Here is a 102,353-nt window from a genome sequence, read left to right on the forward strand (position 1 = left end):
TGAACCGCCCCGGATTTTGAGGAGAGCTCAACTCTTGAGAAGATGGAGCCATGAACAAGTCCAACAAGTTTTCCCCGGAAGTTCGCCAGCGCGCCGTTCGCATGGTGCAGGAGCACCGAGCCGACTACGCTTCACTGTGGGCGGCGGTCGAGTCGATTGCCCCCAAGATCGGCTGCGTACCCTATACCTTGCTTGAATGGGTCAAGAAAGCCGAGATCGACGCTGGCCTGCGTGCCGGCACCACCACAGCAGATGCGCAGCGGATCAAGGAGCTGGAACGCGAGGTCAAGGAACTGCGCCGGGCCAATGACATCCTGAAGACGGCCAGCGCGTTTTTTGCCCAGGCGGAGCTCGACCGCCGGCTCAAGTCGTGAAGGCCTACATCGATCGCCATCGCGATGATTACGGGGTCGAGCCCATCTGCCGGGTGCTGCAGATGGCCCCTTCGTGCTACTGGCGCCATGCTGCTCGCCAGCGCAACCCGCAACTGCGCAGTGCGCGTGCGCAGCGTGACGACCATTTGAAGGCAGATGTCCAGCGCGTGTGGCATGCCAACTGGCAGGTCTATGGCGCCGACAAGGTCTGGCTGCAGCTCAATCGCGAAGGCATCCGGGTGGCGCGCTGTACTGTCGAGCGACTGATGCGCGAGATGGGATTGCAAGGAGTGCGCCGTGGCAAGACGGTGCGCACGACGATGCCGGATACGTCAGCACCGTGTCCGCTGGACCACGTCAAACGCCAGTTCAAGGCCAGCCGCCCCAACGAGTTGTGGGTGTCGGATTTCACGTACGTTTCGACCTGGCAGGGCTGGCTGTATGTCGCCTTTGTCATTGACGTGTACGCCCGGCGCATCGTGGGCTGGCGGGTCAGCCGCAGCATGCACACGGATTTTGTGCTCGATGCGCTGGAGCAAGCCTTGTACGAACGCCAGCCGGCGGCCCATGCCTTGACGCACCACAGCGACAGGGGCAGTCAGTACGTCAGCATCCGCTACACCGAGCGTCTGGACCAGGCGGGCATCCAGCCGTCCGTAGGCAGCCGTGGCGACAGCTACGACAACGCGCTGGCCGAGACCGTCAACGGGCTGTACAAGGCCGAGCTGATTCACCGCCGGGGCCCCTGGAAGACCAGGGAATCCGTGGAACTGGCCACCCTGCAATGGGTGCATTGGTTCAACCACGTCCGAGTGCTCACGCCGATTGGGGGTATTCCTCCGGCAGAAGCTGAGGCACACTACTGGAGGCAACTCGCCGCCAGCAACACCTTGGAAGAGGTGTCAACTTAAACCAATCGGCCTCCTCAAAATCCGGGGCGGTTCACTGGCCAAGGTCGATGGCGAGGTCACCTGTTTCTTCCTGCCGCGCACCCTGCCCGACGGCAGCTTCAACCGCTTTTTCATCCAGCGCCTGAAGGACAAGGCTGGCAACAAGTCCAACGCCTCCAGCGAGATCGAATACGCTGGATCGATGGCGATCCGCGTCGGCGAGGAAGGTCGCGGTATCCGCGAAATCCTGTCGCATGCTCACCTGACACGGCTGGATTTTGCCGTCGGTTCGGCCGGCTTGATGCGCCAGGCGCTGACACTGGCACTGCGTCATACCAGCACCCGCAACGCCTTTGGCAGCAGCATTGCCGAACGCCCGATGATGACCAATGTGCTGGCCGACATGGCCGTGGAAGTAGAAGCAGCCACACTCATGAGCCTGCGCATTGCTCGCGCTACCGACCTGATGGATAGCGATGAACAAGAAAAACTGCTGGCACGCGTCTCCACGCCAGCCGCCAAGTTCTTCAACTGCTCACGTGCACCCTCCATTGCCAACGAGGCACTGCAATGCCACGGTGGCAACGGTTTTATCGAAGAGAACCCGATAGCACGCGTATTCCGCGAATCCCCGCTAAACAGCGTCTGGGAAGGCACCGCCAACATGATGTGCATGGACGTCCGCCGCGCCATGATGCGCGACCCGCGTACCATCGAGGCCGTTCTGGATGAAGTACGCCCATTGGCTGGCCAGGACGCCCGCTTTGATGCCTTGGTGCAGCATACCGATCAACTGATGCGTGCTGCGCTTGACGACGAATTCCTGGCCCGCCCGATGACTGAAGCACTGGCTCGTGTGCTACAGGGAGCCGAACTGATGCGTTACAGCAGCACCGAAGTCTCCGATCTGTTCCTCGCTACCCGGGCCCCTGGTACGAGCGGCCACTGGGGATCGCACTATGGGACGCTGGCTGGCGGCATTACCCATGAGGCAGCTGGCCGCATCATGCGCCGGGCAATGGTCAGCAAGTAATCAGACCAGCAAGCTCATGCCAGCAAAGGCGATACCCCTACCGGGTATCGCCTTTGTCATATCTACTCCTGCTTCGCAGCCACGCCGGCAAACCGCAAAAAAAGGGCGACACCTCCCGGCATCGCCCTCCTCGTGGATGAAAGTGACGAAGCCCAAGCCCCGTCACCCAAAGCCCCGGATCAATCCAGCGCCTTGATCATGTCCTCCACCACCTTCTTGGCGTCGCCAAACACCATCATGGTCTTGTCCATGTAGAACAGTTCGTTGTCCAGGCCGGCATAACCCGATGCCATGGAACGCTTGTTTACGATCACGGTGCGCGCCTTGTAGGCTTCCAGGATCGGCATGCCGTAGATCGGGCTGCCCTTTTCCAGTGCTGCGGGGTTCACCACGTCGTTGGCGCCCAGGATGATGGCCACATCGGTCTGCGGGAATTCGCCGTTGATGTCTTCCATCTCGAACACCTGGTCGTACGGCACTTCGGCCTCGGCCAGCAGCACGTTCATGTGACCGGGCATGCGGCCTGCCACCGGGTGGATGGCGTAGCGCACGGTCACGCCCATGTCGGTCAGCTTCTGCGCCAGCTCGTTCACGGCGTGCTGGGCACGGGCCACGGCCAGGCCGTAGCCGGGCACGATGATCACGCTGTCGGCGTTGGACATCATGTAGGCGGCATCGTCGGCGCTGCCGCTCTTGACGCTGCGCTGCTCCTGCTCGCCGCCGGTTGCCGTGCCGGCTTCACCTCCAAAGCCACCCAGAATCACGCTGAAGAACGAACGGTTCATCGCCTTGCACATGATGTAGCTCAGAATGGCACCGGACGAACCCACCAGCGAACCGGCAATGATCAGCATGGAGTTGTTCAGGCTGAAACCGATGCCTGCTGCGGCCCAGCCGGAATAGCTGTTCAGCATCGACACCACCACCGGCATGTCGGCACCGCCAATCGGGATGATCAGCAGCACACCCATCACGAAGGACAGTGCCAGCATGATGTAGAACGCCGTCCAGTTCTCGGTAAAGGCATAGACCAGACCCAGGCCGATCGTCAGCAGGCCCAGTGCCAGGTTCAGCATCTGCTGGCCCTGGAACACCACCGGCTTGCCCTGGAACAGGCGGAACTTGTACTTGCCGCTCAGCTTGCCGAAGGCAATCACCGAGCCGCTGAAGGTGATCGCACCAATGGCGGCACCCAGGAACAGCTCCAGGCGGTTGCCCAGCGGAATCGCTTCACGCACGCCATTGGCCGGATGCGCCGTCAGGCCAAAGGCCCAGGGCTCGGTCACCACGGCCACGGCGATGAACACCGCCGCCAGACCGATCATGCTGTGCATGAAGGCGACCAGTTCCGGCATCTTGGTCATCTCGACGCGTTGCGCCATGATGGTACCAACACCGCCACCCACGACCAGGCCCAGCAGCACCCAGCCCAGGCCGATCGGCGAAGCCGCCAGTTTCACGATCAGGGCCGCCGTGGTGAGCACGGCAATCGCCATGCCGATCATGCCGAACAGGTTGCCGCGAATCGAGGTGGTGGGATGGCTGAGGCCTTTCAGTGCCTGAATGAAACAGATACTGGCCACCAGATACAACAGGGTTACGAGGTTGAGACTCATGCTTCACCTCCCTGCTTGGGCTTGCGCTCTTTCTTCTTGAACATTTCCAGCATGCGTCGCGTTACCAGGAAACCACCAAACACGTTCACGGCAGCCAGCGCCACCGCCAGCACGCCCATGATCTTGGCCAGGGAACCTTCGGTCAGGGCGGCAGCCATCATGGCGCCGACAATCACGATGGCGGAAATGGCATTGGTCACCGCCATCAGGGGGGTGTGCAGTGCCGGGGTCACGTTCCAGACCACGTGATAGCCCACATAAATGGCCAGCACGAAAATGATCAGGTTGATGACGGTGGGAGAGACGAGTTCCATTTCACTTCCTCCTGGTTTCGCCGTTTTGCGTCATCAGGCAGGCCGCCACGATGTCGTCTTCCATGTCGATGGTCAGGCCCTTCTCGGCCGGCAGCACCAGCTTGAGGAAGTCCAGCACGTTGCGCGCATAGAGCGCACTGGCATCGGCACCCACGCGTGCCGCCAGATTGGTATGGCCCACGATGGTCACGCCATCGGCCTGCACCACCTGGTCAGCCTGCGTCAGCGGCGTGTTGCCATCATGGCCTTGCGGGCCCTTGCCGGCCGCCATGTCCACGATGACGGAGCCCTGGCGCATGGACTGCACCATCTCGGCCGTCACCAGCGTGGGCGCGGCACGGCCCGGGATCAGCGCAGTGGTGATCACCACATCGGCAGCCGCCACGCGCTTGGCCACTTCGGCCTTCTGGCGATCCAGCCAGCTCTGCGGCATGGGACGGGCATAACCGCCCACGCCTTCGGCGGCTTCGCGCTCTTCATCGGTTTCGTAGGGTACGTCAATGAACTTGGCACCCAGCGATTCGACCTGCTCCTTCACGCTCGGGCGCACGTCGGAGGCCTCGATCACGGCGCCGAGGCGCTTGGCGGTGGCAATCGCCTGCAGGCCGGCCACGCCCACGCCCAGAATCACCACGCGGGCGGCCTTGACGGTACCGGCAGCGGTCATCAGCATGGGGAAGAAGCGTGGATAGTGCTCGGCCGCCAGCATCACGGCCTTGTAGCCGGCAATGTTGGCCTGGCTGGACAGCACGTCCATGCTTTGCGCGCGGGTGGTACGCGGTGCGGCTTCCAGTGCGAAGGAGGTCAGGCCGGCAGCGGCCAGGCGTTGCAGCCCTTCGGCATCGAACGGATCCAGCATGCCGACCAGCACGGCGCCGGAGCGCATCTGCGCCAGCTCTTCGGCTTGCGGGGAGCGCACTTTCAGCACCATCTCGCTGCCGAGCGCCGTAGCGGCATCGGTCAGGTTGGCACCAGCGGCTTCGAATTGGGCATCGGTAATGCCGGCTCGCAGTCCGGCACCGTGCTGCACCAGCAACGTGTGGCCTTGACCCACGAGCTTCTTGACGGTTTCCGGCGTCGCCGCTACGCGGGATTCACCAGCAACCGTTTCCAGTGGAACTCCAATCTGCACTTTGTCTCCTTGATCGGTGGGCAGGACACGCCGCGCACGACATGCCCCATTCAAGTGCAGTATGCCACGGGGTTACAGGATGTAGGCAGGGTCGAAAAGCCGCATGTTACGTACTAACCCTGAAAATTTGCATTCCAAGTGGTATCCGGGCGACATTTCAGCGTCACTGCCGCGCCGTGCGCTGCTGCAGCGGCATGACGCAGGGGTGGCTGGTGCGGAACGGATTGATGTCCAGACCACCGCGCCGCGTGTAGCGCGCCTGGATGCTGAGCTTGACCGGCTGGCAGCGTTGCCAGATATCGGCAAACATGCGCTCCACGCACTGTTCGTGGAATTCATTGTGGTTGCGAAAACTCACAATGTAGCGCAACAGGCCCTCGTGGCTGATCTGCGGGCCGGTGTACTGGATCTGCACGCTGCCCCAGTCGGGCTGGCCAGTGACCAGGCAGTTGCTCTTGAGCAGGCGGCTGCTCAGCGTCTCGGTCACCGTGCCATCTTCCGGGAAAGTTACCAGCAACTCCGGAGCCGGCTCGTAGTGCGTGCATTCGGCATCGAGCCGGTCCAGGCTCAGGCCGGCCAGTTCCACCACCTTCTCCTGCTCGAACAGGTCGGCGGCGATGATCTTGACGCCGATGCTGGCCATGACGTGATCGGCGCCGCGCCAGACCGTCTCGTTGACATCGGCAAAAATGCGCTGGCGCACTTCTTCGACACTGGCAAAGCGCGTGTTGTTGAAGCTGTTCAGGTAGAGCTTGAAGGACTTGCTCTCGATGATGTTCGGCGTTTCGCACGGCACCTGCACCTGCAGGATCGCCACCTGCGGCTTGCCGCGCAGGTTCAGCCAGCTCAGTTCATAGCCGGTCCAGAAATCCATGCCCATGAAGGGCAGCGGTTCACGGATGCCGATTTCCTCGCGCTTGGGCGCCCGCGGCAGCGGAAACAGCAGGCTGGGGTCGTACTCGCTGGCATAGGTCGTGGCCTTGCCGAGCTGTGACTGCTCGGGTTGCAGCGTCATGACTCAGGCCTCCCGGTTGCGACGGAACACCAGGCGATCGGCGTCGGAGGCCACAGGCGCATAGGCGTAATCGTCGGCGGCAAACTGCATCAGGCCCTGCACGCTGTCCACGCCCTGCTCCACGGCAAAGCGCATCATCTGGCCACGCGCGCGCTTGGCGTTGAAGCTGATGATCTTGTACTTGCCGCCCTTGAAGTCCTCGAACACGCATTCGACCACGCGCGCCTTCAGCGCCTTGCGATCGACTGCCTTGAAGTACTCCTGCGAGGCCAGATTCACCAGAATCGGCTCGGCCGCGCCCTGCTCCTCGAAGCGCTGGTTCAGGTAATCCGCAATCTGCGTGCCCCAGAACTGGTACAGGTTGCTGCCGCGCGGGTTCTGCAGGCGCGTGCCCATTTCCAGCCGATACGGCTGCATCAGATCCAGCGGACGCAGAACGCCGTACAGGCCGCTCAGGATGCACAGGTGTTGCTGCAGCCAATCCAGCTGCGCCGGCTTGAGCGAAGCCGCCTGCAGGCCTTCGTAGACATCGCCGTTGAAGGCGAGCACGGCCTGACGCGCGTTTTCAGTAGTCGCCACCGGCTCCCAAGCCTCGTAGCGTGCCACGTTCAGCGTGGCCAGCTTGTCACTCAGGCTCATCAGTTCGGCGACCTGCTGCGGCGAGTAATCGCGCAGCACGCCAATCAGCTCGGCAGAGTCTTTCGGGAACAGCGGATCGGTGTGCTTGGAGGTGGGCAGCGGACTTTCGTAATCCAGCGCCTTGGCGGGAGACAGGACAAATAACATGGCAATCGGTATCAGGAATCTTGGCAGCACATGCTGCGTGGATCCATTTTGCCAGCATCGCCTTGGCCTGATGACCGGCAAGGACGGTGCGGGCACCTCCTCACTCGGGCAGGATCAGGATGGCGCGGAAATCATTGACGTTGGTGCGCGTAGGGCCAGTGATGACGGCATCGTCCAGCGCGCCGAAAAAGCCGTGGCCATCGTTATCCTGCAGCGATTGCACTGGCGACAGGCCTTGCGCCCAGGCGCGTTCCAGCGTGTCCGGCGTCAGGATCGCGCCGGCAATCGGCTCCAGGCCATCGACGCCATCGGTATCGGCGGCCAGCGCCCAGACGCGGGCAGCACCGCGCAGGCTCAGGCCGAGCGAGAGCAGGTATTCCACATTGCGCCCGCCCCGGCCCTGGCCACGCACCGTGACCGTGGTTTCGCCACCTGACAGCAGCACACAAGGCGGCTGGAACGGTTGGCCATGCAGCAGCACCTGCTGCGTCAGGCCGGCCAGCACCTTGCCGACCTCGCGCGACTCGCCTTCGATGCTGTCGCCGAGGATATACGGCGTCACACCCGCAGCCTCTGCCACCCGCGCCGCGGCCTGCAGCGCCAGTTGCGGCGTAGCCACCAGTTGTGCCGTGCTGCCCTGCAGGCGCGCATCGTCCGGCTTGACCGATTCGCCAGCGCCGCTGTCCAGCAACTGGCGTACCGCATCGGGCATCTCGATGTCATAACGCTGCAGGATCTCCAGCGCATCGGCACAGGTCGTGGCATCACCCACCGTCGGGCCAGAGGCGATATCGGCCAGCTGGTCGCCCGGCACGTCGGAGATCAGCAGTGTCAGTCGCCGCGCCGGATGGCATTGCGCTGCCAGTCGGCCACCCTTGATCGCCGACAGGTGGCGGCGCACGGTATTGATTTCACTGATGCTGGCTCCGGACTGCAGCAGCGCACGTGCCAGCTGCTGCTTGTGTTCCAGCGTGATGCCAGGCAAGGGCAGCGGCAGCAGCGCCGAACCACCACCCGAGATCAGGCAGAGCACCGTATCCTCGGGCGTCAGGTCCTGCACCAGTGCCATGATGCGGCGTGCCGCCTGCTCGCCGGCGGCATCGGGCACCGGATGGGCTGCTTCGACGATCTCGATGTGCTTGCAGGCGGTCGCATGGCCATAGGCGGTCACCACCAGCCCCTGCAGCGGGCCATCCCAGTGCTGTTCCACCACCTGCGCCATCTCGGCCGATGCCTTGCCGGCACCGATCACCAGCAGCCGGCCGGGCGGCAGTTGCTGCAGAAAAGGCGGCACACAACAGGCCGGCTGGGCGGCCGCGACGGCCGCATCGAACATGTCTCGCAGAAGTTGGCGGGTATCCATGCATCCATTGTGCCCAAGGAAACCGGCTGCTGGGCATTCCAGCCTGGCACAAGGTACAACGCCACTCCGTGCGGAATGGCGTTGCAGCAACAGGCAAGTTCAGGCAGCCAGCCTGCATTCCGCCAGCAGCCCCTCATCGATCGGCAGTGAAGGATCACGCGACCACTCGTTCCAGGAGCCAAAATACATGCGCACATCCGAAAAGCCAGCCTGCTTCAGCGCCAGGAAGGTGTTGGACGCACGCGCACCCTTGAAACAGTACAGGTAGATGGTATCAGTGGGCTGGATGCCGACCGTGGCGCATTCGGCCACCACTTCTGCCGCACTCTTGAGCACCGGCCCCTGAGCCGTGGGCTTCATGAAACGGTACCACTCGATCCAGCGGGCACCCGGCAGGCGTCCCTTGCGCGGCGCAAAATCTCGCCCATAGGGGCTGGAGCTGTCGCCAATCCACTCATCCACATCGCGCACGTCCAGCAACACGGCATCGCTGCCAAGCGCCGCCAGCACATCCTCCTTGGTCAGCATGATGGACGATGCCGGCAACTGCGGAAAGCTGGCGGGCTGCGGCTGGCTCACGGCATCTGTCACTGGCAGGCCGGCAGCCTGCCATGCGGGATAGCCGCCATCCAGCACCTTGACATCCGGATAACCCAGCCAGCTGAGCATGAAGTAGCCGCGGCAGGATTGGCCAAAGCCGGAGTTCAGGGCGTCTTCGTAGAACACCACAGTTTCCTTGCCCGACACGCCCGCGGCACCAAATTTCGCCGACAGGGTGCTGCGCAGTTCCTGCAGGCCGGCTTCGTCCGAAGTGGCAAGAAAGGTGAAGATATCGCGGATATTGACTGCGCCAGGGATATGGCCTGCGGCATAGGCGCTTTCATCCCGGGTATCAATGATGACGACCGGGCCATTGGCTGACAGGGATTCCAGTTGTGCTGGGGAAATCAGGACGGAATGCATGGTAATTCTCCTTGGGGTTTCAGCTTGCCAGGCACGCCGTGCCGGGAACGGGTATCTCCGGCAGGTCGTGCAGGGTGGGTGGTGCCGCGTCAGCCTGCGGCACTCGCATCAGGTCAGTAGCTCTTGTACGGCAGGAACTTCCCGGACAGCACGATGTTCACGCGGTCGCCCTTGGGATCGTTTTCGCGCTGGATGTCCATGGAAAAGTCGATCGCGCTCATGATGCCGTCGCCAAATTCCTCGTGGATCAGCTCCTTGATGCTGCCGCCGTAGACGCTGATGATTTCGTAGAAACGGTACAGCAGCGCGTCGGTGGGGACGGCGGTAGGCAGGCCGCCCTTGTACGGCACTACCTGCAGCCAGGCCACGGCCTCATCGCTCAGGTCAAAGATCTTGCCAATGGTTTCGGCCTGTTCCTTGGTAAATGTCATCTGGCCCAGGCAGCCTGCCGTGGTCCATTCCTTGCTCATGCCTACCTGGCTGGCCACATCGGCCCACTTGATGCCCTTGGCCACCTTGGCGGACAGGATCATGGCAGTAACTTGGGTGCGGTCGGAAATCATGGTGTGCTCCTTGAAAAAACGCTTGGGGGGGGGTAAAAATCAGAATCGGTTGAAAAATTTCAGGCGGCCTTGCCGGCCAGCGCAATCGGTTCGCGCCGGACCAGCTCCGGGACCGCCGCAGGTGCGGACGGTGCTGCCACGCCTTCTTCCTCGAGGCCGGGATAGACCGTCACGGTGCCACCCGTGTCCTGCACCTCCGCAGCCGCGCTGTTGCTGGCCTGCTGGATGCGGTGCGAACGGCGCACCAGGAAATCGAGCAAGTGGTTGCGGATGCGGTAGTACTGCGGGTCGTGGTGCATGCTGTCGCGGGTACGGTCACGCGGCAGCGTGTTGACCACGATCTCTGCCACGCGTGCGCGCGGGCCATTGCTCATCAGGAAGATGCGGTCGGCCAGCAGGATCGCCTCGTCCACATCGTGCGTGATCATGAACACGGTCTGGTGGGTTTCCTCGCAGATGCGCACCAGCTCGTCCTGGATCACGCCACGGGTCAGCGCGTCCAGCGCCCCGAAAGGCTCGTCCATCAGCAGCATCTTGGGCGCCACGGCGAAGGCTCGCGCAATGCCGACACGCTGCTTCATGCCGCCGGACAGTTCGGTCGGCTTCTTCTTGGCGGCGGCGCTCAGGCCCACCATCTCGATGTAGCGCGCGCTATGTTCGGCCACCTGCTGGGCGCTCCACTCCGGGTGGCGCGAACGCACGGCAAATGCCAGGTTGCCTTCGACCGTGAGCCAGGGCAGCAGCGCGTGGCTCTGGAACACCACGCCGCGATCCAGGCTGGGGCCGTCGATTTCGCGCTTGTCCATGAATACGCAGCCACCGGAGGCTTCTTCCAGGCCGGCCATCACGTTCAGGATGGTGCTCTTGCCACAGCCGGAGTGGCCGATCACGCAGACGAACTCGCCCTTGCGGATGCCGAAGTTCACGTTCTCGAACACCGGCGGCTGGTCGGCACGGTAGCGCTTGCTCAGGTTCTCGACCACCAGGAAGTCCTGGCCACGTTCAGCTGCGGCAGGGGCGGCAGCCACGGAGGGGGTTGAAGCATCATTCCACATAGGTCACCTTCTTTTGAAGCATTGCAAACATCTGGTCCAGCAGCATGCCGACCACGCCAATCAGCAGCACCGCGAAAATCACGTTGGCCAGCGACAGGTTGTTCCACTCGTTCCACACGAAGTAGCCGAGTCCGGTTCCGCCGATCAGCATTTCGGCTGCCACGATCACCAGCCAGGCAATACCCATGGAGATGCGCATGCCGGTGATGATGGTCGGCGCGGCGGCGGGCAGGATCACCTGGATGGCGGCACGCAGCGGCTTGACTTCCAGCGTGCGCGCCATGTTTAGCCAGTCCTTGCGGACATTGGCCACGCCAAAGGCGGTGTTGAGCAGCATCGGCCAGATCGAGCAGATGAAGATCACGAACACGGCCGAGACGTTGGCACTCTTGATGGTGTAGAGCGCAATCGGCATCCAGGCCAGTGGCGAGATCGGCTTGAGCACCTGGATAAAGGGGTTGAGCGCCTGGTACAACAGCGGTGACATGCCTATCATGAAACCGAGCGGGATCGCTACCGCCACCGCAATCAGGTAACCCAGAAGCACGCGGCCCAGCGAGTAGCCCAGCTGCACGCCAATACCCTTGTCGTTGGGGCCGTTGTCATAGAAGGGATCGCTCATGTTCTGCAGGATCACGCTGCCGAACTGGGCCGGGCTGGGAAAGCCGTCGTTTTTCTGCACGGGTGCGCCAAGATCGGCATCGGCGGGCAGATCGCCCATGAACACGGCGTATTCGCGCTCTTCGGCCGTCATGGTGGCTACGTTGGCCTGCTGCACGTCCGGGCGGGTTCCCAGGTGCCAGATTCCGATCAGCACCAGCAGGATCATGCCCGAGAGCACCGCGGCTCTTTGTCGCAAGGATAGGGATTTCATGGGAGACTCCTTTCTGGCCGGTCAGGCACGCTTGATGGGAAAACTGGCAAGGTATTGCTCGGGCTTGCCGGGATCAAAGGCCTTGCCCATGACCTGGAATGCCCCGATGCGGTTCTGCGGCGGCACCGGCAGACCGGCCTGCTGCATCAGACGGCGGGCATCGGTCATCAGGAACACCTGCTCGGCCATCTGCCGGTAGTTGACCTGGCCTTTCAGGTAGCCCCAGCGCTTCATCTGGGTCAGCATCCAGATCGCCATCGAATCCCAGGGGAAGGCGTCGAAACCGATGCGATTCGGGTCGTCCTGCACCTTGCCCAGACCATCGGCAAAGCGGCCGCGCAGTACCTGCTGGATCACGATCGGCGGCTGGTTGAGATAGCCCGGACCGGAGATCGCGTGGATGATCTTGTCGCGCTCCTCCTTGCGGTTGGCCATGGCCGTCGCGTTCAGGATGGCGCGGTACATCGCCAGGAAGGTGTTCGGGTTCTGGTCGATAAAGGCCTGCGAGGTACCAAAGGCACAGCAGGGGTGGCCGTCCCAGATCTCGCGCGTCAGGATGTGGATAAAGCCGACGCGGTCGTACACGGCGCGCTGGTTGAACGGATCGGGACCGAGGAAGCCGTCGATATTGCCGGCACGCAGGTTGGCGATCATTTCTGCTGGCGGCGTGACGCGGATCTGCACGTCACGATCCGGATCCAGGCCATGCTCTGCCAGGTAGTAGCGCAGCAGGAAGTTGTGCATGGAAAACTCGAACGGGATCGCAAAGCGGAAGCCCTTCCACTGACGCGGATCGCGCTTGTCCTTGTGCTTGAGCGCCAGCGTGATAGCCTGGCCATTCACGTTCTGGATCGCCATCACGCGCATCGGCTGCGCCGAGGAGCCCACGCCCATGGAAATCGTCAAGGGCATCGGCGACAGGAAATGTGATGCGTCCAGCTCATTGTTCAGCATCTTGTCGCGCACCAGCGCCCAGCCGGCCGTTTTCTGCAGCTGCACGTTCAGGCCCTGCTGCTGGTACAGGCCCAGCGGGCCGGCCATGATCAGCGGCGTGGCGCAGGTGATCGGCACGAAACCGATGCGCAAGTCCTTCTTCTCCAGGCTGCCCTTCGATTCCAGTGCCTTCGCCTGCAGATCCTGCAAGGGCAGCAGGCTGCCAATGGCGGCAGCGGCGGTACCGGCACCCACGGCGCGCAGGAAGTTGCGGCGTGTCGGCTCATGCGGGAACAGCGCACGCACGGCGGCGGACTCGATAAAGTCGTTGGACAGGGTTTCCGCCTGCTGCTGGCGCTGCTGGCGGGCCAGTTGCGCCAGGGCATCGTGCTCCTGCTGGCTGGCATGCTCGCCACAGCTGCAACCACCCAGCCGGCTGCTGGCGCTGTAGGGGCGATAGACGTTGTGTTCATTCTGCATGGTGCGTACTTCCTCTCTGTTTGTGTTCAGGCCACCAGACGCTGCGGCTGACACTTGCCCAGTTCCAGCACCACCGCGTCCTGGCCGGGAGCCTGTTGCTGCATGCGCAGGAACGAGCCATCAACTTCAAGCAAGGTCCATGCCAAGTCGCATTGCGGACGGCCGTAAATCACCACCGGCATGGCACGCGACTTGAGCCGGATGACTGGCGCCTGGTGCTGGTAGCCCGGGTCGTCCTGGCCGGCAATGGCAGCGGCAATCGCCCGGGCCTGGCCGGCAATCGGCTCGATGAAGCGGCAGGGCTGGCCATCCAGGCTGATGCAATCACCCAGGGCATAGACATCGGCAGCGCTGGTCTGCAGCGTGGCGGGATCGACCACGATGCCCTTGTCCAGCACCAGGCCGGCACTCTGCAGCACCCGGGACTCCACCATCAGGCCCGTCGCGGCGAGTACGACATCGGCCTCGAACACCCGGCCATCGCTCAGCGTCAGCTGGCGCGCGCCGTCGGCACTGGCCTGCACGCCGGCCACCTCGACCTGGCCGTGGTACTGCACGCCCATGTCCTGCAGCCCCTGCAGCAGGCGTTCGCCCGCCTGTTGCGGCAACAGCGCTGCCAGCGGCCAGGCCTGGCGGTCCAGCAGCGTGACCTGATGGCCGGCACGCGCCAGGTCTTCGGCCATTTCGCAGCCGATCATGCCGGCTCCCACCACCAGCACGCGCTGGCTGCGCTGCGCGAGTTGCTGCTGCAGGCCATCCCACTGCTGCAGGTGGTTGACGCGCCAGCACAAATCTGCGGGCAACGATGCCGGTAGCGCCGGACGCGCACCTTGTGCCAGGATCAGCTGGCTGTAACGCAGCTGGCCGCGGGTGGTACGCAGCTGGTGCAGCGCCGGCGACAGCCCTATCATCAGCGTATTTGCCAGCAGGCGCACGCCCAGGCGGCGGGCGGCCTCAGCGCCACTTTCTGCCACCAGCGCCTTGGCGCACTGCCCCTTGCCCATGGCAATGGACAGTTCGGGCTTGTGGTAACGGTCGCCCGCGCAGGCGCTGACCAGCGTGATGGGCGTGGAAGGCATGGCCTGGCGCAGGGCTTCGGCCACCGACCAGCCGGCCAGCCCTGCCCCCACGATCACGATGCCGCCGTCTACCGGCACCTGCGATCCCGACACGGCAGACAAGTCGATCTCGACCCGCTCATACAGCTCGAAGTCGCTCTTGGTCACGCCACACAGCGGGCAGACCCACTCGTCCGGAATATCCTCGAAGCGGGTACCCGGTGCCAGGCCGCTGTCCGGATCACCGGCCTCTTCGTCATAAATCAGGCCGCAGGCGCGGCAGATGAACTGTTTCCAGGCGGGCGCGTTCATGCTGGCACCTCTTCCTGGCTCAGGCGCGCCATTTCCCAGCGCAAATGCTTGACGGCAGGCGTCACGATCGCCACAAACTGTGCTTCGCGCACCCGGCGCTGCACCGGGGACTGCATCAGGTAGCCACGCGCACCCTGGTGCATCAGCGCCGAATTGGCGGCACGCAGCACGAACTCGCCCCCCTGCGCACGCAGGTCCAGCACCTCCAGCAGAAAGTCCTTGCTGTCCTCGTACGGGGTCTGCGCCAGCCTGGCCGCGCGCGTCCACAAATCGTCATACTCGGCCTGCAGCACATCCGGGCGATCCGACAGGTACTGGTTCACATGGCCCAGCATCGGCTCCACTTCCAGCATGGATTCGATCGCGCCCTGCGCCACGCCTGCCGCCATGCCGACCTGCAGCAGTACGAAAGCGGCCCGGATGCGCTTGAGAAACGGGGCCACCGGATCGGCAATCAGCAGATCCTGCCCGACGAAGTACTTGTCCAGGCGCACAGCCCAGGTGCTGGTGCCCTCCATGCCGGAAAACACCGGGCAGGGACGCAGGCCCACTTCCTCGCCAATATCCAGCAGGAACATGATCTCGTGCGAACGGCTGCCGTCGGACTTGCTGACGGTGGCAATCGCGCCGCAATACTGGCCCTTGGCAATATGGCTGACCCAGGGCAGCGCGCCGCTGACCAGATAGCCGCCCGGCACTGGTTCGGCCTTGAGCTGCATCGGCTCGATGCCGGCCAGCGCCTTCATCGGGTTGGACAGGGCCGTGCCGCCAAAGCTGCGACCCAGCATGTGATCCTGCAGGCGCTGGCCGGTCAGCGCCGGGTTGCCAGACTGCTCCATATACATGCCGCAGACATCATGCGCCCAGGTCAGGAAGCCGGTCGCACCGCAAGAGCGGCTGATTTCGCGCATCGCGTCCAGGCCCAGCACAAAACGCTGGCCGCCGGCATCCAGGGCTGCCGCAAAGGCACCGGCGCGTCCCAGCTCACCCATCAGCTCACGAGGGTACAGATGCTCCTGGTCAATGCGGTAGGCCGCTGCCGCCAGCGGACCGCGCGCCACGCGGCTGACCTCGGCCATGACCTGGTCGTCACCCCAGCTCTTGTCAAAGCAGGGCTGCTCCCCGCCGCATGCAGCCGCCTGGACCGCCTTGTGTTCTGCTGCAATCTGCATGGCATTCACCTCCTGTTGTGCAAGTTGTGGTGAATCGTTTCCGGTTCACCGCCTGCACACACCCATGCAAATGGCGTGCCAAGTCACTCCCAATAAATCGCAAGCTATTGAAATAACTGGGAAAAAATCAGATAGATCGCAGATTTGCCCAGCTTCTGGTATCCCCACACCGTTTTGGTCGCGGTGGCCGGGCGCAATCATGGTGCACCGCAGCACACCCGCATGCCATGCGGCAGTGCATCATCACCCTGCGATAGCGCCCTGCCCCTAATGACAGGCTGGCATGCTGGAATGGCACACTATCAGTGCACAGGCGTGAGCCCAGCGCTCAGCCATGTTCGCGCCGATACCTCGCCGGCGTCTGTCCGCTGTACTTGCGGAATGCCACGTTGAAAGCCGATTCCGACTGGTAGCCGGTCAGCCCGGCAATCTGCGCCAGGCTGTGACGCGGATCGCGCAGCAACTCCATGCCATGCAGCATGCGCAACTGCGTCAGGAAAGCCCAGGGCGACATGCCGGCATGCTGGGCAAATTGGCGGGTAAAGGTCGCGCGCGACATCGCCGCGCGTTCCGCCAGGCTGTCGAGCGACCAGTCGCCACCGGGCTGCTGCCACATGGCTTGCACCACCCCCTGCAGCCGCGGCTCGGCCAGCAGGTTCAGCACGCCCGGCAGCTGGCGCACCGCCTCCGATTGCGCATAGGCACGCAGCACATGCAAGAGCAGCGCCTGCGTCAGCAATTCGGCCATGGCACGTGCGCCCGGCTGCTCGGCGGCGGCTTCCTGGCGCAGCAACTGCACCAGTCCCAGCACCGGATGCAGCGTGCTGCCGCCAGCCTCGCCCGGCCAGGCCAGCGGCACATGCACCACCCGGATCGGCGCACCCCGCCAAGGCGGTCCCGGCTGCTGCTCGGCCTCCTGGGGCTGCCCCAGGATCAGCACATCCGGCAAGGCCTGCAGCAGCAGCGCGCCGGCCTCGCCCTCGTGCACGAAGCGGCCACACACCAGATCCAGGCTGTCCCGCAGGCAGGCGGCATCGGGCAGATTGCTGCGCAAGGGCAGCCAGCCCTGCTGCTGCAAGGGGCGGCGCGTGTCGTCCAGGCTGTCATCGGCAGGCAGCGCCCCCTGCAAGGCCACTAGGTTGTGTGCCAGCCCGCGCGGCAGCACCACCAGCTCGCCCGGTCGCAGCGGATACCAGCGCCCGTCTGGCAAGCCCAGCCGGCAACCGCCCTCCAGGACGGCGTGAAACAGCGCGATCCCGTCCGCGGCCTGGGCGTGCGGCAGCGCAAACACATCGTGCATGCGGCAGCGCAGATCCAGTTGCCCGCGCAAGCGCGCCCATTGCAGCAGCCGGCCCAGCGTGTCCCGGCCATCCTCCCCATGCATGTCCATGATTCGATCCGATTGATAAATTTTTTGCAGGAATATTGTCAAAAAATATTGTATCCCTGACCTATCATGGCTTCAACGCAATGCGTTTTCCCGATCCCCCCTTCAAGGAGCAGTCTCATGAGCGAAGAGAAAAAGTACCTGGCCCCGATCGATGCCGAAGGCCTGGCCAAGTTTGCCGAAGTCGGCCGCAACAACCCGGACCGCCGTGGCACCAACAAGATCCACACCATCTGTGTCGGCCAGTACCGCACGCTGAGCTACCTGACCAACCCCGATCCGATGCACCCCGCCGTGGTGGTCGATGAGCCGCTGCACCTGTTCGGCCAGAACACCGCGCCGGCTCCCGGTGAAGTGGTACTGTCCGGCCTGGGCGGCTGCCTGGCTGTCGGCATCACCGCCGTGGCCACCCACCGCAATGTGCGTCTGAGCAAGCTGGAAGTCTTTCTGGAAGGCGATATCGGCAACAGCGCTGCCTGGGGTGCTGGCGGTGCCGAGCGCGAGCCGGGCCAGATGGGCTTCCAGGCCGTACGCGTCAAGGTCGTGATCGAGGGCGATGCCAGCCGCGAGGAGCTGGACGCCATCGTGCAGCATGCCAACTACTACTCGCCCGTGGCCAACACCATCCGCAACCCGGTGCAATTCGAGATCGGTCTGGCAGACTGATTCCGGTTGCTGCCCCATGCCAGCCGCTGCTACCAGACCTGCCCATGGTCCGGTACAGCGGCTTTCCTGTCTCTGTACATCATTTTATTTTTACATATAATGACTGGACCTTGACTGTTTGCGCCCCGCGCATCTCCATCTCCGCATGACCAGCAGCATTTTCCTCGGACTCCTTATTGGCATCGTCATGGGCCTGACCGGTGCCGGCGGCGGCATTCTGTCGATCCCGGCCCTGGTACTGGGGACCGGCATGGGCATGGTGGCCGCCAAGCCGGTGGCGCTGGCGGCCGTCGGCCTCGGCTCGGCCATCGGCGCGGCTGACGGCCTGCGCCTGGGCCATGTGCGCTACAAGGCCGCACTCTACATGGTGCTGCTGGGAGTCCTGTTCTCCCCGATCGGCCAGTGGGCGGCGCATCAGGTGCCGGCCGCCTTCCTCGCCATCCTGTTCAGCGCCATCATGCTGCTGGTGGCCTGGCGCAGCTGGAAAAAACCGTCCCGGGCGCAAACCGCCCACAGCTACGAACGCGATGTCCCCTGCAAGCTCAACCCCGACACCGGCAAGTTCTCCTGGACACCCGCCCATTTCACCACGCTGGGCCTCATCGGTGCCGCCACCGGCCTGATGACCGGCATGCTGGGCGTGGGCGGCGGCTTCTTCATCGTGCCGATGCTGCAGCGCTACAGCAATCTCACCCAGCAAAGCATTGTCGTCACCTCGCTCGCCGTGATTGCCCTGGTGTCCGGCTCCACCGTGCTGCAGATGCTGCTGGCTGGCCACAGCGACATCGTGCCTTCGGGCTGGATCTTTGTCATCGCCACCTGTGTCGGCATGGTGTTCAGCCGCATGGTGGCAGCGCGCGTGCCCACGCTGTGGAGCAAGCGCGGTTTTGCCGTGCTGGTGCTGCTCGCCACCGTGCTGCTGCTGCTCAAGACCTTTGCCCCGGGCCTGATCGCCCTGTCCTGATCCCCCAAGGAGACTGCCATGACCGCCGCCGTGCGTATCACCCCCTATTTCGACAGCTACTCCAGCACCTTCAGCTACGTGCTGGACCAGGGTCCGGGCAGCGCCTGCGCCATCATCGATCCGGTGCTGGACTATGACCCCAAGTCCGGCCGCACCCGCACCGATAGCGCCGAGCAGCTGATCCGCTTCGTGCAAGACAACCAGCTGCAGCTGCAATACATCCTGGAAACCCACGCCCACGCCGACCATCTCTCCAGCGCCCCCTGGCTGCGCCAGCAGCTCGGCGGCCAAATCGTCATCGGCCAGCCGATCACCACCGTGCAGAAAACCTTTCGCGGCATCTACAACCTGAAGGATCTGGCAGCAGACGGCAGCCAGTTCGACCTGCTGCTGTCCGAAGGCCAGGGGCTGGACCTGGGCAGCCTGCGCATCGAGGCCATGCACGTACCCGGTCACACCCCGGCCGACATGGCCTACCACGTCATCACGGCCGCTGACGAAGCCGATCTGGTTTTCGTCGGCGATACCCTGTTCGCGCCCGATGCCGGCACCGCACGCTGCGACTTTCCCGGCGGCGATGCGCACCAGATGTTCCACTCGGTGCGCCGCCTGCTCTCGCTACCGGCCGATACCCGCCTCTTCCTGTGCCACAACTACGCCGATGGCGTGGCCGACAACCCGGCCGCCTTTTGCGAACACACCGTGGCCCGGCACAAGGCCGGCAATATCCATGTGCACGACGGTATCGACGAAGACGCCTTTGTCAGCATGCGCACGGCCCGCGACGAAACGCTGGACATGCCCAAGCTGATCCTGCCGGCAGTGCAGGTCAACATCCGCGCCGGTCAGCTGCCACCCGCCGAAGACAACGGCACGCACTACCTGAAGATTCCGCTCAACGTGCTGTAAAGAGCGCACCGGCACAGTCGGCAATCGGCGTACCTGCTGCAAGCCCTGTCGCAGGACGTAAAATCAATCCTTTACCGGCATGCCCAGACAAGCTGCGCATGCCTTTTGCCTTGTGATCCCGCCCGGCAGCCTGCCGTGGCCCTCCAGACCTAGCCTTCACACCATGACAGACGCCCTGCAGCAGCCCGCCCTGGCCGCCCTGACCAAGTCCTTTGAACCCGCCGCCATCGAAGCCCGCTGGGGCCCCGAATGGGAGCGCCGCGGCTATGGCGTTGCCGGCTTTCGCGGCACCGGCCAGCCCAGCGCCGAGGCCCATGCGGCCGGCCACGACTTTGCCATCCAGCTGCCGCCGCCCAACGTCACCGGCACGCTGCACATGGGCCACGCCTTCAACCAGACCATCATGGACAGCCTCACGCGCTACCACCGCATGATGGGCTACAACACCGCCTGGGTCCCCGGCACCGACCACGCCGGCATCGCCACGCAAATCGTCGTCGAACGCCAGCTGCAGGAACAGGGCATCAGCCGTCACGACATGGGCCCCACCCCACCTGAAGCGCGCAAGAACTTCGTCTCCCGGGTCTGGGAGTGGAAGGAACACAGCGGCAACACCATCACCAACCAGATGCGCCGCATGGGTGCCAGCGTCGACTGGAGCCGCGAATACTTCACCATGGACGACAAGCTCAGCCACGTCGTCACCGAAACCTTTGTCCGCCTGTACGAGCAGGGCCTGATCTACCGCGGCAAGCGCCTGGTCAACTGGGATCCGGTGCTCAAGTCCGCCGTCTCCGACCTCGAAGTCGAAAGCGCCGAGGAAGACGGCCACCTGTGGCACATCGCCTACCCGCTGACGGACGGCAGCGGCAGCCTGACCGTGGCCACCACCCGCCCCGAAACCATGCTTGGCGACGTTGCCGTCATGGTCCACCCCGAAGATGAGCGCTACCAGGCCCTGATCGGCAAGACCGTGACCCTGCCGCTGGTCGGCCGCGAGATCCCGGTCATCGCCGACGACTACGTGGACCGTGCGTTCGGCACCGGCGTGGTGAAAGTCACGCCGGCACACGACCAGAACGACTACGCCGTGGGCCAGCGCCACCAGCTGCCGATGATCTGCGTGCTGGAACTCGACGCCACCATCAACGGCAACGCCCCCGAAGCCTACCGTGGCCTCGACCGCTTTGTCGCACGCAAGGCCGTGATCAAGGACCTCGAAGCCATCGGTGTCCTGGTCGAAACCCGCAAGCACAAGCTGATGGTGCCGCGCTGCGCCCGCACCGGCCAGGTCGTCGAACCCATGCTCACCGACCAGTGGTTCGTCGCCATGAACGCCGTCGGCAAGGACGACCCCACCGGCAAGAGCATCGCGCAAAAGGCCATCGACGCCGTCGACAGCGGACAGGTCCGCTTCGTCCCGGAAAACTGGGTCAACACCTACAACCAGTGGATGCACAACATCCAGGACTGGTGCATCAGCCGCCAGCTCTGGTGGGGCCACCAGATCCCGGCCTGGTACGACGAAGAAGGCCAGGTCTACGTGGCCCGCAACGAGGAACAAGCCAGACAGCAATGGCGCAAGGCCATCGACGATGCCATGGCCCACGCCCGCGTCCGCTGCCACACCGCCGACACCGACCGCCTGCAGGCCCGACTCACGCGCGGCCCGCAGCTCACGCGTGACGAAGACGTGCTCGACACCTGGTACTCCTCCGCCCTGGTCCCCTTCAGCACCATGGGCTGGCCCGAGGCCGCCCAGCCAGCCAACGGCGGCACCACAGACTACGACCTCTACCTCCCCAGCAGCGTCCTGGTCACCGGCTACGACATCATCTTCTTCTGGGTCGCCCGCATGATCATGATGACGACCCACTTCACCGGCCAGGTGCCGTTCCGCCACGTCTACATTCATGGCCTGGTGCGCGACGCCCAGGGCAAGAAGATGAGCAAGTCCGAAGGCAACGTGCTCGACCCGGTCGACCTCATCGACGGTATCGAACTCGCCCCGCTGCTGGACAAGCGCGTGGTCGGCCTGCGCAAGCCCGAAACCGCCCCCAAGGTGCGCAAGGACACCGAAAAGGAATTCCCCGACGGCATCCCGGCCTACGGTGCCGATGCCCTGCGCTTCACCTTTGCCGCCCTCGCCAGCCTGGGCCGCAGCATCAACTTCGACAGCAAGCGCTGCGAAGGCTATCGCAACTTCTGCAACAAGCTCTGGAACGCCACCCGTTTCGTGCTGATGCAGTGCGAAGGCCACGACTGCGGCATCGTCCACCCCAGCGGTGACGACAAGGTCTGCGACCGCAGCTACAAGACCTTCAGCCAGCCCGACCGCTGGATCGTCAGCCAGCTGCAGCGCGTCGAAGCCGAGGTTGCCAAAGGCTTTGCCGAATACCGCCTCGACAACGTTGCCAACACCCTGTACGACTTCGTCTGGAACGAATTCTGCGACTGGTATCTGGAAATCGCCAAGGTGCAGATCCAGACCGGCGACGAACCGGCCCAGCGCGGCACGCGCTACACCCTGATCCGCGTGCTCGAAACCATTCTGCGCCTGGCCCATCCGGTGATCCCCTTCATCACCGAGGAACTCTGGCAGAAAGTCGCCCCGCTGGCGGGCCGCAGCGGCGCCTCCGTGGCCGTTGCCGAATACCCGGTCAGCAACCCGGAAAAAATCGACGAGCAGGCCGAGCAGTACGTTGCCAAGCTCAAGCAGCTGGTCGATGCCTGCCGCAACCTGCGCGGTGAAATGCAGGTCTCCCCGGCGCAGCGCCTGCCGCTCTACGCCCTAGGCGATGACGCCTTCCTGACCGAGGCCGCCCCGGCGCTGCAGGCCCTGGCCAAGCTGTCCGAAGTCAAGGTCTTTGCCGATGAGGCCAGTTGGCAGGCTGCCGCCCAGGCGGCTCCGGTCGCCGTTGTCGGCGAGGCGCGCCTGGCACTGTTCATGGAAATCGACAAGGACGCCGAGCGCATCCGTCTGGGCAAGGAAGTCACGCGCCTGCAGGGTGAAATCGCCAAGGCCCAGGGCAAGCTCAACAACCAGAACTTCGTCGCCAAGGCTCCGCCTGCCGTCATCGAGCAGGAAAAACAGCGCGTCGCCGACTTCGGTGCCACGCTGGCCAAGGTGCAGGAGCAGCTGGCGCGTCTGGGCTGATCCTTCCCCGCCAACAGCAACGGCCACCCCAGGGTGGCCGTTCTGCATTTGCTACTACCGTGATGAGGACTGTCGGAGAGCGCTCAGCGCCCGCGCTGCGCCTCCGGTGTCTCCAGCCGGCGCGCCAGCAGCGTGATCACGCTGGTCATCACCAGATAGATCAGCGAAATCGCCAGGAAGGGTTCCCAGTAGCGCGAATGGGCGCCGGCCACGGTACGCGCCGCCATCGCCAGCTCGGCCAGGCCAATCGCCGATACCAGCGAGGAATCCTTCAGCAGCGTCACCGCCTCGTTCACCAGTGGCGGTACCATGCGGCGCAGCGCCTGCGGCAGCACCACATAGCGCATGGTCTGCACCTCGTCCAGGCCCAGGCTTTCGGCGGCCTGGATCTGGCCACGGGCAATCGACTGGATGCCGGCACGCACGATCTCGGAAATATAGGCGCTGGCATTCAGCGTCAGCGCCAGTGCGCCAGAAAAGAAGGCACCATGCGACTGGCGGAAATCCAGCGCGGCGGCACCGCTGAGCAGCAGGCCGTGCTCCGGGTGGACCAGCGTCGGCATCAGCGCAAAATGCACCAGCAGAATCTGCACGAACAGCGGTGTGCCGCGCAAAAAACCGACATAGCCCAGCAGAATCCAGCGCAGCACGCGGCGCAGGCCGGTGGCCGGGCGCGCGTTGACCAGGCCAATGCCGAGCCCCAGCAGCAAGCCCAGCGACAGCGCAATCAGCGTCAGCTTCACGGTCATCCAGGCCCCGGTGACGAACAGGGGCGCATAGGGCGTCAGAATTTCCCAGCGTAAATCCATGGTGGTGTCAGTGTGTGCCCGGTAGCGGCAAGCGCTGCTCCAGGCAGAAATCGGCCGGCAGTCCGGCGCTCAGGCACCGGCTTGCCGCAGAAGAAGGAAGAGCTCAGTTGGAAGCCGCGGAAGCAGCCGTGCTGGCAGCGGCAGCGGCCACCGGTGCATCACCAAACCACTGGGTGTAGATCTTGTCATAGGTGCCATCGGCGCGAATCGCCTGCAGGCCGGCATTCACCTTGTTCAGCAACTCGGTGTTGCCCTTGCGCACCACGATGCCGTACTGCTCCGGCACGGCGGTATCGTCGGCAACCAGACGCAGCTGGGTCGTGCTGTTGTTCTTCAGGTAGTGACCCACCACACCGTTGTCACCCACCACGGCAGCCACACCACCCGATTCCAGCTCCTTCATGGCCAGCGGCGTGGTGTCAAAGCGCTTGATGTTGGCGCTGGTCTTGCCCTGCAGTTTGGACACCACTTCGTCGCCGGTGGTACCGGTCTGCACGCCCACGGCCAGATCCTTCAGGTCCTGCAGCGAGGCCACGCCGGAATCGGCACGCACGGCGATCAGCTGCTTCGCCTCGAAATACGGCTCGGAGAAGTCCATCGTCTGCTTGCGCGCATCGGTAATCGTCACGGCAGAGATCACCAGATCGCTGTCACCCTGGTTCAGGCCGTTGAACAGGCCTTCCCACGGCGTATTCACCATGCGCACCTGGAAGCCACCCTTCTCGGCCACTGCCTGGATCAGGTCGGCGTCAAAGCCCTGCACCTTGCCTTCCGGCGTCATGGACTCGAACGGGGCGAAGTTGGCGTTGGATGCTGCTACCAGCACCTTGCCGGCCGGTGCGGCAGCAGCAGAAGCCGATGCCGCCGGTGCTTCGGACTTGGAGCAGGCGACCAGGGCCAGCGAAGCGGCCAGGGCAAAAACGGTACGACGGGAAAAAATTGCTTGCATGGAAAAACCTCGGATAGGAAAAACCGGCCTGACCATGCACACACGCACACGAAAAGACAACAGGAACAACGCCCTGCCTTGTCCAGGCCAATCCATAATGATACCTTTGGCATGCACAATTGGAAACACGCACTGCAACATGCCGCTGCTGCAAGCGTTGTTGCACTGCAATGCAACAACAATCGGCGTTATCCTTGCCTTTTCCCTGTTTCACCGCATCACGATGACCGCTCCCCAATCCCCGGCAACTCCGCTGAGCCCGGATGACTATCTGCGCAAGATCCTCAACGCCCGCGTCTACGACGTGGCGCACGAGACACCGCTCGACCATGCACGCGTGCTGAGCCGCCGCATCGGCAACACCGTGCTGCTCAAGCGCGAGGACCAGCAGCCGGTGTTCAGCTTCAAGCTGCGCGGCGCCTACAACAAGATGGCCCAGCTGACTCCGGGCCAGCTGCACAAGGGCGTGATCTGCGCCTCGGCCGGCAACCACGCGCAAGGCGTGGCGCTGGGCGCACGCAAGCTCGGCACGCGCGCCATCATCGTCATGCCCACCACCACGCCACAACTCAAGATCGATGCCGTGCGGACGCTTGGCGGCGATGTCGTGCTGGCCGGTGAAAGCTATAGCGATGCCTACCAGCACGCGGTCAAGCTGCAGGACGAACAGGGCCTGACCTTCATCCACCCGTTCGATGATCCCGACGTCATCGCCGGCCAGGGGACGGTCGCCATGGAAATGCTGCGCCAGGTGCAGACCCTGCCCCATGCCGATCTCGATGCCGTGTTCGTCGCCATCGGCGGCGGCGGCCTGGCCTCTGGCGTGGCCAGCTACATCAAGGCGGTGCGCCCCGGTATCAAGGTGATCGGCGTGCAGATGAACGATTCCGATGCCATGTGGCAATCGGTGCAGCGCAACGAGCGCGTGGCGCTGGACGATGTCGGCCTGTTCTCCGACGGCACCGCTGTCAAGCTGGTCGGCGAGGAAACCTTCCGCCTCTGCCGCGAGTTGCTGGATGACTACGTCATCGTCGATACCGATGCCGTCTGCGCCGCTATCAAGGACATCTTTGTCGATACGCGCAGCATCGTCGAACCGGCCGGCGCCATGGGTGTCGCTGCCATCAAGCAGTACGTGGACAAGCGCCAGCTCAGCGGCCAGACCTTTGCCGCCGTGCTCTGCGGCGCCAACATGAACTTCGACCGCCTGCGCTTCGTCGCCGCACGTGCCGAGATCGGCGAAGATCGCGAGGCCCTGTTCGCCGTCACCATCCCGGAAGAGCGGGGCAGCTTCCGCCGCCTGTGTTCGCTGATTGACAGCCTGGAAGGCGGGCCGCGCAACGTGACCGAGTTCAACTACCGCATGCACAGCAGCCAGCAGGCCCATGTGTATATCGGCGTCTCGACCAACGGCAAGGGCGAAAGCCGCATGATCACGCAGAAGCTGCGCGAAAACGGCTTCGACACGCTGGACCTGACCGAGAACGAGCTGGCCAAGGCGCATATCCGCTACATGGTCGGCGGCCCGAGCTCGGTCGCCGGCAATGAGCGCCTGCTGCGCTTCGAGTTTCCGGAACGCCCGGGCGCGCTGATGCGCTTCCTGAGCATGCTCAACCCGGGCTGGAACATCAGCCTGTTCCACTACCGCAACCAGGGCGCCGACTACAGCGAGGCGCTGGTCGGCATTCAGGCCCCGCCCGAGGACGATGCCCCGTTCCAGGAATTCCTGCACACGCTGGGCTACCCTTACGTCGAAGAAACGCAGAACCCGGTCTACCAGATGTTCCTGCGCAAGCCGGCCTGAGTGCCTGCGGCCATGAGCGAATTCGCGCGCAACCTGCTGCTGGCCCTGCAATTCTTCACCCGCCTGCCACTGCCGCAGCAGCTGGCGGCCTGGGCGGATTACAGTCCGGCCCGCATGCGGGCAGCGCTGGTGCATTTCCCAGCGATCGGCTGGCTGACCGGTTCCGTGGCGATACTGGTCTATCTGTTCGTGCTCTGGCTGTGGGGCTCGCCGGTGATGCTGATGGCCTCCTCCAGCCTGCTGATGGCGCTTGCCGCCCTGCTCAGCACGCTGGCCACGATCTGGCTCACCGGCGCACTGCACGAGGACGGCCTGTCCGATGTCGCCGACGCGCTCGGCGGCCACGCCAGCCCGGCGCGCGCGCTCGAGATCATGAAGGACTCCCGTGTCGGTAGCTACGCCGTCATCACCCTGTTCATGGCGCTGCTGCTCAAGGTGCTGCTGCTAGCCAGCCTGGGCGTACTGCAGCCCGGCATCGTGTTGGCCAGCCTGCTGTGTGCCCACGTGGTATCGCGCTTCTTTCCGCTGCTGCTGATCAATGCCCTGCCGCATATCGGCCTGGACCAGCAGTCCAAGACCCTGCGCATCACCGGTGGCCTGCAGCAGGTATCGGTCTGGAGCGCGGCGCTCTGGTGCCTGCCGCTGGCGGCGTTCTACTACGTCACCGGCCAGGGTGCCTGGACGCTGGCCATTCTCGGCAGCGCCACTATGGCCAGCGGCATCGCCGCCGCATTGATGGGCTGGTGGTTCCATCGCCGCCTGCAGGGCTTTACCGGTGACTGCCTGGGTGCCACGCAGCAGGTCTGCGAGCTCACCTTTTATGCCGCCAGCCTGACCGCCACGCTGTACGCCATGGCACACGCATGACGCCACGCCTCCCTGCCCAACCCTGGTGGCTGCTGCGCCACGCCACGCCGCTGGTCGATGCCGGCATCTGCTACGGCCAGCTGGATGTACCCGCCGATGCCGCCGCAACGCAGCACAGCGCACAGGCCTTTCTGGCGGCACTGCCAGAGCTGGCGCAGCCCCTGCAGATCGTCTCCTCGCCGGCACGCCGTTGCCGGCAGCTGGCACTGACACTGCAGCAGCAGGCCGAACAGGCCGGCATCGCCACCCTGCCCCGCGTCGATACGCGCCTGCGCGAGATGCACTTCGGCCGCTGGGAAGGCCGCCCGTGGAGCACCCTGCCCGCCACGGAATGGGACAGCTGGATGGCCGATTTTGGCGGCTGGCCTGGCGGTGGCAATGGGGAATCGCTACATGACTTCATGGCGCGCGTGCAAGCGGTGGCACGCCAGCACCTGCTGCAGCCCCATGCGCTGCCCACGGTCTGGGTCACCCACGCCGGCGTGATGCGCATCATGCACCTGTGGCAGCGCGGCGTGCTGCGCGTGCATCAGGCACGCCAGTGGCCACGGCACGGTGCCACCGATCCAGGCGGCTGGCTGCGCATGGGCCAGCCGGTGCCGGACAGATAAGCCTTATTGCGCAGCGGACGCGTCATCCAGCGGCGGCAGCGCCTCGCTGGCGTCGGGCATCGGCTCGGCAGCGCTGGCTGGCAGATCCGCGCCCGCATCAGCCGGCGGCAGTGGCTGCACGTCTTCATGGCGCTGCAGCTCCACGCCACCGCCCGGCGCCACAATCGCGCCTTCTGCCTGGCGCGCCGGATCGGCTTGCCCCTGCAGTGGCGGGCGACCGGTCAGTTCTTCCGTCTGGGTCGAGGCATCCAGTGCCGCGGCGGACGCGGCGCCACCACTGATCGTCAGTTCGGCCGCGCCATCCCCGCGCACTGGCGAGCCATCGCTGCTGGCACCACGGCCCAGCCAGATGCCCGCCACCACGGCGAACACCACCAGCACAACAGCCGCCAGCAACAGCTGGCGGCCACGGGAAGAACGCGAGGAAGTGGATTGCATGTTGTCGTCTGGGAATCAGCGGGTCAGCCCGCCGGTCCGGCTCCTTCAGTTGCCAAAAAAGATGTCGGATTGCGCTGCGTTATGGCTGCTACGCACCATCTGCGGGCGCTCGCTCACCACGGCTATCGGCGCTGCATCCATGGCCGCGATGTCCATCGGCGGATTCAGCGGCGGCAGCGGACGCTCCGGCTGGGCGCGCTCCTGGGCCATCATATCGCGGCGGATCTGCTCGTCCAGTGCATTCAGCTCGGTCTGCAGCTCAGGATCCATGCCGACATCAAACGGATCAATGATGTTGCCATCCGGCCCGACTTCATGCACGATCCCTTCTTCATCGATGATGATCCGGCTGCGTGCAGCGGCTTCAGCCAGGTAGGAACTGCCGCTGCCTCCCATGCCGGTGGCAGTGCCCTTGCCGACCAGTTCGCGGCTTTGTGCATGCTGATCGATGGCGCCGTGCAGCAGCGGTTCGCCGCTCAGGCCCTGGTCAAATTCGGCGCGTACATGCGACCCCTGTGAAATGCCCACGCCCAGCATGTTGCCACCGACATAACCGACCAGGCCAATCGTCAGGATCGCCACGACCACCCACAACCAGGCCCAGCCGGCGTGGTCGGCCACTTCGGGAGGCGCAGACTGCTGCGTTCCGTTGGTATAGGTAAATGGCGTTTTCATGGTGTTCTCCTGCAGGTCCGGGCTGCCGTTCTTGTGATGGCTCCACCTTACGCCCGGGGCCTGCCGCCGGCTGTCAGACAAGAGCGCATGCCCATGCCAGTCCCGGCTGCAGGTATCATCGCACAAGCTGCACGCCTTGCGTGCAACCATTCATTTCCTGCCAGGATACCGCCATGCCCGCATCCCTCGAAGGTCAGCTCGTCGTCGCCATTTCCTCGCGTGCGCTGTTCAATCTCGAAGAAGAAAACCGCCTGTTCGAATCCGGTGACACCCAGGGCTATATGCAGGCCCAGCTGGATCGCCTCAGCCAGGCTGCCGAACCCGGTGTCGCCTTCTCGCTGGTGCAGAAGCTGCTCGCCTTCAACCAGGGCGACCAGCGCCGCGTCGAGGTGGTGCTGCTGTCGCGCAATGATCCGGTCAGCGGCATGCGCATATTCCGCTCGGCGCAGGCACACGGCCTGAGCACCATCGAGCGCGGCGTATTCACCCAGGGCGCCGACCCGTTCCGCTACCTGCGGCCGCTGGGCGCGCACCTGTTCCTTTCGGCCAATGACCATGACGTGCGCCAGGCGCTGGCACTCGGCTTTCCGGCAGCACGCGTCTCCATCGAATCCATGCGCGCCGGCAGCCAGCATCCGCGCGAGGTCCGCATCGCCTTTGACGGTGACGCCGTGCTGTTCAGCGACGAGGCCGAGCGCGTCTACCAGCAGGACGGCCTACCGGCCTTCCAGCGCCATGAGATCGACAAGGCCGGGCTACCGCTGCCGCCCGGCCCGTTCAAGCCCTTCCTGGACGCCTTGCATCAGCTGCAGCAGGCCTCGCGCCAGAGCGATGCGCCCATGCATATCCGCACCGCGCTGGTCACGGCACGCAGTGCCCCGGCACACGAGCGCGCGATCCGCACCCTGATGAGCTGGAACATCGCCGTCGACGAGGCGATGTTCCTCGGCGGCCTGCCCAAAGGCGGCTTCCTGCAAGAGTTCGAGCCGGATTTCTTCTTCGATGACCAGACCGGCCATGTCGACAACGCGGCCGCCCACGTGCCCTCCGGCCATGTCAGCAGCGGCATCGCCAACATGCCGCCCACGGACAGCAAGATCATTACCAACGAAACCGTCGTCTCCCTGCCTTCCGCATGAGCAGCCAGCTTCCCAACCTCTCCCACCGCAACGCCCTGGTGCTGTTTTCCGGCGGCCAGGATTCGGCCACCTGCCTGGCGCACGCGCTGCGCATCTATGGCCGTGTCGAAACCGTCGGCTTCGACTATGGCCAGCGCCACCGCATCGAGCTGGACGCGCGCCAGCAGGTGCTGCGCGCCTTCCGCGAGCAGTTCCCGCAATGGGCAGATCGTCTGGGCGATGACCACCTGCTCGACGTCAACATCCTCGGCCAGATCAGCGAGACCTCGCTCACGCGCGATACCGCCTTCGCCATGGAGGCCAGCGGCCTGCCGAACACCTTTGTGCCGGGCCGCAACCTGGTGTTCCTGACGTTGGCGGCAGCGCTGGCCTACCGCCGCGGCATCGACGTGCTGGTCACCGGCGTCTGCGAAACCGACTACTCCGGCTATCCGGACTGCCGCGACGACACCATGAAGGCGATGCAGATCGCGCTGTCGCTCGGCATGGACAAGCGCCTGTTGATCGACACACCACTGATGTGGATCGACAAGGCGCAGACCTGGCAGCTGGCACACGACCTGGGCGAAGGCTCCGGCACGCCGGACGGCGGCCAGCAGCTGGTCGACCTGATCATCGAGCACAGCCACACCTGCTACCTGGGCGACCGCGCGCATCGCCATGACTGGGGCTACGGCTGCGGCAGCTGCCCGGCCTGCGAGCTGCGTGCGCGCGGCTACCAGCTCTGGAGCCAGGCGCAGGCCGCCTGATCCTGCAGCCGCCCAAAACAGAACGGGAAGCCTAGTAGCTCCCCGTTGTTCCCTCTGTGTGCTCAGCCGGCCTTGGCCTGCCGCACGACAAAGCCCTCTTCGGCCGGCTCCAGCAGCCACAGGCCATCGTGGAAGGCTGCCACGCTGTGCCGGTGCGCCACCGACAGCAGGCCGCCGCCATTGGAACGCACCATGGCAATCAGCTCGCGGTACAGCAGCTCTTCGGTCGGCGCATCGAGCGCACTGGTGGCCTCGTCGGCAAACACCCACTTCGGCTGGCGCAGCAGCGCCCGCGCAATCGCCACGCGCTGCTGCTCGCCGCCGGACAGCTTGTGGCCCCAGTTCTCGCGCTGGTCCAGCTGGTCCGCCAGATGCAGCATGCGCACGATCTCCAGCACGCGGCGGATCTCGGCGTCGGCATAGGCATCTTCCTGCGCCGGATAGGCCAGCGCGGCACGCAGGCTGCCATGCGGCAGATACGGGCGCTGCGGCAGGAACATGCTGTGTTCGGGCAGTTGCACGCGGCCAAAGGCCAGCGGCCAGATGCCGGCAATCGCGCGCAGCAGCGTCGACTTGCCGCTGCCCGACGGCCCCTGCACCAGCACCGTATCACCGGGGTTCAGCTCCAGGCCATCGGCCTGCACCTGCAGCTTGCCACTCGGCAACAGGCATTGCAGATGCTGCAGCTGCAACTGCTGGCCCGCCACCACATGCTCGCGCGGCGCCGTCGGCTGCACTTCAGTCGTGACCTGCCAGCTGTCAGCCACGCCGCGATCAAAGGTATTCAGACGCTCGGTGGTGGCGCGCCAGCTGGCCAGCGCCGGGTAGGCATCGACAAACCAGCTCAGCGAATCCTGCACCTTGCCAAAGGCAGAAGAGATTTGGATCAGGTCGCCCAGCTTGATGGCACCGGCAAAATAACGCGGTGCCGCCACCAGGAATGGGAAGATGATCGCCGCCTGCTGGAAGAAGGAGGTGAACCAGACCAGCCGCTTCTGTGCCTTGATCAGGCGCAGGTAGTTGCTCAGCACCGCGCCGAAGCGGTTGTCCAGCTGCTCCTGCGAAGCCGGCTCGCCGCGGTCCAGCGCAATCGGTTCGCTGTATTCACGCACGCGCACCAGGTTGTAGCGGAAATCGGCCTCGCGCCATTCCTGCCAGAAGTTCAGCCGGATCAGGATGCGGCCAATGTAGTGCGCAATCACGCTGCCGATGGCGCAGTAGGCAATCGCCACCCACACCATATAGCCCGGCAGCGTCCATTCCTGCCCGCCCAGCGTGAAGCTGAAACTGCCCGACAGCGTCCACAAGATGCCGATGAAGGACACCAGCGTCACCACCGAGTTCAGCAGGCCCATGGAAATGCCGAGCGAGCTGCCGGTAAAACGGGCAATGTCTTCCTGGATCCGCTGGTCCGGGTTGTCCGATACCGTGGCGCCACCGCCCTGGCGTGCCAGCTCCAGGTGGTAGTAGCGGTGGTGGCCCAGCCACTTGTCCAGGTAGTTGCGCGTCATCCAGGCGCGCCAACGCAGGTCCAGCAGCTGCGTGATGTAGAACTTGTACACCGCCAGGATGATGGCGATCACCGCCAGCCAGCTGAAGCGCCCCATCTGGCTCCAGAACACCTCGACGTTCTTGTCCTGCAAGGCGTTGTAGAACACGTTGTACCACTGGTTGAACAACACGCTCATGTAGACCGTGCCCAGGTTCAGCGCCACGATCACCACCAGCATGGTGCGCGCGCGCCATTTTTCCTCGGAATGGAAATACGGTCGCGCCAGTCGCCAGGCATCCTTCAGGAACACGCCCCAGCTGCGACCCGGGCCGCTCCAGGGATCAGGCAGCGCCTCTTCGGCTACCTGCGCCGTACGAGCCCCGTTCATGCGCCACCATCCTCGCTCTCGATCACGCGTACGGTACCGGAAGGCAGCTCACGCGACAGATCGCTGGCACCCGGCAGCAGCGGCCCGACCTGGCCCAGGCGGTCACGCAATGACTGCGGCTGTCCCGTCAGCAGGATCGCGTAGTTAGTGCTGTTGGCCAGCACCTTCTTGATGTAGTCACGCGTCTCGCCAAATGGCACCGACTCGGCCCAGGCCGCGCCTTCCATCACCGGGCCATTGCGCCAGCTGCGCGGGCGGTTCGGGCCCGCGTTGTAGGCCGCCGTCGCCATCGGGTAGGAGCCCTGGAAGTCATCCAGCACCAGCTTCAGGTAGCCGGTGCCCAGCTGCACATTGGTTTCCAGGTTGTTGATCATCGACGGCGCATACGGAATGCCGAGCTTGTTGGCGGTCCAGCGCGCCGTTGCCGGCATCACCTGCATCAGGCCCGATGCCCCCACGTGCGAGCGTGCGTTGGTGGCAAAACGGCTTTCCTGGCGCACCAGACCGTAGACATAGGACGGGTCCAGCCCGATGTTGCGGCTGCGGCGCACCACCACCTCGCGGAACGGCATCGGGAAACGCTGCTCCATGTTGATCACGCCCTTGGTGCGGTCGCTGGTATTGATGCAGCGATCCCACCACTGCTGCTGGCAGGCCAGTTCGGCGGCGGCCAGCAGGTCACGGTCGTTCATGCCACCCGGCGTGTGCAGATTGGTGGCGTAGTTCCATTCGCGCGTGGCCTCGCTGGCCAGGCCCATGTTGCGCGCGTACTGGGCACGCTGCAGGCTCGGATTGGCGCGTGCCTGCGCCAGATCGGCACTGCTGGGGCGTGCCTCGCGCGGACGCGTGATGCGCTCGCCCAGCGCCTCGGTCGCCAGCATTTCGTAAAAACCCTGGTTGCCGGCGATGCTGCGATACAGCTGCTCGGCCTGGCGATCGGCACCGCGCCCATGCAGGCCACCCTGTAGTGCACGTGCCTTCCAGTAGACCCAGACCGGCTGCTCGCGCGTGGCCGGCGTCATCGCGTCAATCGCCTGGCGCACCTGCGGCCAGTAGGCCATGCGCAACGCCGAGCGCGCCATCCACTCCAGGTCATCATCGAGCAGATCATGCAGGTCGCGCACCTGGCTGTAATAGTTCATCGACTGGCTGTCAAGATCCAGCACCGCCTGCTTGCCGATCTCGCCCCAGACCGTGTTGCGCTGCTTCGCGCTCAGGCGGCTGGACCAGCCTTCCTGCATCAGCTGGGCGGCACGTGATGGCGTGCTGTTGGCCACGCGCAGCAGCGCCAGTACCGCCAGTTCGCTGCCACTGCGCGTACTGCTGTCCAGCGTGGCGAGGAAGCTGGCCGGATTGGCAAACAGCGCCGACAGCTGGCTCGCTGCGGCCGGATCGACGATGGCAACCGCACTGCGCGCCGCGGCCTGGCGGTTGTTTTCCGTCGCCAGGCGGGCACGCTGCCAGATCTCCTCGGCCTTCACGCTGCCATTGGCGTAGAGCTGGCCGGCGGCAAAATTGCAGGCCTCTTCATCGTTGCGCTGCGGGTACCAGTTGTCGCGCAGCATCTCTGCCGCAGAGCCGGCGCGCTCGGCTCCCGACACCTGCGCATAGCAGCGCACATTGCGATCATCGCGCATGCGGAACGCCGGGTAATAGCGGTTGAAGGCCTGGAAATCACGGTTCTTGCCCAGCTGCAGCAGCCAGTCATTGCGCAGGCGATCTTCCTGGTAGCTGCCGGCATAGCGCTGCAGGAAGGTATCCACCTCATACGGCTGCGCCGTGGGCAGGCGTGCGCTCAGCTCCCAGTAGGCCGCCCAGGGCTCCAGCGGATGACCCATGGCCTGCGGCAGCAGGCTGCCCAGCGTGGCCGTATCCTTGCGGCGGAAGGCATTCGCCATGCGCTGGATCACGTCATCGCTGGCCACGCCGAGCGATGCCGGTGCCGACGGAATGCGCACCGCGCGGCCGCTGCCTTCGCGCACGCTGCCGCTGATATCCATGTTCTCATCCTGATACTGCGCCTGCGACGAATGGCCTGTCAGGGCAAGGCCCAGACATGTCACAATAAGCCGGAACGGGCGGCGGGCATCGGCTGCGAAAAAAGGGCTTGTTCTGGTTTGCATGAGGCCATTATGGATAAAAAATCTGACAAACAAACGTTGCGCCAGCGCCTGATCGCGGAAAGACTGGCGCTGCCCAACCGGCTCGCCCTGTGCGAGGATTTGCAGCGCGTGATGCGCTTCTGGCTGATGGGTCGCGAAGATACCGTCATCGGTGCCTACTGGCCGATCAAGGGCGAATTCGATCCGCTGCCGGCGCTGCACCGCTGGAAGGAAGACGGCGAACTGCTGGAAGAACCGCAACGCCGCCGCATCGGCCTGCCGGTGATCGACAAGCAGACCAAGACCCTGTCCTTTCACGCCTGGTACCCCGGCTGCCCGATGGAAGAAGACGCATACGGCATCCCCAAGCCGAAAGACACCGAAGAGATTGTCCCGACCCTGCTGTTCGTGCCCTGCGTCGGCTACGGCCCGGGCGGTTACCGGCTGGGCTACGGCGGCGGTTTCTACGACCGCACGCTGGCCACACTGCAGCCACAACCCTACACCGTCGGCCTCGGTTTCACCCATGGCTATCTGGACGACCTGGAGCCGGCCGAGCACGATGTACCGCTCGATGCCATCCTCAACGACAATGGCGTCGTCTGGCCGATCAACGGCCTGCCGGTCTGACAACAAAAAGGGCTTCTGCACACAACAGAAGCCCTGATACCTTCAGCCGGTCAGACAGACGGCTGAGGCACGATCAACGGTACAGCTGGTCGCCCACCACGCGCACGCGGTCGCCATTGCGCACGCCCGGATCGACGCTGTAGTCAAAGTTGCGCACGGCACCGTTGTCCTGACGCACGGTCACGCGGTACATCGGCTGGCTGCCCCAGTTGCCGTTGTTGCGGTCAATCTGGCGGCCAATCAGCGCACCGCCGATCACGCCGGCCACGCGAGCCACATCCTTGCCACGGCCATCGCCAATCTGGTCACCCGCCAGGCCACCCAGCAGGCCACCGATCAGGGTGCCGGCAATGCCGTCACCGCCGGCCTGCGCGCCCTGGGCAAAATAGCGCACGTCGGTCACCGTGGCGTACTGCTGCGTGGCGGTGCTGGTCGTGCCGACACCGGTGTTGCCAAAGCCACCCAGCGGGGTGTTGTAGCCGGTACCACAGGCAGTCAGCGTCAGGGCCGCAGCCGTGATGCCCAGGCCAATCCAGGTCTTGCGTTGTGTGATCTTCATGGTTCTCTCCTGCTTCTATCAGAATTGCCTGCGCCGGTTGCGACAGGCACGAAGCCATCATCCCATGAAGCCGCCGCCTTGCAGCGGGAAAGTTGTATGTTCTGGCAGAGGATTGTTACCGGGTGCTGCCGGCCTGCACCGCATTCGCCTTGTCGGCACGGCCGGCCTTCCAGGCACCGTACAGCGCCAGCACGCCCGGCACCAGGATCAGCGCCCAGATGATGATCTGCAGATTCTGATTCACCCACGGAATGTTGCCGAACAGGTAACCCGCTGTCACGATCCCGCCCACCCAGATGGTGGCACCCAACAGGTTGTAGAAGGTGAACTTGGCGCGGCTCATCTCGGCCACACCGGCCACGAACGGCACAAAGGTGCGGATAAACGGCATAAAACGCGCCAGCACGATGGTGATGCCGCCGTAGCGCTCGTAGAAGTTGTGCGCCTTGTCAAAGGCCTTCTTGTTGAACAGGCGTGAATCTTCCCACTGGAACACCTTGGGCCCGAAATAGCGGCCAATGCTGTAGTTACACTGGTCCCCCAGCACGGCGGCAATCCACAGCACCACCATGGCAATCCACAGGTCCAGGTGGCCGGTACCGGCCAGCGCGCCCACGATGAACAGCAGCGAATCACCCGGCAGGAAGGGCATGATTACCACGCCGGTCTCGACAAACACGATCAGGAACAGCAGGCCATAGACCCAGTTGCCGTACTGCTGCACGAACTCGAAGATGTGTCGGTCGATGTGAAGAATGAAGTCGATCAGGAATCCGATGATTTCCATGCTGGGGTCCGGCTAGATTTGTGGCAATGCAGCATTATCGCAGCATGCCTGCTGTCGGTACAGGCTGGCTACAATGCCCCGATACCCTTCTCTATGCCATGTCTGCTGTCCCCCACCCCACCATCCAGGCCCTGCCCGACGAGCTGATCAGCCAGATCGCCGCCGGCGAGGTCATCGAACGCCCGGCTGCCGTCGTGCGCGAACTGCTCGACAACGCACTCGATTCCGGCGCGCGCCACATCACCGTGCGCCTGCTGGCTGGCGGCATCCGCCTGATCGCGGTCGAGGATGACGGTATCGGCATTCCGCCCACGCAGCTGCCGCTGGCGATCCAGCGCCACGCCACCAGCAAGATCCGCAGCCTGCACGATCTGGAAGCGGTCGAAACCATGGGCTTCCGCGGCGAAGCCCTGGCCGCCATCGGCTCGGTCGCCGAACTCAGCCTGCTCTCGGCCACCGCCGATGCCGAACACGCGCATTTTCTCGATGGCCGCAGCGGCGAGCTGCGCCCTGCAGCCCGCCAGCGCGGCACCTCGGTCGAGGTACGCGAGCTGTTCTTCAGCACACCGGCACGCCGCAAGTTCCTGAAAAGCGAAGCCACCGAACTGGCCCACTGTCTCGATGCCGTGCGCCGCCACGCGTTGGCCCGCCCCGATGTCGCCTTCACGCTCTGGCACGACGGCAAGCTGGTGGAGCAATGGCGCGCCGCCGATGCCGAACAGCGCATGGCCGATGTGCTAGGCAGCAGCTTCATCGAGCAAAGCCTGGCCGTCGATTACGAGATCCAGACGCCGAGCGGCCCGCTGCGCGTACACGGCCGCTGCGGCCTGCCCGACCACGCGCGTTCACGCGCCGACCAGCAATACGCCTACGTCAACGGCCGCTACGTGCGCGACAAGGTCATCGCCCACGCCGCCCGCAGCGCCTACGAGGACGTGCTGCACGGCCAGCGCCAGCCGGTCTATGTGCTTTATATCAGCATCGATCCGCTGCGCGTCGACGTCAACGTGCACCCGACCAAGATCGAAGTCCGCTTCCGCGACAGCCGCGAAGTACACCAGGCAGTACGCCAGGGCCTGCAGCAGGCGCTGGCGCCCTCGCGTGCCGGCCAGACCGATGCCACGGGGGCCGTGCTGTCGCTCACGCCGCCACCCAGCCTGCCGCTGAGCACCAGCGCCCTGCCCGCCTGGCGCCAGCAGGGCATGCCGCTCAACCCCTACCAGGCCGATGTCCGCCCCGGACAGTTCAGCGGCCAGTTGCAGGAAGGTGTTTCACCCTGGGCCATGCTGTCGCCGGCCGATCCCGCTGCGGCCATCCCGCCGGCTGCTGATCCGGCCACCACCACTGACTTCAGTCCGCAGCCGCTGCCCGACACGCACGACCAGTGGCCACTCGGCCGCGCCGTGGCGCAGATCCACGGGGTCTACGTGATCGCCGAAAACGCCTATGGCCTGGTGCTGGTCGACATGCATGCCGCACACGAGCGCATCGTCTACGAACAGCTCAAGCAGCAGCTCGACCAGGCCACGCTGCAAAGCCAGCCACTGCTGATCCCGGCCACCTTTGCCGCTACGCCACAGGAAATCGCCGCCGCCCAGGACTACGCCGACGTGCTGGCCCAGCTCGGCCTGGAGGTCTCGCTGCTGGCCGCCCGCACACTGGCCGTCCGCTCGGTGCCCACCCAGCTGGCTAGCAGCGACCCCGTGGAGTTGGCACGCCAGGTGCTCGATGAACTGGCACGCCACGATGCCAGCACGGTGCTGCAACGCGCCCGCAACGAGATCCTGGCCACCATGGCCTGCCACGGTGCCGTGCGCGCCAACCGCCGCCTCACGCTGGACGAAATGAACGCCCTGCTGCGCCAGATGGAAGCCACCGAGCGCGCCGACCAGTGCAACCACGGCCGACCGACCTGGCGCCAGCTCAGCATGCGCGAACTCGATGCGCTGTTCCTCCGCGGCCGCTGACCATGACCGATTCCAACCCGCCCCGCTATCTGGCGATTGCCGGTCCCACCGCCAGCGGCAAGACCGCTGCCGCACTGGCGCTGGCCGAACATGCCCGCCAGCACTGGCAACTGCCAATCGAGATCGTCAGTGTCGATTCCGCCCTGGTCTACCGCCAGATGGACATCGGCACCGCCAAGCCGACGCCGGAAGAACTGGCCGTAGCCCCGCACCACCTGATCAACCTGATCGATCCCCTGGAGAGCTACAGCGCAGCACGCTTCGTGCAGGACGCCAGCGCCGCCATGCAGGCGATCCAGGCGCGTGGCCACCTGCCCTTGCTGGTCGGCGGCACCATGCTCTACTTCAAGGCCTTGTTCGAGGGCCTGAACGACATGCCTGCCACCGATCCCGCCATCCGCGCCCAGATCGAACAAGAAGCGCTGCGCCACGGCTGGCCGGCGCTCCACACTCGCCTGCGCGAGGTCGATCCCGCCACCGCGCAGCGCCTCGCCCCCAACGACAGCCAGCGCATCGGCCGCGCGCTGGAAGTCTGGCACCAGACCGGCCAGCCCTTGTCGCACTGGCATGCGCAACAAGATAGCCAACTGGGTGGTCATCAGCCACTCGCCCTGCTAAGCCTGGAGCCATCGGATCGTGCCTGGTTGCACCAGCGCATCGCACAGCGCTTTGACACCATGCTGGCTGCCGGCTTCGAAGCAGAAGTCCGCCAGCTACGCCAACGCGGTGATCTGGATGTCTCCCTGCCCTCGATCCGCTGCGTCGGCTACCGCCAGGCCTGGGAAGGCATGGACCAGGGCGAACCAGTCGCCGTCTGGCGCGACAAGGCGATAGCTGCCACGCGTCAGCTGGCCAAGCGCCAACTCACCTGGCTGCGCAGCATGCCCTGGCGCCAGACCATTGCCTGCGAGCAAGCGGATGCGACGCAACAAGTCATTGCGCATGCGGCCAAGGCACTGCAACAAGACAATCCGTAATCCAGCTACGCCTGGATCAGGGGGCGCTGTGGCAACAGACCGTCAGCCGGCCTGAAGCGCTTACTGCAGCTTGCCCTGCGACGCCTTGGGAATCGGCAGCGACACCACATCGATGCCCTCTTCGCGCAGGGCGTCGGTTTCTTCCGGGCTGGCCTGGCCACGGATGGGGGCTTCATCGAGCTCGCCGTAATGCATCTTGCGAGCCTGCTCCGGAAAGGCATCGCCCACGTCTTCGGTGTTCTCGATCACGTGCTGCACCATGCGCTCGCACATGGCTTGCACCACCTGGCGACGCTGACGCTGCTCCTCGCTGACCGGAGCAGGTACTGGCTGCGGCTTGCCATGGCCCAGGTTGATATGCGGTGCCGACAGCATCTTGTCCACCTGCATGTCGCCGCATTCAGGGCAGGACAGCAGGCCACGCTCCTGCTGCGTCAGGAAATCCTCTTCCGACGCAAACCAGCCTTCAAAATCATGTCCTGCGCCGCAGCGCAGATTGAATACCTTCACGTCTGCACGTCCTTCTGCCAGTCCGGCTGCCAGCTGCCATCCAGCAGCTGCTGCAGCCACAGCATGCAGGTGATGGTCTTGGCATCGGTCAGCAGCCCTTCCCGCATACTCTGCAGCATGTCCTGCGGCGTGGCAACGACCAGATCCAGCAGTTCACCCTCTTCCAGCTGCTGCTGGTGGTAATCCAGGCCACGTGCAAACCAGATATCGATGTGCTCGTCGGAATAGCCAATGCAGTTATGCATGGTGCCGGCAAATGCCCATTCACGCGCTACGCAGCCGGTTTCCTCCAGCAGCTCGCGCTGCGCACAACGCAGGCCCGGCTCGCCGTCATCCAGCTTGCCAGCCGGAAACTCGATCATCACGCGCTCGACAGGATGCCGGTATTGGCGCTCCAGCAGCAGGCGGCCATCGTCCAGCAAGGGCACGATGACGACCGCGCCCGGATGCTGCACGAACTCACGCGAGGACAGCTTGCCATTCGGCAGCATGACCTGGTCGCGCACCACTTTCAGGAAGCGCCCTTGCACCAGCAGCTCACGCGACTGGGTACGCTCACGCAGGCCTTCGTGCTCGGCCTGCAGATGCTGATGCAGTGTTGGGAATGCGGGAATAGCCATGCGCCCTCCTCAATCGGTGTGGCGCATCAGATGGCTGTAGACAAAACCCGGAAACGCCAGTGTGGCAAACATGGTCAGCGTGGTGGCATAGAACTGCCAGCCCTGGGGATAAATCTGGCCAGCGTTGCGCTCCAGTGTCAGGCTGAACAGCCCAACCAGCAGATACAGCACCAGCCACTCGGCCAATTGCAGCGCAATCCCCTTGCGCCGCTGGCTCTTGCGGGGAACCAGCGCAAAGAAGCGCTGGTTCAGGAATGGCAGGTTGGCGGCCACCAGAGCCACCAGAATCACCAGCCAGATCGACAGATCAAGTCCCATGTGTCAGCCAGTACCTCAGGCCGACAGCATGCGGTAGATCGCGTGCGCGCACAGGCTCATCAGGCCGGCAGGCATCAGCCCCAGCACCAGCACCAGGGCACCGTTCAGCGACAGCACGGCACGCACGTCCAGGCCCGCATGCAGGGTTTCCGGCAGGCGCGGGTTGGGTGCATCAAAGTACATGATCTTGATCACGCGCAGGTAGTAGAACGCGCCGATCAGCGACATGACCACGGCAAACACGGCCAGGCCGATGTGCAGGGCAGTACCGGAAGACACCAGTGCCTGCAGCACGCTCATCTTGGCGTAGAAGCCGACCATGGGCGGGATACCGGCCAGCGACAGCAGGCTGATCGCCATCACGCCGGCATACAGCGGGCTACGCTGGTTCAGGCCAGCCAGGTCATTGATGTTGTCGCACTCGAAACCGTCACGTGCCAGCAGCAGGATCACGCCGAAGTTTACCAGCGTCGTCAGCACATAGGTCACGACATAGAACATGCCGGCCGAATAGGCATCGACCACGTTGCTGTAGCTGTTGTTGGTGTAGCCAGCCGCCAGTGCCAGCAGCACGAAGCCGATCTGGGCAATGGTCGAGAACGCCAGCATGCGCTTGATGTTCTGCTGCATGATGGCCGCCAGGTTACCCACCAGCAGCGACAGCACGGCCAGGATGATCAGCATCTGCTGCCATTCCACCGCCATCGGCAGCATGCCTTCCACCAGCAGGCGGATCGCCATGGCAAACGCGGCCAGCTTGGGCGCAGCGGCAATCACCAGCGTGATCGAGGTCGGAGCACCCTGGTAGACGTCGGGCATCCACATGTGGAACGGCACCGCGCCCAGCTTGAACGCCAGACCGGAAACGATGAATACCACGCCAAACACCAGAATCTCGGTCTTGGCCATGCCGCTGGCGATCACGTGCTGCACTTCAGGCAGCAGCAGCGAGCCAGTGGCACCGTACAGCATGGACATGCCGTACAGCAGGAAGCCGGAGGACAGCGAGCCTAGCACAAAGTACTTCATGGCCGATTCGCTGGCTTCAGAGTTGTCGCGGCGCAGTGCCACCATCGCGTAGGACGGCAGTGTCAGCAGTTCCAGACCCAGGTAGATCAGCAGGAAGTGGTTGGCCGAGATCAACACGAAGATGCCCAGCAGGCTGAACAGCACCAGCGGGTACAGTTCACCACCGCGCAGGAACATGCCGCGCTGCTCGGAGTACGGACGGGCATAGACCAGCGTCACGAAAGTCGCCAGGGCCGCAAAGCACTTCAGCCAGTTGCCCATGGTATCGCTCACCACCGTATCGCTGAACGCGTACACGGTGAAGCCGTTGAGGGCATACAGCGCCTGGATCACCACCAGTGCCAGTAGCGTCAGCTGCGTCAGCAGGTAGGTCGGCACGCGACCAGGGCTCTTCACGAACAGGTCGGCCAGCAGGATCACGCAGGCCATCACCGCCAGGAAAATTTCCGGATAGATGGCAATCCAACTCAGTTTGTCAATCATTGCAGGCTCTCTCAGGGCAGTTTGGTCGCAGCCACTTGTTGCAGCAGTTGTGCAACAGAAGCGTCCATGACGTCAGTGAAGGGCTTGGGATAGACACCCATGGCCAGCACGGCGATGGCCAGCAGCGCCAGCATCACGAATTCGCGGCAGTTGATGTCCTTCAGGGCGCGGACATTGTCGTTGGTGACTGGACCCAGGTAGACGCGCTTGTACATCCACAGGGTGTAGGACGCCGCCAGGATCAGGGCCGTAGCCGTCAGCAGGCCAATCCAGAAGTCGTACTTGACGCTGGCGAGGATCACCATCCACTCGCCGACGAAGCCAGCCGTTGCCGGCAGGCCGCTGTTGGCCATGGAGAACAGCAGCGCAAAGGCAGCGAACTTGGGCATGGTGTTGATGACACCGCCGTAGTCGGCAATTTCACGCGAATGCACGCGATCGTACAGCACGCCAATGCACAGGAACATGGCAGCAGAGACAAAACCGTGGGCAATCATCTGCACGATGGCACCGGAGACACCGATGTCGCTGAAGACAAAGAAGCCCAGCGTCACGAAGCCCATGTGTGCCACTGACGAGTACGCCACCAGCTTCTTCATGTCCTTCTGCACCAGCGCCACCAGACCCACATAGATCACGGCGATCAGCGACAGCGCAATCATCAGCCAGGCCCACTCTTGCGAGGCGTCCGGTGTGATCGGCAGGTTGAAGCGCAGGAAACCGTAGCCGCCCAGCTTCAGCATGATCGCCGCCAGCACGGCAGAACCACCGGTAGGCGCTTCCACGTGCACGTCCGGCAGCCAGGTATGTACCGGCCACATCGGGATCTTCACGGCAAAGGCAGCGAAGAAGGCGAAGAACAGCAGCGTCTGTGCCGTGCTACCCAAGGGCAGCTGGTACCAGGTCTGGAAGTCGAAGCTGCCACCGGACACGTTGTACAGGTAGACCAGTGCGACCAGCATTAGCAGTGAACCGAGCAGCGTATACAGGAAGAACTTGAAGGCAGCGTAAATCTTGCGCGGACCACCCCAGATACCGATGATCAGGTACATCGGGATCAGCGTGGCCTCGAAGAACACGTAGAACAGCATCGCATCCTGGGCCGCGAACACGCCGATCATGGCGCCGCTGAGAATCAGGAAAGCGGCCATGTACTGGTTCACCCGCTGGGAAATCACTTCCCAGGCAGAGATCACCACCACCACGGTGATGAAGGCGGTCAGCAGCACGAACCACAGCGAGATGCCATCAACACCGAGGTGGTAGTTGATGTTGAAACGCGGAATCCACGGATTCTTTTCCACGAACTGCAGGGCAGCCGTGTTCAGCTGGAAACCGGTGTACAGCGGTATCGTCACCAGGAAGCTGGCGATGGAACCGATCAACGCAATCCAGCGCACCATGCGGGCGTGGCGATCCTCGTTGAAGGCGAGCAGAACGGCTCCGATCGCGATGGGTAGCCAGATGGCCAGGCTCAACAATCCCATTTTTCTATTTCTCCCTAATTAGGCGAACCAGACGAACCAGGCCACCATCACCAGCACGCCCAGGATCATCGCCAGGGCGTAGTGGTAGATAAAGCCGGTCTGGACTTTCCGGACCACCGAAGCGATACCGCCGACGACCTTCCAGGAACCATTCACGATGGCGCCATCGATCAGGCCCTGGTCACCAGCCTTCCACAGGCCGGTACCCAGGCAGCGCGCGCCGCGCGCCACGATGTTCTCGTTGATCCAGTCGACGTAGTACTTGTTTTCCAGCACGGTGATGATCGGGGCAAAGGCCTTGGCCAGGCTGGTTGCCACATTGTTTTTCATCATGTACAGGAAGTAGGCGACGGCAAAGCCGGCCACCGTCAGCCAGAACGGCATGGTCTGTACCGCATGCAGGGCAAAGCCTGTGGCACCGTGGAACACGTTGACCCAGTGGTCAGCGTAGGTTGCCATGGCCGGATGACGGGCATCCACATGGATCGCGTCCTTGAAGAAGTCACCGAACAGCATGGCGTCCACGGCCAGGTAGCCGATCACCACGGAGGGGATCGCCAGCAGTACCAGCGGCAGCGTCACCACCCACGGAGATTCGTGCGGCTTGCCGTCGCCATGGTCATCATGGTGATCGTCGTGATGCGGTTCCGGGTTCTGGTCGTAGCGCTCCTTGCCGTGGAAGACCAGGAAGTAGACGCGGAAGCTGTACAGCGAGGTCACGAACACGCTCAGCAGCGCCGCCCAGTAGGCGATGCCGGCTGCCGGCAGCGTGCTGAAGTGCAGCGCCTCGATGATGCTCTCCTTGGAGTAGAAGCCCGAGAAGAACGGCGTGCCGATCAGGGACAACGTACCGATCAGGAAGGTGATCCAGGTGATCGGCATGTACTTGCGCACATTGCCCATCCAGCGGATGTCCTGGTTATGGTGCATGCCGATGATGACGGAACCGGCCGCCAGGAACAGCAGGGCCTTGAAGAAGGCGTGCGTCATCAGGTGGAACACGGCCACGGAGTAGGCAGAAGCGCCCAGGGCCATGGTCATGTAACCCAGTTGCGACAGCGTGGAGTACGCCACCACGCGCTTGATGTCGTTCTGGATCACGCCCAGGATACCCATGAAGAAGGCAGTGATGGCACCAATGATCAGGATGAAGTTCAGCGCTGCATCGCTCATCTCGAACAGCGGGGACATGCGCGACACCATGAAGATGCCGGCGGTCACCATGGTGGCCGCGTGGATCAGTGCAGAAATCGGCGTCGGGCCTTCCATGGAATCCGGCAGCCAGGCGTGCAGCGGGAACTGCGCCGACTTGCCCATGGCACCGATGAACAGGCAGATGGACGCCACGGTCACGATTTGCCAGCCGGTACCCGGCATGGTCTGGTTGGCCAGCGTGTCGACCTTGCCGAAGAATTCGGTGTAGTTCAGCGTGCCGGTATAAGCCAGCAGCAGGCCGATACCCAGGATGAAGCCGAAGTCACCCACGCGGTTGATCAGGAACGCCTTCATGTTGGCGAAGATCGCCGTCGGACGCTGGTACCAGAAGCCGATCAGCAGGTAGGACACCAGGCCCACTGCTTCCCAGCCAAAGAACAGCTGCATGAAGTTGTTGCTCATCACCAGCATCAGCATGGAGAAGGTGAACAGCGAGATGTAGGAGAAGAAGCGGTTGTAGCCCGGATCACCCTGCATGTAGCCAATGGTGTAGATGTGCACCATCAGGGACACCGAGGTCACCACCACCATCATCATGGCGGTCAGGCTGTCGACCATGAAGCCGACTTCCATCTTCAGGCCGCCGATGGTCAGCCAGTTGTACAGCGTCTGGTCGTAGCGGGCGCCGTCCAGCACCTGCATCAGCACCATCACGGACAACACGCAGGACACCAGCACGCCGCCAATGGTCAGCGTGTGCGAGGCCTTGTTGCCCAGGATGCGGCCACCGATCGCCGTACCGAAGATGCCTACCAGAGTGGCAGTCAGCAGCGGCAGAAAGGCAATGATGACCAGGGTCGTTGTCGAAAGGGTCGCTTGTGTCATGTTGTGATTACCCCTTCAGCACGTTGAGTTCATCCACATCGATGCTGGACTTGTTGCGGAACAGCAGCACCAGGATGGCCAGACCAATGGCGGCTTCGGCAGCTGCCACAGTCATGATGAAGAACACAAAGATCTGCCCGTTCAGGTCACCCCAGAAGCGGGAGAAGGTCACGAAGTTCATGTTCACTGCCAGCAGCATCATCTCGACGCACATCAGCAGCACGATCAGGTTCTTGCGGTTCAGGAAGATGCCCACTGCCGCGAACGCAAACAGGATCCCGCCCAGGGTCAGGAAATGGCCGATAGTCAGACTCATGCTTTGTTCTCCTCCGTTGCCTCGGCAACAGGTGCAGCCTTGGTCGCCTCCATCTTCACCATGCGGACACGGTCAGCAGAGCGCACATGCACCTGCAGGGAGGGAGAAATGGCCTTGCTGTCCTTGCGCTTGCGCATGGTCAGGGCAATGGCGCTGATCATGGCCACCAGCAGGATGATGGCGGCGATTTCAAGCGGGTACAGGTAATGCGTATACAGCAGCTTGCCCAACTCGGTCGTGTTCGAGGCATCAGGCGGCAGCGGAGCGCCGTCCATGCCGCGCATCGGCAGCGGCTGGGTTTCAGTGAAGTTGCTCAGCAGGATGATGGCCAGCTGCACAATCACCAGCACACCGACCACGGCAGCTGCCGGGAAGTGTTTCCAGAATCCTGCCTTGAGCCGCTCGACATCCTCGTCCAGCATCATCACGACGAACAGGAACAGCACCATCACGGCACCGACGTACACCAGCACCAGGGTGATGGAGAGGAATTCGGCCTCCAGCAGCATCCAGATGGCGGATGCCTGGAAGAACGACAGCACCAGGTACAGCACCGCGCTGACCGGGTTGCGTGCAGTGATCACGCGGAAAGCCGCGAACACCAGCACCACAGCAAACAGATAGAAAAGACCAGTTTTGACGTCCATGTTGTCCTCGTATGTATTCCCTGGTCTATCAACGGTACGGCGCATCCGCCGCCTTGCTGGCAGCGATCTGGGCTTCGTACTTGTCTCCCACGGCCAGCAACATGTCCTTGGTGAAGTACAGGTCGCCACGCTTTTCGCCGTGGTATTCGAAGATGTGTGTCTCGACGATGGAGTCGACCGGGCAGCTCTCTTCGCAGAAACCGCAGAAGATGCACTTGGTCAGGTCGATGTCGTAACGCGTGGTACGACGTGTACCGTCATCACGCTGGTCGGACTCGATGGTGATCGCCATCGCCGGGCAGACGGCTTCGCACAGCTTGCAGGCAATGCAGCGCTCTTCGCCATTCTCGTAACGGCGCAGTGCGTGCAGGCCGCGAAAGCGCGGGCTCAGCGGCGTCTTTTCTTCCGGATAGTTCAGCGTCACCTTGCTCTTGAAGGCGTAGCGGCCGGTCAGGGCCATGCCCTTGAACAGCTCGGCCAGCATGAAGCTGCCGAGGAAGTCCTTCAGGCTGAAGCCGGATTCGGTTTTGGTAGTTGTAGACATCTCGTACTCCTCCTTACGGCCAGATATTCCAGGAGGTCTGCATCCATGCCGCTACCAGCACCAGCCAGAACAGCGTCAGCGGGATGAAGATCTTCCAGCCCAGACGCATGATCTGGTCATAGCGATAGCGCGGGAAGGTGGCGCGGATCCAGATGAACATGCTCACCACGACAAAGGTCTTGACGAACAGCCAGATCCAGCCCGGAATGAAGCTCAGGAACTCGAACGGGGGCAGCCAGCCACCCAGGAACATGACCACCGCCAGCAGCGAGAACAGGATCATGTTGGCGTACTCGGCCAGGAAGAAGACCGCGAAGCCCATGCCGGAATACTCCACCATGTGACCAGCGACGATTTCCGCCTCGCCCTCGACCACGTCAAACGGGTGACGGTTGGTTTCGGCCACGCCGGAGATCAGGTAGACCATGAAGATCGGCAGCAGCGGCAGCCAGTTCCAGGACAGGAAGTTGACGCCCATGTCGGCAAAGCGACCCGAGGCCTGGCCCGTGACGATCTCGCCCATGTTCATGCTGCCAGCCACCAGTACCACCACCAGCAGGCAGAAGCCCATGGCGATTTCATAGGAAATCATCTGGGCCGATGCGCGCAGCGCGCCCAGGAAGGGGTACTTGGAGTTGGAAGCCCAGCCGGCCATGATCACGCCATACACCTCGATCGAGGTGATCGCCATGATCAGCAGCAGACCGGCGTTGACGTTGGCCAGTGCCACATCGGGACCGAAGGGCATCACGGCCCAGGCCGCCAGTGCCGGCATGATCGCCATCAACGGACCCATGTAGTAGATCCAGGTGTGGGCACGATCCGGCTTGATCAGCTCCTTGGTCAGCAGCTTCAGGCCGTCGGCCATCGGCTGCAGCAGGCCCAGCGGGCCGACGCGGTTCGGACCACGACGGTGCTGCATGAAGCCCAGCAAGCGACGCTCCCAGTAGGTCAGGTAGGCCACGCACAGCATCAGCGGAATGACCACGATGATGATCTTGAGCAGCGCCCAGATCACCGGCCATACCACTTCCATCCACCAGGCAGCCTGGATCAGGCCTTCGCCTGCGGCAAAGATTGCGTCCATCATGCGCTCACCCCCTGCGTGCTAGCGGCAGCACGGGCATCCGCCGTGGCCTGCAGCGCCGGTGCGCGGCGCACCAGGCTGTCGAGTTGATAAATGGAGGCCACCGCCGGACGACCGTCGGCCTTGGCCACGGTGATGGCAGCATCCGTGCTGTTGTCCAGGCGGGCGACGAAAGCGCCCTCTTCGCGCTGTTCCAGGCCCAGGGCTGCCAGCACGTCCTGCGAGGATTCGGCGTCAAAGCCCTGCAGTTGCAGCAGGTTGCCCAGCACGCGCAACACCTTCCAGCCCGGACGGGTATCAGCCAGCGGCTTGACCACGGCATGGAAGCTCTGGGCGCGGCCTTCGGCGTTGACGAACGTACCCGACGTTTCGGTAAACGGGCTGATCGGCAGCAGCACATCGCTGATCGCCATGTTCGCCTTGAACGGGCTCAGCGTGACAATCATCTGTGCCTGGTTCAGGCCGGCCACAGCCTGCTGACCGGCAGCAGTATCAAACTCAGGTTCGGTGTTCAGCAGGATTGCAGCCTTCAGCGCACCCGTTACCATGCCAGCGGCGTCCAGGCCACCGGCCTGCGGTTGCGCGCCGACAAACTGGGCACCCACGGTATTGGCGGCTTCGGTCAGATAACCGAAGCTGGCACCGGTCTGTGCAGCAATCCACTGCGCCAGTGCCAGCAGGCTTTCGGCCTGGGCATGGTGGGCAGCAGCGTTACCCAGCAGCACGGCCTTGCGCTCGCCGCCCAGCAGGGACTTGGCGATGGCCTGTGCGGTGTCATCTGCCTGGCCAGCGGCCGGAGCGGCAACGCCCTTCTGCTCGGCAACAGCGGCAGCGATATTGGCCAGCGCCTGCGTCCAGTCGGTGGCATCGGCCTGCAGCACGTTCTTGACGGGCATGGCCCAGTCCTGGCGCTGCTCGACCAGTGCGTTGACCTGGGCGCCATGGCGCACGGCCTGGCGGATACGCTGGGCAAACAGCGGATGGTCCTTGCGCAGGTTGCTGCCCACCACCAGCACGCGTTGCTGCGTGCTCAGTGCGGCAACCGGCATGCCCAGCCAGCGGACCTTGCCGTTGGTGGCGCTGAAATCAGCGCGGCGCAGACGGTGGTCGATGTTGTCGCTACCCAGACCGCGCACCAGCTTGCCGGCCAGCGCCAGCTCTTCCAGGGTGCTGTGCGGGCTGACCAGTGCGCCGATGCTGTTGGCACCATGTTCGGTAGCAATCTGCTTCAGGCCATTGGCCACGTATTCCAGTGCGACCTGCCAGCTGACTTCCTGCCAGCTGCCGCCCTGCTTGATCATCGGGGCGGTCAGGCGATCCGGGCCATTCAGCGATTCGTAGCTGAAACGGTCACGGTCGGCAATCCAGCACTCGTTGACGGCTTCGTTCTCGAACGGCACGACACGCAGCACCTGGTGGTTCTTGACCTGCACGATCAGGTTGGCACCCGAGGCATCATGCGGCGCGACCGACTTGCGGCGACCCAGCTCCCAGGTACGGGCGCTGTAGCGGAACGGCTTGCTGGTCAGCGCACCGACCGGGCAGATGTCGATCATGTTGCCGGACAGCTCGGAGTCCACCGTGGCGCCGACGAAAGTCTCGATTTCCGCGTGTTCGCCGCGGTTGGACATGCCGAGCTCCATCTGGCCGGCAATTTCCTGGCCAAAGCGCACGCAGCGCGTGCACTGGATGCAACGGCTCATCTCCTCCATGGAGATCAGCGGGCCGACATCCTTGGGCACGACCACACGCTTTTCTTCTTCATAGCGCGAGGTATTGTTGCCATAGCCCACTGCCAGATCCTGCAGTTGGCACTCGCCACCCTGGTCACAGATCGGGCAATCCAGCGGGTGGTTGATCAGCAGGAATTCCATGACGGACTGCTGTGCCGCCAGCGCGCGCGGGCTATTGGTGTGGACGATCATGCCCTGGGCCACCGGCGTGGCACAGGCCGGCACGGCCTTGGGCATTTTCTCGACTTCCACCAGGCACATGCGGCAGTTGGCCGCAATGCTCAGCTTCTTGTGATAGCAAAAATGCGGAATGAAGGTTCCGGCACCTTCGGCAGCATGCATGATCATGCTGCCTTCCGGTACCTCGATCTTCTTTCCGTCCAGTTCGATTTCAACCATGGCGATCACTCGTCAAATATAGGCAGGGACCTGACAGGTCTTGTGCTCGATGTGGTAGGCGAATTCATCGCGGAAGTGCTTCAGCATGGCACGCACTGGCATGGCGGCGGCATCGCCCAGCGCACAGATGGTGCGGCCCATGATGTTGCCAGCGACGGAATCCAGCAAGTCCAGATCTTCCGGACGACCCTGGCCGTTTTCGATACGCTGCACCACGCGCCACAGCCAGCCGGTACCTTCGCGACAAGGCGTGCACTGGCCGCAGGACTCGTGCATGTAGAAATAGCTCAGGCGCAGCAGCGACTTGACCATGCAACGGCTGTCATCCATCACGATCACGGCACCGGAACCCAGCATGGAGCCAGCCTTGGCGATGGAATCGTAATCCATGGTGCACTGCATCATGATGTCGGCCGGCAGCACCGGGGAGGAAGAGCCACCCGGGATCACGGCCTTCAGCTTGCGACCGCTGCGCACGCCACCCGCCAGCTCCAGCAGGGTGGCAAACGGCGTACCCATGGGCACTTCATAGTTGCCCGGCAGGTTGACGTCACCGGAAACGGAGTAGATCTTGGTGCCGCCGTTGTTCGGCTTGCCACACTCCAGGTAGGCCTGGCCACCGTGGCGGATGATCCACGGCACGGCAGCAAAGGTCTCGGTGTTGTTGATGGTGGTCGGCTTGCCGTACAGGCCGAAGCTGGCCGGGAACGGCGGCTTGAAGCGCGGCTGGCCCTTCTTGCCTTCCAGCGACTCCAGCAGCGCAGTTTCCTCGCCACAGATGTAGGCACCGAAACCATGGTGTGCGTGCAACTGGAAGCTGAAATCGCTGCCCAGGATGTTGTCACCCAGATAGCCGGCAGCACGTGCCTCTTCCAGGGCAGCCTCGAAACGCTCGTAGACCTGGAAAATCTCGCCGTGGATGTAGTTGTAGCCGACGCTGGCACCCATGGCAAAGCCCGCAATGATCATGCCTTCGATCACGATATGCGGGTTGAACATCAGGATGTCACGGTCCTTGCAGGTACCTGGCTCGCCCTCGTCCGAGTTGCAGACGATGTATTTCTGGCCCGGGAAGTTGCGCGGCATGAAGCTCCACTTCAGGCCGGACGGGAAGCCGGCACCACCACGACCGCGCAGCGCGGATTCCTTCATGGTGGCGATGACATCGTCCTGCGACATGCCATTGCCGTCATCCTTGCCCAGGATCTTGCGCAGCGCCTGGTAACCACCACGCGCCTCGTAGTCCTTGAGGCTCCAGTTGCTGCCGTTCAGATCCTTGTAGATCTGCGGATCGATATGGCGGCCATGGAAACAGGTTTCCTGACCGCTGGACGCGAATTGCGCCAGGACGTTGCTCACGCTCATGCCTTGCCCTCCGCGTTACGCAGACCTTCCACCAGCGCCTCCAGGCGCTCGACGGACATGAAGCTGCACATGCTGCGATCGTTCACCAGCATCACCGGGGAATCGGCGCAGGCACCCAGGCATTCGCATTGCTGCAGCGTGAACAGGCCATCGGCCGTGGTTTCGCCAGCAGTGACGCCCAGCTTGTCTTCCAGATACTTGAGCGCCTTGCCACCGTCGCGCAGCTGGCACGGCAGGTTGGTGCACACGGCCAGCTTGTACTTGCCGACCGGTTGCTGGTTGTACATGTTGTAGAAGGTCGTGACTTCATGCACGGCCATCGGTGCCATGTCGAGGTACTCGGCAATCTCGCGCTCGCTCTCGGCCGTGATGTGACCCTGCTCCTGCTGCACGATGGACAGGCAGGCCATGACGGCAGACTGCTTCTGCTCGTCGGGGTACTTGGCCACTTCCTTGGCGAAGCGCGCCTTGGTAGCTTCAGAAATCATCGGTCAATCTCTCCAAACACAATGTCCAGCGTGCCGATCACCGCCACGGCGTCGGCCAGCATGTGGCCGGTAGCGAGTTCATCCAGGGCAGCCAGGTGCACAAAGCCCGGCGGCCGGATCTTCATGCGGTAGGGCTTGTTGGCACCATCGCTGATCAGGTAGATGCCGAACTCGCCCTTGGGGTGCTCGACAGCCGCGTAGGCCTCGCCTTCCGGCACGTGGAAACCTTCCGTGAACAGCTTGAAGTGGTGGATCAGGTCTTCCATACCCGACTTCATGTTCGCGCGCGGCGGCGGTGCCACCTTGCGGTTGTCAGTGATGACCGGACCCGGGTTGGCACGCAGCCAGTCCACGCACTGCTTGATGATGCGGTTGGACTCGCGCATTTCCTTCATGCGCACCAGATAACGGTCGTAGGTATCGCCAGTGACGCCCACAGGGATATCGAAATCCATGCGGTCATAGACCTCGTAGGGCTGCGTCTTGCGCAGGTCCCAGGCGATGCCGGAGCCACGCAGCATCGGGCCGGTCATGCCGAGGTTGATGGCACGCTCGGGGGACAGCACGCCGATGCCGACGGTACGCTGCTTCCAGATGCGGTTCTCGGTGAGCAGGGTCTCATACTCGTCCACACACTTGGGAAAGCGGTTGGTGAAGTCCTCGATAAAGTCGAGCAGCGAGCCACGGCGTGCCTGGTTGATCTTGTCGACCGAACCACTGCTGCGCAGCTTGCTTTCGAACTGCGGCATGCTGTCCGGCAGGTCACGGTAGACACCACCCGGGCGGAAGTAGGCTGCGTGCATGCGCGCGCCGGAAACGGCCTCGTACATGTCGAACAGGTCTTCGCGCTCGCGGAAGGTGTACATCAGGATGGTCGAGCTGCCGCAGTCGTTACCGTGCGAACCCAGCCACATCAGGTGGTTCAGGATACGCGTGATCTCGGAGAACATGACGCGGATGTACTGTGCGCGGATCGGCACCTCGATGCCAAGCAGCTTCTCGACCGACAGGCAGTAGGCGTGCTCGTTGCACATCATGGACACATAGTCCAGACGGTCCATGTAGGGCAGCGTCTGCAGAAAGGTCTTGTGCTCGGCCAGCTTTTCGGTGGCACGGTGCAGCAGGCCAATGTGCGGGTCGGCACGCTGCACCACCTCGCCGTCCAGCTCCAGCACCAGACGCAGCACGCCGTGCGCTGCCGGGTGCTGCGGACCGAAGTTCAGGGTGTAGTTCTTGATTTCAGCCATAAGTCATTCCTTCTCGCCGTCGCCGGCGATCAGTGCAGCCCCCCGTAGTTGTCTTCGCGGATGATGCGCGGCGTGATCTCGCGCGGCTCGATGGTCACCGGCTGGTACACCACGCGCTTCTGCTCTTCGTCGTAACGCATTTCGACGTGGCCGGACAGCGGAAAGTCCTTGCGGAACGGGTGACCAATGAAACCATAGTCGGTCAGGATGCGGCGCAGATCCGGATGTCCCTCGAACACGATGCCATACAGGTCGAAGGCTTCGCGCTCGAACCAGTTGGCAGACGCCCAGACGTCATTGATGGTAGACACCACCGGGAAGTCGTCATCGGGCGCGAACACCTTCAGGCGCAGGCGCTGGTTCAGCGTGATGGACAGCAGGTGCAGCACCACGCAATAGCGCGGGCCTTCCCAGACCTCGTTGCGGTAATCGGAATAGTCGACGCCACACAGGTCGATCAGTTGCTCGAACTGGCAGCCAGGCGCATCGCGCAGCTGGCGTGCGACTTCGACGTAATCTGCAGCAGCGACCTCGATGGTCAACTCGCCGCGGGCCATCACGGAAGAACGGATCTTGTCACCCAGCAGCTGGGTCACGGTATTGGACAGGGCCTGGATATCTACAGCGTAGGCAGTCATGCGTGATCTCCTCAGGCGCGGGCAATGGTGTTGGTGCGACGGATCTTCTGCTGCAGCTGCAGGATGCCGTAGATCAGCGCCTCGGCCGTGGGCGGGCAGCCCGGCACATAGACATCAACCGGCACCACGCGGTCACAGCCGCGCACCACCGAATAGCTGTAGTGGTAGTAGCCGCCACCGTTGGCACAGGAGCCCATGGACAGCACCCAGCGCGGCTCGGCCATCTGGTCGTAGACCTTGCGCAGGGCCGGACCCATCTTGTTGCACAGCGTACCGGCCACGATCATCAGGTCGGACTGGCGCGGACTGGCGCGGAACACCTCGGCACCAAAGCGCGCCAGGTCATAGCGCGCACTGGCCGCGTGCATCATCTCGACAGCACAGCAGGCCAGGCCAAACGTCATGGGCCAGATCGACCCGGTCTTGGCCCAGTTCGCCACCGCGTCATAGCTGGTGGTGATGAAGCCTTCCTTGAAAACACCTTCAATCGACATGCGACTCTCCAGAAGCGCGGACAGCTGACGCAGTGCGGCCAGCCACCCTCAACCTGCGTTTATTCCCAATCCAGGGCGCCCTTCTTCCACTCGTAGATGAATCCGATGAGCAGGATGAACAGGAAGATCATGGCGGCCCAGAAGCCGACCGGACCCAGCTGCTTGTAGGCAGCAGCCCAGGGGAAGAGGAATGCCACTTCCAGGTCAAACAGGATGAACAGAATGGCCACGAGGTAGTAGCGCACGTCAAACTTCATGCGCGCATCTTCAAAGGCCTCGAAGCCACATTCATAGGGGGAGTTCTTGGCGGGATCGGGGCGGTTGGGCCCCAGTCCACGACCCATGAGCAGACAGGCCGCGCCGACCAGGACGCCCACGATCACGAACAGCATGACGGGAAGATATTGCGAGAGATCCATGTTTTCCTGCAGAAAAATCTGGCCAGTGGCCAAAGGTGATTCTGGTGCCGTCGGCGAGACTCGAACTCGCACAGCTTTCGCCACTACCCCCTCAAGATAGCGTGTCTACCAATTCCACCACGACGGCAATCGTGTCTCTTCCCGGAGCATGGAAGGTGGGAATACCACCTATCCGGGTTAGCCCCTCATTGTAACCATATTCAACGGGCGGGACGCTCTGGGCAGGGTTTTTCTTGAGTGTCCCGACCTGCCTGCGGGACACACTTGTAACAATTAGCTGGCGGATGCCGCAGACGCTGCCACGGAGGCAGGTTGCGATGCCGGCACGGCAGCCGCGGGCACCACGGCAGCAGCACCCGGCACCAGCGACTCGGCAGCCAATGCCGGCGCAGAAGCCGCTTCAGCCGGTGCGGAAGCAGTGACAGCCGGCGCATTGACCAGACCGCTCAGCACGCTGCCGGAACCGCCGGTATTCGGCAGGTTGCCGAAATAGGCCAGGATCAGCGTGGATACAAAGAACACCGTTGCCAGTACGGCAGTGGTGCGCGACAGGAAGTTGGCACTGCCAGAGGCACCAAACAGGCTGCCGGAAGAGCCGGCACCAAAGGCCGCGCCCATATCGGCACCCTTGCCGTGCTGTACCAGGATCAGGCCGATCATGGCCAGGGCCGACAGCACCTGGATGACCAGCAGGAGGTTGTGAAGAATAGTCATGAAATCGTTACCGGAGAAAGGTTTGCCGCACACGCGGCAAACCCGTTATTTTATTGCGCTGCAGCGATGATGGCGAGGAAATCCTGCGGCTTGAGCGCAGCACCACCGATCAGGCCACCGTCGATGTCGGGCTGAGCCAACAGCTGCGCCGCGTTGGAGGCGTTCATGCTGCCGCCGTAGAGCAGGCGGATACGGTCAGCCTGTTCACTGGCTGCACGCAGCTGGGTACGCATGATGGCGTGCACGTGCTGCGCCTCTTCCGGAGTCGCCGTCTTGCCGGTGCCAATAGCCCAGACCGGTTCGTAGGCGACCACGATTTCGCTGATGCAGTGGCCCACCAGATGGGTCACGGCGGCCAGCTGGCGGCGCACGATGTAGTCGGTCATGCCTTCGTCACGCTCGCGCTGGGTTTCACCAACGCAGACGATGGGCGTGATGCCGGCTTCGAGGGCACGCTTGGCCTTGATGGCGACGTTGGTGTCGGTTTCCGCCTGGTGCTGACGACGCTCGCTATGGCCGACGATGGCGTAGCGCACGCCGAATTCCTTCAGCATCTCGGCAGAGACGTCACCGGTATAGGCACCGTTCTGGTGCTGTGACACGTTCTGCACGCCCAGCGCGACCTTGTCCTGGCCGGCCAGCAGGGCCTGCACCTGAGCGACATAAATGCCCGGCGGGCAGACCACCACATCACAGGCGGGCTCGCCAATACCAGCCAGAATGCCTTGCACCAGCGCCTCGTTGGCGGCCAGGTTGCCATTCATTTTCCAGTTGCCAGCAATCATCTTTCTCATGTGACTCTCCTTGCCTTACCAGGTCAGTACGATTTTTCCAATGTGTTGGTTGGATTCCATCAGCGTATGCGCCTGCGCCGCTTCGGCAGCCGGGAATGCCGAATGGATGACCGGCTTGATGCTGCCGGCTTCGATCAGTGGCCAGACCTGCTGGCGCAGCTGCTGCGCAATGGCCGCCTTGAAGGCGACCGGCTGCTTGCGCAGCGTGGAACCGATGATGGACAGGCGGCGCGTGAGCACCAGACCGGCGTTGAATTCGGCCTTGGTACCACCCTGCACGGCAATGATGACAATACGACCATCTTCGGCCAGGCATTTCACCTCGCGTGCCACATAGTCGCCAGCGACCATGTCCAGTACCACGTCCACGCCCTTGCCATCGGTGATGGCAAGCACTTGTTCGACGAAATCCTGTGTCTTGTAGTTGATCGCGTGATCGGCGCCCAGTGCCAGGCAGGCCTGGCACTTCTCGTCCGAGCCGGCCGTGACGATGACGCGCGATCCGCGCGCCTTGGCCATCTGGATCGCCGTGACGCCAATACCGCTGCTGCCGCCCTGCACCAGCAGGGTTTCGCCCGGCTGCAGGCGGGCACGGTCATAGACGTTGCTCCAGACCGTGTAGAAGGTTTCGGGCAGGCTGGCCGCCTCGATCAGGCTCAGGCCGGTCGGCACCGGCAGGCACTGGGCCACCGGCGCCACGCAGAGCTCGGCATAGCCACCGCCAGCGACCAGCGCGCAGACCTGATCGCCGATGGCGAAACCGGCCTGCTGCATGGCCTCGGCATCACCAGCGATGATCTCGCCGGCGATCTCCAGACCAGGCAGCTCGGACTCGCCCGGCGGCGCCGGGTAGTTGCCCTTGCGCTGCACCACGTCCGGACGGTTGACACCGGACGCGGCGACACGGATCAGCACCTGACCCGGCCCTGCGACCGGATCCGGGCAATCGGTACGCTGCAGGACCTCAGGGCCGCCGAACTCGGTAATGGCGATTGCTTGCATGCCGATTACTGCTGCTGTTGCTGCTGCTCGGCGTCGTTGCCCTGACGGCCGTTGCCGTTGCCGTTGCCGTTGCGGTCACCACGGTCGCCACGATCACCACGCTCTGCGCGCTCGGGACGCTCCAGCAGCGCCTTCATGGACAGCTTGATGCGGCCCTTGTCGTCGGTTTCCAGCGCCTTGACGCGGACGATCTGGCCTTCGCTCAGGTAGTCGGTGACCTTTTCGACGCGTTCGTGGGCGATCTGGCTGATATGCAGCAGGCCATCCTTGCCCGGCATCACGTTGACCAGGGCACCGAAGTCCAGCAGCTTGACGATCGGGCCTTCGTAGATCTTGCCGACCTCGACTTCTGCCGTGATCTGCTCGATGCGACGCTTGGCTTCCTCGGCCTTGGCACCGTCGGTGCTGGCGATGGTGATCACGCCGTCTTCGGCGATGTCGATCTGGGTGCCGGTCTCTTCCGTCAGCTGGCGGATGGTAGCGCCACCCTTGCCGATCACGTCGCGGATCTTCTCGGGATTGATCTTCATGGTGTACAGACGCGGTGCGAACTCGGACACTTCGGTCTTGGCTTCGCCCATGGCACCCTGCATCTTGTCCAGGATGTGCAGACGCGCTTCCTTGGCCTGGGCCAGGGCGACCTGCATGATTTCCTTGGTGATACCCTGGATCTTGATGTCCATCTGCAATGCCGTGATACCGGAAGTGGTACCAGCCACCTTGAAGTCCATGTCACCCAGGTGATCTTCGTCACCCAGGATGTCGGTCAGCACGGCGAAACGGTTGTCTTCCTTGATCAGGCCCATGGCGATACCGGCCACGTGCGCCTTCATCGGCACGCCGGCGTCCATCAGGGACAGGCAGCCGCCGCAAACGGAAGCCATGGAAGAGGAACCGTTGGATTCGGTGATCTCGGACACCACGCGGATGGTGTAGGGGAAGTCCTCCTTGCTCGGCAGGCAGGCCGCCAGCGCGCGCTTGGCCAGACGGCCGTGGCCGACTTCGCGGCGCTTGGTGCTGCCCATGCGGCCGACTTCGCCAGTCGCGAAGGGAGGCATGTTGTAGTGCAGCAGGAAGCGGTCTTCGTATTCGCCGGCCAGTGCGTCGATGCGCTGGGCGTCACGGTCGGTGCCCAGCGTGGCCACCACCAGCGCCTGGGTTTCGCCACGCGTGAACAGCGCGGAACCGTGGGTGCGCGGCAGCAGGCCGGTGCGGATCTCGATCGGGCGCACGGTACGCGTATCGCGACCGTCGATGCGCGGCTCGCCGGACAGGATCTGGCCGCGCACGATGCGGGCTTCGATGTCAAACAACAGGTTTTCCAGCTTGGCATCGTCGAATTCGACGCCCTGGGCCGTCAGGTCTGCCTTGGCAGCAGCGTAGGCTTCGCGGCAGGCCTGGGTACGCGCCTGCTTGCTGCGAATCTGGTAGGCAGCGCGCAGCTTGTCTTCGGCAGCGGCGTTGACCTTGGCGATGAAGTCTTCATCCTTGGCTTCCGGCTGCCAGTCCCAGACCGGCTTGCCGGCGTCACGCACCAGTTCGTGGATCGCGTTGATGGCGATCTGGCTCTGCTCGTGGCCAAACACCACGGCACCCAGCATCACGTCTTCGCTCAGCTGGTCGGCTTCGGATTCGACCATCAGCACGGCGGCTTCGGTGCCGGCCACGACCAGGTCCAGTTGGCTGTTCTTGCGCTCGGTCTGGCCCGGGTTGAGCACGTATTCACCGTTGACGTAGCCCACGCGCGCAGCGCCGATCGGACCGTTGAACGGGATGCCGGAGATGGACAGGGCAGCGCTCACGCCAATCATGGCTGCGATGTCGGCGTCCACTTCGGGATTCAGGGAGATGGTGTGGATCACCACGTGCACTTCGTTGTAGAAGCCTTCCGGGAACAGCGGGCGGATCGGACGGTCGATCAGGCGGCTGGTCAGGGTTTCCAGCTCGGAGGGCTTGGCTTCACGCTTGAAGAAGCTGCCCGGGATCTTGCCGGCCGCATAGGTCTTCTCGATGTAGTCGACGGTCAGCGGGAAGAAGTCCTGGCCCGGCTTGGCGGTCTTGGAACCGACTACGGTCGCCAGTACCACGGTGTCATCGATGTTGACCAGGACAGCACCGCTGGCCTGACGGGCGATTTCACCGGTTTCGAGGGTGACGGTGTGCTGGCCCCACTGGAAGGTCTTGGTGACTTTGTTGAAGATGGACATGAGGGTCTCCTGTGAATGAAAGGATGGAGTCCTGCAGCACACGATGCCATTCCGTCAGGATCGTCGCGGGACGATCCTGGTGGAATGACACAGCGCTCGCGCTTGCATTGCTCCGGGGACAAAAAACAAAACGCCTGAGAAAGGCACTCTCTCAGGCGTCATGCATGCGGTGCCCGCTTACTTGCGCAGACCCAGCTTGGCGATCAGCGCCAGGTAGCGGTCAGCGTCCTTGGACTTCAGGTAGTCCAGCAGCTTGCGGCGACGGCTCACCATGCGCAGCAGGCCACGACGACCGTGGTGATCCTTGGAGTGGGTCTTGAAGTGGGGGGTCAGGGTGTTGATGCGTGCGGTCAGCAGTGCCACCTGAACTTCCGGGCTGCCAGTGTCATTGGCGGCGCGGGCGTTATCCTTGATAACGGCAACTTTATCGATCATGTTGATTTCCTTGGGAATTATTTGACTTGCGCCACAAGCCGGACTACCTGTGACGTGCTTTCGCCCACCCCATACGGGCAGGTGAATCGGAAGATTATATAGGACAGCGCAGATTTGTCCAGCGCACTGTTGCGTCCAGGCCTGCCAGACTCAGGCCGACTGCTGCTCCAGATCCCAGCGCGGACGCACATCGAAACCGTAGTCATGGCTGGCCTGGGCCACGCCGGCCTGCAGGCGCATGGCGGCGGCCAGCGCGATCATGGCACCGTTATCGGTGCACAGGTGCAGCTCGGGATAGTGCACGCGCACCTGGCGCTTGCGGCAGGCGGCATTGAGCTGCTCGCGCAATTCGCTGTTGGCACCGACACCGCCGGCGACCACCAGGCGCTTGAGGCCACTGCGGTCCACCGCCTTGAGCGATTTTTTCACCAGCACCTCGACGATGGCCGCCTGGGTGCTGGCAGCGAGATCGGCCTGGGTCTGGTAGCAGGGCTGGCCCTCGATCTTGCGCACCTGGGTCAAGACCGCGGTCTTGAGACCGGCAAAGGAAAAGTTCAGATCACCGCTGTGCAGCAGCGGTCGCGGCAGCGCATAGGCATCAGGATTGCCGAAGGCGGCCAGCCGCGACAGCGCCGGGCCACCCGGATAACCCAGCCCCAGCAGCTTGGCCGACTTGTCGAAGGCTTCACCGGCGGCATCGTCAATGGTTTCGCCAAGCAGCGTGTACTGCCCTACTCCATCGACCTGCATCAGCTGGGTGTGACCGCCGGAAACCAGCAGTGCGACAAAGGGAAACTCGGGGGGATCCTCGCTCAGGAACGGTGACAGCAGATGGCCTTCCAGATGGTGCACGCCGAGCACCGGCTTGCCGAGCGAGGCCGCCAGCGCACAGGCAGCACCGGCGCCCACCAGCAGCGCACCGGCCAGACCGGGACCGCGCGTGAAGGCCACGACATCAACATCGGCCAGCGAGCGCCCTGCTTCGACCAGCACCTGGCGCGTGAGCGGCACGACGCGACGGATATGGTCGCGGCTGGCCAATTCGGGCACCACGCCGCCATAGGCCTGGTGCATGTCGATCTGGCTGTGCAGGGCATGCGCCAGCAGGCTGGGCACCGCCTGGCCCGGGCGCGCCTCGACCAGGGCGACGCCGGTTTCGTCGCAGGAGGATTCGATACCGAGAACCAGCAAGGGGGAAGCGAGAGGTGTTTGCATCAGGCCGACATTGTGCCGCGATTGCCCTCAGGCTGCCAGCACTGCCCGCGCCTGCCACTGGAACGGATGGATATCGACCAGCAGCGTGGCGATCAGCAGATCATGCACGATTCGCTGACAATACCACCATGCAAGATGCCCTGATCCCCTATCTGAAAGACATCGGCCGCGGCAAGGATGGCGCGCGCCCCATGACACGCGAGCAGGCATGCCATGCCTGGAGCCTGCTGCTGAACGGCGATACCGACGCGCTGGCCACGGGCGCCTTCCTGATGGCGATGCGCATCAAGGGCGAAACGCCGCAGGAGATGGCCGGTTTTCTGGATGCCACCCATGCCGCGCTGCAGTACCCCGACTGGCCGCAGGACGAGCGCCTGACGGTCGTGATCCCAAGCTACAACGGCGCCCGCAAGCTGCCCTTGCTGACGCCACTGCTGGCCCATCTGCTGGCGCGCCAGGGCCTGCGCGTGCTGCTGCACGGCATGGCAACCGAAGAGCGCCGCGTCAGTGTGCCGCAGGTGCTGGAGCCCTTGCGCGCCCTGCTGCCGGTCAGCGACCAGGATCCGGTCTGGATCGATACCGCCACGCTGCATCCCGGACTGGCGCGACTGCTGGATGCGCGCCGCCAGATGGGCTTGCGCAACAGCGCGCACAGCCTGGTAAAACTGATGAACCCCTGCCCGACTGGCCGCAGCCTGGTGCTGGGCAGCTATACGCATCCGGAATACGCGCTGTCCATGGCGGCGACAGTGGCCGTGATGCAAGGCCATGCCCTGCTGCTGCGCGGCACCGAAGGCGAGGTGGTGGCCGATGCGCGCCGCCAGCCACGCATGGAAGGCCTGGTGCGCGGCCAGCGCGTCTGGCTGTCGGAGGCGCAATCGGGCAGCCTGGCTACCCTGCCCGAGCTGCCCGATGGCACGGATCCGCAAGCCACGGCGCAGTACATCGCCGATGTGCTGGCCGACAGGCTGCCGGCGCCGGAGCCGATCCGGCAACAGGTCGCCATCATCCTGCAACTGGCAGCACAGGTGGACGCATGACGACGACAAGCTTTGATGTAGTGGTGATTGGCGCCGGCGCGGCCGGCCTGTTCTGCGCCGGCCAGGCTGGCCAGCGCGGCCTGCGCGTGCTGCTGATCGACCACGCGGCCAAGGTGGCTGAAAAGATCCGCATCAGCGGCGGTGGCCGCTGCAACTTCACCAATGCCGGCACCACGCCGGCGCAGTTCATCAGCCAGAACCCGCATTTCTGCCGCAGCGCACTGGCGCGTTATGGCGCACAGGACTTTATCGAGCTGGTACAGCGGCATCGCATTGCCTTTCACGAAAAGCACAAGGGCCAGCTGTTCTGTGACCGCTCGGCGCAGGACATCATCGACCTGCTGCTGCGCGAATGCGAAACCGGTGGCGTCGAGCGCTGGCAGCCCTGCGCGGTGCAAGGCCTGCAGCAACAGCCGGAATCGGCATTGCCCTGGCAGCTCGATACCGCCCGTGGCCGGGTGGAGACGCACGCCGTGGTGCTGGCGACCGGCGGCCTGTCGATTCCCAAGATTGGCGCCACCGATCTGGCCTGGCGCGTGGCGCAGCAGTTTGGCCTGCGTACCATCGCGCCGCGTCCCGGCCTGGTGCCCCTGACGTTTGATGCCGCCAGCTGGCAGCCGTTTTCCGCGCTGTCCGGCGTGGCGCTACCAGTGGAAATCGGCACCGATGCGCCGGTTGGCAAGCGGAAGCAGCGCATGGCCTTCAGCGAAGACCTGCTGTTCACGCACCGCGGCCTGAGTGGCCCGGCGATCTTGCAGATTTCCAGCTACTGGCAGGATGGCGAACCGCTGCACATCAACCTGATTCCGGACCAGCACAGCAAGCTGCCCGATGCGCCGCAGCGCCCGGCCCTGCTGCAGCAGCTGCAGCAGGCCAAGGCCCGTGCATCGCGCAAGCTGCTGGTGAACGAAATCGGCAATTACCTGCCGTCGCGCCTGGTGGAGCACTGGATCACGCAGCACCCGGCATGCCAGCGGCCGATCGTGGATGTGCCGGACAAGGCGCTGCAGCAGTTCTGCGAGAGCCTGCAACGCTGGCAGATCGTGCCGAATGGCAGCGAAGGCTATCTGAAGGCCGAGGTGACACTGGGCGGTATCGATACGCGCGATGTGTCCTCGCAGACCATGGAAACCAGGGTGCCCGGCCTGTACGTGATTGGCGAAGCGGTAGATGTGACCGGCTGGCTCGGCGGCTACAACTTCCAGTGGGCCTGGGCCAGCGGGCATGCGTGTGGGGAAGCGCTGGCGGAATCGCTGCTGACCTGATCCGCCCAAGCCCACCAACGCACAAACCCCGCTCGAAAGCGGGGCTTGTACATGGAGGTCGCGCAGCGACTGCCTGGGCAACCGCTCACAGGAGAAGGCTTACGCCACCTCGGCCAGACGCTGCTCCAGCGCCGCCTTGGTCTCGACCAGTGCCTTCGGCAGGCGCTCCTTCAGCTTGTCGAAGTGCTCGTCGTGCGACTTGAACTCTTCCGCCCAAGCCGCCTTGTCGACGCTGGTGACGGTCTTGAACTGGTCGGCGCTGAAACTCAGGCCATTCCAGTTGATCTCGTCGTAGGACGGGGCCACGCCGAACATGGTCTGCTCGCCAGCTGCCTTGCCTTCGATGCGGTCCAGCATCCACTTCAGCACGCGCATGTTCTCGCCATAACCCGGCCAGACGAACTTGCCGTCGGCGTCCTTGCGGAACCAGTTGACGCAGTAGATCGGCGGCACCTGGGCACCGCTGGCCTGCAGCTTCTCGCCCAGATCCAGCCAGTGCTGGAAGTAGTCGCTCATGTTGTAGCCGCAGAACGGCAGCATGGCGAAGGGGTCACGGCGCACCACGCCCTGCGCACCAAAGGCGGCAGCGGTGGTTTCAGAACCCATGGTGGCCGCCATGTAGACGCCCTCGGTCCAATTGCGCGCTTCGGTCACCAGCGGCACGGTGGTGCTGCGGCGGCCACCGAAGATGAAGGCATCGATGGCAACGCCAGCCGGATCGTCCCAGGCCTCGTCCAGCGCCGGGTTGTTGATGGCGGCCACGGTGAAGCGGGCGTTGGCGTGGGCTGCCTTGCGGCCGGCCTTGCCGTCTTCCGGCGTCCAGTCCTTGCCCTGCCAGTCGATCAGGTGATCCGGCATCTTGCCCTGGTCCTTTTCCATGCCTTCCCACCAGACATCGCCGTCATCGGTCAGTGCCACGTTGGTGAAGATCACGCTCTCGTTCAGGCTGGCCATGCAGTTCGGGTTGGTCAGCGTATTGGTGCCCGGAGCCACGCCAAAGTAGCCGGCTTCCGGGTTGATCGCGTACAGCTTGCCATCGGCACCCGGCTTGATCCAGGCGATATCGTCACCGATGGTGGTAACCTTCCAGCCTTCGAAAGCTGGCGGCGGCACCAGCATGGAGAAGTTGGTCTTGCCGCAAGCGCTCGGGAAAGCGGCAGCCACGTGGTACTTCTTGCCCTCGGGGTTGGTCACGCCCAGGATCAGCATGTGCTCGGCCAGCCAGCCCTGGTCCTTGCCCATCTTGGAGGCGATGCGCAGTGCCAGGCACTTCTTGCCCAGCAGCGCATTGCCGCCGTAACCGGAGCCGTAGGACCAGATTTCGCGCGTTTCGGGGTAGTGCACGATGTACTTGACATCCGGGTTGCAGGGCCAGGAAGTCTGGTCCTTCTCGCCTTCGGCCAGCGGCGCGCCTACCGTGTGCACGCAGGGCACGAACGGGCCATCGGTACCCAGCACGTCATAGACGGCCTTGCCCATGCGCGTCATCATCTTCTGGTTCACCACCACGTAGGCGCTGTCAGACAGTTCCACGCCAATATGGGCGATCGGGCTGCCCAGCGGGCCCATGCTGAACGGGATCACATACATGGTGCGGCCCTTCATGCAGCCGTCGAACAACGGCTGCAGGGTCTTGCGCATTTCGGCGGGATCCATCCAGTTGTTGGTCGGGCCAGCATCGGCCTTGTCCTGCGAGCAGATGTAGGTGCGGTCTTCCACGCGTGCCACGTCGGACGGGTCAGACCAGGCCAGGAAGCTGCCCGGACGCTTGGCCGGGTTCAGCTTGCGGAAGGTGCCGGCGTCTACCAGCTGCTGGCACAGGCGGTCGTACTCTTCCTGGCTGCCATCACACCAGTAGACCTGGTCAGGCTTGCACAGATTGGCCATGTCCTGCACCCAGGCGATCAGTTGCGGGTGCTTGACGAAATCGGGAACGTTCAGTTGAACAGCGGTTGCAGTCATTTGCAAGACTCCAGAGATAAGAAACCGGATCCGGATCGCCAGATACCGCACGGCGCGCCGGTGAAACAGGGTTGCATGGCGGCCAGAAGCCACGCATGCGTGCCGCCTGCAGTGGCAGGCAACTCTTAGGTCTTATATAAGAATAAGCGTGCAAGAATACCATGGAAGCCTGCGGCCGACATGGGAAAATCCCCCTATTCCTGCCCACCTGGCATCGTGCCAGAGCGCAGCGAGTGGACAGCGATTGCAGCCTGTTTGCAACGCCAGCACACACTTTCTTGCGCATCGGCCCACGGCATCATATAATTTCACCCTTGCTGGCAAACCCCGTCGGCCTGATCAACTGTATGACGGGGAAACTTTTGCGGGCTGTCCCGCAGGCCCGATCTTCCTGCGGCAAACTCTCGCACTAACTGAATCCATTAGCTAATGACCACTATCCGCATCAAAGAAAACGAACCTTTTGAAGTTGCCCTGCGCCGTTTCAAGCGCACCATCGAAAAGCTGGGCCTGCTGACCGACCTGCGCGCCCGCGAGTTCTATGAGAAGCCCACGGCCGAGCGCAAGCGCAAGAAGGCTGCTGCCGTCAAGCGCCACTACAAGCGCGTGCGTTCGCAGCAACTGCCCAAGAAACTGTACTGATTACAGTTCCGGCACTGAAAAAACCCGCTCGGGACGCCGATGCGGGTTTTTTTGTCCCCATTTTTCACCTTAACCAGGAATCACGATGTCACTCAAGGACCAGATCACCGAAGACATGAAGACCGCCATGCGCGCCAAGGACATGGAGCGCCTGGGTACCATCCGCCTGCTGCAGGCGGCCATCAAGCAGAAGGAAGTGGACGAGCGCATCACGCTGGATGATGCCGCCGTGGTCGCCGTGGTGGACAAGCTGCTGAAGCAGCGCAAGGACAGCATCACCGCTTTCGAGGCCGCCGGTCGCCAGGATCTGGCCGACAAGGAAAAGGCCGAAGCCGTGGTGCTGCAGGTCTACCTGCCGGAACGCCTGAGCGAGGCCGAGATCACCGAAGCGGTGCGCGCCATCGGTGCGGCGTTTGAAGCTGAACAGGGCCGCGCTCCCGCCGCTGCCGACATGGGCAAGCTGATGGGTGCTGCCAAGTCGCAGCTGGCCGGCAAGGCCGACATGGGTCAGGTGTCTGCCGCCGTGAAGGCGCTGCTGGCCGGCTGACCGCCCTGCCCGCTCCCAGTAAAATGGCAGACTCGCGGGTCTGCCATTTTCATGCGGCGTAGGCCACTGCTGGCTCAGCGCACATTCGGGCGGCGGAACCAGTCCCAGCACCAGAACGCCAGGAACAGCACCAGCCAGATGCCGCCAAACGTCATGGCATTGGGCGGCAACGCCACCAGCGGCGCACCACAACTGACGCTGGCCCTATCGCCCAGCGCCAGCGACAGCAGCACCGGGAACGGCATCACCGAGATGATCTCGCAGGCCAGGATCGCCGGCGACAGCAGGAAGGCGACCAGGCCGGCGCGCAACAGGCTGCGCAGCACCGGACCCAGGCGACGCGTCAGCCACCAGCCGAGGGCAATCAGCAGCAGCGCTGCCAGACCGTACAGCCACAACTCGGGCGGCGTGTGCCAGGCATCGTTGGAAAGCTGGAACGCCAGCTTCGGCAGCGTGCCGTCGGCGACGATCAGGGAAGGCCCGGCGTCCTGCATCAGTTGCCTGCCACTTTCATGCGGTTGATCAGGATTGAGCCGGTGGACTTGGCACCGGTGGTGTAGACGTCGGCACCAATTGCCTCGATGCCCTTGAACATGGTCTTGAGGTTGCCGGCGATGGTGATTTCCTGCACCGGAAAGGCGATCTCGCCGTTTTCGACCCAGAAACCGCTGGCGCCGCGCGAATAGTCACCAGTGACGTAGTTGATGCCGTGGCCCATCAGCTCGGTGACGAACAGGCCGGTACCGAGCTTGCGCAGCATCTCGTCGAGGGTGTCGGTCGCCTGGGTGCGCTTGCTGTGGAAGGACAGGTTGTGGCTGCCGCCGGCATTGCCGGTGGTGCGCATGCCGAGCTTGCGCGCGGTGTAGGCACTCAGGAAATAGCCCTGCAGCTTGCCCTGCTCCACCACCAGGCGGCGCTGCTCGCGCACGCCTTCGTCATCGAAGGGACTGCTACCCTTGCCGCGCAGCACGAAGGGATCTTCGAGGATATCGATGTGTTTCGGGAACACCTGCTTGCCCAGACTGTCGAGCAGGAAGCTGCTTTTGCGGTATTGCGCGCCGCCACTGACCGCCTGCACAAAGCTGCCGAGCAGGCCGGCAGCGAGTGGCGATTCGAACAGCACCGGGCATTCGATGGTGTCGATCTTGCGGCCGCCCAGGCGGCTCAGCGCGCGCTCGGCGGCATAACGACCCACCGCGCTGGCGCTGGCCAGTTCGTCCGGATGGCGCATCGAGCTGTACCAGTAGTCGCGCTGCATGGCTTCACCCTTGCCGGCAATGGGGGCGACGCTCAGCGTGTGGCGCGAGCTGGCATAGCCGCCACGGAAACCGTGCGTGTGGGCGCTGAAAAAGTGGCTTTGCTGTGCCGATACCGCCGCGCCCTCGCTGTTGCTGATCTGCGGATCACAGGCAAAGGCCGCCTCTTCACAGGCCAGTGCCAGTTTGGCGGCAGCGTCGGAATCGATGCTCCAGGGGTGGAACAGGTCGAGATCACGCATCTCGGTCTCCACATCCTGCTCGTCGGGCAGGCCGGCAGCCGGATCCTGCGCCGTGTAACGCGCCACATCGTAGGCGGCCTGCACCGTCTGCTCGATCGCCTTGCGCGAAAAGTCCGAGGTGCTGGCATTGCCGCGCTGCTGGCCCAGATAGACCGTGACGCCGAGCGACTTGTCGCGGTTGCGCTCGACGTTTTCCAGCTCGCCACGGCGCACCGAGACCGACAGGCCACTGCCTTCGGAGGCTTCGGCACCGACATCGGTGGCGCCGAGTTTTTTCGCATGGGCGATGGCGAGGTCGACCAGCTCCTCGAAATGGGATCGGCTATAGGCAAAACCGCTCAGGGGCTGATCGGCTGCGGCAGAAAGACGGGGCGCTTTGGCTTTGGTTTTCATATGGGGAAGTATCATACTGGCCTATTGCCATGCTTACCGGATAACCACTCATGTCACGCAAACCCAAACGCGGCTATTACGTCCGCGGCCAGTTCGTTGCCGAAGGCAGCGAGATGGACCTGGAGCTCAAACGCCAGGCCAAGGGCGATACCGATACCAGCAAGACCGACCTGAAGCGCGAGAGCGAGGCTCTGCAGCAGCTCGGCCAGGAGCTGCTCAATCTGCGCGCCGGCCTGCTGAACCCGCTGGAGCTGCCGGATCGCCTGCTGGAAGCACTGAAAGAATACAAGCGCATTACCAATTTCGAGGGCGGACGCCGACAGATGCAGTACATCGGCAAGCTGATGCGCCAACTGGACGAGGAAGATGTCGCCGCCATCCGCGCAGCCCTGCAGGTACAGCGTGAAGGCAGCGCCAGCGAAATCGCGCTGCTGCACCAGGCCGAGCACTGGCGTGATCGCCTGCTGGATGCGGGTAGGCACGATGCCGCCTTGTCCGAATGGCTGCTACAGTATCCGGATACCGATATCCAGCAGCTACGCGCGCTGGTGCGCCAGGCGCGCAAGGACGCCGAAGCGGCGGCGAAGCAGCCTGCCGGCGCCGCACCGCGCCAGGCACGTGCCTACCGGGAACTTTTCCAACTGCTGAAGGCCCAAATGACGACCGCAGTTGAGCCTGACGCAGCCCCCGGAGAGCCAGAGGCTGACCAGGAATAATCCACCTGGCAGCCACCGGCCTTCGCCTGTGATCCGATTCACCTCCAGACTGACGCTACCACCATGATCCACGTCTCCCGATCTTCTGCCAGCGCCAGCCGCTCCCGCCGGCTACGGCCCGCCTCCCTGCCCCGACTGTCTGGCGTGGCTGGAAGTATCGGGTTCTGTCTGGCCCTGCTGGCTGCCGGCCCGGCCCTGGCGCAGGCCAGCATGCCGGTGCCCAGCCACGTGGTACAGCGTGGTGACACGATCCAGAGCATCAGCAAGCGGCTGGGCATCGCGGCCAGCCAGTGGGAGCAGGTGGCGCTCTACAACAAGTTGCCGGACGGCGGCAAGCTGCCGCCCGTGGGCACCACCGTGCGTCTGCCACTGCAACTGCTGAACTTCACGCCAGCCAGGGCGCATGTGATCACGACGGTAGGCCATGTTCAGGTGGGCGGGCAGTCGATCCAGGCGGGCGTACGGCTGGGAGAAAACGCGCGTATCCAGACGCTGGCCAACAGCTCGGCCATGCTGGAGCTGAGTGACGGCTCCCGCGTGCAGCTGATGCCGCATTCGGTGGCGGACATCGTGGAAAACCGCCATTATCCCGTGCGCAATGATTCCGGCCAGACCGTGAACTGGTTTGCCAGCAAGCTGCGTCTGGCCCAGGGTGCGCTTGAAGCCGCCGTGCAAAAAGTATCTCCGCGCGCCAAGCCGCTGGAAGTGGAAACCGCTACCTCGATGATTGGCGTGCGCGGCACCCGCTTCCGTGTTGCCAGTGCCGACCCGTATGTACGCGCCGATCGTGCCGAGGTGCTGGAAGGCATCATCAACAACGAGAACACCTGGAAAGACACGGAAATCCTCGTCCATGCCGGGGAAGGCGTGGTGGTAGACCCGAACCAGGGCATCATGCAGGCAATCCCGCTGCTGCCCGCACCAGATCTGGCAGCACAGCAGGCACCACTGTTCATGCCGGATGCCACCTGGACTTTTCCGGAACAGCCGGAAGCGCGCGCCTACCGCGTGATCGTGTCGCGCGATGCGCAGCACGTGACCACCCAGCGCAGCGAACTGCTGGCCGGCCCGGCCATGGACATGAACGTGCTCGGCGAAGGCCTCTGGTATCTGCGTGTGCGCGCCGTGGATGCGCATGGCCTGGAAGGCCGGGACGCCTTCACACGCCTGCAGGTCATAGCCGCTCCCAGCCTGCTGGACCAGGCCTCGGTCTACCAGGAAGGTCCGGATTTCCAGCCCGTGCTGCGCTGGAGCCGCGTGCTGTTCAAGCAACCCCAAGAACAGCAGATCCGGGAAGTACCGTCTCAGGTCAGCGCCCAGCTGTTCCACGATGCGGCACTGCGCTCGCCCGTGGGGGAGCTCATCCAGGGCCAGACACATGAGGCCGTGCTGCCGCGGATCGGCGCCGGCACCTACTACCTGCGCGTGACAGCCAGCCATCCGCAATTGCCGGAAACCGAGCAACAGACCTATGTGCTGCGCTGGGCTGGTGATACCCGTATCCAGGGCTACCACACCTTGCTGGACTACCTGCCGCGCGGCTGAGGCGCGACAGGCGTTGACCGTCACATTTCGTCGTCGATCAGCTTGCTCAGCTCTTCGGGCGTGAGACCTTCGTGGCGCGGAGCCTCCTTGGGCATGGCCTCGGCGCAGGGCAATTGCTCGGCCAGCTTGGCCACGGCCTGCCACAGCAGCTCGATCTGCTGGTCCTGGCCGGCGGCATTGTCGACCAGGCCACGCATGGCGAGGCTGAACGGATCGTCTTTTTGCGTGACGCCATAGGCGCTGAAACGGCCGGAACTGGTCTTGGGCTTGCCGTCATCGGGATGGATGATGCGCGCAGGGTTGCCGACCGCCGTGGCACCAGCCGGGACCGGCTTGGTGACGACGGCATTGCTACCGACCTTGGCGCCATCGCCGACGGTAAAGCCGCCCAGCACCTTGGCTCCCGCCCCCACGACCACGCCCTTGCCCAGCGTCGGGTGACGCTTGGTGCCCTTGTAGAGCGAAGTGCCGCCGAGCGTGACGCCGTGGTAGATGGTGCAGTCATCGCCGATTTCGGCGGTTTCGCCGATCACCACGCCCATGCCGTGGTCGATGAAGACGCGCTCGCCGAGTTGGGCTGCCGGGTGGATCTCGATACCGGTGAGAAAACGCCCCCAGTGCGAGATCCAGCGTGCCAGCCAGGTCCAGTTCTTCTTCCAGCAGACATTCGCCAGACGGTGCAGCTGCACCGCGTGGAAACCGGGGTAGGAGAACAGCACATCCCACTGGCTGCGCGCCGCCGGGTCGCGCTCCAGGATGCAATCGATATCGGACTTGATGCGTGCAAACATGTCTGCAGTGTACAACCAGCCAGTAAACTGATCGGCGTCAGGGCTTGCGATCTTGCAGCCGCTGCTGCATCTTGCGTGCAATGCCGCGCAGGATATGGATCTCCTCATCGTGCAGGCCGGCGCGGTGGAACAGCTGCTGCAGGCGCGGCATCAGCTTCTTGGGCGCGGCCGGATCGAGATAGCCGATCTCGGTCAGCATCTGCTGCCAGTGTGCCAGCATGCCTTCGATCTGGCCTGCATCGGCACGGCGCGCCTCACTGACCGACGGTGCCTCGGTCACGGCAAAGCCGCCAAGTGCCTGGCGCCATTCGTAGGCCAGCACCTGCGCCGCCGAGGCCAGGTTGAGCGAGCCGTAATCGGGACTGGTGGGGATGCTGAGGCAGGCGTGGCAGCGGTAGACCTCCTCGTTGAACATGCCGTAGCGCTCACTGCCAAACACCAGCCCCAGGCTGCGCAGCGGCGGCTGTTCGGCACTGCCCTGCTGCTGGCGTACCAGATCGGCAAAGTGCGTACGCGGCTCCACCGTGGGCGGGCCAAAATCACGCGGTGTCATGGCGGTGGCGCACAGGTGCTCGATGCCGTCCACGGCCTCTTGCCAGCTCTGCACGATGCGCGCCTGACGCAACACATCGTCAGCACCGCTGGCACGCTCCAGCGCCTCGATGCGCGTCAGCACGTCGGGCCAGCGCGGCTGCACCAGCACCAGGTCGTCAAAACCCATCACCTTCATGGCACGCGCCACGGCGCCGACGTTGCCGGCATGGCTGGTGTTGAGCAGGATGAATCGCGTCTGCATGCTCATGCCCCGGCCTTGTCCTGCAGCTCTTTCAGCGCATAGAGCGCCTGCAGCGCCTCGCGCGGGCTCATCGCATCGGGATCGAGCTCGCGCAGCGCCAGCTCGACCTCGGCCGGCTCACGGCTGGCCTCTGCCACCAGCAGTTCGGGCGGTGCCGTGAACAGGTCAATCTGGTGCTGCTGCTCCTGCTGTTGCGATTCCAGCTGCTGCAACACATGGCGCGCATGGTGGATCACCGCTGCCGGCATGCCGGCCAGCTTCGCCACCTGGATGCCATAGCTGCGGCTCGCCGGGCCAGGCTGGATCGCATGCAGGAACACGATGTCCTGGCCCGATTCAGTGGCGCTGACGTGCACGTTGACCGCCGCATGGTGCTCGCGCGGGAATTCGGTCAGCTCGAAATAGTGGGTGGCGAACAGGGTCAGCGCCTGCGTCTTGTCATGCAGCTGGCTGGCAATGCCGCCGGCCAGCGCCAGGCCGTCAAACGTGCTGGTGCCGCGACCAATCTCGTCCATCAGCACCAGGCTGTTGGGCGTGGCGCCGTGCAGGATCTGCGCTGCTTCAGTCATTTCCAGCATGAAGGTGGATTGCGCGTTGGCCAGGTCATCGGCCGCGCCGATGCGGGTGAGGATGGCATCGATCGGGCCGATGCGTGCGCTGGACGCCGGCACGTAGCTGCCCATGCCGGCCAGCAGCACGATCAGCGCCACCTGGCGCATATAGGTGGACTTGCCGCCCATATTGGGGCCGGTGATGATCTGCATGCGCTGCTTCGGCGACAGGCGCGTATCGTTGGCGATAAAGCCGGCACCGGTAGTTTCCATCAGGCGCGATTGCACCACCGGATGACGCCCCGCCTCGATCTCGATGCAGGGCTCGACGGCGAACACCGGTGCGCACCAGTCCAGCGCCAGGCTGCGCTCAGCCAGCGCACACACGGCATCCAGCGTGGCGAGTGCGCCCGCCAGCTGCTGCAGGTCGGCGATCTGCGGCTGCAGCTGCTCCAGCAGCTGCTCGTACAGCCACTTCTCGCGCGCCAGCGCCCGGTCCTGCGCTGACAGCGCCTTGTCCTCAAAGGCCTTCAGTTCCGGCGTGATGAAGCGCTCGGCATTCTTCATGGTCTGGCGGCGCTGGTAATCGTCTGGCACCTTGTCGAGCTGGCTGCTGGTGACTTCGATATAAAAGCCGTGCACGCGGTTGTACTGCACGCGCAGATTGCTGATGCCGGTACGCTCGCGCTCACGCTGCTCCATCGCCAGCAGGTATTCGGCGCTGCGCGTCTGGATGCCACGCAGCTCGTCCAGCTCGGCGTCAAAACCTTCGGCGATGACGCCGCCGTCTCGGATATTGACAGCCGGCTCAGGCTGAATCGCCTGCTGCAGGCGATCGAGTACGCCCGTGGGCGGCTGCAGCTGGTCGGCAACCTGCTGCAGCAGCACCGGCTGATCGCTCACGGCATCCAGTATGCGCAACAGCTGCGTACGCAAGCCCTGTGCCTGGTCCAGCGTGCGCAACAGGCCGGCCAGCTCACGCGGGCGGCTCTGGCGCAGCGCCAGCCGCGCGCTGATGCGCTCCACGTCGCTGGTGCCATGCAGGGCGGCGCGCAGGTCACGCAGGCCCTGCTCGCGCAGCAGCGCGATGGCATCGAGCCGCTGCTGCGCCTGCAGGCGATCGCGCTGCTGTTGCAGCATCCAGCCGCGCAGTGCCCGGCTGCCCATGCCGCACTGGCAGCTATCGAGCAGGCTGAACAATGTCGGACTCGGCTCGCCACGCAGCGTGAGCGTCAGCTCCAGGTTGCGCTGCGTCGTCAGTGGCAGCTGCACCAGGCTGTCATCACGCTGCACCTGCAGATGGTGCAGATGCGTCATGGCGCGGCCCTGGGTATGTTCGGCGTAAGCCAGCAGCGCGGCGGCGGCGGCATGCGCCTGCACCACTTCGTCGGCCTGCCAGGCATTCAGGTTGGGCGATTGCAGCTGCTCGGTCAGCTTGCGCAGGCCCAGGCCGCTGTCAAAGGTAAACGCCGGACGCTCGGTAACGATGAAGCGCTGCATGGCACCGTGCTGCTGCCATTGCGCCAGCTGCTGTTGCAACGCCTCGCTGGCATCGGCGCTGTACAGCACTTCCACCGGCTGGATGCGGCTGATCCACTGCGGCAGCTCGTCCGGCGTGCATTCGGCCAGGCTCATGCGGCCCTGCGTCAGACTCATCCAGGCCAGGCCGATGCTGCGGTTGCGGCTGATGCGCGCCGGCACCTGCAGCGCCAGCAGCACGGCTTCGGTCTTGTCGCCCAGCAGCTCGGATTCGGTCAGCGTGCCCGGCGTCACCACGCGCACCACCTTGCGCTCTACCGGCCCCTTGGCCGCACCAACCTCGCCGACCTGCTCGCCAATCGCTACCGATTCGCCCATCTGGATCAGCTTGGCCAGGTAGTTGTCCAGCGCATGCACCGGCACGCCAGCCATCGGAATCGGCTGCCCAGCCGACTGGCCGCGATTCGTCAGCGTGATGCCGAGCAGGCGCGCGGCCTTGATCGCGTCGTCGTAGAACAGCTCGTAGAAATCCCCCATGCGGTAGAACAGCAGCGTGGTCGGGAAGTCCACTTTCATCGAAAAATACTGCGCCATCATGGGCGTGTGGCCGGGTAGCTCGGCGATGGCAGTCACGGTCGTCATCGGTCTGGAAAATCCTGGTGTGTGGCAAGTCTCAGGCGCTGGCGGGCCTGCTTGCGGAATCCTGCATTGTAGGTGTCGCCACCGCTCAGAGCCAGCCGCGCTGCTGCAGCTGCGCCATCTGCTGCGCGATCGCCTCGCGCAGGTGCGCCAGCATGGCCTCGGCTGCCGGCGACAGCGTGCGCCCCTTGCGCGTGAACAGATACACGCCGCGCCGGATCACCGGCTCCTGCAGCGGCCGCAGTTTCAGCCCTTGCTGCTCGACCAACTCGGCTGCATACGGCAGGCAGACCGTGACACCAAGGCCGGCTGCCACCATTTTCAGCGCCGTCGCCATGAAGCTGACCTCGTGCGCCGGCTTCAGCCCCAGGCCGCGCCAGGTAGCGCCCAGGTCCTGCGACAGCCGCTCGGTGAACTGGCCCTGCAGCGTGATCAGCTCTTCGGCGATCAGGTCTTCCCAGCGCAGTTTGGCGCGTGCCGCCAGCGCATGTCCGGCCGGCAGCGCCGCCAGAAACGGCACCTCGAACAGCAGCGTCGCCTCGATGTCCGAATTGGGCTCGCGTTCTGGGCCGATGCCGAAATCGACCTCACCGGCAAACACGCGCGACACCACCGTCTCCACCGTACTGTCCAGCAGGCGCAACTCGATCTGCGGATGCTGCTGACGGAAGCCGGCCAGCATCGGCGGCAGCCAGGTGCTGGCCAGCAGCTGCGGCACGGCCACGCGCACCAGGCCGCGCTCCAGATCCTTGAGCTTGCCGACTTCAGCCATCACCGTATCCAGGTCGTCCAGGATCTTCTGCACCAGCGGAAACAGCTGGCTGCCGACATCGGTGAGGCGGATGCGGCGCGTGCTGCGATCAACCAGCCGCACCTGCAGCGCCCGTTCCAGATCCCGCATCAGGCCGCTGAGTGCCGATTGCGTGATGTAGAGGCTGTCAGCCGCCAGCGTGAAGCTGCCATAGCGCGCCACGGCGACAAAGGCGCGCAACTGCCGCAGGGAAACATTCATTGGAAAATCTGATAAATGGATGAATAAATACTGTTTGCATGATAAATCAGTCTCGCGTCCAATACACCCAGGGCCGCACAGATGGCCTCCATTCCAGGAGACAAGGGCATGCACGCCGGGCTCCACCCACTTTTTTCATCCGATTTCACAAGGAGCTCCCCATGAGCCTGATCCAGCATATCCACCACGTCGCCTACCGCTGCAAGGACGCCAAGGAAACCGTCGAGTGGTACGGCAAGCACCTCGACATGAAATTCGTGCTCGCCATCGCCGAGAACGAAGTCCCCTCCACCAAGGCCCCGGATCCGTACATGCACGTGTTCCTGGACGCCGGCAATGGCAACATCCTGGCCTTCTTCGAGCTGCCGACACGCCCCGAGATGGGCCGTGACGAAAACACCCCGGCCTGGGTACAGCACCTGGCGCTGAAGGTCGATTCCCTTGACACCCTGGTCAAGACCAAGGAGCGCCTGGAAGCCGCCGGCATCGAGGTACTGGGCCCGACCGAACACACCATCTTCAAGTCGATCTACTTCTTCGATCCCAACGGCCACCGCATCGAACTGGCAGCCGACACCGGTACGCCCGAGATGTACAAGATGCTGGACGAGGTGAAGTGGGACATGCTGAACGAGTGGGCCGAAACCCGCCGTGCGCCCGAGCATGCCCGCTGGATGCACGACGGCAGCGCCGCCCACTAAGCCACGGCCCATGAGCAAGCTCTACACCTACTACCGCAGTTCGGCGGCCTACCGCGTCCGCATTGCCCTGAACCTCAAGGGCATGGCCTGGACCGCCGTGCCGGTGCACCTGGTGAAGGACGGCGGCCAGCACCGCAGCGACAGTTACCGCGCCACCAACCCGCAGGCGCTGGTACCCTCGTTCGAGCTCGATGACGGCAGCGTGTTGACGCAATCACTCGCCATCATGGAGTACCTGGACGAGACCCAGCCCGAACCGGCCCTGCTACCGGCCGATGCGCTGGGCCGCGCCCGCGTGCGTGCCCTGGCCCAGGCGATTGCCTGTGACCTGCACCCGGTGAACAACCTGCGCGTGCTGCAGTACCTGAGCCAGGAGTTGCAGATCACGCCCGAACAGAAGGACGCCTGGTACCGCCACTGGATCGCTGTCGGCCTGCAAGGTCTGGAAGCGCTGCTGGCAAACAACCCTGCCACCGGCAGCTTCTGCCACGGTAACACGCCGAGCATTGCCGATTGCTGCCTGGTGCCGCAAATCTACAACGCACGCCGCTTCAACTGCCCGCTGGACGATTACCCGACGATTCTGCGCATTGTCGCTGCCTGCGAAGCGCTGCCGGCGTTCCAGCAGGCCGCGCCCGAAGTACAGCCTGACGCCGACTGAGCCCACGCGGGCCGTCATCTGCCCACGCCTGGCCTGCTCTCCCTGCAGCCAGGCGTTTTTCTGGCGCAAAAAAAGCCGCTTCCGGAGGGAAGCGGCTGTCGTGCCAGCGCTGATCAGCAATCAGGCCTCGGCATCGCCTGCAGCGTCTGTCTCGGCCTCGGCGGCAGCAGCCTGCTGCTCGGCCATGCGCTCACGCATGGCTTCCTCGCCGTAACGGCTGTACTGGTTCAGCATGCCCACCATCAGGCCATAGATCTTGGGGTTGGCGGCCAGGCACTCCTGGCTGAACAGGAAATCGGCCTCGCCAGTAAAGTTGCCGACCAGGCCACCGGCTTCCTGCACCAGCAGGCTGCCCGCGGCCACGTCCCAGGGTTGCAAGCCGGTTTCAAAGAAACCATCGCTAAAACCCGCCGCCACGTAGGCCAGGTCCAGCGCGGCCGCGCCCGGACGACGCACGCCGGCGGTCTTCTTCATCATGTCGGTGAACATTTGCATGAACTGGCCGTAGTCCTGGCCCGGGCGGAACGGGAAGCCGGTGGTAACCAGGCAGTCGGCCATGCGGATGCGCTTGCTGACGCGGATACGGCGATCGTTCAGGAAAGCACCACGCCCACGCGTCGCGGTAAACAGGTCGTTGCGGCTGGGATCGTAGATCACCGCCTGCTCCATCTTGCCGCGCACAGCCAGCGCAATGCTCACGCAGTAGACCGGAAAACCGTGGATGAAGTTGGTGGTGCCATCGAGCGGGTCAATGTACCAGACGAAATCGCTGTCGGGATTACCATGCGCCTGACCGGTTTCTTCGGCGAAAAAACCATGCTGCGGGTAGGCGGTATGGAGGGTATCGATGATGGCGTGTTCGGCCTGCTGATCCACCTCGGTCACATAGTCATTGACCTGCTTCTGGCTCACGCGGACGGACTCGATGTCCAGGGAGGCACGGTTGATAATGGCGCCAGCGGCGCGCGCAGCCTTGATGGCCACATTGAGCATGGGGTGCAGGGTAGATGACATGTGAATTGTGAACAAGAGCAGAACAGAATGGCCGCTGTCGATGCAGCGCCATCGGGAATCGTGCAATTTTACGTGAGCGCGCCGAAATCTGCACCCCCGGCGTCGCCTGCACCCCACAGACGACCGGAGTATCGGGAGCCGGGCTGGCCTGATCAGGGGCGTGCGACAGCCGCAGCAGGCCTTGCAGCCGGCACCCGTTTGGCACCGCTATCGGCATCAAACTCGATCTTGCGCGTCTGGCCGTTCTGGCCCGGAAAGCCATCAAACGCGGATTGCATGAGATAGGGCATGAGCGACGGCAGCTGCACCGGATTGCCGGCATATTGCGCGGTCGATTCGAACACCGCCGGAGCTGCCGCACTGCCCTGCTGTTGCGCCCGGTCACGGATACGCACCTTCAGGCTGTAGGTGTGCAGCGGCTGGCGCACCAGCTGTTCGGTCAGGTACATGCCACCCCAGGCACCGCCCAGGCCGCCATCTTCCCAGTGGTCCCAGGGACCAAAGCCCGGGCCAAAGTTGTAGCCCGGCCAGCCCCACCATGGCATGTCACGGTAGACCGGACGCGTATATTCGATGATCTCGCGTTTCAGCGTCACGCCCATGTCGGCCTCCAGCCGCGCCGATTCCGGCCTGGCGGCCGGCACCAGCCCCTGCGCCTGCAGCGCACGCGACAGCTGATTCTCATAGGTCTGGCGTTCCAGCTCGCTCAGTTCCAGCGTACCCGGCTGCGGGTTCTGCACGATGGTGTAAGTAGCGCCACGCGTATGCTGCGGCCACTGGTTGAAGTTGGTAACCTGGGTGCTGAAGGTGGTGCTGCAACCGGCCAGCAAGGCGACGCCGGCGGCCAGCGCAATGGCCGTCAATGGCCGGCGCGCTGCGGCAACGGTCTGGTGGGAATCGGTATGAACGGACTGCGTCATGGCCATGCTCCTGTCAATGCTACGGCCAGCCATCCGTGGATGACCAGCCGGGCAGGAATCTCCTGCCTTGTGTTTCATTCTTGCAGGATATCGATACCATCGCCAGCAAATAGTTCACGCCGACTGGCGCTTCGCGGCAAGGTCCGGACGAAAAAAAACCGGGCTGGAACAGCCCGGCAAATCAGGCGGCCCTTGCGGGCTCGCCTGGGTTGCAACTGGTGCAATTAGTGGTCAGACGCCTTGGCAGCACCCAGACCGGTTTCGGAACGGATCTGCTGGGCCGGGAACGCAGCGCGCTCCTTGGCAGCCTGCTTGCTGTTGTCCAGGATGGAGAACAGCCAGATACCGACAAAACCGATGGTCATGGAGAACAGGGCCGGCGAGGTGTAGGGGAACAGCGCGGAACCCTTGGGGTTGCCCAGCACGGCTTCCCACACCGACGGCGACACGATGGTCAGCGCGACGGAGGAGATCAGGCCCAGGAAGCCACCGATCACGGCACCCTTGGTGGTCATGTTCTTCCACATGATGGACAGGAACAGCACCGGGAAGTTGGCAGACGCCGCGATGGCGAAGGCCAGGGACACCATGAAGGCGATGTTCTGACGCTCGAACAGGATGCCCAGCAGTACCGCGATGATGCCCAGGGCCACGGTGGTGATACGGGACACGCGCAGTTCAGCCGCGTTGTCGGCATTGCCCTTCTTGAACACGGTAGCGTACAGGTCGTGCGACACGGCGGAAGCGCCGGACAGGGTCAGACCCGCCACCACGGCGAGGATGGTCGCGAAAGCCACGGCAGAGATGAAGCCGAAGAACACGTCACCGCCTACCACTTCAGCCACCAGCACCGCAGCCATGTTGGCCGTACCGGCACCGCCCTTGATCACGCCCTTGGTCGTGTCGGCAAAGGTCGGGTCGGTCAGCACCAGGGTGATGGCACCGAAACCGATGATGAAGATCAGGATGTAGAAGTAGCCGATCCAGGTCGTGGCCCAGGCCACGGACTTGCGTGCTTCCTTGGCATTCGGCACGGTGAAGAAACGCATCAGCACGTGCGGCAGGCCGGCGGTACCGAACATCAGCGCCATGCCGAAGCTGATGGCAGAGATCGGATCCTTGATGAAGCCACCCGGGCCCATGATGGACAGGCCAGTCTTGGCAGCCGCTTCAGGCGTGGCACCACCGGCTTGTGCGATGGCAGTCTTGACCTGGACAGCGTGGCTGAACAGGGCTTCGGGGCTGAAGCCATACTTCATCAGCACCATGAAGGCCATGAAGGTCACGCCGGACAGCAGCAGCACGGCCTTGATGATCTGCACCCAGGTGGTCGCAGTCATGCCGCCGAACACCACATAGGCCATCATCAGGATACCCACGATGATCACGGCAATGATGTAGTCCAGGCCGAACAGCAGCTTGATCAGCTGGCCGGCACCCACCATCTGGGCGATCAGGTAGAAGGCCACCACCACCAGCGTGCCGCAGGCGGCAAACGCACGGATCGGGCCCTGCTGGAAGCGATAGCCGGCCACGTCGGCAAAGGTGAACTTGCCCAGGTTGCGCAGGCGCTCGGCCATCAGGAAGGTAATGATGGGCCAGCCGACCAGGAAGCCGATCGAGTAGATCAGGCCGTCGTAGCCGGTTGCCATCACGGCAGCAGAAATGCCCAGGAAGGAGGCCGCAGACATGTAGTCGCCGGCAATCGCCAGACCGTTCTGGAAACCGGTAATGCCACCACCGGCGGTGTAGAAGTCGGACGCCGACTTGGTGCGGCCAGCCGCCCACTTGGTGATGCCCAGGGTGGCGACCACGAACACGGCGAACATGATGATGGCAGTCCAGTTGGTGGCCTGCTTGGCGGTTTCGCCTACGTCACCACCGGCCGCCAGGACGGTACCCGCTGCCAGCAGCGAGCCCAGCGCAAGGGAGATTTTTTTCATTTGCTGGCTTCCTTCAGGATCTCTGCGGTGATGGCGTCGTACTTGGAGTTGGCACGACGCACGTAGATGGTGGTGATGATGATGGTGAAGACGATCACACCCATGCCCAGCGGAATACCCAGCGTGGTGACGCCAGTGCCGATCGGCTGTGCCAGGAACTCCTTGTCAAAGGCGATCAGGGCGATATAGCCGTAGTACACGACCAGCATGATGATGGCCAGCGTCCAGCCGAACTTGTTGCGTTCTGCTTTCAGCGCCTGATACTTCGGGTTGTTGCTGATCTTCTGGATGATTGGATCATTTGCAACGTTGGGATCACTACTCATGGGTATGTCTCCTTGTTGATGAGGGATATGGGCTGCGTTAACGGGGGGCTTCATGTTGTTGAAACTCGCAGCGCACACTGCAACCGGAGGGAATTAGAACGGGTTACAAGACGTCACAGGCTTGGAGGAAACCCGTAAATTCGCAAAAAATGTTGCGCCGCACGACCTGGTTTTGATACAGATCAGATTCTGGAAAATTTCGCCTAGGTGCTAACCCTTGAACGGGATCAATCCGGCTTCAGGGTTTCTCCGAATCGCACGGTCGTGCTGTGATCCGGGCGCCACACAGGGTCTGCACCACTGCCGGCAAACCGGTGTTGACGCTAGACTGACAGATGCACTTTTTCCTGTGTTCCTGCCATGCCCAACGCCTTCAACTTCGACGCCTCCCCATTCGACAGCCTGAGCAAGGGCGAACAGCAACTGGTCCGTGACAACGTCGATATCGCCTACTTCCGCAAGGACGACGTGATCCTGGATGTCGGTGCCGAGCCGAAGCACCTGTACGTGGTGATCAAGGGCCATGTGGCGCAGATGGAGGGCGACGAAGTGCTCTACATGTACGGCCCGGACGACACCTTCGACAGCCGCGGCCTGATGGCGGGCAAGAGCAGCCATCGCTTCATCGCGCAGGAAGAAGTGCTGGCCTACGAACTGGCGCAAGACACGGTGCTGTCACTGATCGCCGACAACGCCACCTTCAGCGCCCTGCTGTTCTCCAGCCTGGGCGACAAGCTCAGCGCCCTGTCGCAGCGCCATGACGAACAGGAAATGCAGTCGCTGACGCTGGCACGGCTGGATTCGGCCGTGATGCATCCGCCACACTACGTGGATGCCGATACCGACATCGTGGAAGTGGCGCGCGTGTTTTCCGAGCACAACACCACGCACGTGCTGGTGCGCGACGACACCGGCACGCTGCCACGCCTGGGCATCTTCTCGAGCACGGCGCTGCCTCGAGCGATCCTGGATGGGCGCCCGCTGGACGACCTGCCGGTCGGCGACCTGGCCACCTACAACCTGATCACGCTGCCCCCCGACAGCCTGATGGGCGAGGCGCTGACCATGATGCTGCGCCACCGCATCCACCGCATCGTCGTGGCCGAGCGGGCCGAGGTGCTGGGCGTGATCGAATCGCTGGACGTGTTCAGCTTCCTGTCCAACCACTCGCACCTGATCCTGACGCGCATCGACCAGGCGCTCAACCTGGAGATGCTGGCCGACGCCGCCAGCCAGACGCGCGGCATGGTGCAGCAGCTCTACCGCAGCGGCACCAATGTCGGCCTGATCGGCAACCTGGTGCAGGAAATCAATGCGCGCCTGTTCGAGCGCGCCTGGCAAATGGTGGCACCGCGTGAACTGGTCAGCAACAGCTGCCTGATCGTGATGGGCAGCGAGGGCCGTGGCGAGCAGCTGCTCAAGACCGATCAGGACAACGGCCTGATCCTGCGTGACGACTACACGCCACCCGACAACCTGCAGCAGATCTGTGATGATTTTTCCGCGGCGCTGACGCGCTTTGGCTACCCCGAGTGTCCGGGCCGCATCATGCTGAACAACCCGGACTGGCGCGGCACGCGCGCCGACTGGGTGTCACGCACGCGCGGCTGGCTGATCAGCGGCCAGCCGGAAAGCATGATGAACCTGGCGATCTTCCTCGACGCGCATGCGGTGGCCGGCGATGGCCGCCTGCTGCAACACGTGACGCAGCGCCTGTGGGAACTGTCCACCGACAACGACGCCACGCTGAACCGCTTTGCCGCCGCGATCGACGCCTTTGGCAGCGGCAGCAGCTGGCTCGGACGCATGTTCTCCATCGGCGAGGACAGTGACCTGCTGCACATGAAGAAGATGGGCATCTTCCCTATCGTGCATGGCATGCGCAGCCTGGCGCTGGCCAACGGCATCCAGGCCACCAGCACGGTGGATCGCATCCAGGAACTGGTGACCAAGGGCCAGCTGCGCAAGGACTGGGGCGACGAGCTCAAGCACGCGCTGCACTTCTTCATGGGGCTGCGCCTCAAGGCCGGTCTGAAGGAGCTGGAAATGGGCAAGCCGGTCAGCGGCGAGGCCGATCCCAAGTCCATGAGCAGCCTGGACCGCGACCTGCTGAAGGACAGCCTGGGCGTGGTCAAGCGCTTCAAGGCCACGCTGCGCCAGCGTTTCCGCCTGGACGTGATCTGAGGACGGAGGCAGCATGGCATTTGGCAGTCTTGCAAGCAAGTCCTGGCTCGGCGGCCTGCGCCAGCGCTGGCAGAAGAACCAGCTGGCATCGGACGAGTTCTCCTTCCTGTTCGATGAACCGCCGCCAGACGAATACATCTCGCTGGATTGCGAGACCACCGGCCTCAACGTGCGCACCGACGACATCATCTCGATCGGCGCGGTGCGCATCCACGGCAATCGCATCCTGAGCAGCCAGCGTTTCGAGGTGCTGGTACAACCGCAAGGCACGGTCTCGGCCGAGAGCATCCGCGTGCACCGCCTGCGCGAGGCCGATGTGGCCTGCGGCATCCCGGTCGATATCGCCATGCTGCAGCTGCTGCGCTTTATCGGCAGCCGGCCGCTGGTCGGCTACTTCCTCGAGTTCGATGCCGCCATGATCAACCGCGCCATGAAGCCGCTGATCGGCATCCGGCTGCCCAATCGGCAGATCGAGGTCTCGGCCATGTACTACGACTACAAGTTCAAGCGCCTGCCCTCGTACAAGCAGCATGACAATGCCGATATCGACCTGCGCTTTGACACGCTGATGGACGACCTGCAGCTGCCGCGGCGCGATGCGCACGATGCGCTGAACGACGCCGTGATGGCGGCGCTGGCCTTTATCAAGCTCAAGGAGCTGGGACAGTCCTGAGCGCCGGGCGGTTTCCGCCGTGGCAGGCCTGCAAGTGGCGGGCAGCCGGCTAAAATCGGGGGCATGACTACACATGCACCGAATACCCCTGCTGCGGCCGAAGACACCAGCAGCAAGCCCAGCAACTTCCTGCGCCAGATCATCGAGTCCGACCTGGAACAGGGCACTCACCGCCAGCGCCACTGGGGCGGTTCGCCAGGCGATGCAGCGCACCACCAGGCTGGCGCGCTGGACCCGGCGCGCATCCGCACGCGCTTCCCGCCCGAGCCCAACGGCTACCTGCACATCGGCCACGCCAAGAGCATCTGCCTGAACTTTGGCCTGGCCCAGGATTACGACGGCGTCTGCCACCTGCGCTTTGACGATACCAACCCGGAAAAGGAAAGCCAGGAGTACGTGGATGCCATCGTCGAGGCAGTGCACTGGCTGGGCTTTGACTGGACCAGCGACCTCAACGGCAAGCCCGAGACCCACCTGTACTACGCCAGCAACTATTTCGAGCTGATGCACCGCGCCGCGGTCTACCTGATCGAACAGGGCCTGGCCTATGTGGACGAGCAAAGCGCCGACGACATGCGCAAGCACCGCGGCGACTTCACCACGTCCGGCACCGACAGCCCGTTCCGCAGCCGCAGCGTGCAGGAAAACCTGGAGCGCTTTGCCCAGATGCGCAACGGCGAGCTGGCCGATGGCGCGGCCGTGCTGCGCGCGAAGATCGACATGGCGCACCCCAACATCAATATGCGCGATCCGGCGATCTACCGCATCCGCCGCGCGCACCACCACAACACCGGTGACCAGTGGTGCATCTACCCGATGTATACCTTTGCCCATCCGATCGAGGATGCGCTGGAAAACATCACGCATAGCATCTGCACGCTGGAATTCGAAGACCAGCGCCCGTTCTACGACTGGCTGCTGGATCATCTGGCGGCTGGCGGCATCATCAACACGCCGCCTTCGCGCCAGTACGAATTTGCCCGCCTGAACCTGACCTATGTCGTGACCAGCAAGCGCAAGCTCAAGCTGCTGGTCGATGACGGCCATGTGCAGGGCTGGGACGATCCGCGCATGCCGACGCTGGCCGGCCTGCGTCGCCGCGGCTACACGCCCGAGAGCCTGCGCCTGTTCTGCGAGCGCATCGGCGTGACCAAGGCCGACAGCTGGATCGATTACGGCACGCTGGAAGGTTCGCTGCGCGACGTGCTGGATCCGGTAGCACCGCGCGCCATGGCGGTACTGGACCCGCTGCGCGTGACAATTACCAACTGGGATGCGCTGATGGGCGTCGGAACGCTGGAAGACTGCCAGGCACCGGTGCATCCGCACCATCCGGAGATGGGCCAGCGCCGCATGCGCCTGGGCCGCGAGGTCTGGATCGAGCGCGAGGACTTCATGGAAGTGCCGGAAAAAGGCTATCGCCGCCTCTACCCGCCGCACACCAATGCCAGCGGCCAGGCCGTGGAAGGCAACAAGGTGCGCCTGAAGTACGGCTATGTGGTGGCCTGTACCGGCTTCGAGAATGATGCCGATGGCCAGGTCAGCAATGTGCTCGTCGAGCTGATTCCCGACACCAAGAGTGGCACGACGGGCGCAGACAGCGTCAAGGTCAAGGGCGTGATCGGCTGGGTCGGTGCCGAGGATGGCGTGCAGGCTGAAGTACGCCTGTATGACCGCCTGTTCACCGAAGCCCATCCGGATGCTGGTGGCCGCGACTTCCTGACCGTGCTGAACCCGGACAGCCTGAAGACGGTGACGGCCTGGGTCGAACCGTCTGCGGCCGACGTCGGTCCGGAAAGCCATTTCCAGTTCGAGCGCCTGGGCTACTTTGCCAGCGACCGTGTCGATCACGCCAGTGGCAAGCCGGTATTCAACCGCGTGACCGGCCTGAAGGACAGCTGGGCCAAGTAAGACGGCACACCGTCATGACATGCAGGGTGGCTCACAGGCCACCCTTTTTTGTCCCCAAGGCCCTATGGACTTGTCGGGATCAGCGCCACCTCATACAATATACAAATCATGAATATATTAACCGAACCCTTCCCCTACGGCTGGCTTCACTATCTGGTGGGCGGCATGTGCATTGGCCTCGGTGCTGCGGTGCTGTACGTGCTGACCGGCCGCTTTGGCGGCCTCAGCCCGGTCTACACCACGACCTGGTCGTTTTTCATCAAGCACCCGTTCTTCCACCAGGCGCGCTTCATCGCTTCGCGCAACTGGCGGCTGGTCTACGCGCTGGGCGTGGTACTGGGTGCCTTTGTCTGGTGGCTGCTGCTTGGCAACGGCGAGCGCGTCACCACCACGATTCCGGGCTGGCAGCTGCTGCTGGGCGGGCTGTTTGTCGGCTATGGGGCACGTCTGGGCGGCGGCTGCGCCTCCGGCCACGGCATCTGTGGCATCGGTTCCTTCCACATGCCCTCGGTGGTGGCGGTGCTGACCTTCATGGCGACCGGCCTGCTGACGGCCAACCTGATCACGAGGTGGTTCTGATGGCCAAGACCTTGTCTACCCTGCTGGCCGGCCTGCTGTTCGGTTTTGGCCTGGCGCTCTCCACCATGATGATGCCGGAGATCGTGCTCGAATTCCTGATGCTGAATGACCTGGGCCTGATGCTGGTCATGGGCGGCGGCATTGCCGTGGCCACGCTGGGTCTGGTGCTGGGCCCGAAGCTGTTGAAGAAACCGGTGTTTGCCGAGACCTTTGACCGTTATACCAGCGGCATCAGCCGCAACATGCTGATCGGCTCGGCGCTGTTCGGCATCGGCTGGGGCCTGTCGGGCGTCTGCCCCGGCCCGATGCTGGCCGGCCTGGGCGTCGGCAACTGGGATGTGCTCTGGGGCATTGCCGGCATGGCGCTGGGCGCGCTGGCACACGGCCTGATGCACAAGCCCAGCTAAGCCGTCAACACGCTTACAGCTTCTTCGCGCCCGGCGGCATGCCGGTGCTCAGGGCCTCCGTATCCACCTTGGGTGCGGAGGCCTTGCTGTCGGCGCTGTCCATGTCGTGCATGGCTTCGGTCGGCGCAATCACGGTGCTGCTGCTGGCAGTGACCGGGCTTTCGGCGGCCTGCTCGGCCTGCACGGCATTCAGCGATTCCGTGGTGCTGACGACCGCAGCAGCGCCCTGGGCGACAGCAGCGGAACAGGCGGCAGCGGCAACCGCTGCGATGAGGGCCTGGATAAAGGACATACGGGGTGCGGGTTTGGACATGGTGCTCTCTCTTTCTTGTGTTTGAACCATGTCTTCACTATAAAAAAACGGCCACGGCTGGCGTGTAGGACGTCGGCTTGCATCCCTGCCGGATTTTTCAGGACTGCAACAGCTCGCGGATCACCACCAGGTGGCTGTGTTCCGGATCGCGCGCAGCCGTCAGCAGATGGATCTCGCCATGCTGCTTTTCCAGCGCACGGATGCGCTCCAGCGCCTGTTGCGCCTCGGGCTCGGCCAGTTCCTGCCGCAGGCGCCGGCAGAATTCGTCAAAGCGTCCCTCGCGGTCTTCATGGAACCAGACGCGCAATGCGGTCGAGGGCGTGGCCGCCTTTTCCCAGACCGTACCTTCCAGCCGCTCCTTGCGCACGCCGCGCGGCCAGAGCCGGTCCAGCAGCACCGCCGGCAGGTGCTCGGCGGCATCGAAATCATGAACGCGCATCACGGTGTACATGGCACTCTCCGGCGACTAGGATACGCCTCCCATGATACGGATGCCAGCCTTGCCGCACTAGCCGGCCGCACTGGCAGCAGGGTCAAGCATTCAGTGCATCGCCTGCACCAGATGCGTGACGTTATAGCGTATCAGGCCCACATAGCTGGTAGCCGGCCCTTCCGGCGGGCTCAATGCGTCCGAGTACAGCGGCTGGTTCTGCACTGTCACGCCGGCTTCCTGGCTGATCTGCTCGACCAGGCGCGGATCCTTGATGTTCTCCATGAACACGGCCTTGACCTGTTGCTCGCGGATCTGGCTGATCAGGCCGGCCACGGCACGGGCGGAGGGCTGACTGTCAGTGCTGACGCCCTGCGGCGCCAGGAACTGCAGCTGGTAGCGCTGGCCCAGATAGGCGAAGGCATCATGGCCTGTCACCACCTTGCGCTTTTCCGGCGGAATGCTGGCAAATTCCGCGGCCGCCCAGCTGTCCAGGTCACGCAGGATCTGCTGGTAGTCGGCCAGGCGTTGCTCATACCCCTGCTGGTGGGCCGGATCGGCCTGAATCAGCGCCTTCGCAATATTGGCGGCATAGGCCTGCATCAGCACCGGGTTCTGCCAGATGTGCGGGTCGGGTGCGGCAGCATCATGCTGGCCGCCGGCCTTGTCGTGATCGTGATCATGTTCGTCGTCGTGCGCATGCCCGCCAGCCAGCGTCTTGATGCCTGCGCTGGCGATGGCCACCGGCACCTGGCTGTCACGCACGGCTCGCTCCAGCGCCGCGCCCTCATAGCCCAGCCCGTTCATCAGCACCAGCTGCGCCTCGCCCAGCCGGCGGATATCGGCCGGCGTGACCTGGTAGACGTGAGCGTCCTGACCCGGCCCGACGATATCCAGCACCTCGACCTGCTCGCCGCCAATCTGCCGTGCCACATCGCCGAGGATGCTGAAGCTGCTGACAACGCGCAACGGCGCTGCCTCACCCACCGCGGGCTTGTCAGCCATGCTGGCCACCGGCTCGGTCGTCTGGCGTTCGCCACAGCCAGCCAGCAGCAACAGGCTGGCAGCCGCTGCCGCCAGCGTCAGGCGGCGTCCGGAAGAGGGTCGATTCATGGCGATTTACTCCTGGTGGGCGTGTGGCTCAAAGCCGGCACGCTGGTGGCGCCGGTGCGACAGCCAGCGCGGCAGCAGGCCGCCCTGGCTGGCAAACACCAGCGAGAAGAAATACATGGCACCGCACAGCAGGATGATGGACGGGCCCGATGGCAGGTCAAAGTGGTAGGACAACAGCAGGCCACCGTAGCCACCCAGCAGGGCCAGCAGCGCGGCCAGCAGCATGATGCCGCCCATGCGCAACTGCCAGAGCCGTGCCGTGATTGCCGGCAGCATCATCAGGCCGACCGCCATCAGCGTACCCAGCGCCTGGAAGCCGGCGACCAGATTCAGCACCACCAGCATCAGGAACAGCACATGCCAGACGGCGCCGCGACTGCCGACCGATTGCAGGAACACCGGATCGATGATCTGCACCACCAGCGGCCGGTAGATCAGCGCCAGCACGATCAGCGTGATGCTGGAGACACTGGCCACCAGCGTCAGCGCCACCGCATCCACCGCCAGCACCGAGCCGAACAGCAGGTGCAGCAGGTCCACCTGGCTGCCGCTGACGCTGACCATCAGCACGCCAATCGCCAGGCAGCTCAGGTAGAAGGCGGCAAAGTTGGCATCTTCACGCAGCGTGGTGTAGTGGCTGACCAGGCCGACGCCCAGCGCCACCAGCAGCCCGGCCAGCAGGCCGCCCAGCCCCATCGCCATCACGTTGAAGCCGGCCAGCAGGAAACCGGCTGCCACGCCTGGCAGCACGGCGTGCGCAATCGCATCGCCCATCAGGCTCATGCGGCGCATCAGCAGCAACACGCCCATCGGCGCCGCGCTGAGTGACAGAAAAAATACGCTGGCCAGCGCGCGACGCATGAAGGCAAACTGGACGAACGGCTCCAGCAGCAGGCCGTAGAGCAGGGTCTCGCTCATGGCTGGCCTCCGTGCGCATGGACGTGATCGTGTTCATGGCCGATCTGCTCCGGCTGCACGCGGCACCATTCGTCGTCAGCGGCATCGTCCTGGCGAAAACCGCTGGCGCGCTGCAGATTGGCGTCGGAAAGTACCTCTTGCGCCGGGCCGCTGGCCATGACCTCGCGTGCCAGCAGCAGCGCATGGTCAAACCAGTGGCGTGCCTGCGCGGCATCGTGCACCACGGCGATGATGCCCTTGCCCTGCTGCTGGCACTGTTGCAACAGCATCAGCAGCGATTGCGTAGTATAGGCATCCATGGCGTTGAAGGGTTCATCGAGCAGCAGGAAGCGGGCGTCCTGCACCAGCATGCGCGCAAACAGCACGCGCTGGAATTGCCCGCGTGACAGCGCCGCGATCTGGCGCTGCGCAAACGCCGCCATGCCGACCTGTTCCAGCGCCTGTTGCACGCGTTTCCGCTGTGCACGATCCAGGCCGCCAAACGGCCCCAGCTCATGCCACAGGCCAAGCGCCGTCAACTCGGCCACCGTCATCGGCAGGCTGCGGTCAATTTCGGCCTGTTGCGGCAGGTAGGCCAGGTCACGCCGCTGCAGGCCCTGCCATTGCACGCTGCCGGTATCGCAAGGCAGCAGCCGCATGATGGCCTTGAGCAGCGTGCTCTTGCCGGCGCCGTTGGGACCAAAGATGGCCCAGGAGCTGCCCGCCTCGAAGCGCGCAAAGGCATGGTGCACCGCCGGCACGCTGCGATAGCTCACGGTGATGTTGTCCAGCACGATGCTCATGCCTGCAGCACCAGGTAATGGACGGTCCAGATCAACGCGACCAGCAGCAGCGCGACCAGCAGGCGGAAACCGGCTCCTCGCAGCAGCCAGGAGGTCGATTCCGGAGGGGAAGAAGTCGGGGAGGACATGCGGTATCTGCAGCCGCCTGTTGGAGCGGCCCAGCTCATTATTGCAACAATGTTGCGATTATACGCCTGATCCGTAGAAGGCCAGCCACGCTGCATTTGCCGGCATGCTGCAGCGCGGCGATAATTCCGGGTTACGCGCAATCCTGCGCACACCCTTATGCATTGTCATGGCCTACCAGATCAAGGAAATCTTCTACACGTTGCAAGGCGAAGGCCTGCAGGCCGGCCGGCCGGCCGTGTTCTGCCGCTTTGCCGGCTGCAACTTCTGGAACGGCCGCGAGCAGGACCGGGCCCAGTCGATCTGCAGCTTTTGCGATACCGACTTTGTTGGCACCGATGGTCCGCTGGGCGGAACCTTCCGCGAAGCCACCGAACTGGCGCGCCATATCGCGGCGCAGTGGCCCGCCGGCCAGCCCGGCAAGCCCTACGTGGTGCTGACTGGCGGCGAACCGCTGCTGCAGGTCGATGATGCCCTGGTCGATGCCTTGCACGCCGAAGGCTTCGAGGTGGCGGTGGAAACCAACGGCAGCATCGCCGCACCAGCCGGCATCGACTGGATCTGCGTCAGCCCGAAATCGCTGCAGCACTGGGTGCAGCGCAGCGGCAACGAGCTCAAGCTGGTCTGGCCGCAAGCTGGCATGACGCTGGACGCCGTGCGCGACAACACCGATTTCGCCCACTACCTGCTGCAGCCGCTGGACGATGCGCAACGCAGCCAGCACACGCAGACCTGCATCGCCGCCTGCCTGAAGGATCCGCGCTGGCGCCTGAGCCTGCAGACCCACAAGATTACCGGGATCCGCTGAGAACCCATCATGCAATTCGAACTGTCACAGACCTTTTTCTTTGAAGCCGCGCACACGCTGCGCCGCAAGCTGGACGATGCCGCCGAAGTGGCCGGCAGCAAGCGCATCCACGGCCACACCTACCACGCCTCGGTCAGCCTGTCCGGCCTGCCTGCGGCCGATTCCGGCATGGTGATGGACCTGGCGCTGCTGCGCGCCCAGATTGCCACGCTGCGCAGCCAGCTGGACCACCACTTCCTCGACGAAGTCGAGGGCCTGGGTCAGCCTACGCTGGAAAACCTCTGCCTCTACATCGCGCGCCACATGCAGGCGCAAGGCATCCAGCCGAGCCAGGTGCGCGTCTGGCGGGAGGCCAGCGGCGACAGCTGCGCGCTGACGCTGTAAACCACGACATTGATCATGCCGGCGCTGCTGCCTTCCCTGCTGGCGATCGCCATTGGCGCTGCCGCCGGTGCCATCCTGCGCTGGCTGCTGGCACTCTGGCTCAACACCCTGTTTCCGGCGATTCCGCCCGGCACCCTGGTCGCCAACCTGGTGGGCGGCTACCTGATCGGTATCGCGCTGGTCTTTTTTGCCCACCATGCCGAGCTGTCGCCCGCATGGCGGCTGCTGGTAATCACCGGCTTTATCGGTGGCCTGACCACGTTTTCCACCTTTTCGTCCGAAGTCACGCACCTGCTGCTGCAGGGGCGGCTGCTGATGGCGACCGGTGCCATCGGCCTGCATGTAGCCGGCTCGCTGCTGATGACGCTGCTCGGCATGGGCAGCGCACAGCTGCTGCGACGCTGGCTGGCCTGAACGTTTTACCGCCCGGTTTGCAAGGTCATGCAAGCCGTGCGACCATGAACCAGTCTCCGTTTTCCACCAAAAAGAAAGGACTGTTCATGTCGCTGCTCGCGCAAACCCGACTCTCCATGCTCGATCTGGTGCCCGTCCGTGAAGGCGCCAGCGTGGCCGATGCCCTGGCCCAGGCCGTACGCACCGCCCAGCATGTGGAACAGCTCGGCTTTACCCGCTACTGGCTGGCAGAGCACCACAACATGGCCGGCATTGCCAGCTCGTCCACCGCCGTGCTGATTGGCCATGTGGCTGGCCAGACCCGCACCATCCGTGTCGGTTCCGGCGGCGTGATGCTGCCCAACCACGCACCGCTGGTGGTGGCCGAAGCCTTCGGCACGCTGGCCACGCTGTATCCGGACCGCATCGACCTGGGCCTGGGCCGTGCGCCTGGCACCGATCCTGTCACCATGCGCGCACTGCGCCGCAACCGCAGCGAATCTGCCGATGACTTCCCGCGCGAAGTGGCCGAGCTGATGCACTACCTGGGCGAGCCCGAACCGGGCCAGAAGGTGATTGCCAACCCGGGCAGCGGCACCCAGGTGCCGATCTGGCTGCTGGGCTCCAGCCTGTTCAGCGCGCAGCTGGCGGCCGAGCGCGGCCTGCCCTACTCCTTTGCCTCGCACTTTGCACCGCAGATGCTGCTGCAGGCGATTGACTTGTATCGCCGCAACTACCGCCCGTCGGAACGCCACCCCAAGCCTTACGTGATGATCGGCGTACCAGTGGTCGCCGCGCCGACCGACGAGGAAGCGCAATTCCTCGCCAGCAGCAGCTACCAGCGCGTGCTCAGCATCCTGACTGGCCAGCGCGGCCTGTTGCAGCCACCAGTGGAGAACTTCCTGCAGCAGCTGGGCCCGCAGGAGCTCAACGGCATCCGCCAGTTCCTGGCCTGCTCGGTCGTCGGCGGTCCGGCAACCGTGCGCGAGGGCTTCGACCAGTTGCTGGAAGCCACGCGCGCCGACGAACTGATCCTGGTCAGCGACCTGTATGATCCGGAGTTGCGCCTGCGCTCGCTCAGCATTGCCGCCGAAGTCTGGCAGCAGGCGCGCCAGACCGCCTGATCCACCTGCCCAACCTAGCCCCATGCGCCGATCACCACGCCTGTTGCCCTTGCTCCTCCTGCCCCTGCTGCTGCAGGGCTGTGGCGTCACTGCCGTCGCCGGCGCAGTTGCCGGCGCGGCGATCAGTGTCACGGGTGCCGTGGTCTCCACCGGCGTCAAGCTCACCGGCAAGGCCATCGGTGCCGGCATTGATGCCGTGAGTGGCAGCGATGCGGCAGATGCCGGCGTGGCCGTCGGCAACCAGGCCACGCCACCGCCCGCTCCAGCACACGAACCAGTGGTCGCCGACCCGCACTACTGAGGCCCTGCCATGTCGCTGCCGGATCGCCTGCTCCATCCCCTGCGCTATGCCTGGCACCTGCTGCAGACCACGGCACGCGAATGGCTGGATGACGGCTGCCCGCAATATGGCGCAGCGCTGTCGTATTACGCCGTGTTCAGTATGGCGCCGCTGCTGGTGATCCTGGTGGCGCTGGTCGGCCTGTTCATTGGCAGCGGTGCCGCACAGCAACAGCTGATCGGCGAAATTTCCGCCATGGCCGGGCCCAAGGCTGGCGAGCTGGCGCAATCGCTGCTGCAGGCCGTGAGCCGGCCCGGCGAAGGCACGCTGGCCTCGGCCATCGCGCTGACGGTGCTGCTGGTGGGCGCCACCGGCGTGCTGGTACAACTGCGCACGGCGCTGGATCGCATCTGGCTGCACCGGCCGCAGCCGCAGCCGCAGGGCCAGTTGCTGCACACCATCTGGCGCACCATCCGCACGCGCATGCTGTCGCTGTCCATCCTGCTGGCAATCGGCTTCCTGATGCTGGTATCGCTGGCGGCATCGGCCTACCTCTCGGTGCTGGACCGCTGGGTGGCCGGACAGACTTCAGGCATGCTGGAGCTGGCGCGTGTGCTCAATCCACTGCTGTCGATGGCGGTGCTGACCTTCTTTTTCGGCATCCTGCTGGCTGGGCTGCCCTCGCGACCGCTGGGCTGGCGCCAGATCCTGCCCGGCGCACTGCTGGCTGCCGTGCTGTTTACCGTGGGCAAGAGCCTGATCGGCCTGTATATCGGCAGCACTTCCACCACCTCGGTCTACGGTGCCGCCGGCGCGCTGGTGGCGCTGATGATCTGGGTCTATTTTTCCTCGCAGATCCTGCTGTTTGGCGCAGAATTTGCCTGGGTGCTGCACATGACGCCGCCGGGGCAGCTGCCCGGCTCGCCCGCTTATCTGCAGGCCGCCGGACAAGCCTTGCGCCGCTACCAGCATCAGCTGCTGGAGGCAGAAGCCGCCGCCACTGACAGGCAGCCAGCGCCCTGAATCAGACCAACCGTTCGATCGCCTGATCGGCAACGGCCTGCAGCAGCGTTGCCGGCACCAGCTCCGGATCAATCTCGGCCAATGGCACCAGCACAAAGGCACGCTGCGTCATGCGCGGATGCGGCAGTTCCAGCTCCGCCGTCTGCTGGCTGACACCGCTGTAGAGCAGCACATCCAGATCCAGCGTGCGCGGCGCATTGCGGTACGAGCGCTCGCGACCGGCCTGCTGTTCCAGCCCCTGCACGGCGTGCAGCAGCGCCAGCGGGCTCAGTGTGGTGCGCAGGCGCGCCACGGCATTGATGAAATCCGGTCCGGTCGCATCGACTGGTGCCGTGCGATAGAGCGATGACGCTGCCTCCAGCCGGGTCTGTGGCAGCGACTCCAGCGCCGCAATAGCCTGTTGCACCGACTGGCACGCATCGCCCAGGTTGCCGCCCAAGGCGATCCAGGCCAGACTGGGGGCCTCGATGGCGGCGGTCATGCGTCAGCGCCGGAGGGGTTGCCCGCGTCGTTGCCGGCATCAGCCGCCGGTTTGCGGCGACGACGTGGCTTGCGTGCCGGGGCAGCGTCAGCAGGTGCGGCGCTGCTATCAGCGGCTTCATGCGCCATGGGCGCGGCGCCTTCAGCTGCGGCAGTCGGCTTGCGGCGGCGACGGCGGCGCTTTTTCGGCGCGTCGGCATCGGGCAGCAGCGATTCCTCCACCTCCTCGGCAGCCGGCTTGCTGCTGACCAGATGCACCTTGCCACCGGCTCGCGCCTGCTGCTGCGCTTCGCGCTGACGCTGGCGCTGTTGTTCGCGTGCGGTAGCGATCAGGTCTTCGCGCAAGGCATCGTTGGTGGTACTGCTGAAAGTCTGCCACCAGTTGGCCAGCGATTCCTCCACCTCGCCGACCTGCGCACGCAGGCGCAGGAAGTCGAAACCGGCGCGGAAACGCAGCTGCGCCACCAGGCTGTAGGGGCTGTTGCCGCTGCGCTTCTCAAAGCGCGGCTGCATCATCCAGATCTCGCGCATGTCGGCGGCCAGCTTGCCGCGGCCGGAGACATCGCCGATGCAGGCATCGAACACCTCGTCGATCGCTTCCTGCAGGCCGACAAACGGCGGCTTGCGCTCGGCCGTCTTGCGCGCCCAGGCCTCGCGCACGTCCTGCCACAGCAGGCAGGACAGCAGGAAGCTCGGCGCCACCGGCTTGCCCTCACTAACGCGGCGGTCGGTATCCTGCAGCGCGGCATTGACGAAGGTGTCGTCGGCGCGCTGCACCGCCAGCGTCAACAGCGGGTAGATGTTGTCGGTCAGCTGGTGCTTGCGCAGGATCCCGATCGTGCCCAGCGCATGGCCGGTCTGCAGCAGCTTGAGCATTTCGTCGAACATGCGGCTCTGCGGCACGTCGTTGAGCAGCGGCAGCGCCTCGCGGATCGGTGCCGAAGTAGCCTTGTCGAGGCGGAAATCGAGCGGGCTGAGCTTGGCGGCGAAGCGGATGGCACGGATGATGCGCACCGGATCCTCGCGGTAGCGCGCCATGGCATCGCCAATCATGCGGATGGTGCGGTTTTTCACGTCCGCCATGCCCTTGTGGTAATCCACCACGATCTGGCGTTCCGGATCGTAGTACATGGCATTGATGGTGAAGTCACGGCGCGCAGCGTCCTCGTCCTGCGGACCCCAGACGTTGTCGCGCAGCACGCGGCCGGAGGCATCGACGGCGTGCTGGATGCCTTCGAGTGCGCGGCGGCTGGTCTTTTCATTGCCGTTGACATGCGCCGCGTCGGAGGCGTGCAGGTAGGCGCGGAAGGTCGAGACCTCGATCACCTCGTGCTCGCGGCCACGGCCGTAGACCACGTGCACGATGCGGAAGCGGCGGCCAATGATGAAGGCGCGGCGGAACAGGCTCTTGACCTGCTCGGGCGTGGCATTGGTGGCCACGTCAAAGTCCTTGGGACGCATGCCGACCAGCAGGTCGCGCACGGCGCCGCCGACGATGTAGGCCTCGTAGCCGGCTTTTTTCAGCGTCTGCACCACGTTGAGGGCACGCTCGTCCACCAGGGAGACATCGATCTGGTGGACCGATTGCGGCACCTCGACGCGCTTGCCGAAATGCGGCTGCAGCTGTTCCTTGCCGAGCAGCTTGTTGATGAATCGCTTGATCATGGCTTACGCCTTGGGAAACAGGTCGAGAATGCGCCAGCCGCGGGCTTCGGCCAGCATGCGCAGGCGCTCGTCCGGGTTGGTGGCCACCGGCACGTCGGCGCGCTCCATCAGGGGCGCGTCGTTGATCGAGTCGGAGTAGAAAGTGATGAAGGTATCGCACCAGTCCAGCTTGCGCTCGGTCAGCCACTGGGTCATGTTGTGCACCTTGCCTTCGCGCAGGTTGGCCATGCCCTCGACATTGCCGGTAAACCAGCCATCAGGGCCGCGTTCCAGCTCGGTAGCGATGATGTTCTGCTCATCAAAGCCCAGCAGCGTGCCAATCGGGCCGGCAATGAAGCGGTTGGTGGCGGTAATCAGCACCAGGGTATCGCCGGCATCGCGGTGCTGCTGCAGCAGTTCCAGCGCCGCCGGGTGCACCGCCGGCTGTACGTAATCGGTCAGATAGCGCGCATGCGCCGCATGCGCTTCTTCGGGCGTGTGTTCGCGGATCGCGCGCGTGACGAAACGCACGTACTCGTTCATGTCGAGCACGCCCTGCTCGTACTGCTCGTAGAAGGCCTCGTTCTGGCGCGACATGTCCTCGGCGTCCGTCCAGCCGATGGCATTGGTGAAATGGGTCCACATGAAGTCCGAGTCGATCGGCAGCAAGGTGTGGTCGAGATCAAAAAGCGCAATTTTCATGAGTCATTCATCATTTGTTTCAGCAGCGGCACGGTGATCGCGCGGCGCGTTTCAAGAGCGTAGTCGTCCAGCATGGCCAGTAACTGGCTCAGGCTCCCCAGGTCGCGGGAAAACCGGCTGAGCATGAAGCGCAACACCTCGTCGGACAGATCCAGGCCGCGATCCTGCGCTTCCTGGCGCAGGGCGCGCTGCACATCGTCCTCGGACAAGGGCTGCAGGCCGAACATCTGGCCCCAGCCTAGCCGGGTACGCAGGTCTTCGCGCAGCGGCAGATCCGTGACCGGCAGGCTGCCGGCCGACAGCACCCAGCAGGGTTCACCCTGTTGCGGCGTCATCGCGTGGATGAACCAGTTGAAGGCGGTGTGCTGCTGTTCCGGGCTGTAGGCATCGACTTCGTCCAGCAGCACCACGCTCCAGCGCGGATCAAACGGACGGGCATAGCCGCCACAGGGCGTGGAGGCATCGAGCCAGCCGGCTTCGCGCCCCTGTTCACGCAGGGTCTGCAGCACGCCTTGCAGCAAATGGGTCTTGCCGCTGCCTTCCGGGCCCCAGACATAGGTCGGACGCAGTGAGGGGTGGCTGTCATGCAGCACCGATTGGACACGCGCCAGTACCACGGCGTTCGGACCGGGGATCCAGGAGTCCAGCCGCGGGCTGGGCGCCAGGCCGATATCGAGCGGGAGTTGTTTCATGGGGAGAGACACGCCGCCATTTTACGGGATGCAGCCGTTCCCCGCCGGACAGCTCAGTGGTTGTACAGATCGCTTCTGAAATAACGCTCGCGCAGGCGGCGTACCGCCACCAGCAGCACGGCACTGCAGGGCAGCGCCACCAGCACGCCGACAAAGCCGAACAGCTGGCCAAATGCCAGCAGCGCAAAGATCACCACCAGCGGATGCAGGCCGATGCGCTCGCCCACCAGTCGCGGCGTGAAATAGTAGCTCTCGATCATCTGGCCCGAGGTATAGACCACACCGACCATGATCAGCGTCTTGGTCAGGCCGAACTGCAGCAGGCCGAGCACGATGGCGATCACGGTGCCGACGCCAAAGCCCAGATAGGGTACGAACACCGCCAGCCCGGTGAAAATGCCGACCGGCCAGGCCAGATCCAGCCCGAACAGCATCAGGCCGACGCTGTAGTAGGTGGCCATGATGATCATCACCAGCAGCTGGCCGCGCAGGTACTGGCCAAGCAGGGTATCGGCTTCCTGCACAAAGCTGGTCACGCCCTCGCGCATGCGCAGCGGCACCAGGCGGAATACGGTGGCGATGAACTTGTCCCAGTCCAGCAGCAGGTAGAACAGCGCAATCGGAATCAGCACCAGATTGCCAATGACCGACAGCGCCACGCTGCCACCGATCATGAGCGAATTCAGCAGCGACTTGACGAAGCTCGGCTCGCCCGGCGCGGCCGGCGTCGTGCCGCTGTTGCTCAGCCACTCGATCACCACCCCGCGCAGCGATCCCAGGTTCACCTCGAACGGAATGCCGTAGCGGTCAAACATCTCCTGGACCCAGATCACGCCACGGTCCAGCAGCACCGGCAACTGCTGGCGGATGATCGGCCCCTCCTTGATCACCACCGGCACGATCAGCATCGCCACGCCCAGCACCGCCAGGATGAACACCAGCATCACCAGCACCACCGCCAGCCAGCGCGGCACGCGGCCGCCCAGCCAGCCGCTGATGCGGTCGACCAGCGGGTTCAGCGCATAGGCCAGCACGGCGGCCACGATGAACGGCGTCAGCACCGGTCCGAGCGCCCACAGCACCAGGCCCAGCACGACGACCAGCAGGGTTCCGTTCAATGTCCGCTTCAGGTTGGGGCTCAATTCGATCATGGAGGGAGGAAGGTCTTTACAATACGGGCAAGGCCATGGTCAGGCAGCAAATGCCTGTGCTGACAGCACGATACTCCAAGTTTGTGCATTCCGTTTATTGCAATCCGAATTTCTCCCCATGCAAACTCCCATTTCCTACAAAGACGCCGGCGTTGACATCGATGCAGGCGATGCCCTGGTTGAACGCATCAAGCCGCTGGCCAAGAAAACCATGCGCGATGGCGTGATGGCCAGCATCGGTGGCTTCGGCGCGCTGTTCGAGGTGCCCAAGCGCTACCAGGAACCGGTGCTGGTATCCGGTACTGATGGCGTCGGCACCAAGCTGCGCCTGGCCTTCGAGTGGAACATGCATGACACCGTCGGCATCGACCTGGTCGCCATGAGCGTGAACGACGTGCTGGTGCAAGGCGCCGAGCCGCTGTTCTTCCTTGACTACTTTGCCTGCGGCAAGCTGGATGTCGATACCGCAGCCGCGGTGGTTGGCGGCATTGCCGAAGGCTGCGTGCAAAGCGGCTGTGCCCTGATCGGCGGCGAGACTGCCGAAATGCCCGGCATGTATCCCGATGGCGAATACGACCTGGCCGGCTTTGCCGTGGGTGCGGTCGAAAAAAGCAAGATCCTGAGCGGCCAGAATGTGCAGGCCGGCGACGTGGTGCTGGGTCTGGCCAGCCATGGCGTGCACAGCAACGGCTTCAGCCTGGTGCGCAAGTGCCTGGAACGCGCCGGCAGCAACCTGCCGACCACGCTGGACGGCCTGCCCTTCCGCGACGCCATCATGCGCCCGACGCGCCTGTACGTGAAGCCGGTGCTGGCGGCCCTCGACAAGCATCCGATCAAGGCACTGGCCCACATCACCGGCGGTGGCCTGCTGGAAAACATCCCGCGCGTGCTGCCCGAAGGCATGGTGGCGCGCCTGGTCAAGGGCAGCTGGCCGCAGACCGAGCTGTTCGCCTGGCTGCAGCAGACCGCCGGCATCGACGACATCGAGATGAACCGCACCTTCAATAATGGCATCGGCATGGTGCTGGTGGTGGATGCGGCCAACGCCGAAGCCACCGCCGCCACGCTGCGCGAACTGGGCGAAACCGTCTACACCATCGGCCAGATCGCCGCTGCTGACGGCGAAGCCACGGTGACGGTCGCCTGATCGGTTGCAAGCAGATGACAAGGGCGCTTCGGCGCCCTTTTTTGTCGCCTTGACCCGTCCTGCCATAGGTTGACACTTTTCTTCATCAGGAAAGGAAAGAGTCATGGAAACAAGGGTCAAGCGCACACAGCGCGATTACACGCTAGCCTTCAAGTTGGCCGTCGTGGAACAAGTGGAAAAAGGCGAACTGACGTACAGGCAGGCGCAGGCCAGATATGGCATTCAAGGACGTTCAACGGTGTTGACGTGGCTGCGCCGCCATGGTCGCCAGAATTGGGACTCCATGGCATCATCGGCGATCATGCCGATCGACAAACTCTCCACCGAACTTACCCCAGAACAGCAAATCAAGGCACTGCAAGTGCAGTTGGCCCAGGCACAGGAGAAGGCCAGGTTGTTTGAAGCGGTGCTCGATGTCCTTAAGAAGGATTACGGCGTGCGTGTCGTAAAAAAGCCTT

The 102,353-nt window shown here is 64.0% G+C and carries 101 protein-coding genes, 1 tRNA gene, 1 pseudogene and 1 other annotated feature; of the genes and pseudogenes, 35 read left to right on the forward strand and 68 right to left on the reverse strand.

Features of this window, described 5'->3' with window-relative positions:
- The first annotated feature begins 50 nt into the window (after nt 1–50).
- Nucleotides 51–1,285 (forward strand): IS3 family transposase gene (locus V1261_RS09175; RefSeq protein WP_329771434.1). Its coding sequence is split into 2 segments (ribosomal slippage): nt 51–333 and nt 333–1,285, totalling 1,236 coding nucleotides; the frame shifts between segments, so codons are not numbered across the junction.
- Nucleotides 329–445 (forward strand) — a sequence feature (AL1L pseudoknot). Its footprint overlaps the gene before it by 117 nt.
- Complete coding sequence (locus tag V1261_RS09180; RefSeq protein WP_329771435.1) at nt 1,200–2,297, forward strand: acyl-CoA dehydrogenase family protein; 1,098 nt, start codon at nt 1,200–1,202, stop codon at nt 2,295–2,297. The genes V1261_RS09175 and V1261_RS09180 overlap by 86 nt, the downstream gene beginning before the upstream one ends.
- A 179-nt stretch (nt 2,298–2,476) precedes the next feature.
- On the opposite strand, the gene V1261_RS09185 is transcribed toward V1261_RS09180, so the two are convergent.
- The 14 genes from V1261_RS09185 to V1261_RS09250 form a co-directional block, all read right to left on the reverse strand.
- Entirely contained in the window at nt 2,477–3,913 is a 1,437-nt protein-coding gene (locus V1261_RS09185; RefSeq protein WP_329771436.1) for an NAD(P)(+) transhydrogenase (Re/Si-specific) subunit beta, read from the reverse strand.
- On the reverse strand, nt 3,910–4,227 hold the full coding sequence (locus tag V1261_RS09190) for an NAD(P) transhydrogenase subunit alpha part 2 (RefSeq protein WP_018715278.1): 318 nt from the start codon (nt 4,225–4,227) through the stop codon (nt 3,910–3,912). The genes V1261_RS09185 and V1261_RS09190 overlap by 4 nt, the downstream gene beginning before the upstream one ends.
- A 1-nt stretch (nt 4,228) precedes the next feature.
- The gene (locus tag V1261_RS09195) at nt 4,229–5,359 is read right to left on the reverse strand and encodes a Re/Si-specific NAD(P)(+) transhydrogenase subunit alpha (protein ID WP_329771437.1); all 1,131 of its coding nucleotides are present in this window, start codon (nt 5,357–5,359) and stop codon (nt 4,229–4,231) included.
- 163 nt (nt 5,360–5,522) lie between these two features.
- Complete coding sequence (queF, locus tag V1261_RS09200; protein ID WP_329771438.1) at nt 5,523–6,374, reverse strand: NADPH-dependent 7-cyano-7-deazaguanine reductase QueF; 852 nt, start codon at nt 6,372–6,374, stop codon at nt 5,523–5,525.
- 3 nt (nt 6,375–6,377) lie between these two features.
- Nucleotides 6,378–7,160 (reverse strand): peroxide stress protein YaaA, encoded by a 783-nt coding sequence (gene yaaA / locus V1261_RS09205; RefSeq protein ID WP_329771439.1) that lies wholly within the window; start codon nt 7,158–7,160, stop codon nt 6,378–6,380.
- 100 nt (nt 7,161–7,260) lie between these two features.
- Nucleotides 7,261–8,523 (reverse strand): glycerate kinase type-2 family protein, encoded by a 1,263-nt coding sequence (locus V1261_RS09210; RefSeq protein WP_329771440.1) that lies wholly within the window; start codon nt 8,521–8,523, stop codon nt 7,261–7,263.
- A gap of 99 nt (nt 8,524–8,622) precedes the next feature.
- Nucleotides 8,623–9,486, reverse strand: a complete 864-nt coding sequence (locus tag V1261_RS09215; RefSeq protein WP_329771441.1) for a sulfurtransferase — start codon at nt 9,484–9,486, stop codon at nt 8,623–8,625.
- Between the two features lie 113 nt (nt 9,487–9,599).
- On the reverse strand, nt 9,600–10,049 hold the full coding sequence (gene cynS / locus V1261_RS09220) for a cyanase (RefSeq protein WP_329771443.1): 450 nt from the start codon (nt 10,047–10,049) through the stop codon (nt 9,600–9,602).
- A gap of 59 nt (nt 10,050–10,108) precedes the next feature.
- Nucleotides 10,109–11,104, reverse strand: a complete 996-nt coding sequence (locus V1261_RS09225) for an ABC transporter ATP-binding protein (RefSeq protein WP_329771444.1) — start codon at nt 11,102–11,104, stop codon at nt 10,109–10,111.
- On the reverse strand, nt 11,094–11,978 hold the full coding sequence (ntrB, locus tag V1261_RS09230) for a nitrate ABC transporter permease (protein WP_329771445.1): 885 nt from the start codon (nt 11,976–11,978) through the stop codon (nt 11,094–11,096). The genes V1261_RS09225 and ntrB overlap by 11 nt, the downstream gene beginning before the upstream one ends.
- Before the next feature lie 21 nt (nt 11,979–11,999).
- Nucleotides 12,000–13,391 carry a CmpA/NrtA family ABC transporter substrate-binding protein gene (locus V1261_RS09235; protein ID WP_329771446.1) on the reverse strand — a complete coding sequence of 464 codons (1,392 nt, stop codon included), beginning with the start codon at nt 13,389–13,391 and terminating at the stop codon, nt 12,000–12,002.
- Nucleotides 13,392–13,417: 26 nt separating this feature from the next.
- Nucleotides 13,418–14,761, reverse strand: coding sequence for an FAD-dependent oxidoreductase (locus V1261_RS09240; RefSeq protein ID WP_329771447.1), 1,344 nt, complete (start codon nt 14,759–14,761; stop codon nt 13,418–13,420).
- Nucleotides 14,758–15,933 carry an acyl-CoA dehydrogenase family protein gene (locus V1261_RS09245; protein ID WP_329771448.1) on the reverse strand — a complete coding sequence of 392 codons (1,176 nt, stop codon included), beginning with the start codon at nt 15,931–15,933 and terminating at the stop codon, nt 14,758–14,760. The genes V1261_RS09240 and V1261_RS09245 overlap by 4 nt, the downstream gene beginning before the upstream one ends.
- A 328-nt stretch (nt 15,934–16,261) precedes the next feature.
- Nucleotides 16,262–17,323 carry an AraC family transcriptional regulator gene (locus tag V1261_RS09250; protein WP_329771449.1) on the reverse strand — a complete coding sequence of 354 codons (1,062 nt, stop codon included), beginning with the start codon at nt 17,321–17,323 and terminating at the stop codon, nt 16,262–16,264.
- Nucleotides 17,324–17,440: 117 nt separating this feature from the next.
- Between V1261_RS09250 and V1261_RS09255 the strand changes: the two genes are divergently transcribed.
- The 4 genes from V1261_RS09255 (at nt 17,441) to V1261_RS09270 (ending at nt 23,016) form a co-directional block, all read left to right on the forward strand.
- On the forward strand, nt 17,441–17,986 hold the full coding sequence (locus V1261_RS09255; RefSeq protein WP_329771450.1) for an OsmC family protein: 546 nt from the start codon (nt 17,441–17,443) through the stop codon (nt 17,984–17,986).
- A gap of 145 nt (nt 17,987–18,131) precedes the next feature.
- Nucleotides 18,132–18,950, forward strand: a complete 819-nt coding sequence (locus tag V1261_RS09260; protein WP_329771451.1) for a sulfite exporter TauE/SafE family protein — start codon at nt 18,132–18,134, stop codon at nt 18,948–18,950.
- Nucleotides 18,951–18,968: 18 nt separating this feature from the next.
- On the forward strand, nt 18,969–19,859 hold the full coding sequence (locus tag V1261_RS09265) for an MBL fold metallo-hydrolase (protein ID WP_329771452.1): 891 nt from the start codon (nt 18,969–18,971) through the stop codon (nt 19,857–19,859).
- A gap of 163 nt (nt 19,860–20,022) precedes the next feature.
- Nucleotides 20,023–23,016: a valine--tRNA ligase gene (locus V1261_RS09270; RefSeq protein WP_329771453.1), complete on the forward strand. Its 2,994-nt coding sequence runs from the start codon at nt 20,023–20,025 to the stop codon at nt 23,014–23,016.
- 83 nt (nt 23,017–23,099) lie between these two features.
- On the opposite strand, the gene V1261_RS09275 is transcribed toward V1261_RS09270, so the two are convergent.
- Both V1261_RS09275 and V1261_RS09280 read right to left on the reverse strand, forming a co-directional pair.
- The gene (locus V1261_RS09275; protein ID WP_329771454.1) at nt 23,100–23,825 is read right to left on the reverse strand and encodes an amino acid ABC transporter permease; all 726 of its coding nucleotides are present in this window, start codon (nt 23,823–23,825) and stop codon (nt 23,100–23,102) included.
- A gap of 103 nt (nt 23,826–23,928) precedes the next feature.
- Nucleotides 23,929–24,774, reverse strand: coding sequence for a basic amino acid ABC transporter substrate-binding protein (locus V1261_RS09280; RefSeq protein WP_329771455.1), 846 nt, complete (start codon nt 24,772–24,774; stop codon nt 23,929–23,931).
- Nucleotides 24,775–24,997: 223 nt separating this feature from the next.
- Here V1261_RS09280 and ilvA point away from each other — a divergent pair, with 223 nt between their 5' ends.
- The 3 genes from ilvA to V1261_RS09295 are packed head-to-tail and all read left to right on the forward strand — an operon-like array spanning nt 24,998 to nt 28,056.
- Nucleotides 24,998–26,578, forward strand: coding sequence for a threonine ammonia-lyase, biosynthetic (gene ilvA / locus V1261_RS09285; protein ID WP_329771456.1), 1,581 nt, complete (start codon nt 24,998–25,000; stop codon nt 26,576–26,578).
- Nucleotides 26,579–26,590: 12 nt separating this feature from the next.
- On the forward strand, nt 26,591–27,445 hold the full coding sequence (locus V1261_RS09290) for an adenosylcobinamide-GDP ribazoletransferase (protein ID WP_329771457.1): 855 nt from the start codon (nt 26,591–26,593) through the stop codon (nt 27,443–27,445).
- Nucleotides 27,442–28,056 carry a histidine phosphatase family protein gene (locus V1261_RS09295; protein ID WP_329771458.1) on the forward strand — a complete coding sequence of 205 codons (615 nt, stop codon included), beginning with the start codon at nt 27,442–27,444 and terminating at the stop codon, nt 28,054–28,056. Before V1261_RS09290 ends, V1261_RS09295 begins: the two co-directional genes overlap by 4 nt.
- Before the next feature lie 3 nt (nt 28,057–28,059).
- Here the strand turns inward: V1261_RS09295 and V1261_RS09300 are convergent, their stop codons facing one another.
- Nucleotides 28,060–28,494, reverse strand: a complete 435-nt coding sequence (locus tag V1261_RS09300) for a hypothetical protein (RefSeq protein ID WP_329771459.1) — start codon at nt 28,492–28,494, stop codon at nt 28,060–28,062.
- 45 nt (nt 28,495–28,539) lie between these two features.
- A complete protein-coding gene (locus V1261_RS09305; protein WP_329771460.1) occupies nt 28,540–29,169 on the reverse strand; it encodes a hypothetical protein in 630 nt (209 codons plus the stop codon).
- 173 nt (nt 29,170–29,342) lie between these two features.
- On the opposite strand from V1261_RS09305, the gene V1261_RS09310 reads away from it, so the two are divergent.
- Nucleotides 29,343–30,308, forward strand: a complete 966-nt coding sequence (locus V1261_RS09310) for a 5'-nucleotidase (protein ID WP_329771461.1) — start codon at nt 29,343–29,345, stop codon at nt 30,306–30,308.
- Nucleotides 30,305–31,057: a 7-cyano-7-deazaguanine synthase QueC gene (gene queC, locus V1261_RS09315; RefSeq protein ID WP_329771462.1), complete on the forward strand. Its 753-nt coding sequence runs from the start codon at nt 30,305–30,307 to the stop codon at nt 31,055–31,057. Before V1261_RS09310 ends, queC begins: the two co-directional genes overlap by 4 nt.
- 62 nt (nt 31,058–31,119) lie before the next feature.
- Here the strand turns inward: queC and V1261_RS09320 are convergent, their stop codons facing one another.
- Both V1261_RS09320 and V1261_RS09325 read right to left on the reverse strand, forming a co-directional pair.
- Nucleotides 31,120–32,937, reverse strand: coding sequence for an ABC transporter ATP-binding protein/permease (locus V1261_RS09320; protein WP_329771463.1), 1,818 nt, complete (start codon nt 32,935–32,937; stop codon nt 31,120–31,122).
- The gene (locus tag V1261_RS09325; protein WP_329771464.1) at nt 32,934–34,937 is read right to left on the reverse strand and encodes a lytic transglycosylase domain-containing protein; all 2,004 of its coding nucleotides are present in this window, start codon (nt 34,935–34,937) and stop codon (nt 32,934–32,936) included. Before V1261_RS09325 ends, V1261_RS09320 begins: the two co-directional genes overlap by 4 nt.
- Before the next feature lie 132 nt (nt 34,938–35,069).
- On the opposite strand from V1261_RS09325, the gene V1261_RS09330 reads away from it, so the two are divergent.
- Complete coding sequence (locus V1261_RS09330) at nt 35,070–35,669, forward strand: 5-formyltetrahydrofolate cyclo-ligase (RefSeq protein ID WP_329771465.1); 600 nt, start codon at nt 35,070–35,072, stop codon at nt 35,667–35,669.
- A gap of 73 nt (nt 35,670–35,742) precedes the next feature.
- On the opposite strand, the gene V1261_RS09335 is transcribed toward V1261_RS09330, so the two are convergent.
- Both V1261_RS09335 and V1261_RS09340 read right to left on the reverse strand, forming a co-directional pair.
- Complete coding sequence (locus V1261_RS09335) at nt 35,743–36,228, reverse strand: glycine zipper 2TM domain-containing protein (protein ID WP_329771466.1); 486 nt, start codon at nt 36,226–36,228, stop codon at nt 35,743–35,745.
- Nucleotides 36,229–36,343: 115 nt separating this feature from the next.
- Complete coding sequence (locus tag V1261_RS09340) at nt 36,344–37,015, reverse strand: DedA family protein (RefSeq protein WP_329771467.1); 672 nt, start codon at nt 37,013–37,015, stop codon at nt 36,344–36,346.
- Nucleotides 37,016–37,113: 98 nt separating this feature from the next.
- On the opposite strand from V1261_RS09340, the gene mutL reads away from it, so the two are divergent.
- Both mutL and miaA read left to right on the forward strand, forming a co-directional pair.
- On the forward strand, nt 37,114–38,982 hold the full coding sequence (gene mutL, locus V1261_RS09345; RefSeq protein WP_329771468.1) for a DNA mismatch repair endonuclease MutL: 1,869 nt from the start codon (nt 37,114–37,116) through the stop codon (nt 38,980–38,982).
- A 2-nt stretch (nt 38,983–38,984) separates the two neighbouring features.
- The gene (gene miaA / locus V1261_RS09350; protein ID WP_329771469.1) at nt 38,985–39,959 is read left to right on the forward strand and encodes a tRNA (adenosine(37)-N6)-dimethylallyltransferase MiaA; all 975 of its coding nucleotides are present in this window, start codon (nt 38,985–38,987) and stop codon (nt 39,957–39,959) included.
- Nucleotides 39,960–40,019: 60 nt separating this feature from the next.
- Here miaA and V1261_RS09355 read toward each other — a convergent pair whose 3' ends face one another.
- From V1261_RS09355 to tsaD, 24 genes are all read right to left on the reverse strand, one after another.
- Nucleotides 40,020–40,469, reverse strand: a complete 450-nt coding sequence (locus V1261_RS09355) for a DUF1178 family protein (protein ID WP_329771470.1) — start codon at nt 40,467–40,469, stop codon at nt 40,020–40,022.
- Complete coding sequence (locus V1261_RS09360; RefSeq protein ID WP_329771471.1) at nt 40,466–41,089, reverse strand: NUDIX hydrolase; 624 nt, start codon at nt 41,087–41,089, stop codon at nt 40,466–40,468. Before V1261_RS09360 ends, V1261_RS09355 begins: the two co-directional genes overlap by 4 nt.
- A 9-nt stretch (nt 41,090–41,098) precedes the next feature.
- The gene (locus V1261_RS09365; protein WP_329771472.1) at nt 41,099–41,407 is read right to left on the reverse strand and encodes a DUF2818 family protein; all 309 of its coding nucleotides are present in this window, start codon (nt 41,405–41,407) and stop codon (nt 41,099–41,101) included.
- A gap of 15 nt (nt 41,408–41,422) precedes the next feature.
- Nucleotides 41,423–42,919 (reverse strand): NADH-quinone oxidoreductase subunit NuoN, encoded by a 1,497-nt coding sequence (gene nuoN / locus V1261_RS09370; protein ID WP_329771473.1) that lies wholly within the window; start codon nt 42,917–42,919, stop codon nt 41,423–41,425.
- An 11-nt stretch (nt 42,920–42,930) separates the two neighbouring features.
- Nucleotides 42,931–44,406 (reverse strand): NADH-quinone oxidoreductase subunit M, encoded by a 1,476-nt coding sequence (locus tag V1261_RS09375; protein WP_329771474.1) that lies wholly within the window; start codon nt 44,404–44,406, stop codon nt 42,931–42,933.
- A gap of 18 nt (nt 44,407–44,424) precedes the next feature.
- A complete protein-coding gene (nuoL, locus tag V1261_RS09380) occupies nt 44,425–46,446 on the reverse strand; it encodes an NADH-quinone oxidoreductase subunit L (protein WP_329771475.1) in 2,022 nt (673 codons plus the stop codon).
- Nucleotides 46,447–46,453: 7 nt separating this feature from the next.
- Nucleotides 46,454–46,762 (reverse strand): NADH-quinone oxidoreductase subunit NuoK, encoded by a 309-nt coding sequence (gene nuoK, locus V1261_RS09385; protein WP_329771476.1) that lies wholly within the window; start codon nt 46,760–46,762, stop codon nt 46,454–46,456.
- Nucleotides 46,759–47,409, reverse strand: coding sequence for an NADH-quinone oxidoreductase subunit J (locus tag V1261_RS09390; RefSeq protein ID WP_329771477.1), 651 nt, complete (start codon nt 47,407–47,409; stop codon nt 46,759–46,761). The genes nuoK and V1261_RS09390 overlap by 4 nt, the downstream gene beginning before the upstream one ends.
- Nucleotides 47,410–47,437: 28 nt before the next feature.
- Nucleotides 47,438–47,953: an NADH-quinone oxidoreductase subunit NuoI gene (gene nuoI / locus V1261_RS09395; RefSeq protein ID WP_329771478.1), complete on the reverse strand. Its 516-nt coding sequence runs from the start codon at nt 47,951–47,953 to the stop codon at nt 47,438–47,440.
- Between the two features lie 13 nt (nt 47,954–47,966).
- Complete coding sequence (gene nuoH, locus V1261_RS09400; RefSeq protein ID WP_329771479.1) at nt 47,967–49,043, reverse strand: NADH-quinone oxidoreductase subunit NuoH; 1,077 nt, start codon at nt 49,041–49,043, stop codon at nt 47,967–47,969.
- Nucleotides 49,040–51,172, reverse strand: a complete 2,133-nt coding sequence (nuoG, locus tag V1261_RS09405) for an NADH-quinone oxidoreductase subunit NuoG (protein ID WP_329771480.1) — start codon at nt 51,170–51,172, stop codon at nt 49,040–49,042. The genes nuoH and nuoG overlap by 4 nt, the downstream gene beginning before the upstream one ends.
- A 12-nt stretch (nt 51,173–51,184) precedes the next feature.
- Complete coding sequence (nuoF, locus tag V1261_RS09410; RefSeq protein WP_329771481.1) at nt 51,185–52,537, reverse strand: NADH-quinone oxidoreductase subunit NuoF; 1,353 nt, start codon at nt 52,535–52,537, stop codon at nt 51,185–51,187.
- Nucleotides 52,534–53,025 carry an NADH-quinone oxidoreductase subunit NuoE gene (gene nuoE, locus V1261_RS09415; RefSeq protein ID WP_329771482.1) on the reverse strand — a complete coding sequence of 164 codons (492 nt, stop codon included), beginning with the start codon at nt 53,023–53,025 and terminating at the stop codon, nt 52,534–52,536. The genes nuoF and nuoE overlap by 4 nt, the downstream gene beginning before the upstream one ends.
- Nucleotides 53,022–54,272, reverse strand: coding sequence for an NADH-quinone oxidoreductase subunit D (locus V1261_RS09420; protein WP_329771483.1), 1,251 nt, complete (start codon nt 54,270–54,272; stop codon nt 53,022–53,024). The genes nuoE and V1261_RS09420 overlap by 4 nt, the downstream gene beginning before the upstream one ends.
- A 29-nt stretch (nt 54,273–54,301) precedes the next feature.
- A complete protein-coding gene (locus tag V1261_RS09425) occupies nt 54,302–54,910 on the reverse strand; it encodes an NADH-quinone oxidoreductase subunit C (protein WP_329771484.1) in 609 nt (202 codons plus the stop codon).
- An 11-nt stretch (nt 54,911–54,921) separates the two neighbouring features.
- The gene (locus V1261_RS09430) at nt 54,922–55,404 is read right to left on the reverse strand and encodes a NuoB/complex I 20 kDa subunit family protein (RefSeq protein ID WP_329771485.1); all 483 of its coding nucleotides are present in this window, start codon (nt 55,402–55,404) and stop codon (nt 54,922–54,924) included.
- 59 nt (nt 55,405–55,463) lie between these two features.
- On the reverse strand, nt 55,464–55,823 hold the full coding sequence (locus V1261_RS09435) for an NADH-quinone oxidoreductase subunit A (RefSeq protein WP_329771486.1): 360 nt from the start codon (nt 55,821–55,823) through the stop codon (nt 55,464–55,466).
- A gap of 42 nt (nt 55,824–55,865) precedes the next feature.
- Nucleotides 55,866–55,950, reverse strand: a tRNA-Leu gene (locus V1261_RS09440).
- 146 nt (nt 55,951–56,096) lie between these two features.
- A complete protein-coding gene (gene secG / locus V1261_RS09445; RefSeq protein WP_329771487.1) occupies nt 56,097–56,537 on the reverse strand; it encodes a preprotein translocase subunit SecG in 441 nt (146 codons plus the stop codon).
- 50 nt (nt 56,538–56,587) lie between these two features.
- Complete coding sequence (gene tpiA / locus V1261_RS09450) at nt 56,588–57,331, reverse strand: triose-phosphate isomerase (protein ID WP_329771488.1); 744 nt, start codon at nt 57,329–57,331, stop codon at nt 56,588–56,590.
- Between the two features lie 15 nt (nt 57,332–57,346).
- Nucleotides 57,347–58,333, reverse strand: coding sequence for an NAD(P)H-quinone oxidoreductase (locus V1261_RS09455; RefSeq protein WP_329771489.1), 987 nt, complete (start codon nt 58,331–58,333; stop codon nt 57,347–57,349).
- A gap of 5 nt (nt 58,334–58,338) precedes the next feature.
- On the reverse strand, nt 58,339–60,540 hold the full coding sequence (pnp, locus tag V1261_RS09460; protein WP_329771490.1) for a polyribonucleotide nucleotidyltransferase: 2,202 nt from the start codon (nt 60,538–60,540) through the stop codon (nt 58,339–58,341).
- A 177-nt stretch (nt 60,541–60,717) separates the two neighbouring features.
- Nucleotides 60,718–60,975 carry a 30S ribosomal protein S15 gene (gene rpsO, locus V1261_RS09465; RefSeq protein WP_329771491.1) on the reverse strand — a complete coding sequence of 86 codons (258 nt, stop codon included), beginning with the start codon at nt 60,973–60,975 and terminating at the stop codon, nt 60,718–60,720.
- A gap of 150 nt (nt 60,976–61,125) precedes the next feature.
- A complete protein-coding gene (gene tsaD, locus V1261_RS09470; RefSeq protein ID WP_329771531.1) occupies nt 61,126–62,166 on the reverse strand; it encodes a tRNA (adenosine(37)-N6)-threonylcarbamoyltransferase complex transferase subunit TsaD in 1,041 nt (346 codons plus the stop codon).
- Nucleotides 62,167–62,318: 152 nt separating this feature from the next.
- Here tsaD and ybiB point away from each other — a divergent pair, with 152 nt between their 5' ends.
- Both ybiB and V1261_RS09480 read left to right on the forward strand, forming a co-directional pair.
- Nucleotides 62,319–63,230 (forward strand): DNA-binding protein YbiB, encoded by a 912-nt coding sequence (gene ybiB / locus V1261_RS09475; RefSeq protein WP_329771492.1) that lies wholly within the window; start codon nt 62,319–62,321, stop codon nt 63,228–63,230.
- Nucleotides 63,227–64,495: a BaiN/RdsA family NAD(P)/FAD-dependent oxidoreductase gene (locus tag V1261_RS09480; protein WP_329771493.1), complete on the forward strand. Its 1,269-nt coding sequence runs from the start codon at nt 63,227–63,229 to the stop codon at nt 64,493–64,495. The genes ybiB and V1261_RS09480 overlap by 4 nt, the downstream gene beginning before the upstream one ends.
- A 99-nt stretch (nt 64,496–64,594) precedes the next feature.
- On the opposite strand, the gene V1261_RS09485 is transcribed toward V1261_RS09480, so the two are convergent.
- Nucleotides 64,595–66,457, reverse strand: coding sequence for a phosphoenolpyruvate carboxykinase (GTP) (locus V1261_RS09485; protein WP_329771494.1), 1,863 nt, complete (start codon nt 66,455–66,457; stop codon nt 64,595–64,597).
- 429 nt (nt 66,458–66,886) lie between these two features.
- Between V1261_RS09485 and rpsU the strand changes: the two genes are divergently transcribed.
- Both rpsU and V1261_RS09495 read left to right on the forward strand, forming a co-directional pair.
- Nucleotides 66,887–67,099: a 30S ribosomal protein S21 gene (gene rpsU / locus V1261_RS09490; RefSeq protein ID WP_018715221.1), complete on the forward strand. Its 213-nt coding sequence runs from the start codon at nt 66,887–66,889 to the stop codon at nt 67,097–67,099.
- An 85-nt stretch (nt 67,100–67,184) separates the two neighbouring features.
- The gene (locus V1261_RS09495; protein ID WP_329771495.1) at nt 67,185–67,646 is read left to right on the forward strand and encodes a GatB/YqeY domain-containing protein; all 462 of its coding nucleotides are present in this window, start codon (nt 67,185–67,187) and stop codon (nt 67,644–67,646) included.
- 74 nt (nt 67,647–67,720) lie between these two features.
- Here the strand turns inward: V1261_RS09495 and V1261_RS09500 are convergent, their stop codons facing one another.
- Together V1261_RS09500 and pmbA are read right to left on the reverse strand one after the other, a co-directional pair.
- Complete coding sequence (locus V1261_RS09500; protein ID WP_329771496.1) at nt 67,721–68,140, reverse strand: hypothetical protein; 420 nt, start codon at nt 68,138–68,140, stop codon at nt 67,721–67,723.
- Nucleotides 68,140–69,537, reverse strand: coding sequence for a metalloprotease PmbA (gene pmbA, locus V1261_RS09505; protein WP_329771497.1), 1,398 nt, complete (start codon nt 69,535–69,537; stop codon nt 68,140–68,142). The genes V1261_RS09500 and pmbA overlap by 1 nt, the downstream gene beginning before the upstream one ends.
- Nucleotides 69,538–69,587: 50 nt before the next feature.
- Here pmbA and yjgA point away from each other — a divergent pair, with 50 nt between their 5' ends.
- The gene (gene yjgA, locus V1261_RS09510; RefSeq protein ID WP_329771498.1) at nt 69,588–70,253 is read left to right on the forward strand and encodes a ribosome biogenesis factor YjgA; all 666 of its coding nucleotides are present in this window, start codon (nt 69,588–69,590) and stop codon (nt 70,251–70,253) included.
- A 63-nt stretch (nt 70,254–70,316) separates the two neighbouring features.
- Nucleotides 70,317–71,798 (forward strand): FecR domain-containing protein, encoded by a 1,482-nt coding sequence (locus V1261_RS09515; RefSeq protein WP_329771499.1) that lies wholly within the window; start codon nt 70,317–70,319, stop codon nt 71,796–71,798.
- A gap of 20 nt (nt 71,799–71,818) precedes the next feature.
- On the opposite strand, the gene cysE is transcribed toward V1261_RS09515, so the two are convergent.
- The 4 genes from cysE to V1261_RS09535 form a co-directional block, all read right to left on the reverse strand.
- A complete protein-coding gene (cysE, locus tag V1261_RS09520) occupies nt 71,819–72,589 on the reverse strand; it encodes a serine O-acetyltransferase (RefSeq protein ID WP_329771500.1) in 771 nt (256 codons plus the stop codon).
- 37 nt (nt 72,590–72,626) lie between these two features.
- Nucleotides 72,627–73,385 (reverse strand): RNA methyltransferase, encoded by a 759-nt coding sequence (locus tag V1261_RS09525; protein ID WP_329771532.1) that lies wholly within the window; start codon nt 73,383–73,385, stop codon nt 72,627–72,629.
- 2 nt (nt 73,386–73,387) lie between these two features.
- On the reverse strand, nt 73,388–76,057 hold the full coding sequence (mutS, locus tag V1261_RS09530) for a DNA mismatch repair protein MutS (protein WP_329771501.1): 2,670 nt from the start codon (nt 76,055–76,057) through the stop codon (nt 73,388–73,390).
- Nucleotides 76,058–76,142: 85 nt separating this feature from the next.
- On the reverse strand, nt 76,143–77,066 hold the full coding sequence (locus V1261_RS09535) for a LysR family transcriptional regulator (RefSeq protein WP_329771502.1): 924 nt from the start codon (nt 77,064–77,066) through the stop codon (nt 76,143–76,145).
- A 161-nt stretch (nt 77,067–77,227) separates the two neighbouring features.
- On the opposite strand from V1261_RS09535, the gene V1261_RS09540 reads away from it, so the two are divergent.
- Nucleotides 77,228–77,767 carry a VOC family protein gene (locus tag V1261_RS09540; RefSeq protein ID WP_329771503.1) on the forward strand — a complete coding sequence of 180 codons (540 nt, stop codon included), beginning with the start codon at nt 77,228–77,230 and terminating at the stop codon, nt 77,765–77,767.
- A gap of 10 nt (nt 77,768–77,777) precedes the next feature.
- The gene (gene maiA / locus V1261_RS09545) at nt 77,778–78,428 is read left to right on the forward strand and encodes a maleylacetoacetate isomerase (RefSeq protein ID WP_329771504.1); all 651 of its coding nucleotides are present in this window, start codon (nt 77,778–77,780) and stop codon (nt 78,426–78,428) included.
- Between the two features lie 120 nt (nt 78,429–78,548).
- Here maiA and V1261_RS09550 read toward each other — a convergent pair whose 3' ends face one another.
- The 4 genes from V1261_RS09550 to V1261_RS09565 all read right to left on the reverse strand — a co-directional run bounded on the left by V1261_RS09550 (nt 78,549) and on the right by V1261_RS09565 (nt 82,631).
- Entirely contained in the window at nt 78,549–79,442 is an 894-nt protein-coding gene (locus V1261_RS09550; protein ID WP_329771505.1) for an inositol monophosphatase family protein, read from the reverse strand.
- Nucleotides 79,443–79,594: 152 nt separating this feature from the next.
- Nucleotides 79,595–80,362, reverse strand: coding sequence for a DUF4136 domain-containing protein (locus tag V1261_RS09555; RefSeq protein ID WP_329771506.1), 768 nt, complete (start codon nt 80,360–80,362; stop codon nt 79,595–79,597).
- Nucleotides 80,363–80,586: 224 nt separating this feature from the next.
- Complete coding sequence (locus tag V1261_RS09560) at nt 80,587–82,305, reverse strand: cation acetate symporter (RefSeq protein WP_329771507.1); 1,719 nt, start codon at nt 82,303–82,305, stop codon at nt 80,587–80,589.
- The gene (locus tag V1261_RS09565; RefSeq protein ID WP_329771508.1) at nt 82,302–82,631 is read right to left on the reverse strand and encodes a DUF485 domain-containing protein; all 330 of its coding nucleotides are present in this window, start codon (nt 82,629–82,631) and stop codon (nt 82,302–82,304) included. Before V1261_RS09565 ends, V1261_RS09560 begins: the two co-directional genes overlap by 4 nt.
- A 360-nt stretch (nt 82,632–82,991) precedes the next feature.
- On the opposite strand from V1261_RS09565, the gene V1261_RS09570 reads away from it, so the two are divergent.
- The 5 genes from V1261_RS09570 (at nt 82,992) to V1261_RS09590 (ending at nt 88,385) form a co-directional block, all read left to right on the forward strand.
- The gene (locus V1261_RS09570) at nt 82,992–84,815 is read left to right on the forward strand and encodes a DUF294 nucleotidyltransferase-like domain-containing protein (protein WP_329771509.1); all 1,824 of its coding nucleotides are present in this window, start codon (nt 82,992–82,994) and stop codon (nt 84,813–84,815) included.
- A 13-nt stretch (nt 84,816–84,828) separates the two neighbouring features.
- Nucleotides 84,829–85,488, forward strand: a complete 660-nt coding sequence (locus V1261_RS09575; RefSeq protein ID WP_329771510.1) for a 3'-5' exonuclease — start codon at nt 84,829–84,831, stop codon at nt 85,486–85,488.
- Nucleotides 85,489–85,551: 63 nt separating this feature from the next.
- On the forward strand, nt 85,552–87,399 hold the full coding sequence (locus V1261_RS09580; RefSeq protein WP_329771511.1) for a glutamine--tRNA ligase/YqeY domain fusion protein: 1,848 nt from the start codon (nt 85,552–85,554) through the stop codon (nt 87,397–87,399).
- A gap of 108 nt (nt 87,400–87,507) precedes the next feature.
- Nucleotides 87,508–87,978: a YeeE/YedE family protein gene (locus V1261_RS09585; protein WP_329771512.1), complete on the forward strand. Its 471-nt coding sequence runs from the start codon at nt 87,508–87,510 to the stop codon at nt 87,976–87,978.
- Nucleotides 87,978–88,385, forward strand: coding sequence for a DUF6691 family protein (locus tag V1261_RS09590; protein ID WP_329771513.1), 408 nt, complete (start codon nt 87,978–87,980; stop codon nt 88,383–88,385). The genes V1261_RS09585 and V1261_RS09590 overlap by 1 nt, the downstream gene beginning before the upstream one ends.
- A 13-nt stretch (nt 88,386–88,398) precedes the next feature.
- Here V1261_RS09590 and V1261_RS09595 read toward each other — a convergent pair whose 3' ends face one another.
- From V1261_RS09595 to V1261_RS09620, 6 genes are all read right to left on the reverse strand, one after another.
- Nucleotides 88,399–88,698: a hypothetical protein gene (locus V1261_RS09595; RefSeq protein WP_329771514.1), complete on the reverse strand. Its 300-nt coding sequence runs from the start codon at nt 88,696–88,698 to the stop codon at nt 88,399–88,401.
- 97 nt (nt 88,699–88,795) lie between these two features.
- Nucleotides 88,796–89,149, reverse strand: coding sequence for a DUF488 domain-containing protein (locus V1261_RS09600; protein WP_329771515.1), 354 nt, complete (start codon nt 89,147–89,149; stop codon nt 88,796–88,798).
- Nucleotides 89,150–89,239: 90 nt separating this feature from the next.
- Nucleotides 89,240–90,241 (reverse strand): metal ABC transporter solute-binding protein, Zn/Mn family, encoded by a 1,002-nt coding sequence (locus V1261_RS09605; RefSeq protein WP_329771516.1) that lies wholly within the window; start codon nt 90,239–90,241, stop codon nt 89,240–89,242.
- A 6-nt stretch (nt 90,242–90,247) separates the two neighbouring features.
- Nucleotides 90,248–91,159, reverse strand: coding sequence for a metal ABC transporter permease (locus V1261_RS09610; RefSeq protein WP_329771517.1), 912 nt, complete (start codon nt 91,157–91,159; stop codon nt 90,248–90,250).
- The gene (locus V1261_RS09615; RefSeq protein WP_329771518.1) at nt 91,156–91,941 is read right to left on the reverse strand and encodes a metal ABC transporter ATP-binding protein; all 786 of its coding nucleotides are present in this window, start codon (nt 91,939–91,941) and stop codon (nt 91,156–91,158) included. Before V1261_RS09615 ends, V1261_RS09610 begins: the two co-directional genes overlap by 4 nt.
- Nucleotides 91,938–92,069 (reverse strand): hypothetical protein, encoded by a 132-nt coding sequence (locus tag V1261_RS09620; protein ID WP_329771519.1) that lies wholly within the window; start codon nt 92,067–92,069, stop codon nt 91,938–91,940. The genes V1261_RS09615 and V1261_RS09620 overlap by 4 nt, the downstream gene beginning before the upstream one ends.
- 167 nt (nt 92,070–92,236) lie before the next feature.
- Between V1261_RS09620 and queE the strand changes: the two genes are divergently transcribed.
- From queE to V1261_RS09650, 6 genes are all read left to right on the forward strand, one after another.
- Nucleotides 92,237–92,875 (forward strand): 7-carboxy-7-deazaguanine synthase, encoded by a 639-nt coding sequence (gene queE, locus V1261_RS09625; RefSeq protein ID WP_329771520.1) that lies wholly within the window; start codon nt 92,237–92,239, stop codon nt 92,873–92,875.
- Nucleotides 92,876–92,884: 9 nt separating this feature from the next.
- Nucleotides 92,885–93,259: a 6-pyruvoyl trahydropterin synthase family protein gene (locus V1261_RS09630; RefSeq protein ID WP_329771521.1), complete on the forward strand. Its 375-nt coding sequence runs from the start codon at nt 92,885–92,887 to the stop codon at nt 93,257–93,259.
- A 15-nt stretch (nt 93,260–93,274) separates the two neighbouring features.
- Nucleotides 93,275–93,673 carry a fluoride efflux transporter CrcB gene (gene crcB, locus V1261_RS09635; protein ID WP_329771522.1) on the forward strand — a complete coding sequence of 133 codons (399 nt, stop codon included), beginning with the start codon at nt 93,275–93,277 and terminating at the stop codon, nt 93,671–93,673.
- Between the two features lie 86 nt (nt 93,674–93,759).
- Complete coding sequence (locus V1261_RS09640; protein WP_329771533.1) at nt 93,760–94,776, forward strand: LLM class flavin-dependent oxidoreductase; 1,017 nt, start codon at nt 93,760–93,762, stop codon at nt 94,774–94,776.
- 49 nt (nt 94,777–94,825) lie between these two features.
- Nucleotides 94,826–95,077: a hypothetical protein gene (locus V1261_RS09645; RefSeq protein ID WP_329771523.1), complete on the forward strand. Its 252-nt coding sequence runs from the start codon at nt 94,826–94,828 to the stop codon at nt 95,075–95,077.
- 9 nt (nt 95,078–95,086) lie between these two features.
- Complete coding sequence (locus tag V1261_RS09650) at nt 95,087–96,079, forward strand: YihY/virulence factor BrkB family protein (protein WP_329771524.1); 993 nt, start codon at nt 95,087–95,089, stop codon at nt 96,077–96,079.
- A 1-nt stretch (nt 96,080) separates the two neighbouring features.
- Here V1261_RS09650 and folK read toward each other — a convergent pair whose 3' ends face one another.
- From folK to V1261_RS09675, 5 genes are read right to left on the reverse strand one after another with little or no spacing between them, the layout of a single operon-like run.
- Nucleotides 96,081–96,560, reverse strand: coding sequence for a 2-amino-4-hydroxy-6-hydroxymethyldihydropteridine diphosphokinase (gene folK / locus V1261_RS09655; protein WP_329771525.1), 480 nt, complete (start codon nt 96,558–96,560; stop codon nt 96,081–96,083).
- Nucleotides 96,557–98,224, reverse strand: coding sequence for a polynucleotide adenylyltransferase PcnB (gene pcnB / locus V1261_RS09660; protein ID WP_329771526.1), 1,668 nt, complete (start codon nt 98,222–98,224; stop codon nt 96,557–96,559). The genes folK and pcnB overlap by 4 nt, the downstream gene beginning before the upstream one ends.
- A 3-nt stretch (nt 98,225–98,227) precedes the next feature.
- On the reverse strand, nt 98,228–98,905 hold the full coding sequence (locus V1261_RS09665) for an HAD family hydrolase (RefSeq protein WP_329771527.1): 678 nt from the start codon (nt 98,903–98,905) through the stop codon (nt 98,228–98,230).
- Nucleotides 98,902–99,597 (reverse strand): DnaA regulatory inactivator Hda, encoded by a 696-nt coding sequence (gene hda / locus V1261_RS09670; RefSeq protein ID WP_329771528.1) that lies wholly within the window; start codon nt 99,595–99,597, stop codon nt 98,902–98,904. The genes V1261_RS09665 and hda overlap by 4 nt, the downstream gene beginning before the upstream one ends.
- Before the next feature lie 53 nt (nt 99,598–99,650).
- Nucleotides 99,651–100,715 (reverse strand): AI-2E family transporter, encoded by a 1,065-nt coding sequence (locus V1261_RS09675; protein WP_329771529.1) that lies wholly within the window; start codon nt 100,713–100,715, stop codon nt 99,651–99,653.
- 151 nt (nt 100,716–100,866) lie between these two features.
- Between V1261_RS09675 and purM the strand changes: the two genes are divergently transcribed.
- Both purM and V1261_RS09685 read left to right on the forward strand, forming a co-directional pair.
- A complete protein-coding gene (purM, locus tag V1261_RS09680; protein WP_329771530.1) occupies nt 100,867–101,895 on the forward strand; it encodes a phosphoribosylformylglycinamidine cyclo-ligase in 1,029 nt (342 codons plus the stop codon).
- Nucleotides 101,896–101,998: 103 nt separating this feature from the next.
- Nucleotides 101,999–102,353: pseudogene (locus V1261_RS09685) on the forward strand (IS3 family transposase); the annotation flags it as partial.

This window comes from Brachymonas sp. J145 (assembly GCF_036312245.1).
GTDB lineage: Bacteria > Pseudomonadota > Gammaproteobacteria > Burkholderiales > Burkholderiaceae_C > Brachymonas > Brachymonas wangyanguii.

What these genes read in the sequence shown, in the direction of transcription:
- V1261_RS09250 (WP_329771449.1), bottom strand. Translation starts at nt 17,323, where the DNA reads ATGGACATGCATGGGGAGGATGGCCGGGACACGCTGGGCCGGCTGCTG.
- mutL (WP_329771468.1), top strand. Translation starts at nt 37,114, where the DNA reads ATGTCTGCTGTCCCCCACCCCACCATCCAGGCCCTGCCCGACGAGCTG.
- folK (WP_329771525.1), bottom strand. Translation starts at nt 96,560, where the DNA reads ATGACCGCCGCCATCGAGGCCCCCAGTCTGGCCTGGATCGCCTTGGGC.
- ntrB (WP_329771445.1), bottom strand. Translation starts at nt 11,978, where the DNA reads ATGAAATCCCTATCCTTGCGACAAAGAGCCGCGGTGCTCTCGGGCATG.
- V1261_RS09455 (WP_329771489.1), bottom strand. Translation starts at nt 58,333, where the DNA reads ATGCAAGCAATCGCCATTACCGAGTTCGGCGGCCCTGAGGTCCTGCAG.
- V1261_RS09565 (WP_329771508.1), bottom strand. Translation starts at nt 82,631, where the DNA reads ATGAGTAGTGATCCCAACGTTGCAAATGATCCAATCATCCAGAAGATC.
- V1261_RS09190 (WP_018715278.1), bottom strand. Translation starts at nt 4,227, where the DNA reads ATGGAACTCGTCTCTCCCACCGTCATCAACCTGATCATTTTCGTGCTG.
- mutS (WP_329771501.1), bottom strand. Translation starts at nt 76,057, where the DNA reads ATGACGACCGTGACTGCCATCGCCGAGCTACCCGGCCACACGCCCATG.
- nuoH (WP_329771479.1), bottom strand. Translation starts at nt 49,043, where the DNA reads ATGATGGACGCAATCTTTGCCGCAGGCGAAGGCCTGATCCAGGCTGCC.
- V1261_RS09360 (WP_329771471.1), bottom strand. Translation starts at nt 41,089, where the DNA reads ATGGCTATTCCCGCATTCCCAACACTGCATCAGCATCTGCAGGCCGAG.
- pcnB (WP_329771526.1), bottom strand. Translation starts at nt 98,224, where the DNA reads ATGATCAAGCGATTCATCAACAAGCTGCTCGGCAAGGAACAGCTGCAG.
- maiA (WP_329771504.1), top strand. Translation starts at nt 77,778, where the DNA reads ATGAGCAAGCTCTACACCTACTACCGCAGTTCGGCGGCCTACCGCGTC.
- V1261_RS09210 (WP_329771440.1), bottom strand. Translation starts at nt 8,523, where the DNA reads ATGGATACCCGCCAACTTCTGCGAGACATGTTCGATGCGGCCGTCGCG.
- V1261_RS09260 (WP_329771451.1), top strand. Translation starts at nt 18,132, where the DNA reads ATGACCAGCAGCATTTTCCTCGGACTCCTTATTGGCATCGTCATGGGC.
- crcB (WP_329771522.1), top strand. Translation starts at nt 93,275, where the DNA reads ATGCCGGCGCTGCTGCCTTCCCTGCTGGCGATCGCCATTGGCGCTGCC.
- V1261_RS09420 (WP_329771483.1), bottom strand. Translation starts at nt 54,272, where the DNA reads ATGGCTGAAATCAAGAACTACACCCTGAACTTCGGTCCGCAGCACCCG.
- V1261_RS09330 (WP_329771465.1), top strand. Translation starts at nt 35,070, where the DNA reads ATGGATAAAAAATCTGACAAACAAACGTTGCGCCAGCGCCTGATCGCG.
- yjgA (WP_329771498.1), top strand. Translation starts at nt 69,588, where the DNA reads ATGTCACGCAAACCCAAACGCGGCTATTACGTCCGCGGCCAGTTCGTT.
- nuoN (WP_329771473.1), bottom strand. Translation starts at nt 42,919, where the DNA reads ATGATTGACAAACTGAGTTGGATTGCCATCTATCCGGAAATTTTCCTG.
- ilvA (WP_329771456.1), top strand. Translation starts at nt 24,998, where the DNA reads ATGACCGCTCCCCAATCCCCGGCAACTCCGCTGAGCCCGGATGACTAT.
- V1261_RS09335 (WP_329771466.1), bottom strand. Translation starts at nt 36,228, where the DNA reads ATGAAGATCACACAACGCAAGACCTGGATTGGCCTGGGCATCACGGCT.
- V1261_RS09290 (WP_329771457.1), top strand. Translation starts at nt 26,591, where the DNA reads ATGAGCGAATTCGCGCGCAACCTGCTGCTGGCCCTGCAATTCTTCACC.
- V1261_RS09605 (WP_329771516.1), bottom strand. Translation starts at nt 90,241, where the DNA reads ATGAATCGACCCTCTTCCGGACGCCGCCTGACGCTGGCGGCAGCGGCT.
- V1261_RS09325 (WP_329771464.1), bottom strand. Translation starts at nt 34,937, where the DNA reads ATGGATATCAGCGGCAGCGTGCGCGAAGGCAGCGGCCGCGCGGTGCGC.
- V1261_RS09320 (WP_329771463.1), bottom strand. Translation starts at nt 32,937, where the DNA reads ATGAACGGGGCTCGTACGGCGCAGGTAGCCGAAGAGGCGCTGCCTGAT.
- V1261_RS09215 (WP_329771441.1), bottom strand. Translation starts at nt 9,486, where the DNA reads ATGCATTCCGTCCTGATTTCCCCAGCACAACTGGAATCCCTGTCAGCC.
- queF (WP_329771438.1), bottom strand. Translation starts at nt 6,374, where the DNA reads ATGACGCTGCAACCCGAGCAGTCACAGCTCGGCAAGGCCACGACCTAT.
- V1261_RS09280 (WP_329771455.1), bottom strand. Translation starts at nt 24,774, where the DNA reads ATGCAAGCAATTTTTTCCCGTCGTACCGTTTTTGCCCTGGCCGCTTCG.
- V1261_RS09300 (WP_329771459.1), bottom strand. Translation starts at nt 28,494, where the DNA reads ATGCAATCCACTTCCTCGCGTTCTTCCCGTGGCCGCCAGCTGTTGCTG.
- nuoI (WP_329771478.1), bottom strand. Translation starts at nt 47,953, where the DNA reads ATGTCTACAACTACCAAAACCGAATCCGGCTTCAGCCTGAAGGACTTC.
- V1261_RS09245 (WP_329771448.1), bottom strand. Translation starts at nt 15,933, where the DNA reads ATGCAGATTGCAGCAGAACACAAGGCGGTCCAGGCGGCTGCATGCGGC.
- V1261_RS09535 (WP_329771502.1), bottom strand. Translation starts at nt 77,066, where the DNA reads ATGAATGTTTCCCTGCGGCAGTTGCGCGCCTTTGTCGCCGTGGCGCGC.
- V1261_RS09435 (WP_329771486.1), bottom strand. Translation starts at nt 55,823, where the DNA reads ATGGATCTCTCGCAATATCTTCCCGTCATGCTGTTCGTGATCGTGGGC.
- V1261_RS09500 (WP_329771496.1), bottom strand. Translation starts at nt 68,140, where the DNA reads ATGCAGGACGCCGGGCCTTCCCTGATCGTCGCCGACGGCACGCTGCCG.
- nuoF (WP_329771481.1), bottom strand. Translation starts at nt 52,537, where the DNA reads ATGAGCGTGAGCAACGTCCTGGCGCAATTCGCGTCCAGCGGTCAGGAA.
- V1261_RS09515 (WP_329771499.1), top strand. Translation starts at nt 70,317, where the DNA reads ATGATCCACGTCTCCCGATCTTCTGCCAGCGCCAGCCGCTCCCGCCGG.
- V1261_RS09270 (WP_329771453.1), top strand. Translation starts at nt 20,023, where the DNA reads ATGACAGACGCCCTGCAGCAGCCCGCCCTGGCCGCCCTGACCAAGTCC.
- V1261_RS09580 (WP_329771511.1), top strand. Translation starts at nt 85,552, where the DNA reads ATGACTACACATGCACCGAATACCCCTGCTGCGGCCGAAGACACCAGC.
- queE (WP_329771520.1), top strand. Translation starts at nt 92,237, where the DNA reads ATGGCCTACCAGATCAAGGAAATCTTCTACACGTTGCAAGGCGAAGGC.
- nuoL (WP_329771475.1), bottom strand. Translation starts at nt 46,446, where the DNA reads ATGACACAAGCGACCCTTTCGACAACGACCCTGGTCATCATTGCCTTT.
- queC (WP_329771462.1), top strand. Translation starts at nt 30,305, where the DNA reads ATGAGCAGCCAGCTTCCCAACCTCTCCCACCGCAACGCCCTGGTGCTG.
- V1261_RS09585 (WP_329771512.1), top strand. Translation starts at nt 87,508, where the DNA reads ATGAATATATTAACCGAACCCTTCCCCTACGGCTGGCTTCACTATCTG.
- cysE (WP_329771500.1), bottom strand. Translation starts at nt 72,589, where the DNA reads ATGTTTGCACGCATCAAGTCCGATATCGATTGCATCCTGGAGCGCGAC.
- V1261_RS09620 (WP_329771519.1), bottom strand. Translation starts at nt 92,069, where the DNA reads ATGTCCTCCCCGACTTCTTCCCCTCCGGAATCGACCTCCTGGCTGCTG.
- miaA (WP_329771469.1), top strand. Translation starts at nt 38,985, where the DNA reads ATGACCGATTCCAACCCGCCCCGCTATCTGGCGATTGCCGGTCCCACC.
- V1261_RS09630 (WP_329771521.1), top strand. Translation starts at nt 92,885, where the DNA reads ATGCAATTCGAACTGTCACAGACCTTTTTCTTTGAAGCCGCGCACACG.
- pmbA (WP_329771497.1), bottom strand. Translation starts at nt 69,537, where the DNA reads ATGAAAACCAAAGCCAAAGCGCCCCGTCTTTCTGCCGCAGCCGATCAG.
- V1261_RS09375 (WP_329771474.1), bottom strand. Translation starts at nt 44,406, where the DNA reads ATGGGATTGTTGAGCCTGGCCATCTGGCTACCCATCGCGATCGGAGCC.
- rpsO (WP_329771491.1), bottom strand. Translation starts at nt 60,975, where the DNA reads ATGATCGATAAAGTTGCCGTTATCAAGGATAACGCCCGCGCCGCCAAT.
- V1261_RS09650 (WP_329771524.1), top strand. Translation starts at nt 95,087, where the DNA reads ATGTCGCTGCCGGATCGCCTGCTCCATCCCCTGCGCTATGCCTGGCAC.
- yaaA (WP_329771439.1), bottom strand. Translation starts at nt 7,160, where the DNA reads ATGTTATTTGTCCTGTCTCCCGCCAAGGCGCTGGATTACGAAAGTCCG.
- V1261_RS09305 (WP_329771460.1), bottom strand. Translation starts at nt 29,169, where the DNA reads ATGAAAACGCCATTTACCTATACCAACGGAACGCAGCAGTCTGCGCCT.
- V1261_RS09235 (WP_329771446.1), bottom strand. Translation starts at nt 13,391, where the DNA reads ATGCAGAATGAACACAACGTCTATCGCCCCTACAGCGCCAGCAGCCGG.
- V1261_RS09575 (WP_329771510.1), top strand. Translation starts at nt 84,829, where the DNA reads ATGGCATTTGGCAGTCTTGCAAGCAAGTCCTGGCTCGGCGGCCTGCGC.
- V1261_RS09555 (WP_329771506.1), bottom strand. Translation starts at nt 80,362, where the DNA reads ATGACGCAGTCCGTTCATACCGATTCCCACCAGACCGTTGCCGCAGCG.
- V1261_RS09430 (WP_329771485.1), bottom strand. Translation starts at nt 55,404, where the DNA reads ATGTCGATTGAAGGTGTTTTCAAGGAAGGCTTCATCACCACCAGCTAT.
- V1261_RS09540 (WP_329771503.1), top strand. Translation starts at nt 77,228, where the DNA reads ATGAGCCTGATCCAGCATATCCACCACGTCGCCTACCGCTGCAAGGAC.
- V1261_RS09480 (WP_329771493.1), top strand. Translation starts at nt 63,227, where the DNA reads ATGACGACGACAAGCTTTGATGTAGTGGTGATTGGCGCCGGCGCGGCC.
- V1261_RS09560 (WP_329771507.1), bottom strand. Translation starts at nt 82,305, where the DNA reads ATGAAAAAAATCTCCCTTGCGCTGGGCTCGCTGCTGGCAGCGGGTACC.
- purM (WP_329771530.1), top strand. Translation starts at nt 100,867, where the DNA reads ATGCAAACTCCCATTTCCTACAAAGACGCCGGCGTTGACATCGATGCA.
- V1261_RS09225 (WP_329771444.1), bottom strand. Translation starts at nt 11,104, where the DNA reads ATGTGGAATGATGCTTCAACCCCCTCCGTGGCTGCCGCCCCTGCCGCA.
- V1261_RS09615 (WP_329771518.1), bottom strand. Translation starts at nt 91,941, where the DNA reads ATGAGCATCGTGCTGGACAACATCACCGTGAGCTATCGCAGCGTGCCG.
- V1261_RS09390 (WP_329771477.1), bottom strand. Translation starts at nt 47,409, where the DNA reads ATGGACGTCAAAACTGGTCTTTTCTATCTGTTTGCTGTGGTGCTGGTG.
- V1261_RS09365 (WP_329771472.1), bottom strand. Translation starts at nt 41,407, where the DNA reads ATGGGACTTGATCTGTCGATCTGGCTGGTGATTCTGGTGGCTCTGGTG.
- V1261_RS09185 (WP_329771436.1), bottom strand. Translation starts at nt 3,913, where the DNA reads ATGAGTCTCAACCTCGTAACCCTGTTGTATCTGGTGGCCAGTATCTGT.
- V1261_RS09265 (WP_329771452.1), top strand. Translation starts at nt 18,969, where the DNA reads ATGACCGCCGCCGTGCGTATCACCCCCTATTTCGACAGCTACTCCAGC.
- V1261_RS09310 (WP_329771461.1), top strand. Translation starts at nt 29,343, where the DNA reads ATGCCCGCATCCCTCGAAGGTCAGCTCGTCGTCGCCATTTCCTCGCGT.
- V1261_RS09255 (WP_329771450.1), top strand. Translation starts at nt 17,441, where the DNA reads ATGAGCGAAGAGAAAAAGTACCTGGCCCCGATCGATGCCGAAGGCCTG.
- nuoE (WP_329771482.1), bottom strand. Translation starts at nt 53,025, where the DNA reads ATGATTTCTGAAGCTACCAAGGCGCGCTTCGCCAAGGAAGTGGCCAAG.
- V1261_RS09595 (WP_329771514.1), bottom strand. Translation starts at nt 88,698, where the DNA reads ATGTCCAAACCCGCACCCCGTATGTCCTTTATCCAGGCCCTCATCGCA.
- V1261_RS09425 (WP_329771484.1), bottom strand. Translation starts at nt 54,910, where the DNA reads ATGACTGCCTACGCTGTAGATATCCAGGCCCTGTCCAATACCGTGACC.
- hda (WP_329771528.1), bottom strand. Translation starts at nt 99,597, where the DNA reads ATGAAACAACTCCCGCTCGATATCGGCCTGGCGCCCAGCCCGCGGCTG.
- V1261_RS09295 (WP_329771458.1), top strand. Translation starts at nt 27,442, where the DNA reads ATGACGCCACGCCTCCCTGCCCAACCCTGGTGGCTGCTGCGCCACGCC.
- V1261_RS09495 (WP_329771495.1), top strand. Translation starts at nt 67,185, where the DNA reads ATGTCACTCAAGGACCAGATCACCGAAGACATGAAGACCGCCATGCGC.
- secG (WP_329771487.1), bottom strand. Translation starts at nt 56,537, where the DNA reads ATGACTATTCTTCACAACCTCCTGCTGGTCATCCAGGTGCTGTCGGCC.
- nuoK (WP_329771476.1), bottom strand. Translation starts at nt 46,762, where the DNA reads ATGAGTCTGACTATCGGCCATTTCCTGACCCTGGGCGGGATCCTGTTT.
- ybiB (WP_329771492.1), top strand. Translation starts at nt 62,319, where the DNA reads ATGCAAGATGCCCTGATCCCCTATCTGAAAGACATCGGCCGCGGCAAG.
- V1261_RS09340 (WP_329771467.1), bottom strand. Translation starts at nt 37,015, where the DNA reads ATGGAAATCATCGGATTCCTGATCGACTTCATTCTTCACATCGACCGA.
- V1261_RS09665 (WP_329771527.1), bottom strand. Translation starts at nt 98,905, where the DNA reads ATGAAAATTGCGCTTTTTGATCTCGACCACACCTTGCTGCCGATCGAC.
- V1261_RS09600 (WP_329771515.1), bottom strand. Translation starts at nt 89,149, where the DNA reads ATGTACACCGTGATGCGCGTTCATGATTTCGATGCCGCCGAGCACCTG.
- V1261_RS09570 (WP_329771509.1), top strand. Translation starts at nt 82,992, where the DNA reads ATGCCCAACGCCTTCAACTTCGACGCCTCCCCATTCGACAGCCTGAGC.
- V1261_RS09610 (WP_329771517.1), bottom strand. Translation starts at nt 91,159, where the DNA reads ATGAGCGAGACCCTGCTCTACGGCCTGCTGCTGGAGCCGTTCGTCCAG.
- V1261_RS09240 (WP_329771447.1), bottom strand. Translation starts at nt 14,761, where the DNA reads ATGAACGCGCCCGCCTGGAAACAGTTCATCTGCCGCGCCTGCGGCCTG.
- V1261_RS09550 (WP_329771505.1), bottom strand. Translation starts at nt 79,442, where the DNA reads ATGTCATCTACCCTGCACCCCATGCTCAATGTGGCCATCAAGGCTGCG.
- tpiA (WP_329771488.1), bottom strand. Translation starts at nt 57,331, where the DNA reads ATGAGAAAGATGATTGCTGGCAACTGGAAAATGAATGGCAACCTGGCC.
- pnp (WP_329771490.1), bottom strand. Translation starts at nt 60,540, where the DNA reads ATGTCCATCTTCAACAAAGTCACCAAGACCTTCCAGTGGGGCCAGCAC.
- nuoG (WP_329771480.1), bottom strand. Translation starts at nt 51,172, where the DNA reads ATGGTTGAAATCGAACTGGACGGAAAGAAGATCGAGGTACCGGAAGGC.
- rpsU (WP_018715221.1), top strand. Translation starts at nt 66,887, where the DNA reads ATGACCACTATCCGCATCAAAGAAAACGAACCTTTTGAAGTTGCCCTG.
- V1261_RS09525 (WP_329771532.1), bottom strand. Translation starts at nt 73,385, where the DNA reads ATGCAGACGCGATTCATCCTGCTCAACACCAGCCATGCCGGCAACGTC.
- V1261_RS09485 (WP_329771494.1), bottom strand. Translation starts at nt 66,457, where the DNA reads ATGACTGCAACCGCTGTTCAACTGAACGTTCCCGATTTCGTCAAGCAC.
- V1261_RS09275 (WP_329771454.1), bottom strand. Translation starts at nt 23,825, where the DNA reads ATGGATTTACGCTGGGAAATTCTGACGCCCTATGCGCCCCTGTTCGTC.
- V1261_RS09590 (WP_329771513.1), top strand. Translation starts at nt 87,978, where the DNA reads ATGGCCAAGACCTTGTCTACCCTGCTGGCCGGCCTGCTGTTCGGTTTT.
- V1261_RS09640 (WP_329771533.1), top strand. Translation starts at nt 93,760, where the DNA reads ATGTCGCTGCTCGCGCAAACCCGACTCTCCATGCTCGATCTGGTGCCC.
- cynS (WP_329771443.1), bottom strand. Translation starts at nt 10,049, where the DNA reads ATGATTTCCGACCGCACCCAAGTTACTGCCATGATCCTGTCCGCCAAG.